This window comes from Lentzea sp. HUAS TT2, from assembly GCF_051853195.1.
Lineage (GTDB): Bacteria > Actinomycetota > Actinomycetes > Mycobacteriales > Pseudonocardiaceae > Lentzea.
This window is the reverse complement of the sequence record NZ_CP196667.1, coordinates 783989-897375: the sequence shown is the minus strand read 5'-3', so window position 1 is coordinate 897375 and position 113387 is coordinate 783989. Positions and strand designations below refer to the sequence as shown.

The 113387-nt window shown below is 68.7% G+C and carries 106 protein-coding genes, 1 tRNA gene and 2 riboswitches (2 of these 109 running past the window's edge); of the genes, 76 read left to right on the top strand and 31 right to left on the bottom strand.

Annotation, left to right across the window (positions count from 1 at the left end):
* Together hisH and priA are read left to right on the top strand one after the other, a co-directional pair.
* On the top strand, positions 1–34 hold the end of the coding sequence (gene hisH, locus ACSHWB_RS04515) for an imidazole glycerol phosphate synthase subunit HisH (protein WP_439660824.1). The gene continues 602 nt to the left of window position 1, outside the view; 34 of the gene's 636 nt are visible here — the last part of the coding sequence; its start codon lies off the left edge, out of view; the stop codon is at positions 32–34.
* Between the two features lie 50 nt (positions 35–84).
* Positions 85–816: a bifunctional 1-(5-phosphoribosyl)-5-((5-phosphoribosylamino)methylideneamino)imidazole-4-carboxamide isomerase/phosphoribosylanthranilate isomerase PriA gene (gene priA / locus ACSHWB_RS04510; RefSeq protein ID WP_439660823.1), complete on the top strand. Its 732-nt coding sequence runs from the start codon at positions 85–87 to the stop codon at positions 814–816.
* Here priA and ACSHWB_RS04505 read toward each other — a convergent pair.
* Together ACSHWB_RS04505 and ACSHWB_RS04500 are read right to left on the bottom strand one after the other, a co-directional pair.
* Entirely contained in the window at positions 782–1483 is a 702-nt protein-coding gene (locus tag ACSHWB_RS04505; protein ID WP_439660822.1) for a Clp protease N-terminal domain-containing protein, read from the bottom strand. The two genes, priA and ACSHWB_RS04505, sit on opposite strands and share 35 nt — an antisense overlap.
* A gap of 51 nt (positions 1484–1534) precedes the next feature.
* Complete coding sequence (locus ACSHWB_RS04500; RefSeq protein WP_439660821.1) at positions 1535–1915, bottom strand: PPOX class F420-dependent oxidoreductase; 381 nt, start codon at positions 1913–1915, stop codon at positions 1535–1537.
* Between the two features lie 45 nt (positions 1916–1960).
* Here ACSHWB_RS04500 and hisF point away from each other — a divergent pair, with 45 nt between their 5' ends.
* From hisF to hisI, 3 genes are read left to right on the top strand one after another with little or no spacing between them, the layout of a single operon-like run.
* Complete coding sequence (gene hisF / locus ACSHWB_RS04495; protein ID WP_439660820.1) at positions 1961–2719, top strand: imidazole glycerol phosphate synthase subunit HisF; 759 nt, start codon at positions 1961–1963, stop codon at positions 2717–2719.
* Positions 2716–3075: a hypothetical protein gene (locus tag ACSHWB_RS04490; protein ID WP_439660819.1), complete on the top strand. Its 360-nt coding sequence runs from the start codon at positions 2716–2718 to the stop codon at positions 3073–3075. Before hisF ends, ACSHWB_RS04490 begins: the two co-directional genes overlap by 4 nt.
* Positions 3072–3422: a phosphoribosyl-AMP cyclohydrolase gene (gene hisI, locus ACSHWB_RS04485; protein WP_266043674.1), complete on the top strand. Its 351-nt coding sequence runs from the start codon at positions 3072–3074 to the stop codon at positions 3420–3422. The genes ACSHWB_RS04490 and hisI overlap by 4 nt, the downstream gene beginning before the upstream one ends.
* Here the strand turns inward: hisI and ACSHWB_RS04480 are convergent.
* Complete coding sequence (locus tag ACSHWB_RS04480; protein WP_439660818.1) at positions 3419–4030, bottom strand: TetR/AcrR family transcriptional regulator; 612 nt, start codon at positions 4028–4030, stop codon at positions 3419–3421. The genes hisI and ACSHWB_RS04480 overlap by 4 nt on opposite strands.
* 38 nt (positions 4031–4068) lie before the next feature.
* Between ACSHWB_RS04480 and ACSHWB_RS04475 the strand changes: the two genes are divergently transcribed.
* From ACSHWB_RS04475 to ACSHWB_RS04450, 6 genes are all read left to right on the top strand, one after another.
* Positions 4069–5607 carry an anthranilate synthase component I gene (locus tag ACSHWB_RS04475; RefSeq protein ID WP_439660817.1) on the top strand — a complete coding sequence of 513 codons (1539 nt, stop codon included), beginning with the start codon at positions 4069–4071 and terminating at the stop codon, positions 5605–5607.
* A complete protein-coding gene (locus ACSHWB_RS04470) occupies positions 5597–5998 on the top strand; it encodes a hypothetical protein (protein WP_439660816.1) in 402 nt (133 codons plus the stop codon). The genes ACSHWB_RS04475 and ACSHWB_RS04470 overlap by 11 nt, the downstream gene beginning before the upstream one ends.
* 132 nt (positions 5999–6130) lie before the next feature.
* Complete coding sequence (gene trpC / locus ACSHWB_RS04465; RefSeq protein WP_439660815.1) at positions 6131–6940, top strand: indole-3-glycerol phosphate synthase TrpC; 810 nt, start codon at positions 6131–6133, stop codon at positions 6938–6940.
* 35 nt (positions 6941–6975) lie between these two features.
* Positions 6976–8196: a tryptophan synthase subunit beta gene (gene trpB, locus ACSHWB_RS04460; RefSeq protein ID WP_439660814.1), complete on the top strand. Its 1221-nt coding sequence runs from the start codon at positions 6976–6978 to the stop codon at positions 8194–8196.
* A complete protein-coding gene (gene trpA, locus ACSHWB_RS04455) occupies positions 8196–8984 on the top strand; it encodes a tryptophan synthase subunit alpha (protein WP_439660813.1) in 789 nt (262 codons plus the stop codon). Before trpB ends, trpA begins: the two co-directional genes overlap by 1 nt.
* 396 nt (positions 8985–9380) lie before the next feature.
* Positions 9381–9941 carry a Uma2 family endonuclease gene (locus ACSHWB_RS04450; RefSeq protein ID WP_439660812.1) on the top strand — a complete coding sequence of 187 codons (561 nt, stop codon included), beginning with the start codon at positions 9381–9383 and terminating at the stop codon, positions 9939–9941.
* Here ACSHWB_RS04450 and ACSHWB_RS04445 read toward each other — a convergent pair.
* The gene (locus ACSHWB_RS04445) at positions 9938–11086 is read right to left on the bottom strand and encodes an FAD-dependent monooxygenase (RefSeq protein WP_439660811.1); all 1149 of its coding nucleotides are present in this window, start codon (positions 11084–11086) and stop codon (positions 9938–9940) included. The genes ACSHWB_RS04450 and ACSHWB_RS04445 overlap by 4 nt on opposite strands.
* Positions 11087–11468: 382 nt before the next feature.
* Here ACSHWB_RS04445 and lgt point away from each other — a divergent pair, with 382 nt between their 5' ends.
* Genes lgt through ACSHWB_RS04430 form a run of 3 tightly spaced genes read left to right on the top strand, consistent with a single transcriptional unit; the run spans position 11469 to position 14567 of the window.
* Positions 11469–12479: a prolipoprotein diacylglyceryl transferase gene (gene lgt / locus ACSHWB_RS04440; RefSeq protein WP_439664514.1), complete on the top strand. Its 1011-nt coding sequence runs from the start codon at positions 11469–11471 to the stop codon at positions 12477–12479.
* Between the two features lie 3 nt (positions 12480–12482).
* On the top strand, positions 12483–13145 hold the full coding sequence (locus tag ACSHWB_RS04435; RefSeq protein ID WP_439660810.1) for a response regulator transcription factor: 663 nt from the start codon (positions 12483–12485) through the stop codon (positions 13143–13145).
* Between the two features lie 48 nt (positions 13146–13193).
* Positions 13194–14567: a HAMP domain-containing sensor histidine kinase gene (locus tag ACSHWB_RS04430; RefSeq protein ID WP_439660809.1), complete on the top strand. Its 1374-nt coding sequence runs from the start codon at positions 13194–13196 to the stop codon at positions 14565–14567.
* Here ACSHWB_RS04430 and ACSHWB_RS04425 read toward each other — a convergent pair.
* Positions 14536–15435, bottom strand: a complete 900-nt coding sequence (locus ACSHWB_RS04425; RefSeq protein WP_439660808.1) for a TAXI family TRAP transporter solute-binding subunit — start codon at positions 15433–15435, stop codon at positions 14536–14538. The two genes, ACSHWB_RS04430 and ACSHWB_RS04425, sit on opposite strands and share 32 nt — an antisense overlap.
* Before the next feature lie 111 nt (positions 15436–15546).
* Here ACSHWB_RS04425 and dctA point away from each other — a divergent pair, with 111 nt between their 5' ends.
* The 3 genes from dctA to ACSHWB_RS04410 all read left to right on the top strand — a co-directional run bounded on the left by dctA (position 15547) and on the right by ACSHWB_RS04410 (position 23459).
* Positions 15547–16908, top strand: coding sequence for a C4-dicarboxylate transporter DctA (gene dctA, locus ACSHWB_RS04420; protein WP_439660807.1), 1362 nt, complete (start codon positions 15547–15549; stop codon positions 16906–16908).
* A gap of 529 nt (positions 16909–17437) precedes the next feature.
* The gene (gltB, locus tag ACSHWB_RS04415) at positions 17438–21961 is read left to right on the top strand and encodes a glutamate synthase large subunit (RefSeq protein WP_439660806.1); all 4524 of its coding nucleotides are present in this window, start codon (positions 17438–17440) and stop codon (positions 21959–21961) included.
* Positions 21954–23459: a glutamate synthase subunit beta gene (locus tag ACSHWB_RS04410; RefSeq protein ID WP_439660805.1), complete on the top strand. Its 1506-nt coding sequence runs from the start codon at positions 21954–21956 to the stop codon at positions 23457–23459. Before gltB ends, ACSHWB_RS04410 begins: the two co-directional genes overlap by 8 nt.
* A 69-nt stretch (positions 23460–23528) precedes the next feature.
* Here ACSHWB_RS04410 and ACSHWB_RS04405 read toward each other — a convergent pair whose 3' ends face one another.
* Positions 23529–25598 (bottom strand): nSTAND1 domain-containing NTPase, encoded by a 2070-nt coding sequence (locus ACSHWB_RS04405; protein ID WP_439660804.1) that lies wholly within the window; start codon positions 25596–25598, stop codon positions 23529–23531.
* 250 nt (positions 25599–25848) lie between these two features.
* On the opposite strand from ACSHWB_RS04405, the gene ACSHWB_RS04400 reads away from it, so the two are divergent.
* The 3 genes from ACSHWB_RS04400 to ACSHWB_RS04390 all read left to right on the top strand — a co-directional run bounded on the left by ACSHWB_RS04400 (position 25849) and on the right by ACSHWB_RS04390 (position 28138).
* Positions 25849–26166 (top strand): hypothetical protein, encoded by a 318-nt coding sequence (locus ACSHWB_RS04400; RefSeq protein ID WP_439660803.1) that lies wholly within the window; start codon positions 25849–25851, stop codon positions 26164–26166.
* 155 nt (positions 26167–26321) lie between these two features.
* On the top strand, positions 26322–26795 hold the full coding sequence (locus tag ACSHWB_RS04395) for a carbonic anhydrase (RefSeq protein WP_439660802.1): 474 nt from the start codon (positions 26322–26324) through the stop codon (positions 26793–26795).
* Positions 26796–26809: 14 nt separating this feature from the next.
* Positions 26810–28138: a SulP family inorganic anion transporter gene (locus ACSHWB_RS04390; protein ID WP_439660801.1), complete on the top strand. Its 1329-nt coding sequence runs from the start codon at positions 26810–26812 to the stop codon at positions 28136–28138.
* A gap of 81 nt (positions 28139–28219) precedes the next feature.
* On the opposite strand, the gene ACSHWB_RS04385 is transcribed toward ACSHWB_RS04390, so the two are convergent.
* A complete protein-coding gene (locus ACSHWB_RS04385) occupies positions 28220–29458 on the bottom strand; it encodes a CHRD domain-containing protein (RefSeq protein WP_439660800.1) in 1239 nt (412 codons plus the stop codon).
* Between the two features lie 165 nt (positions 29459–29623).
* Between ACSHWB_RS04385 and ACSHWB_RS04380 the strand changes: the two genes are divergently transcribed.
* Together ACSHWB_RS04380 and ACSHWB_RS04375 are read left to right on the top strand one after the other, a co-directional pair.
* Complete coding sequence (locus ACSHWB_RS04380) at positions 29624–30073, top strand: COG4315 family predicted lipoprotein (RefSeq protein WP_439660799.1); 450 nt, start codon at positions 29624–29626, stop codon at positions 30071–30073.
* Between the two features lie 84 nt (positions 30074–30157).
* Positions 30158–30970 (top strand): DNA/RNA non-specific endonuclease, encoded by an 813-nt coding sequence (locus ACSHWB_RS04375; protein ID WP_439660798.1) that lies wholly within the window; start codon positions 30158–30160, stop codon positions 30968–30970.
* Positions 30971–30974: 4 nt separating this feature from the next.
* Here ACSHWB_RS04375 and ACSHWB_RS04370 read toward each other — a convergent pair whose 3' ends face one another.
* Positions 30975–33848: an NACHT domain-containing protein gene (locus ACSHWB_RS04370; protein WP_439660797.1), complete on the bottom strand. Its 2874-nt coding sequence runs from the start codon at positions 33846–33848 to the stop codon at positions 30975–30977.
* Positions 33849–33903: 55 nt separating this feature from the next.
* Positions 33904–35820 (bottom strand): helicase-associated domain-containing protein, encoded by a 1917-nt coding sequence (locus tag ACSHWB_RS04365; protein ID WP_439660796.1) that lies wholly within the window; start codon positions 35818–35820, stop codon positions 33904–33906.
* Positions 35821–35895: 75 nt separating this feature from the next.
* On the opposite strand from ACSHWB_RS04365, the gene ACSHWB_RS04360 reads away from it, so the two are divergent.
* Complete coding sequence (locus ACSHWB_RS04360; RefSeq protein ID WP_439660795.1) at positions 35896–36543, top strand: DUF2461 domain-containing protein; 648 nt, start codon at positions 35896–35898, stop codon at positions 36541–36543.
* Here ACSHWB_RS04360 and ACSHWB_RS04355 read toward each other — a convergent pair.
* On the bottom strand, positions 36491–36835 hold the full coding sequence (locus ACSHWB_RS04355) for a VanZ family protein (RefSeq protein WP_439660794.1): 345 nt from the start codon (positions 36833–36835) through the stop codon (positions 36491–36493). The two genes, ACSHWB_RS04360 and ACSHWB_RS04355, sit on opposite strands and share 53 nt — an antisense overlap.
* Positions 36836–36899: 64 nt before the next feature.
* On the opposite strand from ACSHWB_RS04355, the gene pyk reads away from it, so the two are divergent.
* The 3 genes from pyk (at position 36900) to ACSHWB_RS04340 (ending at position 39534) form a co-directional block, all read left to right on the top strand.
* Entirely contained in the window at positions 36900–38324 is a 1425-nt protein-coding gene (gene pyk / locus ACSHWB_RS04350) for a pyruvate kinase (RefSeq protein ID WP_439660793.1), read from the top strand.
* A 9-nt stretch (positions 38325–38333) separates the two neighbouring features.
* Entirely contained in the window at positions 38334–39245 is a 912-nt protein-coding gene (gene tesB / locus ACSHWB_RS04345; RefSeq protein WP_439660792.1) for an acyl-CoA thioesterase II, read from the top strand.
* Positions 39246–39330: 85 nt separating this feature from the next.
* A complete protein-coding gene (locus ACSHWB_RS04340) occupies positions 39331–39534 on the top strand; it encodes a hypothetical protein (protein WP_439660791.1) in 204 nt (67 codons plus the stop codon).
* A 71-nt stretch (positions 39535–39605) separates the two neighbouring features.
* Here the strand turns inward: ACSHWB_RS04340 and ACSHWB_RS04335 are convergent, their stop codons facing one another.
* Positions 39606–40115 (bottom strand): Lrp/AsnC family transcriptional regulator, encoded by a 510-nt coding sequence (locus ACSHWB_RS04335; RefSeq protein WP_439660790.1) that lies wholly within the window; start codon positions 40113–40115, stop codon positions 39606–39608.
* A 60-nt stretch (positions 40116–40175) separates the two neighbouring features.
* Here ACSHWB_RS04335 and ACSHWB_RS04330 point away from each other — a divergent pair, with 60 nt between their 5' ends.
* The gene (locus ACSHWB_RS04330) at positions 40176–40769 is read left to right on the top strand and encodes a LysE family translocator (protein WP_439660789.1); all 594 of its coding nucleotides are present in this window, start codon (positions 40176–40178) and stop codon (positions 40767–40769) included.
* Here the strand turns inward: ACSHWB_RS04330 and ACSHWB_RS04325 are convergent.
* Positions 40752–41054: a DUF2218 domain-containing protein gene (locus ACSHWB_RS04325; RefSeq protein ID WP_439660788.1), complete on the bottom strand. Its 303-nt coding sequence runs from the start codon at positions 41052–41054 to the stop codon at positions 40752–40754. The two genes, ACSHWB_RS04330 and ACSHWB_RS04325, sit on opposite strands and share 18 nt — an antisense overlap.
* A gap of 121 nt (positions 41055–41175) precedes the next feature.
* On the opposite strand from ACSHWB_RS04325, the gene gndA reads away from it, so the two are divergent.
* Both gndA and dacB read left to right on the top strand, forming a co-directional pair.
* Positions 41176–42606 carry an NADP-dependent phosphogluconate dehydrogenase gene (gene gndA / locus ACSHWB_RS04320; protein WP_439660787.1) on the top strand — a complete coding sequence of 477 codons (1431 nt, stop codon included), beginning with the start codon at positions 41176–41178 and terminating at the stop codon, positions 42604–42606.
* Positions 42603–44135: a D-alanyl-D-alanine carboxypeptidase/D-alanyl-D-alanine endopeptidase gene (dacB, locus tag ACSHWB_RS04315; RefSeq protein ID WP_439660786.1), complete on the top strand. Its 1533-nt coding sequence runs from the start codon at positions 42603–42605 to the stop codon at positions 44133–44135. Before gndA ends, dacB begins: the two co-directional genes overlap by 4 nt.
* A 54-nt stretch (positions 44136–44189) precedes the next feature.
* On the opposite strand, the gene ACSHWB_RS04310 is transcribed toward dacB, so the two are convergent.
* Together ACSHWB_RS04310 and ACSHWB_RS04305 are read right to left on the bottom strand one after the other, a co-directional pair.
* On the bottom strand, positions 44190–46394 hold the full coding sequence (locus ACSHWB_RS04310; RefSeq protein ID WP_439664513.1) for a SulP family inorganic anion transporter: 2205 nt from the start codon (positions 46392–46394) through the stop codon (positions 44190–44192).
* 390 nt (positions 46395–46784) lie between these two features.
* Entirely contained in the window at positions 46785–47102 is a 318-nt protein-coding gene (locus tag ACSHWB_RS04305) for a hypothetical protein (protein ID WP_439660785.1), read from the bottom strand.
* Positions 47103–47267: 165 nt separating this feature from the next.
* On the opposite strand from ACSHWB_RS04305, the gene ACSHWB_RS04300 reads away from it, so the two are divergent.
* The 11 genes from ACSHWB_RS04300 (at position 47268) to ACSHWB_RS04250 (ending at position 63131) form a co-directional block, all read left to right on the top strand.
* Positions 47268–48113, top strand: a complete 846-nt coding sequence (locus ACSHWB_RS04300; RefSeq protein WP_439660784.1) for a helix-turn-helix domain-containing protein — start codon at positions 47268–47270, stop codon at positions 48111–48113.
* Between the two features lie 22 nt (positions 48114–48135).
* Entirely contained in the window at positions 48136–48327 is a 192-nt protein-coding gene (locus ACSHWB_RS04295) for a DUF397 domain-containing protein (protein ID WP_439660783.1), read from the top strand.
* A gap of 323 nt (positions 48328–48650) precedes the next feature.
* Complete coding sequence (locus ACSHWB_RS04290; protein ID WP_439660782.1) at positions 48651–51485, top strand: AfsR/SARP family transcriptional regulator; 2835 nt, start codon at positions 48651–48653, stop codon at positions 51483–51485.
* 70 nt (positions 51486–51555) lie between these two features.
* The gene (locus ACSHWB_RS04285) at positions 51556–51699 is read left to right on the top strand and encodes a hypothetical protein (RefSeq protein ID WP_439660781.1); all 144 of its coding nucleotides are present in this window, start codon (positions 51556–51558) and stop codon (positions 51697–51699) included.
* An 83-nt stretch (positions 51700–51782) separates the two neighbouring features.
* Positions 51783–54755, top strand: a complete 2973-nt coding sequence (locus ACSHWB_RS04280) for a helix-turn-helix transcriptional regulator (protein WP_439660780.1) — start codon at positions 51783–51785, stop codon at positions 54753–54755.
* A 119-nt stretch (positions 54756–54874) separates the two neighbouring features.
* On the top strand, positions 54875–55627 hold the full coding sequence (locus tag ACSHWB_RS04275; protein ID WP_439660779.1) for an ABC transporter ATP-binding protein: 753 nt from the start codon (positions 54875–54877) through the stop codon (positions 55625–55627).
* A gap of 7 nt (positions 55628–55634) precedes the next feature.
* On the top strand, positions 55635–58154 hold the full coding sequence (locus tag ACSHWB_RS04270; RefSeq protein WP_439660778.1) for an ABC transporter permease: 2520 nt from the start codon (positions 55635–55637) through the stop codon (positions 58152–58154).
* Between the two features lie 487 nt (positions 58155–58641).
* Entirely contained in the window at positions 58642–59904 is a 1263-nt protein-coding gene (locus ACSHWB_RS04265; RefSeq protein WP_439660777.1) for an ABC transporter substrate-binding protein, read from the top strand.
* A 74-nt stretch (positions 59905–59978) separates the two neighbouring features.
* The gene (locus ACSHWB_RS04260) at positions 59979–60878 is read left to right on the top strand and encodes a carbohydrate ABC transporter permease (protein ID WP_439664512.1); all 900 of its coding nucleotides are present in this window, start codon (positions 59979–59981) and stop codon (positions 60876–60878) included.
* Between the two features lie 4 nt (positions 60879–60882).
* Positions 60883–61707, top strand: coding sequence for a carbohydrate ABC transporter permease (locus ACSHWB_RS04255; RefSeq protein WP_439660776.1), 825 nt, complete (start codon positions 60883–60885; stop codon positions 61705–61707).
* A 2-nt stretch (positions 61708–61709) separates the two neighbouring features.
* Positions 61710–63131 carry a GH1 family beta-glucosidase gene (locus tag ACSHWB_RS04250; protein WP_439660775.1) on the top strand — a complete coding sequence of 474 codons (1422 nt, stop codon included), beginning with the start codon at positions 61710–61712 and terminating at the stop codon, positions 63129–63131.
* Positions 63132–63210: 79 nt separating this feature from the next.
* On the opposite strand, the gene ACSHWB_RS04245 is transcribed toward ACSHWB_RS04250, so the two are convergent.
* The gene (locus ACSHWB_RS04245) at positions 63211–64410 is read right to left on the bottom strand and encodes an esterase-like activity of phytase family protein (protein WP_439660774.1); all 1200 of its coding nucleotides are present in this window, start codon (positions 64408–64410) and stop codon (positions 63211–63213) included.
* 73 nt (positions 64411–64483) lie between these two features.
* Between ACSHWB_RS04245 and ACSHWB_RS04240 the strand changes: the two genes are divergently transcribed.
* From ACSHWB_RS04240 to ACSHWB_RS04230, 3 genes are all read left to right on the top strand, one after another.
* Positions 64484–65506, top strand: a complete 1023-nt coding sequence (locus ACSHWB_RS04240; protein WP_439660773.1) for a GNAT family N-acetyltransferase — start codon at positions 64484–64486, stop codon at positions 65504–65506.
* 78 nt (positions 65507–65584) lie between these two features.
* Positions 65585–66610: a LacI family DNA-binding transcriptional regulator gene (locus tag ACSHWB_RS04235; RefSeq protein WP_439660772.1), complete on the top strand. Its 1026-nt coding sequence runs from the start codon at positions 65585–65587 to the stop codon at positions 66608–66610.
* Positions 66611–66677: 67 nt separating this feature from the next.
* Entirely contained in the window at positions 66678–67061 is a 384-nt protein-coding gene (locus ACSHWB_RS04230) for a hypothetical protein (protein ID WP_439660771.1), read from the top strand.
* Between the two features lie 123 nt (positions 67062–67184).
* Here the strand turns inward: ACSHWB_RS04230 and ACSHWB_RS04225 are convergent, their stop codons facing one another.
* Complete coding sequence (locus ACSHWB_RS04225) at positions 67185–67535, bottom strand: hypothetical protein (RefSeq protein WP_439660770.1); 351 nt, start codon at positions 67533–67535, stop codon at positions 67185–67187.
* Positions 67536–67775: 240 nt separating this feature from the next.
* Here ACSHWB_RS04225 and ACSHWB_RS04220 point away from each other — a divergent pair, with 240 nt between their 5' ends.
* The gene (locus ACSHWB_RS04220) at positions 67776–68153 is read left to right on the top strand and encodes a DM13 domain-containing protein (RefSeq protein WP_439660769.1); all 378 of its coding nucleotides are present in this window, start codon (positions 67776–67778) and stop codon (positions 68151–68153) included.
* Between the two features lie 217 nt (positions 68154–68370).
* On the top strand, positions 68371–69321 hold the full coding sequence (locus ACSHWB_RS04215) for an AraC family transcriptional regulator (RefSeq protein ID WP_439660768.1): 951 nt from the start codon (positions 68371–68373) through the stop codon (positions 69319–69321).
* Here ACSHWB_RS04215 and ACSHWB_RS04210 read toward each other — a convergent pair.
* The 3 genes from ACSHWB_RS04210 to ACSHWB_RS04200 are packed head-to-tail and all read right to left on the bottom strand — an operon-like array spanning position 69318 to position 73041.
* The gene (locus ACSHWB_RS04210) at positions 69318–71345 is read right to left on the bottom strand and encodes a 3-hydroxyacyl-CoA dehydrogenase NAD-binding domain-containing protein (protein ID WP_439660767.1); all 2028 of its coding nucleotides are present in this window, start codon (positions 71343–71345) and stop codon (positions 69318–69320) included. The genes ACSHWB_RS04215 and ACSHWB_RS04210 overlap by 4 nt on opposite strands.
* A gap of 3 nt (positions 71346–71348) precedes the next feature.
* Positions 71349–72551 carry an acetyl-CoA C-acetyltransferase gene (locus ACSHWB_RS04205; protein ID WP_439660766.1) on the bottom strand — a complete coding sequence of 401 codons (1203 nt, stop codon included), beginning with the start codon at positions 72549–72551 and terminating at the stop codon, positions 71349–71351.
* A gap of 55 nt (positions 72552–72606) precedes the next feature.
* Positions 72607–73041, bottom strand: a complete 435-nt coding sequence (locus tag ACSHWB_RS04200) for a GNAT family N-acetyltransferase (RefSeq protein ID WP_439660765.1) — start codon at positions 73039–73041, stop codon at positions 72607–72609.
* A gap of 106 nt (positions 73042–73147) precedes the next feature.
* Here ACSHWB_RS04200 and ACSHWB_RS04195 point away from each other — a divergent pair, with 106 nt between their 5' ends.
* The 8 genes from ACSHWB_RS04195 (at position 73148) to glyA (ending at position 80161) form a co-directional block, all read left to right on the top strand.
* Complete coding sequence (locus ACSHWB_RS04195; RefSeq protein ID WP_439660764.1) at positions 73148–74284, top strand: acyl-CoA dehydrogenase family protein; 1137 nt, start codon at positions 73148–73150, stop codon at positions 74282–74284.
* A complete protein-coding gene (locus ACSHWB_RS04190) occupies positions 74281–75405 on the top strand; it encodes a CaiB/BaiF CoA transferase family protein (protein WP_439660763.1) in 1125 nt (374 codons plus the stop codon). Before ACSHWB_RS04195 ends, ACSHWB_RS04190 begins: the two co-directional genes overlap by 4 nt.
* A gap of 337 nt (positions 75406–75742) precedes the next feature.
* A complete protein-coding gene (locus ACSHWB_RS04185; protein ID WP_030476968.1) occupies positions 75743–75922 on the top strand; it encodes a hypothetical protein in 180 nt (59 codons plus the stop codon).
* A 164-nt stretch (positions 75923–76086) separates the two neighbouring features.
* A complete protein-coding gene (locus ACSHWB_RS04180) occupies positions 76087–76578 on the top strand; it encodes a transcriptional regulator (protein WP_090012227.1) in 492 nt (163 codons plus the stop codon).
* Between the two features lie 169 nt (positions 76579–76747).
* A complete protein-coding gene (locus ACSHWB_RS04175; RefSeq protein WP_439660762.1) occupies positions 76748–77128 on the top strand; it encodes a hypothetical protein in 381 nt (126 codons plus the stop codon).
* A gap of 14 nt (positions 77129–77142) precedes the next feature.
* Positions 77143–77445, top strand: coding sequence for a DUF3817 domain-containing protein (locus ACSHWB_RS04170; RefSeq protein WP_093597120.1), 303 nt, complete (start codon positions 77143–77145; stop codon positions 77443–77445).
* Between the two features lie 45 nt (positions 77446–77490).
* Positions 77491–77596, top strand: a riboswitch (glycine riboswitch).
* A gap of 1 nt (position 77597) precedes the next feature.
* A riboswitch (glycine riboswitch) is annotated at positions 77598–77688 on the top strand.
* A gap of 99 nt (positions 77689–77787) precedes the next feature.
* Positions 77788–78882: a glycine cleavage system aminomethyltransferase GcvT gene (gcvT, locus tag ACSHWB_RS04165; protein WP_439660761.1), complete on the top strand. Its 1095-nt coding sequence runs from the start codon at positions 77788–77790 to the stop codon at positions 78880–78882.
* A gap of 13 nt (positions 78883–78895) precedes the next feature.
* Positions 78896–80161: a serine hydroxymethyltransferase gene (gene glyA, locus ACSHWB_RS04160; RefSeq protein WP_439660760.1), complete on the top strand. Its 1266-nt coding sequence runs from the start codon at positions 78896–78898 to the stop codon at positions 80159–80161.
* A gap of 167 nt (positions 80162–80328) precedes the next feature.
* Here glyA and ACSHWB_RS04155 read toward each other — a convergent pair whose 3' ends face one another.
* Positions 80329–81006: a COG4315 family predicted lipoprotein gene (locus tag ACSHWB_RS04155; RefSeq protein WP_439660759.1), complete on the bottom strand. Its 678-nt coding sequence runs from the start codon at positions 81004–81006 to the stop codon at positions 80329–80331.
* 154 nt (positions 81007–81160) lie between these two features.
* On the opposite strand from ACSHWB_RS04155, the gene ACSHWB_RS04150 reads away from it, so the two are divergent.
* The 3 genes from ACSHWB_RS04150 (at position 81161) to ACSHWB_RS04140 (ending at position 85342) form a co-directional block, all read left to right on the top strand.
* Positions 81161–82387 (top strand): class I SAM-dependent methyltransferase, encoded by a 1227-nt coding sequence (locus tag ACSHWB_RS04150; RefSeq protein WP_439664511.1) that lies wholly within the window; start codon positions 81161–81163, stop codon positions 82385–82387.
* Complete coding sequence (locus ACSHWB_RS04145; protein WP_439660758.1) at positions 82384–83154, top strand: DUF1295 domain-containing protein; 771 nt, start codon at positions 82384–82386, stop codon at positions 83152–83154. Before ACSHWB_RS04150 ends, ACSHWB_RS04145 begins: the two co-directional genes overlap by 4 nt.
* A gap of 139 nt (positions 83155–83293) precedes the next feature.
* Positions 83294–85342 (top strand): prolyl oligopeptidase family serine peptidase, encoded by a 2049-nt coding sequence (locus ACSHWB_RS04140; protein WP_439660757.1) that lies wholly within the window; start codon positions 83294–83296, stop codon positions 85340–85342.
* 52 nt (positions 85343–85394) lie between these two features.
* On the opposite strand, the gene ACSHWB_RS04135 is transcribed toward ACSHWB_RS04140, so the two are convergent.
* From ACSHWB_RS04135 to ACSHWB_RS04120, 4 genes are all read right to left on the bottom strand, one after another.
* Positions 85395–86210, bottom strand: a complete 816-nt coding sequence (locus ACSHWB_RS04135) for a spermidine synthase (RefSeq protein WP_439664510.1) — start codon at positions 86208–86210, stop codon at positions 85395–85397.
* 29 nt (positions 86211–86239) lie between these two features.
* Positions 86240–86635 (bottom strand): adenosylmethionine decarboxylase, encoded by a 396-nt coding sequence (speD, locus tag ACSHWB_RS04130; RefSeq protein WP_319977204.1) that lies wholly within the window; start codon positions 86633–86635, stop codon positions 86240–86242.
* 34 nt (positions 86636–86669) lie between these two features.
* A complete protein-coding gene (locus ACSHWB_RS04125; RefSeq protein ID WP_439660756.1) occupies positions 86670–87836 on the bottom strand; it encodes a type III PLP-dependent enzyme in 1167 nt (388 codons plus the stop codon).
* A gap of 107 nt (positions 87837–87943) precedes the next feature.
* Positions 87944–89128 (bottom strand): metallophosphoesterase, encoded by a 1185-nt coding sequence (locus tag ACSHWB_RS04120; protein ID WP_439660755.1) that lies wholly within the window; start codon positions 89126–89128, stop codon positions 87944–87946.
* A gap of 89 nt (positions 89129–89217) precedes the next feature.
* On the opposite strand from ACSHWB_RS04120, the gene ACSHWB_RS04115 reads away from it, so the two are divergent.
* From ACSHWB_RS04115 to pabB, 3 genes are all read left to right on the top strand, one after another.
* On the top strand, positions 89218–89715 hold the full coding sequence (locus ACSHWB_RS04115; protein ID WP_439660754.1) for a SigE family RNA polymerase sigma factor: 498 nt from the start codon (positions 89218–89220) through the stop codon (positions 89713–89715).
* Positions 89712–90590 (top strand): hypothetical protein, encoded by an 879-nt coding sequence (locus ACSHWB_RS04110; RefSeq protein ID WP_439660753.1) that lies wholly within the window; start codon positions 89712–89714, stop codon positions 90588–90590. Before ACSHWB_RS04115 ends, ACSHWB_RS04110 begins: the two co-directional genes overlap by 4 nt.
* A 91-nt stretch (positions 90591–90681) precedes the next feature.
* A complete protein-coding gene (pabB, locus tag ACSHWB_RS04105; RefSeq protein ID WP_439660752.1) occupies positions 90682–92667 on the top strand; it encodes an aminodeoxychorismate synthase component I in 1986 nt (661 codons plus the stop codon).
* Between the two features lie 109 nt (positions 92668–92776).
* Here the strand turns inward: pabB and ACSHWB_RS04100 are convergent, their stop codons facing one another.
* On the bottom strand, positions 92777–93118 hold the full coding sequence (locus ACSHWB_RS04100) for a histone-like nucleoid-structuring protein Lsr2 (protein ID WP_093597089.1): 342 nt from the start codon (positions 93116–93118) through the stop codon (positions 92777–92779).
* Positions 93119–93441: 323 nt separating this feature from the next.
* Here ACSHWB_RS04100 and ACSHWB_RS04095 point away from each other — a divergent pair, with 323 nt between their 5' ends.
* From ACSHWB_RS04095 to ACSHWB_RS04060, 8 genes are all read left to right on the top strand, one after another.
* Complete coding sequence (locus ACSHWB_RS04095; RefSeq protein ID WP_382419475.1) at positions 93442–93723, top strand: metal-sensitive transcriptional regulator; 282 nt, start codon at positions 93442–93444, stop codon at positions 93721–93723.
* 55 nt (positions 93724–93778) lie between these two features.
* Positions 93779–93852, top strand: a tRNA-Leu gene (locus ACSHWB_RS04090).
* Positions 93853–94417: 565 nt separating this feature from the next.
* Positions 94418–94540, top strand: coding sequence for a hypothetical protein (locus ACSHWB_RS04085; protein ID WP_439660751.1), 123 nt, complete (start codon positions 94418–94420; stop codon positions 94538–94540).
* Between the two features lie 62 nt (positions 94541–94602).
* The gene (locus tag ACSHWB_RS04080) at positions 94603–95523 is read left to right on the top strand and encodes a cellulose binding domain-containing protein (protein WP_439660750.1); all 921 of its coding nucleotides are present in this window, start codon (positions 94603–94605) and stop codon (positions 95521–95523) included.
* Positions 95524–95599: 76 nt separating this feature from the next.
* Entirely contained in the window at positions 95600–96379 is a 780-nt protein-coding gene (locus ACSHWB_RS04075; RefSeq protein WP_439660749.1) for a hypothetical protein, read from the top strand.
* Positions 96376–97281, top strand: a complete 906-nt coding sequence (locus ACSHWB_RS04070; RefSeq protein ID WP_439660748.1) for a sugar kinase — start codon at positions 96376–96378, stop codon at positions 97279–97281. The genes ACSHWB_RS04075 and ACSHWB_RS04070 overlap by 4 nt, the downstream gene beginning before the upstream one ends.
* Positions 97278–98126, top strand: a complete 849-nt coding sequence (locus ACSHWB_RS04065; RefSeq protein WP_439660747.1) for an SMP-30/gluconolactonase/LRE family protein — start codon at positions 97278–97280, stop codon at positions 98124–98126. Before ACSHWB_RS04070 ends, ACSHWB_RS04065 begins: the two co-directional genes overlap by 4 nt.
* Positions 98127–98261: 135 nt before the next feature.
* Complete coding sequence (locus ACSHWB_RS04060; RefSeq protein WP_439660746.1) at positions 98262–100403, top strand: NB-ARC domain-containing protein; 2142 nt, start codon at positions 98262–98264, stop codon at positions 100401–100403.
* Here the strand turns inward: ACSHWB_RS04060 and ACSHWB_RS04055 are convergent.
* Together ACSHWB_RS04055 and ACSHWB_RS04050 are read right to left on the bottom strand one after the other, a co-directional pair.
* Entirely contained in the window at positions 100400–102052 is a 1653-nt protein-coding gene (locus tag ACSHWB_RS04055) for a hypothetical protein (protein ID WP_439660745.1), read from the bottom strand. The genes ACSHWB_RS04060 and ACSHWB_RS04055 overlap by 4 nt on opposite strands.
* Before the next feature lie 245 nt (positions 102053–102297).
* Positions 102298–103491: an ROK family transcriptional regulator gene (locus tag ACSHWB_RS04050; RefSeq protein WP_439660744.1), complete on the bottom strand. Its 1194-nt coding sequence runs from the start codon at positions 103489–103491 to the stop codon at positions 102298–102300.
* A gap of 368 nt (positions 103492–103859) precedes the next feature.
* Between ACSHWB_RS04050 and ACSHWB_RS04045 the strand changes: the two genes are divergently transcribed.
* The 5 genes from ACSHWB_RS04045 to ACSHWB_RS04025 all read left to right on the top strand — a co-directional run bounded on the left by ACSHWB_RS04045 (position 103860) and on the right by ACSHWB_RS04025 (position 107711).
* Positions 103860–104012, top strand: a complete 153-nt coding sequence (locus ACSHWB_RS04045; protein ID WP_439660743.1) for a lasso RiPP family leader peptide-containing protein — start codon at positions 103860–103862, stop codon at positions 104010–104012.
* Between the two features lie 44 nt (positions 104013–104056).
* A complete protein-coding gene (locus tag ACSHWB_RS04040) occupies positions 104057–105736 on the top strand; it encodes an albusnodin/ikarugamycin family macrolactam cyclase (RefSeq protein ID WP_439660742.1) in 1680 nt (559 codons plus the stop codon).
* The gene (locus tag ACSHWB_RS04035; protein WP_439660741.1) at positions 105729–106433 is read left to right on the top strand and encodes a lasso peptide biosynthesis B2 protein; all 705 of its coding nucleotides are present in this window, start codon (positions 105729–105731) and stop codon (positions 106431–106433) included. The genes ACSHWB_RS04040 and ACSHWB_RS04035 overlap by 8 nt, the downstream gene beginning before the upstream one ends.
* Before the next feature lie 76 nt (positions 106434–106509).
* Positions 106510–107124, top strand: coding sequence for a ClpP family protease (locus tag ACSHWB_RS04030; protein ID WP_439660740.1), 615 nt, complete (start codon positions 106510–106512; stop codon positions 107122–107124).
* Positions 107121–107711, top strand: coding sequence for a ClpP family protease (locus tag ACSHWB_RS04025; RefSeq protein WP_439660739.1), 591 nt, complete (start codon positions 107121–107123; stop codon positions 107709–107711). Before ACSHWB_RS04030 ends, ACSHWB_RS04025 begins: the two co-directional genes overlap by 4 nt.
* 32 nt (positions 107712–107743) lie before the next feature.
* On the opposite strand, the gene ACSHWB_RS04020 is transcribed toward ACSHWB_RS04025, so the two are convergent.
* Positions 107744–108100: a helix-turn-helix domain-containing protein gene (locus ACSHWB_RS04020; RefSeq protein ID WP_439660738.1), complete on the bottom strand. Its 357-nt coding sequence runs from the start codon at positions 108098–108100 to the stop codon at positions 107744–107746.
* Between the two features lie 275 nt (positions 108101–108375).
* Between ACSHWB_RS04020 and ACSHWB_RS04015 the strand changes: the two genes are divergently transcribed.
* From ACSHWB_RS04015 to ACSHWB_RS04005, 3 genes are read left to right on the top strand one after another with little or no spacing between them, the layout of a single operon-like run.
* On the top strand, positions 108376–108498 hold the full coding sequence (locus ACSHWB_RS04015) for a hypothetical protein (protein WP_439660737.1): 123 nt from the start codon (positions 108376–108378) through the stop codon (positions 108496–108498).
* A gap of 57 nt (positions 108499–108555) precedes the next feature.
* Positions 108556–109347, top strand: coding sequence for an SDR family NAD(P)-dependent oxidoreductase (locus ACSHWB_RS04010; RefSeq protein WP_439660736.1), 792 nt, complete (start codon positions 108556–108558; stop codon positions 109345–109347).
* Positions 109348–109357: 10 nt separating this feature from the next.
* A complete protein-coding gene (locus tag ACSHWB_RS04005) occupies positions 109358–109948 on the top strand; it encodes a TetR/AcrR family transcriptional regulator (RefSeq protein ID WP_439660735.1) in 591 nt (196 codons plus the stop codon).
* A 157-nt stretch (positions 109949–110105) separates the two neighbouring features.
* On the opposite strand, the gene ACSHWB_RS04000 is transcribed toward ACSHWB_RS04005, so the two are convergent.
* Genes ACSHWB_RS04000 through ACSHWB_RS03990 form a run of 3 tightly spaced genes read right to left on the bottom strand, consistent with a single transcriptional unit; the run spans position 110106 to position 113033 of the window.
* The gene (locus tag ACSHWB_RS04000; protein WP_439660734.1) at positions 110106–111602 is read right to left on the bottom strand and encodes a tripartite tricarboxylate transporter permease; all 1497 of its coding nucleotides are present in this window, start codon (positions 111600–111602) and stop codon (positions 110106–110108) included.
* The gene (locus ACSHWB_RS03995; RefSeq protein WP_439660733.1) at positions 111595–112086 is read right to left on the bottom strand and encodes a tripartite tricarboxylate transporter TctB family protein; all 492 of its coding nucleotides are present in this window, start codon (positions 112084–112086) and stop codon (positions 111595–111597) included. The genes ACSHWB_RS04000 and ACSHWB_RS03995 overlap by 8 nt, the downstream gene beginning before the upstream one ends.
* Entirely contained in the window at positions 112083–113033 is a 951-nt protein-coding gene (locus ACSHWB_RS03990; protein WP_439660732.1) for a Bug family tripartite tricarboxylate transporter substrate binding protein, read from the bottom strand. Before ACSHWB_RS03990 ends, ACSHWB_RS03995 begins: the two co-directional genes overlap by 4 nt.
* 195 nt (positions 113034–113228) lie before the next feature.
* On the opposite strand from ACSHWB_RS03990, the gene ACSHWB_RS03985 reads away from it, so the two are divergent.
* A protein-coding gene (locus ACSHWB_RS03985) for an ATP-binding protein (RefSeq protein WP_439660731.1) crosses the window boundary here: on the top strand, positions 113229–113387 show its 5' end (the start). Its footprint extends 1383 nt past the window's final position; 159 of the gene's 1542 nt are visible here — the first part of the coding sequence; the start codon lies at positions 113229–113231; its stop codon lies beyond the right edge, outside the window.

The following is a 113387-nucleotide window of genomic DNA, read 5'->3' as shown; positions in this document are numbered from 1 at the left end:
CCTGCTGCAGAACTGGCTGGCCAGCTTTTCGTGATCACGCGCCTGCGTGGCCGTGTTCGCAGTAGGGGACGCTAGGCTGCTCGGGTGACTTTCACACTCCTCCCCGCTGTTGACGTGGCCGACGGTCGTGCCGTCCGGCTCGTGCAGGGCGAAGCCGGTACCGAGACGAACTACGGCGAGCCGCTCGACGCGGCCCTGCAGTGGCAGCGCGACGGGGCGGAGTGGATCCATCTCGTCGACCTCGACGCGGCGTTCGGCCGCGGCTCCAACCGCGAGCTGATCGCCCGGGTCGTCGGCGAGCTCGACGTGAAGGTGGAGCTGTCCGGCGGCATCCGCGACGACGCGTCGCTGGAGGCCGCGCTGGGCACCGGCTGCGCCCGCGTGAACCTGGGCACGGCCGCGCTGGAAGACCCGGAGTGGTGCGCGAAGGCGCTGGCGGCGTACGGCGAGAAGATCGCGGTGGGCCTCGACGTCCGCATCACCGAGCAGGGCCACCGGGTCAAGGGCCGCGGCTGGACCTCGGACGGCGGCGACCTCTGGGAGGTCCTCGACCGGCTCGACCGCGACGGCTGCACCCGGTACGTGGTCACCGACGTGTCGAAGGACGGCACGCTGACGGGCCCGAACCTGGAGCTGCTCGCCGAGGTCTGCGCCCGCACCGACGCACCGGTGATCGCGTCCGGCGGTGTGTCCACTGTGGACGACCTGGTCGCGCTCTCGAAGCTGTCGCGCGACGGCGTGGAGGGCTCCATCATCGGCAAGGCCCTGTACGCCGGTGCTTTCACGCTCCCGGAAGCGCTCGCTGCGGTCCGTTGATCACGCTCTCGATGTGAGCGGCCGCGGCCGCGTGCGTCACACCCGTGTTGTGCAGCACGTCGGCCGCGGTCCCGTCGGCTTCGAGCAGAACACCGAGCAGGATGTGCTCGGTTCCGATGAACATGTGGCCCATCCGCAGCGCCTCGCGCACGGCCAGTTCCAGGGCCTTCTTGCAGTGCGTCGTGTACGGCTGCTTCTCCGGCCGTTGCTTGGCCTCGGTGTCGAGCCGGTTGAGGGTCGCGATGCGCGTGCTGCCGTCGCCGGACTCCAGCTTCGCGATGGTCTTGGCCGCGAGCCCGCCCGACTCGTCGAGCAGCCCGAGCAGCAGGTGCTCGGTGCCGATCCGCTCGCTGAACCGCGCGTGGTGCCGCGCCAGCGCGAGGACGCGGCGCGACCGCTGGGTGTAGCGCTCGGTCGACGGCTTGGACAGCTCCGGCGACTCCCTGGGCACGAACCGCTTCTGCGCGGCCTGCTTCGTCACGCCGAGGCTCTCGCCGATCTCGGCCCAGCTCGCCCCGCCGCGGCGCGCCTCGTCCACGAAGTGGCCGATCAGGTGGTCGCCGAGCTCGTTGAGCTGACCGCTCATCTCGACGGCCTTCGCCAGCCGCACGAGGGCGTCGTCGGCCTCTTGGGCGACGGTGACGATGAGGTCGGTCAACTGGATCACGCGTCAACTCTAGGTTGACGCCAAGTGGCGGGTCAACCTCGGGTTGACGACTCAGCTCGCCGCCGTGATCCGGATGCCGATCGAGCCGGTCCGGCCGCGGCGCAGCTTGCTGCCGAACACGGTCACCCACCCGAACAGCCCGTACTTCTTCGAGATCCGCGACCGCACGTCGTCGCTCGCGGCCTCGTCCAAGAGCGTCGCGTGGGCCTTGACCGAGTCGCCCTTCGGGTTGCCGCGGACGTCGCACGGCCCGACCTCGACGTCGCCGCTGCGCCGGATCCGCTTCACCTTGCCGGAGTCCGTGGCGCTCCAGGCGTAGATCACCTCGTCGCTCTCGCCCGGCACCACCCACACCGGCGTGGGCACCGCGGTGCCGTTCTTGCGGAAGGTCGTCAGCAGCAGGTACTTGCCCTCGGCCAGTTCGCTGATCATGGCCGCGAAGCGTAGTCCCCACCCGCCCCTTGTAGGCTTTCCCGCATGTCAGTCGCGGTCCGTGTCATCCCCTGTCTCGACGTCGACCGGGGCCGGGTGGTGAAGGGCGTCAACTTCACCAACCTCGTCGACGCGGGCGATCCCGTCGAGCTGGCCAGGGCGTACGACGCCGAGGGTGCCGACGAGCTGACGTTCCTCGACGTGACGGCCAGCAGCGGCGACCGCGAGACGACGTTCGACGTGGTCCGCCGCACCGCCGAGCAGGTGTTCATCCCCCTCACGGTCGGTGGCGGCGTGCGCAGCCCCGAGGACGTCAACAAGCTGCTGCGCGCGGGCGCGGACAAGGTCAGCCTCAACACCGCCGCGATCGCACGCCCCGAGCTGCTCAAGGAGTGCTCGCAGCGGTACGGCGCGCAGTGCATCGTGCTGTCGGTCGACGCACGGCGCGTGCCCGGCGGCACCGGCTTCGAGGTCACCACGCACGGCGGCCGCACCGGCACCGGCATCGACGCGATCGCGTGGGCGGCCAAGGGCCAGGAGCTGGGCGTCGGCGAGATCCTGCTGAACTCGATGGACGCCGACGGCACCAAGGCCGGGTTCGACCTCGAGCTCATCGACCTGGTGCGCCGCGAGGTCGACGTGCCGCTGATCGCGAGCGGTGGCGCCGGCGCGGTCGACCACTTCCCGCCGGCCGTCGCCGCGGGTGCGGACGCCGTGCTCGCCGCGAGCGTCTTCCACTTCGGGCAGCTCCGCATCAGCGAGGTCAAGGACGGCCTGCGCCACGCGGGCGTCGTGGTGCGATGAAGCCCGTCGAGGTGCGCGTCGCCTCGGCGGTCGCGCTCGGCGGCGCCCTGGTGTTCTTCGTGGTCGGGCTGATCCTCTGGCGCACCACCGGCGACGCGGACGTGCTGAAGCTGCCGTCGTTCATCGCGATCGTGGAGCTGCCGGTCGCGGCCGCGTTGCTCCTGCGGCTCCGGTTCATGCACTACCCGGCGATGATCGTCTTCATCCTCGTCGCGCTGCTGCACCTCGTCATCGTGCTGGCCGACGGACCGGCGTGGGCCCGCGTCGCGTCCGGCGTGCTGTCCGCTGTGCACATCTACGGAGTGGTCCTGCTCAACACCGGACCTGCTCGTGAACACCTCGGAGGTCCCCGTTGAGCAGCCCGCTCGATCCCGCCGTGTCGCAACGTCTCAAGCGCACCCCGGACGGCCTGGTGTGCGCGGTCGCCCAGCAGCGCGGCACCGGTGAGGTGCTCATGGTGGCGTGGATGGACGACGAGGCGTTGCACCGCACGCTCACCACGCGCCGCGCGACGTACTACTCGCGCAGCCGCCAGCAGCTGTGGGTGAAGGGTGAGACGTCCGGGCACACCCAGTACGTGCACGAGGTGCGGCTCGACTGCGACGGCGACACGCTGCTGCTGACCGTCGACCAGGTGGGCGCGGCGTGCCACACGGGCGACCGCACGTGCTTCGACGCGACGGTGCTGCTCGCCGACGCCTAGTCCAGGTCGCCGGTCAGGTACCGCTGGAGGTTCGGGCCGACGGTCCTGACCACGGTGTCCACGTCGGTCGACGCGAGCGGCTCGAACTGCACGACGTACCGGACGATGCCGAGCCCGACCATCTGGGTGGCGCACAGCGTGGCCCTGAGCTCGCGGTGCTCGGCGCCGATCTCCGCGAGCACGTTCTTGAAGATCGCGTTGATGAGGAACTGCTTCAGCGCGCCCGCCACCTCCGGCTGGCTGGTGACGCTGCGGATCAGGGCCGCGAACGTGCCGCCGCCGGTCGCGTCCCACACCGTCACGAAGGTGCGGACGATGCGTTCGCCGGCGTCCTCGACCGGGCCGTCGAGCAGTCGCTTGAGAAGCTCCGCGGGGTCGAAGGGCAGCTGCAGGACGGCCTGCGCGAACAGGCCTTCCTTGCCGCCGAACCAGTGGTTGACCATGGCGGCGTCCACGCCGGCCTTCGCGGCGATCGCGCGCACGGTGGCACCGTCGTAGCCCTTTTCCACGAACACCTCGCGGGCCGCGGCGACGAGCGCGGCCCTGGTGTCCTCGCCCGCGGCGCGGCGGCCTCGGCGTTTCTGGTTCACTTGCTCCACACGGGCCATAGTTCAACAGTTGTTGAATTTATGCAACAATCAACGGCATGGTGAGCGTCATCGGGGCTGTGGCCGCCGCTGGTCTTGGGGCCGTCAGCCCAACGCGTGAGGAGTTCCGCGAGCTCGCGGTCAACCGCCGGGTCATCCCGGTGGTCCGCAAGCTGCTCGCGGACGCGGAGACCCCGGTCGGTCTGTACCGCAAGCTCGGGGCCAATCAACCGGGCACGTTCCTCTTCGAGTCGGCGGAGAACGGCCGCTCGTGGTCGCGGTGGTCGTTCATCGGCGTGCGGTCCACGGCGGCGTTGACGGCGACGGGCGGCGAGGCGTTCTGGACCGGCACCCGGCCTGTCGGCCTGCCCGACGGCGGTGATCCGCTGCAGGCGTTGCGCGAGACCATCGAGGTGCTGCGCACGGACCCGTTGCCCGGCATGCCCCCGCTGACGGGCGGCATGGTCGGCTACATCGGCTACGACGCGGTGCGGCGGCTGGAGCGGCTGCCCGTCATCGCCGAGGACGACCTGAAGATCCCCGAGCTCGTGATGCTGCTGGCGACCGACCTCGCCGCGCTCGACCACCACGAGGGCACCGTCACGCTCATCGCGAACGCGATCAACTGGGACGACTCGGCCGAGCGGGTCGACGCCGCGTACGACGACGCGGTGCGCCGCCTCGACGAGATGACGACGGCGCTGCACACGCCCGCGCCGCCGACGGCCGCCGTGTTCTCGCGGCCCAAGCCGGAGTTCCGGCGCCGGCGTTCGCAGGCGGAGCACTTCGCGGCCGTGGAGAAGGCCAAGGAGGCCATCCGCGCGGGTGAGGCGTTCCAGGTCGTGGTGTCGCAGCGGTTCGAGATCGAGACGGACGCCGACTCGCTCGACATCTACCGGGTGCTGCGCGCGACGAACCCCAGCCCGTACATGTACCTCCTGCGCCTCGACGGGTTCGACATCGTCGGATCCAGCCCGGAGTCGCTGGTGACGGTGCGCGACGGCAAGGCGACCACGCACCCCATCGCGGGCACCCGCTGGCGCAGTGAGGACCCCGAGGAGGACGCCCTGCTCGAGAAGGACCTCCTCGCGGACCACAAGGAACGCGCCGAGCACCTGATGCTCGTCGACCTCGGCCGCAACGACCTGGGCCGCGTCTGCAAGCCGGGTTCGGTGCACGTCGTCGACTTCTTCAAGGTCGAGCGGTACAGCCACGTCATGCACATCGTGTCGACCGTGACCGGTGAGCTGGCCGAGGGCAAGACGGCCTACGACGCGGTCGCGGCCTGCTTCCCGGCCGGCACGCTGTCCGGTGCGCCCAAGCCGCGCGCGATGGAGCTCATCGAGGAGTTGGAGCCCACGCGCCGCGGCCTCTACGGCGGCGTCGTCGGGTATTTCGACTTCGCCGGGGACGCGGACACCGCCATCGCCATCCGGACCGCCCTGGTGCGTCAGGGAGTGGCGTACGTGCAGGCCGGTGGCGGCATCGTGGCCGACTCGGACCCGCTGTCCGAGGACAACGAGTGCCTGAACAAGGCGGGCGCGGTGCTCGCCGCGATCGCCACCGCGCAGACGATGGCTCCGGCAGTTGAAGGCTAACTCTCCACTGTGGACCGCCGCGCTCCTGCTCGTGGGCGCGGCGGGAGCCTTCTGGGGCGCGGGCTCCGTGCCCGTCGCGCTGCTGTGCCTCGCGGCCGTCGCGGCGGTCGTCGCGCTGAGCGGGGTGGCGCGCAGGGTCCTCGGCGCGTTGCTGATCGTCGTCGGCATCGTGGCGGCGGCCTCCGGTCACTGGCTGGCGGCCGCCGGCGGCGTGCTCATGGCGGGTTCCGGCGCGCTTCAGGTAGCGCTGGGGGGCCGGATGCCGAAGATCGGGATGGGCGGGCAGAAGGCCCGCAAGCACGACCCCGAGACGGACATGTGGCGCGCACTGGAGCGTGGGGATGATCCGACCGACGATAAGACCCCCGGCGGGACGATCTCGAACGAGTGAAGATCATTCATCCGCGTTCACGCATGTGACAGGCGCACAGCCTTGGTTAGCTGCGTGGACACTTGAACCCCGGTGGCTGGGGCGTTACTCCGCCGGGGTTAGCATCCCCGTAGCGGGAAGGGGAGCAACACTGTGACGGTTCTCGAGTCGATCCTCGAAGGTGTGCGTGAGGATCTCGCCGCTCGCGAGGCCCAGTTGTCCTTCGAAGAGGTCAAGGGGCGCGCGACCAAGACCGCCCCGCCGCTCGACGTGCTGTCGGTGCTGCGCGGGCCGAACGTGGGTGTCATCGCCGAGGTCAAGCGCCGCAGCCCGTCCAAGGGCGCGCTGGCGGAGATCCCGGAACCGGCTGAGCTGGCGTCCGCGTACGAGGCGGGCGGCGCGTCGGTGATCAGCGTGCTGACCGAGCAGCGCCGCTTCGGCGGGTCGCTGGCGGACTTCGACGCGGTGCGCAGGGCGGTGAAGATCCCGCTGCTGCGCAAGGACTTCATCGTGTCGCCGTACCAGGTGCACGAGGCGCGCCTGCACGGAGCGGACCTGGTGCTGCTGATCGTGGCGGCCCTGGAGCAGAACGCGCTCGTGTCGCTGCTCGACCGGGTGGAGTCGCTGGGCATGACGGCGCTCGTCGAGGTGCACACGGCCGAGGAGGCCGACCGTGCGCTGGAGGCGGGTTCGTCGGTCATCGGGGTGAACGCGCGCAACCTCCACACGTTGGAGGTAGATAAAGACGTTTTCGGCAGGATCGCTCCGGGACTACCCTTCGAGACGATCAAGATCGCCGAGTCGGGCGTGACCGGGCCCGGCGACCTGATGTCGTACGCCGGCGCGGGTGCTGACGCGGTGCTCGTCGGCGAAAGCCTGGTGACCAGCGGAGACCCCAAGGCCGCCGTGAACAAGCTCGTGACCGCGGGCTCACACCCCGCGTGCCCCCGGCCCAGCCGGTAGGGCACGGTTGATCCAAGCGCTAGAGGAGCTACTCGATGGGCCAGTTCACGCCCACGCCGCATGATCCCGACGCACGGGGCCACTTCGGCCCGTGGGGCGGCCGGTTCGTCCCGGAGGCCCTGATCGCCGCGGTGGACGAGCTGGCCGCCGAGTACGACAAGGCGCGGCTCGACCCGGAGTTCGTGAACGAGTTCAAGCGCCTCCTCCGCGACTTCGCGGGCCGTCCGTCCCTGCTGACCGAGGCCCCGAAGTTCGCGGAGCACGCCGGTACGCGGGTGTGGCTCAAGCGCGAGGACCTCAACCACACGGGCTCCCACAAGATCAACAACGTGCTCGGCCAGGCGCTGCTGACCAAGCGCATGGGCAAGCAGCGCGTGATCGCGGAGACCGGCGCCGGCCAGCACGGCGTGGCGACGGCGACCGCGTGCGCGCTCCTCGGCCTCGACTGCGTCGTCTACATGGGCGAGGTCGACACCGAGCGCCAGGCCCTGAACGTCGCGCGGATGCGCCTGCTGGGTGCCGAGGTCATCCCGGTGAAGTCCGGGTCGCGCACCCTGAAGGACGCGATCAACGACGCGTTGCGCGACTGGGTCGCCAACGTCGACGAGACGCACTACCTGCTCGGCACGGCCGCGGGCCCGCACCCGTTCCCGCTGATGGTCCGCGACTTCCACCGGATCATCGGCATCGAGGCGCGCGAGCAGATCCTCGAGAAGGCCGGGCGCCTGCCCGACGCCGTCGTCGCCTGTGTCGGCGGCGGCTCGAACGCCATCGGCATCTTCCACGGCTTCATCGACGACGCGGACGTCCGCCTCGTCGGTGTCGAGCCCGGCGGCTCCGGCCTCGACAGCGGCAGCCACGGCGCGACGCTGACGGCCGGCACGCCCGGCTCCCTGCACGGCGCGATGTCGTACGTCATGCAGGACGAGGACGGTCAGATCACCGAGGCGCACTCGATCTCCGCCGGCCTCGACTACCCCGGGGTGGGACCGGAGCACTCGCACCTGAAGGACATCGGCCGCGCCGAGTACTTCCCGGTCACCGACGCCGAGGCCATGGAGGCGTTCGCCCTGCTCTCGCGCACCGAGGGCATCATCCCGGCGATCGAGTCCTCGCACGCCCTCGCGGGCGCGCTGAAGCTCGGGCCGTCGCTGGGACCGGACGGACTCCTGGTCGTGAACCTCTCCGGCCGCGGCGACAAGGACATGGACACGGCCGTGAAGTACTTCGGCCTCGCTGACGGGGGACAGGCCTGATGTCGTTGTCCGACGTGTTTTCCACCGCGCGCGCCGAGTCGCGTGCCGCGCTGATCGGCTACCTGCCCGCGGGCTTCCCGACGATCGCAGGTTCCAAGGACTACCTCCGTTCGATGGTCGAGTCGGGATGTGACCTGGTCGAGGTCGGCCTGCCGTTCTCCGACCCGGTGATGGACGGCCCGACGATCCAGGCCGCCGCCGAGCAGGCGCTGTCCGCGGGCTTCCGCGTGCGGGACCTGTTCGACGTGGTCTCTGCTGTGTCCGACGCCGGTGGGCGTGCGGTCGTCATGACGTACTGGAACCCGGTGCTGCGCTACGGCGTCGACGCGTTCGCGCGTGACCTGGCCGCCGCCGGTGGCCTCGGCATCATCACGCCCGACCTCGTGCCGGACGAGGCAGAGGACTGGATGGCGGCCTCGGCCGCACACGGCCTCGACCGGACCTTCCTGGTGGCGCCCTCGTCGACCGAGGAGCGCATCGCGCTGACCGCGCGCGCCTCCTCCGGCTTCCTGTACGCCACCGCGGTCATGGGCGTCACGGGCGCCCGTGACGTCGTGTCGTCCGCCGCTCCCGAGCTCGTCGCTCGGGTGCGTGAGCACACCTCGTTGCCGATCGGTGTCGGGCTGGGCGTGCGGTCCGGTGCTCAGGCCGCCGAGATCGCCGGGTTCGCGGACGGCGTCATCGTCGGGTCTGCGTTCGTGTCCGCCGCGAACGAGGGCGATGCGGCAGTGCGCGCGCTGGCCGCTGACCTCGCCAAGGGCGTGCGATCGGCTGTCGCTCCCGTCTGAACCCTTCCTGTCTCGTGAAGCCGCTCGGCCTGCTGGCCGGGCGGTTTTGCTTTGCGGCGCTTGAGGAAACCGTCTCTGCAGCGACGGCTCCGCTTCTTGGTTGTCGGGTGGCGCGGTGTTTGCTTCGAAGGTCGAACACTGTGCTCGCCATCGAGTGGTTGTCGGGATGGCGGCTATGAAGTTGTGGGGGAGCCTTGCCTCCTTTCGGAGCCCCTGACGTTACTCCAAGAGCATGACATGGATTCGAACACCTGATCGAGTGAATCCTCGTCGGTTAGGGCCAAAACCCCGTTTGACTGTCGGTCTGACCTGCGAACGTGGACTCATGCACAACCCGGCTATCGGTCCGGCGTGCCACACTGGTGTTCGCCGGGCGGTTTACGGAGGTGATGCCCAGTGGCAGCTCCAGCAGAGACGGCACCAGCCCAGTACCTGTTGCCGAGGCACGTGGGCCCCTGGACGCTCGATGACGTCATGTCGCTGCCCGAGGACAACAGTCAGCGCATCGAACTCGTTGACGGGATGCTTCTCGTGAGCCCGCTGGGGTCCTACCGCCACCAGCAGCTGGTGTTCGATGCCGCGGCCGCCTTGCGCGCGGCTTGCCCGGATTACCTCCAGACGACGATCGAGCTGAACGTCCTGCTCTCCAGCGGGCGCCTGGTGATTCCTGATTTCACGGTCGTGAGGCCGAGGGAAGCGGGAGTCATGTTCCCGGTCTCCGACGTCGTGCTGGTCGGTGAGGTGTTCTCACCCAGCACCCGGCTGAACGACCAGGGACTGAAGCGCAGCCTCTACGCCAAGGCGGGCATTCAGCACTACCTGATGGTCGACCCGGAGCCAGGCGTCGTCGAGGCCACGCTGCTCGAACTCCAGGGCACCGACTACGTCGAGATCGCCACCAGTGAGGACGGGGTGCTGAAGATCGAGCGGCCGTTCCCGGTCACCATCAAGTTCTAGCCGTAGAGCCACTCCAGCCGTTCGTGCAGGTCGGCGACGGTCCACGCCGCGAACATCGCGTCACGGGCCTCCGCCGCCTCCCCGGCCGGGTGGTAGACCTCCCGCCCCATCCATCGCGACGCGTGGTGGACGCGCGCGGTCCGCTCCGAACGGAGCGCCACGTACCGCGCAAAAGAGCCGGCCACGTCACGAGGGTCGTACACGGCGGAGAGGCACACGGCGTCCTCCAACGCCTGACAGGCACCCTGCGCGGCGTACTGCAACACGGGATGCGCAGCGTCCCCGAGCAGCACAACGCGCGAGTCCTGCCAGTTCGTGATCGGCGCGCGGTCGCACAGCACCCACGCCCGCCACTCGTCGGCGAGCTCCATGATCCGAGCCGCGTCGTCGCACAACGGCGTGAAGTGCCGCATCACGTCGGCGTGCTCGACGGGCTTGCCGGTCATGGGATCCGTGGCGCCGTTGTCCGCGGTGGCCACGAGATTGACGTACCGCCCGCCGGCGATCACATACCAGACAACGTGGTAGCGCGGCCCCGCCCACAGCGTGACCACGTTCTCCTTCAACGACTGCGGCACGTCCTGCGAGGGAATGACCGCCCGGAAGGTCGTGTGCCCGGACACCTGCGGATCCCCGTCACCCACGAGCTGCCGCCGCACCGCCGACCGCAACCCGTCAGCGCCGATCAACGCCTCCCCGTGCACGAGATCGCCCGACCGCAGCACCGCGGTGACCCCACCGTCGTCCTGCGTGTAGGCCTCGACACCGCTGCTCACCCGGAGGTCGATCAGCTCGTTGTTCTGGCAGGCGTCGAGCAACGGCGTCAGCACGTCGTTGCGATGCACCACCGCATAAGTTCCGAACCGCTCCTGAAAACCCTCGTCGACCGGCAACCCGGCGATCTGCCGCCCGGACACCCCGCACCTCAACCGCAGTTCGTCCACGTGCACGGCCCGAGCCCGCACAGCAGCGCCCACACCCACCGAGTCGAGCATCCGGAACCCGTTGGGCCCGACCTGGATCCCGGCGCCGATCTCCTCGAACACCGCCGCAGCCTCGAGCACCGTCACCCGCTGCCCGGCCCGCGCGAGCCCGAGCGCCGTCGCCAGCCCGCCGATACCGCCGCCGACCACCAGGACCGTCATGTCCGACCTTTCGGGAGTCCGCCGAGACCGCGTCCGAGTATCTCGGTTCCGCGATCACGAACCCCCTAAGGTCGCCGACCCGAGCACGGCGGATGGGCGAACGGGTCCGCTGTCCCGGCCGTGGGGCCACGTCCGGTGCAATCGCCCAGCTGAAGTCACGAGTCTCACGGGCCTACGCGCTGCGACCGCACGCGCGCGATCGGCTGGGCGGTGCCCCGAGGTGTCCTGCTGCGCGGGGCCTATGTGCTGCGACCACACACACGAGTCCGGCCGGGTACCCCCAATTTCGATTCTAGTGATCGGCTCCGACAGGGTTCGGGCCGATAACGATCGAGCGTCCCCACGAGGCGCTCACAAGCCGACCGGTACGGTGGGCGCCGTGTTGGACGCCCTCCTGGCCACGATCCCGAGTCCCGACCGCGGTGTTTGGTACCTCGGTCCGCTCCCGCTCAGGGCCTACGCGCTGTGCATCATCGCCGGCATCATCGTCGCCATCTGGTGGGGTGAACGCCGCTGGGTAGACCGCGGCGGTATCAAGGGCGAGGTCACCGACATCGCCGTGTGGGCCGTGCCGTTCGGTCTTGTCGGCGGGCGGCTGTACCACGTCATCACCGACAACCAGAAGTACTTCGGGCCGGGCAAGAACCCGCTCGCGGCGCTGGAGATCTGGAACGGCGGCCTCGGCATCTGGGGTGCTATCGCGCTCGGTGCCGTCGGCGCGTGGATCGGGTGCCGGCGCAAGGGCATTCCGTTGCCCGCGATGGCGGACGCGCTGGCGCCCGGCATCGTGGTGGCGCAGGCCATCGGACGGCTCGGCAACTACTTCAACCAGGAGCTCTACGGCGGCGACACGACGTTGCCGTGGGGGCTCGAGATCTACCGCCGCGTCACGCCCGAGGGTCGTGAGGACGCGCTGGCGGGTGTCGCCATCGACCACACGCCGATCCAGGTCGTGCACCCGACGTTCCTCTACGAGCTGCTGTGGAACCTCGGTGTCGCGCTGCTGATCGTGTGGGCGGACCGGAAGTTCCGGCTCGGCCACGGGCGGGTGTTCGCGCTCTACGTCGCCGGGTACACGGCCGGCCGGTTCTGGATCGAGCTGATGCGCACGGACGAGGCGACGCTGATCCTCGGCACGCGCGTGAACGTGTTCGTGTCGGCGCTCGTGTTCTTCGGGGCGATCGCGTACTTCGTCATCGCCAAGTCCCGCGGTGAACGTGAGGACGTCGCGGCAATGCGAGGCACGACCGGAGCCACGGCCGGGGACACGACAGAAGCGCCCGAAACGACTGAAGCAGAGCCCGAAGACAAGAGCGTCGTCGAGGAAAGCAGCGAGGACGACGTCGCCGAGAAGGACAAGAAGAACTCCCCGGAGTCCGTCAAACCGGAGTGATCTGTGCGCGTGCTCGTCGTCGAGGATGACGACCGGGTGGCCAGAGGCCTGCTGACCGCACTGCGGCACGCGGGCTACGAGGTGCATCGGGTGGCCACGGCCGCTGACGCGCTGCGTGCCGCACCCGCCGATGTGGTGCTGCTCGACCTCGGGCTGCCCGATGGCGACGGCCTGGACGTCCTGCGCGAGCTGCGGCACCGTCCGGGCACCGCCGTCATCACGGTGACGGCGCGCGGTGAGGAACGTGAGCGCGTGCTCGGCCTGCGTGCGGGGGCCGACGACTACGTGGTGAAGCCGTTCGGCACGTCCGAGCTCCTCGCCCGGATCGAGGCGGTCCTGCGGAGGACGCGCACGCACCGCGCGGAACCCGAGGCCGAGGGGCCGCTGCGGATCGGTCCACTCCAGATCATCACCTCGACGCGGGTCGTCACGCTGGACGGTGAGCCGCTCTCGTTGACCCGCAAGGAGTTCGACCTCCTCGCGTTGCTCGCTGCGCGCAAGGGCGAGGTGGTGAGCCGCGACTTCATCGTGGACCAGGTGTGGCAGGCGCACTGGGAGGCGCCGTCGCGGACGCTCGACACGCACATCGCGGCGCTGCGCGGCAAGCTCGGTGGGCACGTCAAGATCGAGACGGTCAGGGGAGTGGGTTACCGGCTCGCCACGTGACGAGCGTCCGGGAGACATCCACAGGTGCGTGCGGAACAATCACAACCGATGCTCCGCCGACTGCTCGCCATCACCGTTCCGCTGCTCGTCGCCCTGGTCGCGGCGCTCGGCATCCCCTTGGCGTCCGCGGTCGTGCAGCGCGAGACGCAGACGACCTATCTGGACCGCCTCGGTGACGCGAGCAGGTTCGCCTCGCTCGGTGAGAGCGCGTTGCAGTCGGACCGGCTGGAAGCCCTCAGCCAGGAGATCCAGCGCTACGACAACCTCTACGACATCCCCGTCGCCCTGGTCAGCGCGGACAAGCGCATCCTCATGTCGTCACGGCAGGGCTTCAACCCCACCAACGACCCCGAGGTCACGAAGGCCCTCAACACGGCGTTGAACGGTGGCGTGCGGCCCGAGCCCGAGTACACGGGCTGGCCGTGGCGCACGGGGCCGATGGTCGTCGTCGAGCCGGTCGGGCGGGACAGCGAGGTGGTGGCCGCGGTCGTCACCATCTCGCAGACGAGTGGTCTCAGGACCGAAGTGCTGCGGCAGTGGGGGCTGATGGCGCTGGCCGGGCTCGCGCCCATGCTGGCCGTGGTCGCCGCCGCGTGGCCGATGTCGCGGTGGGTGCTGCGGCCGGTCGGCAGGCTCGACGAGGCCACCGCGGCCGTCGCGCAGGGCAACCTCGACGTGCGGGCGGACGAGGTCGGCGGGCCGCAGGAGCTCCGAAGGCTCGCCCGCAGTTTCAACACCATGGTCGACGTCGTGGGCAAGGCCCTGAACAGGCAGAAGGCGTTCGTGGCCGACGCGTCGCACCAGCTGCGCAACCCGCTGGCCAGCCTCCGGCTCGCCGTCGACAACCTGGAACCGCACATCAAGGGCGAGCTCGCGGAGGAAGCGCACCAGATCGCGGTCGAGGAGGCCGAGGAGATGGGGCGCGTGCTCGACACGCTGCTCGCCGCGACCAGGCTCGACAGCGCGCGGCAGACCGAACCCGTCGAGATCGACCAGCTGCTCACCACGCACCGGGCCGCCTGGCAGGCGCTCGCCAGCAAGACCGGGGTCACGCTGAAGATCGACGTACCGGCGGGCCTGACCATGCAGGAACCGCCCGGCGGCCTCGGCAGCGTGCTGGACGAGCTCGTCAGCAACGCCATCCGGCTCGCCAACGCCAGCGAGGTCGTGATCAGCGGCAAGCCCGGTGAGCTGCACGTCGTCGACGACGGCGACGGCCTGAGCGCCGAGGAACGCGAGCTCGCGCTGCAACGGTTCTGGCGCGCGACCAAGCACCAGAACGTGGCGGGCACCGGGATGGGGCTCGCGATCTGCGCCGAGCTGATCGAGTCGGCCGGCGGCACGCTCACGCTGCACGACGCGAGTCCCGGCCTGGACGTGAAGGTCGCCCTCAGCGCTTCACGGAACGGAACCAGCGCATAGCGCCGTCGTGCAGGGGCACGAGCCCGGTCGCGATGCCGGTGCGGACGTTTATGCGGGACGCCTCCGGGTGGCCCTCCACGATCCGCGCGGTCTCGGTGAACACCGTGCGCGCCACGACCTCCACGACGTCCGCGCTCAGCGACTCGCGCGCCAGCAGCAGGTTCGGCACCGCGAACGTCTGGTTCGCCAGGACGTTCTCGTAGGTGGTGGCCGGGATCGTCGCGGGGATGTACGGGCCCTTGTACTCGTCGGCGAGCCTGCTGGCCTCGGCCGGGATGTTGATCAGCCGCACGTTGCCCCGCAGGTCGGTGATCGCGGGGGTGGGGATGCCGGTCAGCGCCAGCATCGCGTCCAGTGACCCGTCCGCGACGCGGCGGGAGGCCTCCGCGTGCGCCATGCGTTCGTCCATTGCGGACATCTTGAAGAACTCGAGCATCCGCTTGGCGGTGAACTCGGTGCCGGAACCGGTGGGCCCCAACGAGATCCGCTTGCCGGCGAGATCACCGAACGTGTGGATCGGCGAGTTCAGCGGCACGGCGATCTGCATGAAGCTGTCGTAGAGCCGGCCGACCGCGCGCACGCTCTGCGGGTCGTCGATCGGGTCCAAAGAGGACAGCGCGAGCTGGGCGTCACCCGAGCGCAACAACTGCAGGTTCTCAACCGATGCAGCCGTGGGGATGGCGGTGACCTTCGTGTCGGGCAGCTGCTCGGCCAGCGCGGCCGCCAGTGCCCCTCCGACCTCGCGGAACACCGCGCCCTCCGGCCCGGTCGCGAGCACCAGCTCAGCGGGCGCCTCGACCCTGCGCGGGGTGCACCCTGCGAGAGCCAGTCCGGCCCCTAGCAGAAGCGTGCGACGGCTGAGCGACACCGATGAAGCCTAGCTGTTACGTCAGGGCTGTCTGAAGTTTCCTCACGTCGGCTTGTCGGGCCTGGTGGCGCGGCTCACTCTCTCACCCAACACGTAGTTCAAGGAGGAACAGTGGCCACCACGACCACAGGGCGCAAACCGATCTACAAGCACCTCTACTTCTGGGTGCTGGTCTCCATCGTTCTGGGCGCTGCCGTCGGCTTCCTGTTCCCCAAACAGGCGTCCGAGATGAAGTGGCTCGCCGACCTGTTCGTGAACCTCGTGAAGGTCGTCATCGCGCCGACCATCTTCGCGACGATCATCGTCGGCATCGCGGGCCTCGGGAACCTCGCCAAGGCGGGCGGGCTCGCGCTCAAGACGATCCTCTACTTCACCGCGATGACCACGGTGGCGCTCGCCATCGGCCTCATCGTCGTGAACATCGTCCAGCCGGGTCACCACGGCGGCGACATCACGCTCAACGCGAGCCAGGCCGACGCGACGCTGAAGTCCGCCTCGACCGCGGAGACCGGGGTCACCGGCTTCATCCTGAGCCTGGTGCCCAAGTCCTTCGTCAGCGCGTTCACGGACGGCCAGCTGATCCAGGTGCTCGTGGTCGCCATCCTGGTGGCCGTCGCGGTCGCCGGCATGGGTGAGCGCGGCGCCAAGGTCGTCTCCGCGATGGAGACGCTCTCCAAGGTGATGTTCGGCATCATCAAGATCGTCATGTACGTCGCCCCGATCGGTGCCTTCGGCGGCATCGCCTACACCGTCGGCAAGTTCGGCGGCAGCGTGCTGGGCAAGCTGCTCTGGCTGATGGGCTCGTTCTACGCGACCTGCATCCTGTTCGTCATCGTGGTCCTCGGCCTCGTGGCGCGGTTCGCGGGCTTCAGCCTCTTCAAGTTCCTGCGCTACATCAAGGACGAGATCCTGATCGTGCTCGGCACCTCGTCGTCCGAGTCGGTGCTGCCGCGCATGATGGTCAAGCTGGAGGCGGCGGGCGCCCAGAAGTCGGTCGTCGGCCTCACCATCCCGACCGGCTACTCGTTCAACCTCGACGGCACGTGCATCTACCTGACCATGGGCGCGATCTTCATCGCCCAGGCCACGGGTCACGACGTGTCGATCGGCGTCCAGATCGGCCTGCTGGCGTTCATGCTGATCGCCTCGAAGGGCGCTGCGGGCGTCACCGGTGCCGGCCTCGTCACCCTGGCCGCGTCGCTGCAGGCCTTCGAGGCCCACTCGGCCATCCCCGCGGTCGGCATCGCGCTGATCGTCGGCATCGACCGCTTCATGTCCGAGGCCCGCGCCATCACGAACGTGATCGGCAACGGTGTCGGGTCGCTCGTGGTCGCCGCCTGGCAGAAGGGCCTCGACAAGGAGCGCCTGACGCACGTGCTGAACAACCCGGACAGCGTCGACGTGGACGACCTGCTCGCGCAGCAGACCGGCGCCGAGGGCGACGACAAGAAGGAGCCGGCCGCGGCTCACTGAGACGTCCGTGGCCGGAGGCGGCACCCCCTCCTCCGGCCACGAGACTCGCAGACCTCCATGTATGCCGAGGTCCCGCTCTCCCCACATGCGGCGTGGGGTGAACGGGGCCTCGGTCTCGTTTGAGGGGGAACAATCGAGAACTGCTCGAAAGGACGGTCGCGCGCTAGGGTGGTGAGCGTCCGCTAACTGGGACGGCAGGCCGCTGAGCAGCGAAGACGTCTGGTTACCCAGATCATCGTGTGGTAAACCGGGAATGTAGCGCAACTCTCATCGGACTGGCCGATGTTGAACGTTCGGTTACGCTTACCCGGCTGTAACGAACGCCGACGTTGGCCGCAATGTCGCTCCCCGCCCGGGAATCGTTACACACCCATGACCTAGATCACCCATTGGCGGGTGTCCCTGGGTTTCGCGGCTGTTAAAGTCGCGTCAACACGCGGGCCATCGTCGTCCCGTGCTCCCTTGTTGGTTCGAGGTCTGAGCACGAGGACATTGTTCTTTAGCGAGGACGACGAAGGAGGTCTGCGCAGTGATCTTCTCCGCCATCCCCGGCCCCCAGGGTCTCTACGACCCGGCTGATGAGCGCGACGCGTGCGGCGTCGCCATGGTGGCCGACATCCAGGGCCGGCGTTCCCACGGCATCGTCGTCGATGCCTTGACAGCGCTGGCGAACCTGGAGCACCGCGGCGCGGCAGGCGCCGAACCCACCTCGGGTGACGGTGCTGGCATTCTTCTGCAGCTGCCGGACGAGTTCCTGCGTGCTGTGGTCGACTTCGACCTTCCCGAGCGTGACCAGTACGCCGCGGGAATCGCGTTTCTGCCGTTTGAATCCGAAGAACGCCTTGACGCGATGCGGCAGATCGAGCGCATCGCCGAGGAGGAGAACCTCGTCGTTCTCGGCTGGCGCGACGTCCCGACCGATCCGGAGAAGGCCAACGTCGGCCCGACCGCGATGTCCGTGGCGCCGCACTTCGCACAGCTGTTCGTGAAGGGCACGCGCGACGAGGCCGGGATCTCCCTGGACCGCCTCGCCTTCTGCCTGCGCAAGCGGGTCGAGCACGAGGGCAGCGTCTACTTCCCTTCCCTGTCGGCGCGCACGATCGTCTACAAGGGAATGCTGACGACCGAGCAGCTGCCTGCGTTCTTCCCCGACCTGCACGACGAGCGCCTCTACTCGGCGATCGCGTTGGTGCACAGTCGTTTCTCCACGAACACCTTCCCCTCGTGGCCGCTCGCGCACCCGTTCCGGTTCGTCGCGCACAACGGTGAGATCAACACCGTCCGTGGCAACCGCAACCGCATGCGCGCCCGCGAGGCGTTGCTGGACAGCGATCTCATCCCTGGCGACCTCGCCAGGCTGTTCCCGATCTGCGACCCGGACGGCTCGGACTCGGCGTCGTTCGACGAGGTGCTGGAGCTGCTGCACCTCGGCGGCCGCAGCCTGCCGCACGCGGTGCTGATGATGATCCCGGAGGCGTGGGAGAACCACGCCACGATGGACCCGAAGCGCCGCGCGTTCTACCAGTTCCACGCATCGCTGATGGAGCCGTGGGACGGCCCGGCCTGTGTCACGTTCACCGACGGCACGCTCGTCGGCGCGGTCCTGGACCGCAACGGCCTGCGTCCTGCCCGCTGGTGGCAGACCGCCGACGGCCGCGTCGTCCTGGCGTCCGAGACGGGTGTGCTCGACGTGCCGTCCGACCAGGTCGTCGCGAAGGGCCGCCTGCAGCCCGGCCGCATGTTCCTGGTGGACACCGCGCAGGGCCGCATCGTCGACGACGAGGAGTTCAAGTCGGGGCTCGCCTCCGAGTCGCCCTACGACGAGTGGCTGCACGCCGGCCTGCTCGACCTGGCCGACCTGTCGGACCGCGAGCACGTGACGCAGAGCCACGAGTCCGTCGTGCGCCGCCAGCTCACCTTCGGCTACACCGAGGAGGAGCTGCGGATCCTGCTCACGCCCATGTCGGTCACGGGCATGGAGCCGCTGGCCTCGATGGGCACGGACACCCCGGTCGCGGCGCTCAGCCAGCGTTCCCGGCTGCTCTACGACTACTTCGTGCAGAACTTCGCGCAGGTCACGAACCCGCCGCTGGACGCGATCCGCGAGGAGATCGTCACGTCGGTCAAGCGCGTGATGGGCCCCGAGCAGAACCTGCTCGACCCCGGCCCCGTCTCGTGCCGCCACGTGACGCTCGACTACCCGGTCATCGACAACGACGAGCTCGCGAAGCTCATCCACATCAACGACGACGGGGACCTGCCGGGCTTCGCCTGCACCGTCCTGTCCGGACTGTACGAAGTGGATGGTGGCGGCGACGCCCTCACCGCCGCGATCGAGCGCGTGCGTCGCGAGGCGTCGGAGGCCATCGCGAACGGTGCTCGCACGCTGGTGCTGAGCGACCGGGACTCGGACCACCGCATGGCGCCGATCCCGTCGCTGCTGCTGGTCTCCTCGGTGCACCACCACCTGGTGCGCACCAAGGAACGCCTGCGGGTCGCGCTGGTGGTCGAGTCCGGTGACTGCCGCGAGGTCCACCACGTCGCGGCCCTGCTGAGCTACGGCGCCGCCGCGGTGAACCCGTACCTCGCGTTCGAGACGATCGAGGACCTGATCAGCCAGGGCGCGATCTCCGGCGTCCGCGCGCACAAGGCCGTGCGCAACTACGTCAAGGCGCTCGTCAAGGGCGTCCTGAAGATCATGTCGAAGATGGGCATCTCGACCGTCGGCGCCTACACCGCGGCGCAGATCTTCGAGGCGGTCGGCCTGTCGAACGACCTGCTGGACGAGTACTTCACCGGCACGCAGTCCAAGCTCGGCGGCGTGCACCTGGACGTGCTCGCCGAAGAGGTCGCCGTGCGCCACCGCCGCGCGTACCCGGACAACCCGACCGACCGCGCGCACCGCAGGCTCGAGGTCGGCGGCGAGTACTCGTACCGCCGCGAGGGCGAGCTGCACCTGTTCACGCCGGAGACGGTGTTCCTGCTGCAGCACGCCACGAAGACGCGCAAGGAGGACGTCTTCCGCCAGTACACGGCGGAGGTCGAGCGCATCTCCCGGCAGGGCGGCACGTTGCGAGGGCTGTTCAAGTTCCGGGGCGAGGGCCGCACGCCGATCCCGATCGACGAGGTCGAGCCCGTCAGCTCGATCGTCAAGCGCTTCAACACCGGCGCCATGTCGTACGGCTCGATCTCGGCCGAGGCGCACGAGACCCTCGCCATCGCGATGAACCGCCTCGGCGGCCGGTCGAACAGCGGTGAGGGCGGCGAGGACCGCGAGCGCCTGTACGACCCGGAGCGGCGTTCGGCGGTCAAGCAGGTCGCGAGTGGACGGTTCGGCGTCACCAGCGAGTACCTCGTGAACGCCACGGACATCCAGATCAAGATGGCGCAGGGCGCCAAGCCCGGCGAGGGCGGCCAGCTGCCCGGCTTCAAGGTCTACCCGTGGATCGCGCGCACCCGGCACTCCACGCCGGGTGTCGGTCTGATCTCGCCGCCGCCGCACCACGACATCTACTCGATCGAGGATCTGGCGCAACTCATCCACGATCTTAAAAACGCGAACGAGCAGGCCCGGGTTCATGTGAAGTTGGTCAGCTCCATCGGCGTCGGCACGGTCGCCGCCGGTGTGGCCAAGGCCCACGCGGACGTCGTGCTGATCTCCGGCTACGACGGCGGCACCGGTGCCTCGCCGATGAACTCGCTCAAGCACGCGGGAACGCCGTGGGAGATCGGCCTCGCCGAGACCCAGCAGACGTTGCTGCTCAACGGCCTGCGCGACCGCATCACCGTCCAGGTCGACGGCGCGATGCGCACCGGTCGTGACGTCGTGGTCGCCGCTCTGCTCGGTGCCGAGGAGTTCGGCTTCGCGACGGCACCGCTGATCGTCGCGGGCTGCGTGATGATGCGCGTCTGCCACCTGGACACGTGCCCGGTCGGTGTCGCCACGCAGAACCCCGACCTGCGCGCCCGCTACACCGGTCAGGCCGACCACGTCGTGAACTTCTTCGAGTTCATCGCGCAGGAGGCCCGCGAGATCCTGGCAGAGCTCGGTTTCCGCACGATCGACGAGGCCGTCGGTCACGCGGAGCTGCTCGACAAGGACGACGCGATCGAGCACTGGAAGACCGCCGGTCTGAACCTGGAGCCGGTCTTCGAGGTGCCCGAGACCCCGTACCCGACGGCGAAGCGCAAGATCCGCGACCAGGACCACGGCCTCGACAAGGCACTGGACCGCACGCTGATCCAGCTCGCCGAGGCGGCGCTGGAGGACGCGCACCAGGTCAAGCTGGAGCTGCCCGTCCGCAACGTCAACCGCACGGTCGGCACGCTGCTCGGCGCCGAGGTCACCCGCCGCTTCGGCGGCGAGGGCCTGGAGGACGACACGATCCAGGTCAGGCTGACCGGGTCGGCAGGCCAGTCGCTCGGCGCGTTCCTGCCGCGCGGCATCACGCTCGAGATGGTCGGCGACGCGAACGACTACGTCGGCAAGGGCCTGTCCGGCGGGCGGATCATCGTCCGGCCGTTCGAGGACGCGCCGTTCCGCGCAGAGGACCAGGTGATCGCGGGCAACGTGATCGGCTACGGCGCCACGTCCGGCGAGATCTTCCTGCGCGGCCGGGTCGGCGAACGCTTCTGCGTGCGCAACTCCGGCGCGCTGCTGGTGGCCGAGGGCGTGGGCGACCACGCGTTCGAGTACATGACCGGTGGCCGGGCAGTGGTGCTCGGGCCGACCGGGCGCAACGTCGCGGCCGGCATGTCCGGCGGTATCGCGTACGTGCTCGACCTGGACCCGTTGTCGGTGAACCAGGAGATGGTGCAACTGCAGCGCCTCAACGCCGAGGACCTGCGTTGGCTCAAGGACGCCATCACCAAGCACCACGAAGCGACGGGTTCCGCCGTCGCCGCGTCGCTGCTCGGTGACTGGACCCGGCGGGCCGGTGCGTTCACGAAGGTCATGCCCGGTGACTTCCAGCGAGTGATGGACGCGATGCGTCTGGCACGCGCCGAGGGCCGGGACGTTGACGCGGCTGTCATGGAGGCGTCCCGTGGCTGATCCACAGGGTTTTATGAAGCACACCCGTTCCGACGCGCCCAAGCGCCCGAAGCCGGAACGGTTGCAGGACTGGAACGAGGTCTACCTCCACGAGGACCCCGTCGACCGCAACAACGCGGTGCGCACGCAGGCCACGCGGTGCATGGACTGCGGCATTCCCTTCTGCCACAGCGGAACCGCCGGTTGCCCGCTCGGGAACCTGATCCCCGAGTGGAACGACCTGGTGCGCCGCGGCGACTGGGAGCTCGCCTCGGACCGCCTGCACGCCACCAACAACTTCCCGGAGTTCACGGGCAGGTTGTGCCCGGCGCCGTGTGAGGCGGCCTGCGTGCTGTCGATCTCGCACGACGCGGGTGGTGCCGTCGCGATCAAGCGGGTCGAGGAGACCATCGCGGACGTGTCGTGGGAGAACGGCTACGTGCAGCCGGCCCAGGCGACGGTGTCCTCCGGCAAGCGCGTCGCGATCGTCGGTTCCGGTCCCGCCGGACTCGCCGCCGCGCAGCAGCTGACCCGCGCGGGCCACGAGGTCGTCGTGTACGAACGGGACGACCGGCTCGGTGGGCTGCTGCGGTACGGCATCCCCGAGTTCAAGATGGAGAAGAAGATCCTCGACCGCAGGCTTTCCCAGCTGCGCCGCGAGGGCACGAAGTTCGTGACCGGCTGCGAGGTCGGCGTAGACATCACCGTCGAGCAGCTGCGTGCCGAGTTCGACTCGGTCGTGCTCGCCGTGGGTGCGCTGCGAGGCCGTGACGACAAGACGACCCCCGGGCGTGAGCTCAAGGGCGTGCACCTCGCCATGGACCACCTGGTGCCCGCGAACCGCGCGGTCGAGGGTGACGGCCCGTCGTCGTACTCGGCGCAGGGCAAGCACGTCATCGTCATCGGCGGTGGCGACACGGGTGCCGACTGCTACGGCACCGCGACCCGCGAGGGCGCGCTGTCCGTGACACAGCTCGACCAGTACCCGATGCCGCCGACGGTCCGCGACGACGACCGCTCGCCGTGGCCGGTGTGGCCGCACATCCTGCGCACGTACCCCGCGCACGAGGAAGCCGGCGAACGCCGCTTCACCGTGGCTGTCAAGCGTTTCGTGGGTGACGAGGACGGCCACGTGCGCTTCATCGAGCTGCAGCAGGTGCGCGTCGAGAAGGACTCGTCCGGCCGCCGTTCCGTGGTGCCGCTGACCGACGAGATCGAGGTCCTGCCCGCGGACATGGTGCTGCTGGCGATCGGCTTCGAGGGCGTCGAGCACATGCGGCTCCTGGACGACCTGGGCATCTCCCTGTCGGCGCGCGGCACGATCTCGTGCGGCTCCGACTGGCAGACGACCGCGCCCGGCGTGTTCGTCTGCGGGGACGCGCATCGCGGCGCCTCCCTCGTGGTGTGGGCGATCGCCGAGGGGCGGTCCGTGGCGAACGCCGTGGACAGGTTCCTCACGGGTTCCTCGAACCTGCCCTCGCCGGTCATCCCGAACCAGCTTCCGCTCGCTGTGGTCTGACAACGGCGTCCGACCAGCGGGGAGCAGCATGACGCCCCGGCCGACAACGACGTCGGCCGGGGCGTTCGCCTACACCGACTGGGCGCAGGTGTCGCGGTAGTCCAGTTCCGGTAGATATCGCTGCCATTCGAGCGGGCTGAGGCCCCCTGCCGCGACCTCGCAGGCCTGGGCGAACAGGTTGCCGGGCACGCCGGACGAACCGAGCAACGTCGTGGTCAGCTCGGCTTTCGTGTCCTGGCTGGGTGCCAGCGCGTGTGCGGTCAGGCCGAGGCGCAGCGCCAGCCGTGGCGACGAGGTGCGCGCTACCTGGGCCTGCACCACGAGTGCGCGTGCTGTGGCCCTGTCGCGTTCCGCGCTGGCGTTGTGCCACTGGAACGCCGCCAGTCCCGCCGCGCCGATCGCGGCCACCAGGAACACCGCCAGCCAACTGACCGTGCGCCTGCGGTCGCGCCGGCGTTGTCCTCGCAGCGCGTGGATCCGGTCGCGGCTCACGGCCAGGAACCGGCGGGCGTCGGGGGAGAGGTCGTCGTTCGCGACCAGCGGTGCGATGGCCGCGAGCGCGTCCTCGTTGAGCAGCAGGTGGTCCACGCGGTCGCCCTCGATCCACTGCGAGGCGTCCATCTCGACGGACTGGGCCGCGCGCAGGCCGATCTGCCGTTCCTCGATGGCGCTGCGCAACGGCTGCCACTCGGTGAACAACGCCTCGTGCGCCACGCCGATCCAGCGGCCCTGCTTGTCGCCGCTCGCGGTGAGCAGGCGGTGCCGGACGAACACCTCCAGCGCGGCGCGGGCGCGGGAGTCCAACTGGGACATGGTGACGCGCTTGCGGGTCGGCCTGCCCGTGTGGTCGAGCGTGGCCAGGGCCGCGAGCCGGGCGAGCAGTTCTTCCTTGCTCATCCCGGTTTCCGCGACGGCGCCGTCGAGCACGTCGTCGGCGTGCCGGGCTAATGCGCCGTGCACGCCGCCTAAGTGCTCGTACAACTCGCCGGAGAGCGTGCCGCCTCGTGGCACGCCCATTGCCAGGTGCTGCAACGTGAACGCGAGCAACGGCAGCGCCTCGCCGCTCGCCGTGTCCTCGACCAGCAGCGCGACGAGCTCCGGATGCACCTTGAGCCCGGCCACGCGGGCAGGGCCGGTGATCACGATGTTGAGCACCTCGCGCGCGAGCGGCGCCAGCACGTAGCTGCCGAGGTGGACGCCGCTCAGTTCGGGCAACGTCCGCAGGTCGTCCAGGAACTCCGACCGCAGCGTCGCGACCACCCGCACGTTGTCGGCGAGCGCGTCCTTGAGCAGGCTCGCGACGAGCTGGCGGTCCTTCTCGCCGGCACGGGTGAAGAGCTCCTCCGCCTGGTCGATGGTGATCAGCAGTCTGCGGTCCTCGTCCACGAGTTCCTGGGCGACGCCGCGCAGCCCGTCGAGGGCGAGCCGGTCTCTGGTCTCCCGCAACGTCCAGCCGAGGCCGACGCGGCCGGCCGTCTTGCGCACCGCGCGGGCGAGCGCGTCGAGCGGGTCGTTGCCCGGCAGCCACGGCGGCATGACGAGCCAGCGCGGGTCGTCCGCGAGCTGGGCCAGCAGCCCGGCCCTGACCAACGACGACTTGCCGCAGCCGGACGGGCCGACGACGGCGAGCAGACCGGGCCCGCGGCGCACCTTGCGGGCCAGCGCGCGGGTTTCCGCGTCACGGCCGAAGAAGACCGCGCTCAGCGCCGTGCTGAACGCGTCCAGGCCGGGGAACGGTTCCTGGTCCTTCGCGAGCTTGCGGCCACCGGCGTCGAACCGCCGCAGCGCCTTCTCCAGGTGATGGCGGGCGGTGGTGTGCGGGATGTGGTTGAGGTGCCCGATCAACGGGTGGATGACGCCGTCGAGCTGCACGGGCAGCAGGAGGGTGCCCAGGGCGTCCGCGATGGCGATCTCGGCGTTGCACCAGCTCGACGTGACCGACGCCTGACTGATGACGCACACGACGGCGTCCGCCACGCGCAGCTCGTGGTGCAAACGCTCGCGCCACGCCTCGCCGACCTGGATCCCGTCCTCAGGATGAACTTCCAGGAAAATCTCGTGATCACCTTCGAGCCAGTTGCGGATGTGTGTCGCGATCGCCACATTCTGCGTCGCGTGGCTGATGAACACCCTCGCCACGGCCGTCTCCTTTGCCATTCGGTCACCGATTGTGCAGAGCTGACAGGGATCGGCGGCCGTTCGTCCACTAATTGGCGCATCTACAACGCGGCAGGACCACTCTCTGCATACGTACGTTTCCGTGAAACGAGAAGCCCTTTCGGGTGAAACTTGTGTGTGATGCGGGCAAAGCCAGTCTCGTATATCGCGGAACTTGTCCACTTTGGGCGAAACTGATAGCTGTAGATCAACTCAGTCGGGGGGTGTGAGCATGCGCAGCGTTCTTCTCGCTGTCGTCGTCGCCCTGTGCGCCGTGCTGACCCCGGCCGTCTCGACTGTCTCGATCGGCGCGCCGCCGCCGAAGTCCAAGACCTCTGTCCCCAAGGAAGAAGTTCCGCGCGAGGAGCGCGAGACGAGCCGTCTGCGCCTGCTGGTCACGTCCGTCGACCGCACGTCCAGCGTGGCCGCTCCGTCGTTCTTCACGGTGTTCACGCCGCGCGCCGTTCCCGGTGTTCTCGCGCTCGTGTCCAACGCCGAACCAATAGTGGTCTGGCGCACACCCCCTGCGCTGCAGGTGTTCCGAAACTGATCGGTCCCCACTACCCGATCTAACCGAAACACTTTCCTTGGCAGTGAGGGATCCCCATGGACTTCCATCGCTTTGTTCAGCATGCCCGCGCACACGCCGCATCGCGTTCGCGCTCTCTCGGACGCAAGCTCGCCGCAGGTCAGCAACCCACCACGATGTTCATCACGTGCGCTGATTCGCGCATCGTGACGGCCGCGATCACGGGTGCGGAGCCCGGTTCGTTGTTCGAGCTCCGCACCGCCGGCAACGTCATCCCGCCCTACTCGCTGACCGCGCCGTCCAGCGAGATGGCCACGATCGAGTTCGCCGTGCTGCAGCTCGGGGTCAGCGAGATCGTCGTCTGCGGCCACTCGCACTGCGGTGCGGTCGGCGCGTTGAACGGCGGCGGCATCGACCACCTGCCCGCGATGCGCGGCTGGCTGCGTCCCGGACGGCCGCGCAAGGCGTCCGACCCGGCGATGCGCTCGGAAGGACAGGAGCACGTGCGCGCCCAGCTGGAGACCCTGCTGGCGTACCCGTTCGTGGCCGAGAAGGTCGCTTCGGAGGCGTTGCGCGTCCACGGCTGGTTCTACGACATCGAGACCGGCGAGGTCTCCGCGTGTGCCGAGCACGCCTTCCTTCCGCTGTAGGGGTTTCTGACGTGATGAAGAAGTATTGGACCGATCTCGGCGCATCGGTCGTGGTGTTCCTCGTGGCGCTGCCGCTGTGCGTTGGTGTGGCGGTGGCGTCCGGGGTGCCGGCCGAGCTCGGCATCGTGACCGGCGTGGTCGGCGGCATCGTCGTCGGCCTGCTGCCGGGCAGCACGATGCAGGTGAGCGGACCGGCCGCCGGGCTGACGGTGCTGGTGGCGGACGCCGTGTCCCGGCACGGGATCCAGGCGCTGGGCGTGATCGTGCTCGGCGCGGGGCTGTTGCAGGTGGCGCTGGGCTTAGCCAGGTGCGGCCGGTGGTTCCGCGCGATCTCCCCGGCCGTGGTGCAGGGCATGCTCGCGGGCATCGGCCTCGTGCTGATCTTCGGTCAGCTCAAGCACCTGATCGTGTCCCCGGTCGCGCTGGCGCTGGGGTTGCTCACGGTGCTGATCATGTTGTTGTGGCAGCGCACGCCGTTGCGGGTCGTGCCGGGCATCCTGGTCGGCGTGGTCGTCTGCACCGCGCTGGCCGCGATCTTCGCGTCGGACGTCGAACGCATCACGGTCGGCACGCTGTCGACGGACGTGCATCTGCCGGACTTCTCGTTGCTGGACACCGGAGTCATCGGCACCGCCGTGGTGTTCGCCCTCGTCGCCTCGGCTGAGTCGATGTTCAGCGCGGCCGCGGTGGACCGCATGCACAACGGCCCGCGCACGCAGTACAACAAGGAACTGGTCGCGCAGGGCGTGGGCAACACGATCTGCGGCCTGCTCGGCGCGTTGCCCATGACAGCGGTGATCGAGCGCAGTGCGGCGAACGTCAGCGCCGGGGCGCGCACCAAGGCCTCCAGGGTGCTGCACGGTGTGTGGCTGCTGCTGTTCGTGGTGCTGCTGCCGGGGTTGCTGACGCTGATCCCGGTCGCCGTGCTGGCGGCGGTCCTGGTGCACGCCGGGTGGAAGCTGCTGGGCCTGCGCGAGGTGGTCGCGACGTGGCGCACCGACAAGGCCGAGAGCTTCGTCTTCGTCCTGACGGCCGGTCTCATCGTGGCGACCGACCTGTTGACCGGCACCGTCGCCGGTCTGCTGGCCGCGGTCATCAAGACGGCCTGGGACGTGTCCAGGCTGCAGGTGACCGTGACGCCGGAGGGGGTGGCGTTGCGCGGCAACGCGACGTTCCTGAAGCTGCCCGTGCTGCTGGACGAGCTCGACCGCGTCGACCGGGAGCACGTCCGGATGGACCTGAGCGGGGTCCGGCACCTCGACCAGGCCTGCGGGCAGGCGATCGACCAGTGGGTGGACGAGTCCCGGCGGGCGGGCAAGACCGTCGACCTAGTCGGCCGATAGCGAACAGCGAACCGCACGCGGGGGACCTTTCGTACTCACATGCAGTACGAAAGGTCCCCGCGTGCGGCGAGCCGGCGAGGGTTAGTGGCTGGTGAACTGTCCGCGCACCGCTCCGCCGGGGAACGCGGCGGTGTGGATGTTGGAGTAGAAGTCCTTGGGGGACTCGCGCAGCGCGTCCAGCGTGGCCTTGTCGGCGGTGGCCGTGCCCGAGACCGCGAAGATGCCGTTCGGGACCACGGTGCCGAAGAACGTGATTTTCACGGCGCCGTTCACGCCCTTCGCGCCCTGGTGGACGTGGCCGAGCGTCGGCGCGTCGACGTTCACCCAGGCCAGCGAGAAGTCGACGCCGGTGGCGGTGGGGCGCACGAGCGTCACGGCCTGGCCGTCGGGGTCGCCGACCTTCGGGCCGTCCTGCACGGGAACCTCGTTGCGGCCGTTGGAGAACGCGCGGAGCTTGCCGCCCTGAAGGATGTCGAGCGGGTTGATCTGCTTGTTCAGCGGCTTGAGCTGACCGCGGACCGCGCCACCGGGCTTCTCGGTGCTGTGCAGGTTCACGTAGAAGCCGGCCGGGTTCTTGCGGATGTCCTCGGCGAGCTTCGCGTCGACCACGGTCTGCCCGGCGGCGGCGCCCAGCGTCTCCGGCATCGGGGTGGTGAAGAGGTTCACCTTCACCGCGCCGTTCTGGCCCTTCGCGCCCTGGTGGATGTGGCCGAGGGTGAGCTGGGCCGTCTTCTTCCACTCCAGCGCGAACGTCACGCGGTCGCCGCGCACCTCGACCAGCGCCTTCGCCGAGGCGTCCTCGTCACCCACGGCCGGGCCACCGGCGGTCGGGACCTCCTGACGGCCGTCCAGCTCCGCTGCGAAGAACACGGGCTTGCCGGTGGCGGGCTTGACCGGTGGGGCGGTCTGACCGGGTGCGGGCGGGGCCGGGTTGTGGCCGCCGTGCCCGGCACCGTGGTCCTGGGCGCCACCGGACTTCGTGGCGGTCGGCTTCTGCGCCGAGCCACCGGCGTCGATGTTCAGCGTGGGGCCGTCGGCGGTGAAGAACTCGAAGGCCGAACCGCCGTTCTTCACGACCACGCGGACCTCGATCCGGCCGCGGCCGGGCTTCACGGTGAAGGTGCGCGACTCGCCCTTCTCGGCACCGTCGAGGCAGCGGCCCTCCAGCTGGTCGGCGGCGCAGAAGCTCGCCTCGTAGCCGGCGGTGTTCGTGATCTTGACGGTGACGGCGTCCTGGGCGGCGGACGCCGGCGTCACCACGGCCAGTCCGAGCGTGGCGCCCAGAAGGCATGCGGCAGCGACGTTTTTGTTGACAGACATGGGATGTGCTCCAAGGCTCCGCTGTGGGAGTCGGGGGGTCTGGCGGACCCGACATGACCAACACGGACGTCGATCAGTTTCGGTTCAAGGAATTCTCCGCTGAACCGAAACGCGTCTCATTACGTGTCAACGTCGGAACAGGACACACCCCGCTAGGAGACGAAGATGCGTGCACGTATGGGAATTCTGCTGCTGCCGGTGCTGCTCGCCGGGCTGTCCGCCTGCGGAAACGAGGCACCGCAACAAGGTTCGCAGCAGGAGGTCCCTGCGAAGGCCGAGGTGAAGATCGCGCAGTCCGACCTCGGGCCGATCCTGGTCGACCGAACGGGACGGACGCTCTACGCCTTCACCAAGGACGAGAACAACTCCAGCGCGTGCGACGCCGACTGCGTCGCCGTGTGGCCCGCGCTCACCGCGGAGTCCAAAGTGGATGCCAAGGACGGCGCCGACGTGCAGCTCGTCTCGCAGATCGACGAGAGCTCGCAGGCCGTCTACGGGAAGTGGCCGCTGTACTACTACGTGGGTGACCAGGTCGCCGGTGACGTCAACGGCCAGGGCGTCGACGACGAGTGGTTCGCGATCTCCGCGGACGGGAAACTCGTCAAGAAGAGCTGATGAACACTGGGCCGTTCGGGTGTATGCGGCTAACGGCCCCGTGGGAGATGTCGACCCTCAAGATGAACCAGTAGGGGGCGACACATGACCAGCGCAGGCTTCGACCCGAAGTTTCTCGGCACGACCGCCGGGATCCCGGTCCTGACCGACTCGGGAGCGGCCGACGCGGTCGAGCTCGACGGCTCGACCACGATCGACTACACGCACTTCTCGCTCGCGATGAGCAAGTCGCGCAAGTTCGCGAGCTGGGTCGCGTGGAACATCGACGGCGGCGAGATGAAGGCACTGAGCCGCAGCAACATCCCGTTCGTCAAGGACAAGCGCGTCCCGGCCGAGTTCCAGACCGGCGACGAGCTCTACCGCGACAACCGGCTCGACCGCGGCCACCTCGCCCGCCGCGCCGACCTGTGCTGGGGCCCGAAGGCCGAGGCGCAGAAGGCGAACAAGGACTCGTTCTTCTTCACGAACATCACGCCGCAGATGGACGACTTCAACCAGAGCACCAAGGAAGGGCTCTGGGGGAGGCTCGAGGACGCGGTGCTCGCGGACGTCGACGTCGACAACCTCAAGGTCAGCGTCTACGGCGGCCCGGTCTTCAACGCCGACGACAGGATCTTCCGCGGGGTCGCGATCCCGCGCGAGTTCTACAAGGCGATCGCGTTCGTGGTGGACGGCGAGCTGCGCTGCAGCGCGTTCCTGCTCACCCAGAACATCGTCCTGGCCGAGGCGCTCGACCTCGACGAGTTCCGGGTGTTCCAGGTGTCGCTGGCCGAGCTGGAGAAGCGCGTGAGCCTCACCTTCCCGGCCGAGCTGCACGCCGCGGACACGGCGTCGGTGCAGCTGCTGGAGGAGACCGTGAGGAGGCCGCTGGACAGCCTGGCCGACATCCAGTGGTGACACGTCAGGTCGTGATGCGTACCCCTGGCAGCTGACCGCGCAGCTCCTCCAGCCGCGCGAGCGACTCCGGCTGGTGCACCACCAGGTGTTCCAACGCGGGCAACACGCGCACGTCGTCCGCCGCCGGTACCCCGAACACCTCCAGCGTCGTGATGGTCGGCCACCGCTCCAGCCCCGCCAGCGGGTAGGGCGGGCGGTGGTCGATCGCCAGCTCGCGCAACGCGGGCAGGCCGGGCAGCACGTCCAGCCCCTCGTCGGTGGCCGAGTCGCGGATCTGCAGCCGCCGCAGCGCACCGCCCTCCAGCGACGCCAGCTCGACGCGGCTGAAGTGCAGGTGCAGCTCGTCCAGGTCCCTCACCGGGGACAGGTCGATCCGCCCGAGCGGACGGCACCGGCTCAGGTGCAGCTCCTTCAGCGACCGCGACCCGGCCAGCGGGGAGAGGTCGCGCATGACCTCGTTCTGCCACAGCTCCAGCCGGTGCAGCGACGGCATGGCGCCCAACGGGTCCAGCGGGTTGATGTTGCCGATGCACCGGACGTACCGCAGCTTCTCCAGGTGCATGATGAACTGGATCCGGTGCCAGCCGCGGACGTCCACCCGCCGGTCGCCGAAATCCACTTTGGACAGCACGGACCTGGCGTACTTCTCCGCGTCCGGTGTGTTCCGCCACGCCCGCAGCAGCTCGTCGATGACCATCGCGTGATCGACGGCCACGAACTCCGCGATCCGTTCCCACGCGCCCTCGCCGCCGATGTTGGCCAGCGTCCGCACGATGTACGCGGCCTCCGCCGAGTCTCCCGCGGCCTCCGGTCCCGGCAGCAGGTCCACCACGAACGAGCCGGCCTCGGACAACGCGTCCGCGTGCGCGAAGCTCTTCGGCGGGATCAGCGCGGCGACCGCGGCCGTCACCTGCGCCCGCGCGGTCTCCGGTTCGATCACGTCGGCCTGGTCGAGGCACGCCAGCGCGAGCAGCCGCAGCTTGTCCCGGCCGCGCTCGTCCTTGCGCGTGTCGTCGTTGCCCGCCAGCAGGTCCATCAGCACGCGGGCCCGTTCGCGCGGCCGGGCGTGCGCCACCGCCATCACCACGACGTCGTGCCACTCGTCCAGATGTGCCCTGTCCACCAACAGGTTCAGGTCACCCGCGTCCACGACCTCCTTGGCCGCCAGGTAGTCGCGGAACGTCCGGTGCACGAACTGCACGCGGTCGTTGCCGACCTCGCGCAGCAGCCCGGCCCGTTCGAGCAGCCGTTGCATCGCGTCGTCCGGATCGATGTCGTGCGACCGCAGTCCGCGCATCGCGTTCCCGAGCCGGTGCACGGCCTCCTCGCGAGGCACCATCAGCTCCCGGTTGCGCACCAGCGAGTACGCGAACCGTTGCAGCAGAACGAGCTGCTCCTCCTTGGAGAACGACGGCAGCGCGAGCCCCCGGTCCTCGTCCCACCGCACCAGCAGCAGGTCCAGCGCGGCCTCGTACAGCGACCGCCGATCCCGCGGCAGGTGCATGTTCCGGTCCTGGTGCAACGCGCACAGCAGCCCCGCCAGCAACGGGCTCGACGCCAGCCGCCGCAGGTCCGGCCGCTTCGCCAGCGTCGCCACCAGCCGTGCCTCGCAGTCGGTCAGCCAGACCCGCGCGTCCCTGGACAGCCCCGGTTCGTCGCGCGCGGCGGTGTGCCATGCCTCCACGAAGTCGCGCACGCCCTTGTCGCTCAACGGCAACAGGTCGAACGCGGCGAAGCCGAGGTCCTCCAGCCAGTCCTCCGGCACCGCCGCCGGCCGGGTCGTGATCGCGTACCGGGCCCCGGGATAGGCGTTGACCAGCTTCTCGAGCCACAGCCGGGCCTCGGCCCGCCGCTCCCACACCAGCTCGTCCACGCCGTCGACCAGGACGAGCGCGCGGCCCTCCTTGAGCCGCGCGGTGACCCACCCCGGCGGCTTCTCCTCCTCGATCATCGAGGCGGTCGACGAGATGAACTCCTCCGGCTTCGGCAGCGACGTGTACTGCCGCAGCGGTACGAACAACGGCACCAGCCCCAGCCACTCGTTGCCCGACGCCCGCGTCTCGCCCAGCGCGTTCATCGCGAGCCAGCGCAGGAACGTCGTCTTGCCCGCGCCCGCACCACCCCTGATCAGCACCCGAGGCGTGTCCGCGAGCGCAGCCGCCACCGGCAGCCCGGCCCCGGTCAGCTCGTCGGTGTCCCCGACCCGCGCCACCGCCAGCGAGACGTACGAGGTGTCGAAGGAGTGCCGGCGCGGCGCCCTCCCGCGGGACACCCCGAACAGCTCCAGCCCGCCCAGCGCGTGCGCGACCTGGTCGGCGTAGCGGTCCTCGAAGTCCCGGTGCGACGCCGTCAGCGCCAGCTGCTGCTGGTCCGCGAACCGTGTCACGGCATCGGCTGTCGCCCGGCCCATGCGGAACGTCTCCACCGCGAGCCGCCGCGCGTACTCCGGCTGCGACCAAATCAGCTCGACGATCGCGACGCACACCCGCAGCAGCACCGCGTCGTAGACCGCCGTCGCCTGGTCGGACAGGCCCGCCGCCCGCCGGATCCGCTCCGACCGGGACACCACGTGCGCCCGCAGCGACTCGGGCGTCAGCACGACCCGCAGCGCCTCCTCAGGGCGCAACGGCAGCGCGGCCTCGACGGACTCGCGCACCGCGTCCACAGCGGCCTGCCACTCGTGCTGCTCGACGACGCTGAGCTCACCGCGGGCGAGCTCGGAGCTGATCCGTTCGACCAGCGGTCCCGGCCTGGTCAGCTCGCGCTGGCGCTTCTTGTCCCTGGCGCCCTTGTGCACGACGTCGAAGAGACCGAGGAGCACCCGCTCCAGCACGGTCTCCAGCACCATCAGCAGTCCGGCGGAAAACGGATCGGCCACCCGTCCAGTATCGGCACGTGATCACCGGGTCCCGGGGAACTTCACCCGCTGTTCATCATGGCAGCGCGACCTTGCGGACGTGGCCGATGTCGAACTCCCTGCTGATGCCGTCCTCGCAGTCCGCGCTCAGCACGCCCTCGAGGTGCTTGGTCGGCACGATCAGGTGCGTCTCGGTCCTGCGCGGACCGCTCGCGTACTCGATCTCCACGCGGCTCCCGTCGACCAGCGCCGACGACAGCAGCACGACCTCCTCGTCGCGCAGGAAGACGTTCTGGTCGCGCAGCATCCGCGCCGCGTTGGCCCTTGGCGCGCCGGGTCCGACGCTCGGCCGTTCCTGCTCCACCAGCCGGACCGCGAGCTGGGCCAGCTCCAGGTCGTTCATCTCGGTGCGCCACCACCGCTCCGGCCTGCGCTCACCGCGGGCGGGCGCCCTCAGCCGGCTGACACTCTCCACAATGGACTTCTCGCCGGCGTCCAGTCCCGTCGGTGCGTACCCGCACCGGCGCAGCGCCGCGAGCGTCTCGGCCATCGGCTGGGCCGACGCCAGCACGGTCGGCGCGAGCAACCGCAGCTTCAGCGACGTGAGCCGCTTCGACCTCGCGATCTCCTGCAGCAGCGCGGGATCCGCGGCCCGCACGCAACTCGCGACGTCCGTCACCGTCAGCTGACCGTGCCGGCGCGCCACGTCCTGCACCTGGTACTCGATCACCTGCGGCAGCGCGGCCTCGGACACGGCCCTCAGCTTCGCGAGCACCTCGCCGGCGGACAGCCCCGAGTCCAGCGCGCGCCGCACCGACCCGGCGGACAGCCGCCACACCCGTGCCGCGTCGTTGTCCTCCAGGTCAGCCACCAGGTTCAGCGTCGTGCTCAGCTCCGGCGACGGCAGCCCGTTCACCACCGCCGTCATGTCCGTCTGGAACGCCGCCTTCTCAGTCGCCGCGGGCATCAGCTCCGCGGCGGCCGCCGCGACGTCACCGTCGTGCAGCACCGCGACCCCCAACGGCGTGAGCGCGCCGCCGGCCACCAGCCCCAACGCCTCCATCTCGCCGATCACCGCCGCTGTCGCCCGCGGGTCGTGCACGGCAGGGCGTTCCCAGACGAGGTCGTCGACGAGCTCGCTGATGTTCGTGTACGCCTCCTCGGCAGAAAACCGTTCCAGCGCGCTGCGCCGCAGCTCTAACCCGGCGGCACCGGTGTAGTCGCGCAACGCCGCCCGCGCCTGGTCCGGTTCCGGCCGCCAGTCCATCCGCCGCCACGCCGCGACCAGCGTCGTGAGCCGCGCACCCGGCTGCGAGCCGAGCCACGCGTCGCCCTGGCTGGTCGGCAGCAGGCGAGACCGTTCCACGCCGAGCAGCTGGGCCTCGACCGCGAGCTCCAGCCAGAGCCGCAGCACGCCGTCCGCGACCCGCAGCGCCCGCGCGACCCGGCGGATCTCCACCGTCGCGACGCCGCCGGTGTAGCGGGCGTCGAACGTGTCCTGCTCGCAGTGCGCCAGCAGCCGCGCCACGCCGTCCACAGTGGACATCGTCGGCACGATGGGGGAGATCGCCGATGCCCTGCGCTTGCCAGGGGCCTTCGGCCGCAACGTGAGCTTTCCCTGCGTCGCACCGCTCGTCCGCACCGAGTTCACCGCGATCAGCCGCGGCCCCTCCGGCCAGGCCAGCGCCCGTTGCTTCAGCTCGCCCAGCGCCCGTTCGAAGTCCTCGACCGAGCACCGCAGCTCGGCGCACACCGTGTCGACCGTGCCCGTGTTGTTCTGCGCCACGATCGCACCGAGCAGGTCGAGTGCGCCCTGGTCCAGCGTGTCCTCGACGGCGTGCACGGAGTCGGAGTCGGTCAGTTGCGTCGCGAGGTCTTTCAGCGTCCGGACGTAGCGGTCGGCGACGTCACGGCGGAACATGAGTATCGCCGCCACCTCGTCCGGCCCGAGTTGGAGTAGCCAGGTCGCGAGCGCGTTGATACGGCGGGGCATTCACCGGATTATGGCCTGATTGTGTGATCTCAAACGAATTTTCACGCACATGGGCGATCCGCCTAGGCTGACTCGGTGACGTTCGACGGTTTCGGCGAGTACGCCATTGACTTCTACGACGGCCTGGTGCTGGACAACTCGAAGGCGTACTGGGACGACAACAAGGAGACCTACCTGCGCGACGTGCGGGCGCCCATGGAGGCGCTGCTGCTCGCGCTGGAGAAGGAGTTCGGCGAGGGCAAGGTGTTCCGCCCGTACCGCGACGTGCGGTTCGCCAAGGACAAGACGCCGTACAAGGACCACTGCGGCGGCGTGATCGAGAAGGGTCGTGGCGGCGGCGCGTACTACGTGCAGCTCAGTCCAGAGGGACTGATGACCGGCGGTGGCTCGTTCCACATGCAGTCCGACCAGCTGGCCCGCTACCGCGCCTCGGTCGACGCACACGGCGTGCTGCTGCGCAAGATCGTGGACAAGCTGGTCAAGCAGGGCTGGCAGCTGGCGGGCGACGTGATGAAGTCGAAGCCGCGCGGGTTCGCCGACGACCACCCGCACCTCGACCTGCTGCGGTACCGGTCGATCTACGTGCGCAAGGTCTGGGAGCCCGACGACGTGCTGCACGAGCCGGGGTGTCTTGACCGGGTGCGCAAGTCGTGGAGGCAGCTCAAGGACTTCAACGCGTGGTGCGAGGACCATGTCGGCGTGAGCGAACAGCCGCGGCGATAGCCCAGCCCAGGCCGATCCCGAGCACGTCCACCAGCGCGTCGAGCACGTCGCCGCTGCGGTGCAGTGGCGTGATCACCTGCTGGAGCACCTCGGAGACACCCGCGTAGACCACGAGCAGCAGCAGAATGCGAGGAAGTTTCGCGTACAGCCCGGTGAACGCGAGCAGCGCGAACAGCACCGTGTGAACCACCTTGTCCGTGCCGGGCGGCGAGGTGGGCACACCTGACTCGGGGGTGAACAACACGACGACGCTGAGCAACGCCGCGATCACGAACGGGAGTACTCGACCCATGGCCAGAACATTACTGAGTGGTAGTTCGGGATCGGTCCAGGAACGGGGTCTACTCTCTCTACACGTGAGTCGACGCGCAAAGATCGTCTGTACCCTCGGTCCCGCCACTGGCACGCCGGAAAAGGTCCGTGACCTGGTAGCGGCCGGTATGGACGTGGCGAGGATGAACTTCAGCCACGGCAGCCATGCCGACCACAAGCAGGTCTACGACATGGTCCGTGCCGCAGCCGACGAGTCCGGCCGCGCCGTGGGAATCCTCGCTGACCTCCAGGGCCCCAAGATCCGCCTCGGCCGTTTCGCCGCGGGTCCGGTCGACTGGAACACCGGCGACATCGTCCGCATCACCGTCGAGGACGTCGAGGGCACGCACGACCGCGTGTCGACGACGTACAAGGAGCTCGCGAAGGACGCCAAGGTCGGCGACCGCATGCTCGTGGACGACGGCAAGGTCGCGCTCGTGGTCGTGGACGTCGAAGGTTCCGACGTCGTGGCCGAGGTCACCGAGGGCGGGCCCGTCAGCAACAACAAGGGCCTCTCGCTGCCCGGCATGGACGTCTCCGTGCCGGCGCTGTCGGAGAAGGACATCGAGGACCTCGAGTTCGCGCTCTCGCTCGGCGTGGACTTCATCGCCCTGTCGTTCGTCCGTTCCCCTGCCGACATCGACCTGGTCCATCAGATCATGGACCGCAGCGGCGGCAAGCGCCTCCCGGTGATCGCGAAGATCGAGAAGCCGGAGGCCGTGGACAACCTCGAGGCCATCGTGCTGGCCTTCGACGGCGTCATGGTCGCCCGCGGTGACCTGGGCGTCGAGCTCCCGCTGGAGCACGTCCCGCTCGTGCAGAAGCGCGCGATCCAGATCGCCCGCGAGAACGCCAAGCCGGTCATCGTGGCGACCCAGATGCTCGACTCGATGATCACGAACTCCCGCCCGACCCGCGCCGAGACGTCCGACGTCGCGAACGCGGTGCTCGACGGCGCGGACGCCCTGATGCTGTCCGGTGAGACCTCGGTCGGCCGCTACGCCATCGAGTCCGTGCAGACCATGGGCCGCATCATCGAGGCCGTCGAGACCGAGTCGGTCGTCGTGCCGCCGCTGACCCACGTCCCGCGCACCAAGCGCGGCGTGATCTCGTACGCGGCCCGCGACATCGGCGAGCGCCTGAACGCCAAGGCCCTGGTCGCGTTCACGCAGTCCGGCGACACGGTCCGCCGTCTCGCTCGTCTGCACACGCACCTGCCGCTGCTGGCGTTCACGCCGGAGCCCGCGGTCCGCTCGCAGCTCTCGCTCACGTGGGGCACCGAGACGTTCCTGGTCCCGCGCGTGGAGTCGACCGACGAGATGGTCCGCCAGGTCGACGTGGCCATGATCGAGATCGGCCGTTACTCCGCTGGTGACCTCATGGTGGTCGTCGCCGGATCGCCTCCTGGCACCATTGGGTCGACGAACCTCATCCGGGTGCACCGGCTGGGGGAGGACGACCACGCGTAGGAGTTAGTCGTGACTGAGGCCGCCCGTGCCGCTGCTACGAGCCCATCAGGCTTGAGTGGACAATCCGCAGTGGACGACCTGGTCGCGTTGCTCGACCTGGAACGCATCGAGGAGAACATCTTCCGAGGCGTGTCGCCCGCCGAGTCGCCAGTGCGCGTCTTCGGCGGGCAGGTGGCGGGCCAGGCGCTCGTCGCCGCCGGCCGCACCGTCCCGGTCGAACGGCGGGTGCACTCGCTGCACTCGTACTTCATCCGGCCCGGCGACCCGCGCGTGCCGATCGTGTACGAGGTGGACCGGATCCGGGATGGACGGTCCTTCACGACCCGCCGTGTCGTGGCCGTGCAGCACGGCAAGGCGATCTTCGCGTTGTCCGCCTCGTTCCAGATCGAGGAGCAGGGCAACGAACACTCGTCGCCCATGCCGGAGGTGCCGGACCCGGAGTCGCTGCCGACCTGGGCCGAGGCTGTGGAGGGGTACGGGCTGCACACGTCCAAGTTCCCGCGGCCCATCGACGTCCGGTACGTGACCGAGCCGCCTTGGGAGTCGCGTGAGGACGGTCCGGGTGAGGCCTCGTCTCAGGTGTGGATGAAGGCCGATGGCAAGTTGCCGGACGATCCGATGCTGCAGCTCTGCATCATGACCTATGCCTCGGACATGACGTTGCTGGACGGGGTTCTGGCTCGGCACGGGGTTTACTGGGGGCTGGACAAGGTTCTCGGGGCTTCTCTGGACCACGCCATGTGGTTCCACCGGCCGTTCCGGGCTGACGAGTGGTTGCTGTACGACACCTCATCCCCGTCTGCCTCTGGGAATCGGGGGTTGGCCACTGGGCGGTTCTTCACTCGGGACGGGCAGTTGGTGGCGACCGTGGTGCAGGAGGGGCTGATCCGGGTGATCAAGCCGTCACCCGGCTCGGAGTGAGCAAGCTGCTGGCTGTCGTGACAGCGTTTCCTACATCTAGGATGTAAGAAACGCTGCACCGGACAACTCCGCTCTTGAACAGCAGGTGCGTGCGTACTCGACCGCGTTCCTCGCGGGCAACGGTGACGTGGCGTACGACCTGCTGTCGCAACGCTGCAAGGAGCGGAACACGCGTCCGAACTTCGTGATGCTCGTGCAGCAAGCTGGTGCGTTGTACGGCCCTCAGGAGATGCGTTCCTTGAAGGTCGACCAGGCGGCCGGAGATCTCGCCCGTGTGACCTACACCTAAGACAAGGCCGAACTGGACCAGCGCGGCGAACCCTGGGTGCGCGAGTCAGGCGTGTGGCGGATCGACGACTGCTAGTCCGAGCGACGCCGACGGTGGGTCGGCCGCAGGTTGGCGGGCGGCGTCAGCGCACGGGTCTCCACCCGCTCCAGCACCACCGAACTGGTCAAGTTCCGCACCTCCGTCCGCGAAGCGATCTTGTCCATCAGGAACGCCTGCAGATGCGTGGAATCGGCCACCGCGATGTGCAGCAGGAAATCAGCCTGCCCGGAAACGTGGAAGATCGACCGGGTCTCCGGCTGAGCCATCACAAAAGCACGAAACCCTGCCACCACGGCACGGGTGTGCGGCCGCACGTTGACCGAGATCACGGCCTCCAACGGCAGCCCCGTGGTGGCCGGGTCGACGACGGCGTGGCACCCCGTGATCACACCCAGGTCCCGCAGCCGCCGCACCCGTTGCAGGCACGACGACGGCGCCAGCCCGACGATCTCCGCCAGCGCGCGGTTCGGCAGGGTGGCGTCGTTCTGCAACTCCTCCAGGATGTGCCAGTCGACCGAATCCAGTTCGGCTTGTTCGCGCATAACCGAACATCGTACTGAGCTGCTGGAACAGACACGAACGAACCACAGACGATCTGCGTCATGCACATCGCGTGGACGTCGTTCCTGCTGGCACTCGTGGTGATCACGGTCGTGCCCGGTCCCGACTTCGTACTGGTCATGGGGAACGCGGTCCGCAGCCTCCGCAAAGGCGTCGAGGCGGCGCTCGGGGTGCTCACCGGGCTGTTGATCCACGCGACGCTCGCGACGGTCGGGTTGTCCGCGCTCGTGGCGGCGGCTCCGGCGGCGTTGTTCGTGGTCAAGGCGATCGGCGCGGTCTACCTGGCCTACATCGGGTTCATGACGCTGAGGTCGGCCAGCAAGCCGTTGGAGGAGCAGCCGCGGCAGAAGAACGTGTTCCTGCGTGGCATGTTGTGCGATCTGTTGAATCCCAAGGTGATGCTCACGTTCCTGAGCCTCATCCCGCAGGCGATGGACCCGAACGCCGCGCCCCTTCCGCAGGCGGCGGTGCTGAGTGCCGTGACGGTAGGGGTGTTCGCGGTGTTCTGGGTCCTCGTGGTGCCGTCGGCGCGTCAGCTGGGCAGGCTGCTCAACAGGCCCAAGACCCGCGCGGTGTTCGAGCGGGTCTGTGGGACCGCTCTCATCGGGCTGGCGGCGTCAGTTCTCGCTACCTGAGTCCCACGTGACGGACAGTTCGTCGCGCGTGCCGAAGCGGACGAGGTGCCGTTCCACGACGTCCTTCAGGCGTGCCACGTCCTCCTCCGACGTGCACACCACGCGCATGATCAGCGCGTCGTCCGCTGCCTCGAACTCCGCGAGGCCCGCGGAGAAGCGGACGAAGCCGCGGGTGTCCTCCCAGGACCCTTCGAGGTCCTTGGCCGTGAAGTGCTTCACCAGCTGCGAGCCGTACCTCGGGGCACGGTCGGTCGCCGAGCGTCCCACGCTCGTGAATTCCGTCATGAAGCCAACTTACGCCTAGCAATACGTACCGGCACGTGACGCGGTTCACCTGGCAAAACGGAGTCTGAGAACACCCTGTGACGTCTCGCGTAAAGGCGAAGAACACGGCAGGCTGTCGCGTATGACGGAAGGCAAAGCACGTATCGCGGTCACCGGTCTTGCCACCATGGGCAGCAACCTCGCGCGCAACCTCGCGCGGCACGGTTTCAAAGTTGCCGTGCACAACCGGACGCCCGCGAAGATGAAGGCCCTGCTCGACGAGCACGGCCACGAGGGCGACTTCGTCGGCGCCGAGACGCTGCAGGATCTGGTCGACAGCCTGCAGACGCCGCGCCAGATCATCATCATGGTCAAGGCGGGTGGCCCGACCGACGCCGTCATCGACGAGCTGAGCGGGCTCCTGGAGCCCGGCGACATGGTCATCGACGGCGGCAACGCCCACTTCAACGACACGCGCCGCCGTGAGGCCGCGCTGAAGGAGAAGGGGCTGCTGTTCGTCGGCGCCGGCATCTCCGGCGGCGAGGAAGGCGCGCTCAACGGGCCGAGCATCATGCCGGGTGGTCCCGCTGAGTCCTACAAGCACGTCGGGCCGGTCTTCGAGGAGATCGCGGCCAAGGTGGACGGTCAGCCGTGCTGCGTGCACGTCGGGCCGGACGGCGCCGGGCACTTCGTGAAGATGGTCCACAACGGCATCGAGTACGCCGACATGCAGCTCATCGCCGAGGCGTACGACCTGCTGTCCCGCATCGGCGGCCAGACGCCGGCGGAGATCTCCGAGGTCTTCACGCAGTGGAACTCGGGCGACCTGGAGTCGTACCTGGTCGAGATCACCGCCGAGGTCCTCAAGCACGTCGACGCGGACGGCACGCCGCTCGTCCAGGTCATCGAGGACGCCGCGGAGCAGAAGGGCACCGGTCGCTGGACCGTGCAGGAGGCGCTGGAGCTGGGCGTGCCGGTCACCGGTATCGCCGAGGCCGTGTTCGCGCGCAGCCTGAGCGGCCACACCGACCAGCGCAAGGCCGTGCGCGAGGCGTTCGGTGCCAGCGAGGTCGTCGCGAAGCCGGACGCCGAGCTGGTCGACGACGTGCGCCAGGCGCTCTACGCGTCGAAGGTCGTCGCGTACGCGCAGGGCTTCGACATGATGCGCGAGGCGTCGAAGAACTTCGACTGGAACATCGACCTCGGTGCGATGGCGACGATCTGGCGTGGTGGCTGCATCATCCGCGCGCAGTTCCTCAACCGCATCCGCGAGGCCTACGACGCGAACGCCGACATCGCGTCCCTGTTGGTGGACAACTACTTCCGCGACGCGGTGCAGAACGCCGAGGCCGCGTGGCGCAGGGTTGTCGTGCGGGCGGTGGAATCCGGTGTGCCGACGCCGGGCTTCGTGTCCGCTTTGGCCTACTACGACGGACTTCGCTCGGAACGCCTGCCGGCGGCGCTTGTCCAGGGACAGCGGGACTTCTTCGGGGCACACACCTACAGGCGGATCGACAGGCCCGGTAGCTTCCACACGTTGTGGTCGGGTGATCGATCAGAGGTGGAAGCGTGAAATTAGGCATTCTGGGGGCGGTCGTCGCTGTGACGGCAGGGTTGACCCTGACGTCCAGCGGCGGCGCCGTGGCGGTCGGCAACGAGGCCCTCACGGCTGACCTCGACACGATCCTGGCCGACAACGCGCTGAAGGGCGCGGACGTCGGCCTGGTCGTGCGGGACGCCAACTCAGGTGAAGTGATCTACACGCGGCAGAGCAGCAGGCGCTCCCAGGTGGCGTCGAACATGAAGCTGCTCACCACGACGACGGCGCTGGACCTGCTGGGTCCGGACCACCGCTGGAAGACCGAGCTCGTCTCGGCCGGTACCAAGACCGGGACGGAGCTCAACGGCGACCTGGCGCTGCGCGGTGGCGGCGACCCGACGATGTCCAGGCTGCGCTACCAGCAGCTCGCGGACGCGTTGAAGGCCAGCGGCGTCACCACGGTGAACGGCGCGCTCGTCATCGACGACACCAAGTTCGACGCGCAGCCGTACGGCTCGGGCTGGGCGTGGGACGACGAACCGTTCGCGTACAGCGCGGAGACGTCGGCGCTCACGCTCTCGCCGGACGCGAAGTTCAGCGCGGGCACCGTGGTCGTGCGCGTCAAGCCGGGCGCCGCGGCGGGCGCCCCGGCTGTCGTGACGACCGAACCGGCGAACGACCACGTGCAGATCGTGTCCACGGCTACCACCGGTAACGCCGGTGTCTCCGTGGAGCGCGAGCACGGCACGAACCGGATCTTCGTCAGCGGGTCCACGACGGTCGAGACGACCAAGCTCTCGACGGTCAAGGACCCGACCGGGCTCGTGACGTCGGTGTTCCAGAAGGCGTTGCAGGCCAACGGGATCACCGTCACCGGTGGCGTGAAGAGGCAGAAGGCGCCGGCGAACGCCGCCGTCCTCGCCACCGACACGTCGATGAAGCTCAGCGAGCTGATCGTCCCGTTGCTCAAGGACAGCAACAACATGCTGGCCGAGGTGCTGGTCAAGACCGCGGGTGGCTCGTTCACCAACGGTGTCAACCAGCTCAGCACCAAGTGGTCCGGTCTGGGCGTCGACCCGAACGCGGTCGAGGTCTTCGACGGGTCCGGCATGTCCCGGCTCGACCAGTTCTCGCCGGACGACCTCACCTCGGTGCTGGTCAAGGCGAAGACGAAGCCGTGGTTCGCCGCGTGGCAGGCGTCGCTGCCGGTCGCCGGTGTCGACGGCACGCTGGTCAACCGCATGAAGAACACCCCGGCGGCGGGCAACGTGAAGGCCAAGACCGGGTCGCTGTCCGGCGTGTCCGGCCTGTCCGGTTACGTGACGACGGCCGCGGGCCGGGAGCTGGTGTTCTCGGTGGTGCAGAACAACGTCCTGTTGTTCAACAGCCCGAAGCTGATCGAGGACAGGATCGCCGTGCGCCTGGCCTCGGACGGTGGCACCTCGGTGGCGCCGCAGGTCCAGTCGGTGCCGCAGCAGCGCAAGGCTCCGGCGCAGGACCGCACCAAGGTTCCCGCGAAGGAGCGCTTCGACGTGGAGTGCTCCTGGATCGGCACCTGCTAGAAGTAAGTCGCAAGTGGAGCCGCCCCGAGAGTTTTCGGGGCGGCTCCTCGCTTTCTAGGCCGGGGACGGTACGGGCTCGAGCCCGTTGCGGTCCGGGTCGACCAGGTACACGCGGGCGTTCGAGATGTCGAAGTACATGCCCTTCAACGTGAGCGTGCCCGCGGTGATCGCCTCCCGCACGCTCGGGTGACCGAGCAGGTTGTCGAGCTGCTGGGCGACGTTCGCGACGGCGAGCCGGTCCGCCACCGGCAGCTCCGCGCAGCCGGGCGCGGTCGGCGCGTGGAACCGGATCAGCGACGGCTCGGCGTTGCGCAGCCACGAGTGCAGGTGCGATCCGCGCGACGCGGACCCGTTGACCAGTGCCTTCATCGCGCCGCAGTCGGAGTGTCCACACACGACGATGGTGCTGACGTTCAGGATCTCCACGGCGTACTCGATCGCCGCACCGACCGACCTGTCGTCGGCGGACGGCATCGGCACCAGGTTCCCGATGTTGCGCACGCAGAACAGGTCACCCGGCCCGGACGTGGTGATCAGGTTCGGCACCACGCGGGAGTCCGCGCACGTGATGAACAGCTGCTGGGGCCGTTGCCCGCGCACCGCCAGCTCGTGCAGGAACGGCCGCACCAACGGCGCGGAACGGCGTTCGAACTCGTGCATTCCCAGCAACATCGGGTCGCTCTCCACGGACGACCGCTGTGCCGGCAACGTCACCGCGCCCGGAGCACCCTGCCAGTGCGACCACGGCGCGAACCACCGCGGCAGCGGACCGGGCAACGTCTTGCGCCGCCCCGGTTTGCCCTGGTCCGCCTGGTCGTACCAGGTGTCGTGCACCTCGTCGACGCGCACCCGGCCACCGAGCCGTTCGTAGCCCTCGCGCCAGTCGTTGATCGCCTCGTAGGACGCGTGGTCCAGGTAGTCGACGTGCAGCTCCAGTACGACGGTCTGCCCCGGCGGCATCCTGCGCAGCTCGCGCACGAGCCGCCCCACTCCCAGGAACACCAGCGATCCCCGCACGCACACCCGGTTGCCCTCGACGCGCACCGAGCAGTGCGTCAACCGGTACAACGCGCGCAGCAACGCGATCGCGAGCCCCACGACCACGCCCTCCAGCAGTCCGAAGAGGACCACACCCAGCCCGGTCGCCGCGTAGACGAGGAACTCCCTGTGCTGCACCAGGGTCCGCATCCGGCTGATCGACACGAGCCGGAGCCCGACGACGAACAGCACACCCGCCAGCGCGGCCAGCGGGATCAGCTCCAGTGCGGGGGCGAACGCCAGCACCGCCACCGCGATCCACACGCCCTGGAAGATCGCCGCGTACCGGGTCTTCGCGCCCGCCGCGACGTTCGTCGAGCTGCGGGCCAGGCCACCGCTGATCGGGAACCCGCCGAGCGCGCCCGCGAGCACGTTGCCGGTGCCCTGCGCGATGAGCTCCTTGTCCAGCCGGGCCCGCGGCCCGTCGTGCAGCCGGTCCGTGGCGACGGCCGACAGCAACGACTCCATGCTCGCCACCAGCGCGACCGTGACGACGGCCGTGACCACCGTGCCGGCACTGCCCTGCGGCATCTCCGGGAACACCAGCGCGTGGCTGTCCGGCAGGTCGACCCTGGCCACGTCGAGGCGCAGCACGAACGCGAGCCCGGTGGCCGCGGCGACGGCGACCAGTGGCGCGGGGATCACGGAGACACGCGGAACACGGGGCCACAGCAGCAGAACCGCGATCGCCACGGCACCGGCCAGCACGGACCCGAGCGAGGCTCCGGCCAGTTGTCCCGGCAGCGACGCGAGGTTCGCGGGCACGGTCGACGCCGCCGTGCCGCCCAGCACCACCACGAGCTGCCCGACGGCGATGGAGATGCCGATGCCCGCCAGCATGCCGTGCACCACGGCGGGGGACAGCGACATCACCAGGCGGCTGATCCCGGTGAGCCCCAGCGCCAGCTGCAGCACGCCCGCGGCCAGCGTGATCGCCGCGGTGGCCGCCCACCCGAACTGCGCCACCAGCCCGGCCACGATCACCACGAGCCCTGTCCCCGGCCCGCTGATCTGCAACGGCGCCCCGCTGATCGCGCCGACGACCACGCCGCCGATGACCGCGGAGATGATCCCCGCCATCAGCGGCGCGCCCGTGGCGTGCGCGATGCCGAGCGACAGCGGGATCGAGATGAGGAACAGCACGAAGCTCGCGGGCAGGTCGTGCCTGAGGATCAGCGGTGGACCGTGCGGGGTGTGGTCGCCGGCGTTGGACCTGGGCATGTGGTTCACGGGTTTTCCTTTGCTGTACAGCGGCATAGCCCTGTGCGACGGAAGGCACAGGGCGGGGAGCGAGCTGAGGAGGGAGCGCGCTAGAGGCGCTCTAAGGGCAGCATGCGGCGCGGCCGGACGGCTGCGAGCGCGTCGGCGCGGTCATGCGGGGTCGGCACGGGAACACCTCCGTGTCGGCACAGGCATCGTCGGGCGGGATCAGGCCGCGTCACCATCAATGATGAGGCCGGAATCGGTGCTGTGACAGATCTTTCAGCCAACCGTGTTGATCTTCGCGGCATCGTCACGCGAGGTGATGACGTAGAAGGGCCGGCTCCGGTCGGGGGGTGCGGAGCCGGCCCAGGTCACGTGGGAACCGAAGAACTATCGAGTTCGGAGAATTCAGCCTACCGAGCGCAGGTGCTTGCCGTGTGAAGTCTCCTGGCCGACGACGGTCAGGATCAGCTGCGCCGAGAGATAAGCACGGCACGGTGCGGGCATCCGCCGTGAGAACCAGCCGCGCTTGCAGGTCGCGCACCGGCCGTGCTCGTCGGGCTGGTGCTCGTCGAGCAACGCCTTCACCACCGCGACCACCCTCGGCAACTCAACCCTGGCGAGTACGAGAGCGGTCTGGTCGTCGCCACGTGCGGCGAGTTCGGTGAGTGTGGCCAGGTGGGAGTGCAGCGACTTGTCCAGTTGGCTGAACACCGTGACGGCCATCAGGCTCAGAGCTCCAGTCCTTACGTAAGCAGCCCCAGCAGACTGTCGCGTCGAACCTGCGATCTGCAAGTTGCAGTACACGAATGGATGACGTCTCTTTGCGGCGAGCTGGTTTGCTCTCAAACTGGGATCGACCAGGAGACGTGACGGCACCCAGGAGGAGTCATGCGGGGTAGCAGTCCGACCCTGCGCAAGCGCCGGCTCGTGAGCGAGCTCCGTCGGTTGCGCGAGGTGGCCGGGCTGACGATCGAGGAGGTGGGCGAGCGACTGGAGTGCTCGGCCTCCAAGATCAGCCGCATCGAGACGGGCCGTGTGGGGGTGAGTCCGCGCGACGTGCGCGACATGCTCACCGCCTACAGCGCGGACGCCGCCACGCTCGAAGAGCTGGTCCAGCTGGCGAGGGAAGCCCGTCGCAAGGCGTGGTGGGACGAGTTCGGCGACATCGTGCCCGGTCGTTACGTGGGGTACGAGGCCGACGCGGACTCGATCAGGACCTACCAGGGGCTGATGATCCCGGGCCTGCTGCAGTGCGAGGCGTACACGAGGGCGTTGATCTCCCAGGTGCTGCCGGACGCGCGCGCCGGTGAGATCGACCGGCGCGTCCGGTTGCGCAAGGCCAGGCAGGCCCTGCTGAGTGAGGACGACCCGTTGCGCCTGCACGTCGTGATCGACGAAGCCGCCCTGCGCAGGCTCGTCGGCGGCGCCGAGGTGATGCGCGTGCAGATGGCGCGTCTTCTCGAAGTCGGTGCGTTGCCGAACGTCACGATGCAGGTCGTGCCGTTCAGCGCCGGTGGTCATGCTGCGATGGACGGCCCGTTCGTCATCCTGAGCTTTCCCGAGCAGCTCGACTCCGACGTGGTTTACATCGAGAGCACCAGAAGCGGCGTCTACCTGGAACAACAGTCGGACGTCCATTCCTACGCCGAGATGTTCGAGCGTCTCGTGAGTTCCGCCCAGACCCCCAGGGAATCGGCAACCCTGATCACGGAGATCGCTCGCACTCTCGCGTGACTGCGACCGGAGAGTGAACAGAGTGGAAAGCTTGCGTTGGCGCAAGAGCAGCAGGTCGTCGGCCGGTGGGCCCGAGTGCGTCGAGATCGCGCTCGTGTCGTCCGGCGCGGCCGTCCGGGACAGCAAGAACTCGGACGGTGCGCGGCTGAGGTTCGGTGACGCGGGATGGGACACGTTCCTCGCGGCCGCGAAGACCGGCTCTTTTGTCAGCTGATCGGAAGACGACGCGGAAGGCCCCGGCTGGAAGATCCAGCCGGGGCCTTCTGTCGTCGTAAGGGGACGTGGGCCGGCCGGCGTTCCGCCGCCGCGGGCTGGATGCCCCTTGCACGCCGGCCGACCCACGTCGATCATGGGGAGCAGCGGGTGTTCCGCTGTCCGGTCCAACCTGTTCCGACTGCGTGATCTCCGGTTTCCGTTGATCTCGCGGTGTGTGGTTGGTTGGACACGCTAAGCGTAAGAATGCCTTCTACAGCACGACTGGAGCCCGACTGAAGTGATCTTCAAGCTCCAGGTGGACCACAGGCGAAGGACAGATCGGTGACGCACGGCGAGGAACCCCTTCGGTTCGAGGTTCTCGGCCTTCTCCGAGTCGTTCGCGCAGGTCAAGAGGTTGATCTCGGTGCGGCGAAGCAGCGCGCCGTCCTCGCGGTCCTGCTGCTGGAGCGCAACACGCCGGTCAGCCGCGGGCAGATCATCGAGGCCGTCTGGGGCGACAACGTGCCCTCGAGCGCGGTCAACCTGGTCCAGACCTACGTCGCCGGACTGCGCAGGGCGCTCGAACCGACCCGTGCGCGCAGGGCTCCCGCCGAGCTGCTGACGTCGGTCGGCGACGGTTACCTGATGCGCGTGGAGCCCGGCGCTCTGGACCTGGACGTGTTCGAACGTCAGGTCCTGCTCGCGAACCGCATGCGCGCCGCCGGGGATCTCGCCGGAGCCGCGGTGGAGCTGGACGACGCGCTGGCGTTGTTCCGCGCCGAACCGCTGGGCGGTGTCTCGGGGCTGCACGCCGACGTCGAACGCGGCCGTCTCGTCGAGCGCAGGCTGGCGGTGCTGGAGGAACGCGCCGAGCTCGGCCTCGCGATCGGGCAGGGGGCGGAACTGGTCTCGCAGCTGAGCTCGGTGGTCGTCGAGCACCCGTTGCGCGAACGCGGCCACGGCCTGCTCATGCGGGCACTGGTCCAGGCTGGCCGGCAGGCGGAGGCGCTGGCCGCGTACCGGGAGGCCCGCGCCGTGCTGATCGAGGAACTCGGCGTCGAGCCGGGTCCCGAACTGCGCCGCGTGCACCAGGCCGTGCTGGCGGGGGACAGCCCCGAGCCGGAACGCGCGCCCGTTCGCGTGCCGCAGCAGCAGGCCGCGCCCGAACCCGCACCGGTGACGATCCCGGCACAGTTACCGCGCGCGCCCGTCGCGTTGATCGGCAGGGACGCCGAGCTCGGCTACCTGGACGCGTTGCTGCGCGGCCACGACGGCCCGGTGATGCTGGTGACCGGCCCGGCGGGGGTCGGCAAGACCGCGCTGGCCCTGCACTGGGCGCACCGGGTGCGCGACGAGTTCCCGGACGGCCAGCTCTACGTCGACGTGCACGGGTACGACCCGAACCGGGAGCCGCTGGAGATCGGCGAGGTGCTCAACCGGTTCCTGCGCGCCCTGGGCGTGCCCGCCGGCGACACCCCCGTCTCCGTCGACGAACGCTCGGCGCTGCTGCGCACGCTGCTGGCCGACCGCCGGATGCTCGTGATGCTCGACAACGTCCGCAGCTCGGCGGACCTGCTGCCGTTGCTGCCGGGCTCGCCCTCGTGCGTCGTCGTGACCTCGCGCCGCCGGCTGGTCGGACTCGTCGCGCAGGTCGAGGCGAAGCTGGTCGAGCTGGACATGCTCGACCCGGACGCCGCCGTCGACGTGCTGGGCCGCATCGCCGGCCGTTCGGACATCGAGGCCGGTGCCCTGCGCGAGCTGGCCGAGCTGTGCGACGGCTTACCCCTCGCGTTGCGCATCGCCGCGGCGCGTCTCGCCGTGTCCCCACGGCTGCGCGTCGCCGAACTCGTCGAGGAGCTGCAGGACGAGCAGGGCCGCCTGGCCGCGCTCGGCCTGGAAGACGGCGAAGGCACCGTGCGGGCCGCTCTGGACGCCTCACGCCGTGCGTTGCCCGCGGAGCCGTCGCGGTTGCTGGCGATCGTCGGCCTGCACCCCGGCTCGGACCTGACCCCGCACGTCGTCGCGGCCATGGGGGACGTGTCGCTGCTGGAGGCCCAGCGCGCGCTGGACGCGTTGACGGCCGCGAACCTGCTGTCCGTCAGCGAACCGGGCAGGCACTTCGCGCACGACATCGTCCGCGTCTACACGAAGACGCTGGCCGGCGAGCTGTCCGAGCCGGAACGCCGGGCCGCCACGAGCCGGATGCTCGACTACTACCTGCACTGCGCGGACCTCGCCGACGGGTTGTTGCCGATCAACCGAGGCAGCGTCCTGGTCGCGCCGGAGCACCGTCCCGCGCACGTGCCGGCGATCTCCGGTGCCGCGGACGCGACGGCCTGGTTCGACGCCGAGCGCGCGAACCTGATCGCCGCCGCCGAGCTCGCCTCGGGTTCCGGCTGGCACGTCCACGCTTGGCAGCTGCCGTACACCCTGTCGCGGTACCTGTGGCTGCGGACCGAGCGCGAGACCTCGCTGCGCCTCACCGAGGCCGCGTTGCAGGCCGCCATCGCGCTGAACGACGACGACGCGCGGTTTGTCATGCAGTTCAACCTCGGCGTCGCGTTGCTGCAGTTCGAACGCTTCGAGGAGGCCCTGCAGGCCCAGCAGGGTGCGCTGGAGGTGGCGCGCCGCAAGGAGGACGTGCACCAGCAGGCACGCGCCCTGACGACGGTCGCGGGCACGTTGCAGGACCTGGGCCGCGCCGCAGAGGCCGAGGCGCACTACCGCGAGGCCATGGAGATCTCGCGGATCGCGGGCTCGAAGTGGGCCGAGGCCAACGCGCACCACCACCTCGGGCTGCTGTACCTGAGCACCCAGCGCTTCGACGACGCGATGCCGTGGCTGCGGGTGGCGTTGCGGATGTACCACGAGGTCGGTGAGCAGTGCGGGGAAGCGGCCTGCCACGTCGACATCTCCACGGCCCTGCTGGAGACCGGTGACGCGGACGGAGCGCTGTCTGCTGCCCGTACGGCGCTGGCGGTGGCGTGCGATGCCGTCTCGCCGTACCACCAGGCGTTGGCGCACGACCGGCTCGCGGCGGTGTTCGAGCGGTTGAACGCGGCGGGGGCGGCGGCGCACTGGCAGCGGGCGCTGGCGTTGTTCAGCGAGCTGGGGGCGCCGGAAGCCGACGGTGTGAGGGCCCGGCTGGCTCGCGCACGTGCGGTGACGGTCGGGTAAGGGGTTCTGCGGGCAGGACTGCGTGATCGCCCGATGCCTGAGGTGAGGCCTCAGGACGACCCTCAGGTCCATGACCGAATGGACCCCTGAGGCGATCAAGGCGGAAATCGACTACCGACGTGGCAACGCCGTGTGCAACTGGCAGCGGTCGAACCGCGACATGCCGTCGTGGCTCAAACGAGTGATGCACCGCACTACGACCCGGACGCGATGAGGGCCCTTGCAGGCGCCCCGGCGCAATCCGGGCAACACCCCACTGAACAAGTTACTCGTGAACAAACGCTGTGCTGTGACAGCATGCCTCTTGTGGCGCGCCTGGGGTCCGGAATTCCGTTGGTCGCACGCGATCGGGAACTGGACCGGTTGCGTGCCGCACTGGCACAGGCCGGCGAGGGCACCGCGGGGGCGGTGCTGGTCGCCGGGGACGCCGGCGTCGGCAAGACGCGGCTGATCGACGAGCTGGCCGCCAGCGCCGACGACACGATCGTCCTCATGGGACGGTGCCTGGACGTCGGCGAGACAGGCCTGCCGTACCTGCCGTTCGCCGAGGCGTTGAGCAAGCTCAAGACCGACGTGGCGCACCGGCCGGCGCTCGCGATGTTGCTGCCGCAGCTGGCGTTGCCCGCCGAACGCGAGCCCGGCACCGAGGGCATGATCGCGCCGAGCCTGATCCCCGGTCGCAGGCCGGAGCAGGACGTCGGGCAGCTCCAGCTGTTCGACGCCGTGCTCGGGCTGCTGAGCGATCTCGCCGAACGGCAGCGCGTCCTGTTCGTGGTCGAGGACCTGCACTGGGCCGACGCGTCCACCCGGTACCTGTTGTCGTTCCTGTTGTCCCGCCTGCGTTCCCAGCGCCTGCTGGTCGTCTGCACCTACCGCGCGGACGACCTGCATCGCAGCCATCCGTTGCGCCCCTTGCTGTCCGAGCTGGTCCGGCTGCCCGCCGTCGACCGCCTGGACCTCTCGCCGTTCAACGCCGCGGATGCCCGCCGGTTCGTCGAGGCGCTGTCCGACGACCTGCCGGAGGACGTCGTCCAGCAGGTCGCGGAACGCTCCGAGGGCAACGCCTTCTTCGCCGAGGAACTCATCGCGGTGGCCACCTGTGACGACGCCAGGTCGTTGCCGTCCGCGCTCGCCGACGTGCTGCTCAGTCGCGTCGAGAGCCTCAGTGCCGAGGCGCAGCACGTCGTCCGCGTCGTGTCGGTCTGGGGCCGCCGGGTCCGCCACCACCGGCTGCACGACGTCACCGGCATGACGGACATCGCGCTCGACGCGGCGATGCGCGAACTGGTCCAGCACCACCTGCTCGTCGTGAACGACGACGAGGTCTACGCCTTCCGCCACGCCCTGCTGAGGGAAGCGGTCTACGGCGACCTGCTGCCCGGCGAACGGGTGCGGCTGCACGCCGCCTACGCCCAGCACCTGGCCCGGCAGCTGGACGAACGCGGTGCCGCGGCGGCGCTGGCCCACCACGCCTTCGAGAGTCACGACCTGCCGCAGGCCCTGAAAGCAGCGATCCAGGCGTCCAAGGAGTCCGAACGCGCCGGCGCGCCCGCGGAGTCGTTGCGGTACCTGGAGAAGGCGCTCAACCTCTGGAACGCGGTCGCCGCGGCGGACCGTCCGTCCGATGTGGACGAGTCGGTGCTGCTGCGCCGTGCCTCCTGGGTCGCGGGCACGGCCGGGCAGCCGGAACGCGCCGTCGCGTTCGCCCGCAGCGCCACCAAGGCCATCAGCGCCGAGCAGACGCCGGAGGAGGCCGCCGAGATCTGGCTGCGGCTCTCGCAGGCGCTCTCGATCCTCGACGGCAACGAGGAAGAGCACTTCCTGGTCCTCGGCAAGGCGCTCGCCCTCGTGCAGGACCGCGAGCCCAGCCCCACTCGCGCCCGCGTGTTCGCGGGCAAGGCATCTTCCCTGCGCCAGCAACGCAAGGACGCCCAGGCGCGCGAGGCCGCCGAGCTCGCGATCGCGGACGGCCAGACGGCGAACGCGCCGGGTGCGGTCGCGGACGGGCTCGGAACCCTGGCGATCCTCGACGACCACGCCGGTCAGCCGGAGGAGGCGCAGGCCAGCTTCGAGCGTGCGATCCAGTGTGCGCGCGAGGTCGGGGCGTTCAACAACGAGCTGAGGGCCTGGTACTACTACGGCCTCATGCATTACGACCGCGGCGAGCTGGCCGAGGCCGCCCGCGTCTACAACCTCGCGGGGGAGCGGGCCAAGGAGACCGGCCTGACGTGGAGCATGTACGGCCTGGAGATCCGCATCCTCCAGGTGCTGGTGCACTACTACATCGGCGACTGGGACTACGCGGCGTGGGCCAGCGAACCGCCCGGCATGTCCGTCTCCTCGACGGTGCTGGCCAGGTTGGCGTCGGCGAGCACGCACCTCACGGTCTCGCGCGGCGACCTGGACGAGTCCGAGCGGATGATCACCAAGCTGCGCAGCGACTGGCACCGCGACATCCAGATCGCGCTGATCAACGGCGGTACCGGCGCGGAGCTCGCGCTGTGGCGCGGCCGTCCGGAGCTGGCTGTCGAACGGGTCACGGACGCGCTGGAGTGGGCGCGCAAGCTCGGCGGGCCGTGGATGCTCGCGGGCATCAGGATCGGCGCGATCGGCATCGCGGGGCACGCGGAGATCGCCACGAAGGCACGCCGCAAGCGCGACACCGAGGCCGAGAAGAACGCTGTGGCGGCAGGACACGAGCTCGCCGAGCACGTGCGGCTGACCGCGAAGAACGGCAAGCCGCGTGCCGGGGTGCTCGGTCCGGAGGGACGTGCCTGGCTGGCCCGCGCGCTCGCGGAGGAGTCCAGGCTGACCGGCGCGGGCGACCCTGGGCTGTGGCAGGCCGCCGTGGACGAGTTCGACTTCGGGGTCGCGTTCGAGCAGGCGCTGTGCCGGTGGCGGCTCGCGGAGGCGTTGCTCGGGGCCGAACGCCGCGACGAGGCCGCCGAGCAGCTGCGCCTGGCCGACGAGGTGGCGACGAGGCTCAAGGCCGTTCCGCTCGCCACGGCCATCGCCTTGTGTGCCAAGCGGGCCCGCATCACCCTCAGGGCCGACGAACCGGTGCGCGAGCAGATCGACCTCTTCACCCCGCGCGAACGCGACGTGCTCGGCCTGGTGGCCTCGGGCCGGACGAACCGCGAGGTCGGCGAGGAGCTCTACATCAGCGAGAAGACCGTCTCCGTGCACCTTTCCCGGATCATGGCCAAGCTGGGGGCGTCGCGGCGCGCGGAGGCCGTGGCCATCGCGTACGACCGGGGTCTGCTGGAGTAGCGCGGGTTGTCATACCTCAGGCTGATGCGCAACGCGTCGCGGAGTTGATGTCCGCGCACTCAGCTTCCTCATAGCTTCTTCCTCATCGAGGAACATCCCCTGTGAGGAAGGCAAGTCACATGTCTGCACTGGTGTCCGAGGTCGGCACCCGGACCGCCGCGGCGGCCCACAACCTGGTGAAGGTCTACGGCAAGGGTGACACCGCGGTGCGGGCGCTCGACGGCATCGACGTCGCCTTCCAGGCCGGTCGTTTCACCGCGATCATGGGGCCGTCCGGCTCCGGCAAGTCCACGCTGATGCACTGCCTCGCGGGACTGGACACGGTGGACAGCGGCGAGATCCACATCGGACAGACCGAGATCACCAAGCTGAACGACAAGGACCTGACCAAGCTGCGCCGCGACCGCGTCGGCTTCGTGTTCCAGGCCTTCAACCTGCTGCCGACGCTGACCGCAGAGCAGAACATCCTGCTGGGCCTCGAGCTCGCCGGCCGCAAGCCCGACAAGCAGTGGTTCGACACGATCGTCGACGTGCTGGGCCTGCGCGACCGCCTCACGCACCGCCCGACCGAGCTGTCCGGTGGCCAGCAGCAGCGCGTGGCCTGTGCCCGTGCGCTCGTCGCCCGTCCCGAGGTCATCTTCGCCGACGAGCCGACCGGCAACCTGGACTCGCGCAGCGGTGCCGAGGTCCTCGACTTCCTGCGCATGTCGGTCCGCAAGATGAGCCAGACCGTGATCATGGTGACGCACGACCCGGTGGCCGCGAGCTACGCGGACCGCGTGGTGCTGCTCGCCGACGGACGGCTCGCGGGCGAGATCCACCAGCCCACCACCGAGTCCGTCGTCAACGCCCTCACGCACCTGGGGGCGTGAGCTAAAGATGCTGAAGACGATCCTTGCGGGCCTGCGGGCCCGCACGGCGAGGCTGGTGCTGTCCAGCATCGCCATCGCGCTCGGCGTCGCGTTCGTGACGGGCACGCTCGTGCTCGGCGACGCGGTCGGGGAACAGACCAGGGACAACTTCGCCCGCAGCGCCCGCAACGTCGACGCGGCCGTGCACATGGGCGAGAACAGCCCGAACCGGGAGAACGGCATTCCCGCCGACTTCCTGCAGAAGATCCGCAACACCCCCGGTGTCGAGGGCGCGGACTCGCGCGAGTTCGGCAGCGCCGCGTTGCTCAGCGGCGAGGGCAAGGCACGCGGCGCGATGGTGCAGCCGCTGCCCACGACGGAGAAGCTGCGCGACTTCAACCTCAAGGACGGCAAGTTCCCGGTCAAGGCCGACGAGGCCGCGATCGACGTCAAGACCGCCCAGGTCGCGAAGCTCAAGGTCGGTGACAAGCTCAAGCTGCTCGACGAGGAGAACGCGGAGCACGCGTTCACCATCGTCGGCACCTACCAGCAGGGCGCCAGCAGCATCTCGATGTCCGGCAGCGACCACGTCCTGGTCTCGCAGGAGGGTCTGCGCACGGTCATCCCGACGCAGCGGATCTACGAGATCGTCGCGGTCGCCAAGCCCGGTGTGTCGCAGCAGCAGCTCGTCGGTGACATCACCAAGGCCATCGGCAGCGGCTACGAGGTGCAGACCGGCGAGCAGCTGACCCAGGCGACGCTGGAGCAGGTCGGTGACGCCGCGGGCGAGATCAAGACCTTTCTGCTCGCGTTCGCCGCGATCTCGCTCATCGTCGCGGGCATGGTCATCTACAACACCTTCACGATCCTCGTCGCCCAGCGCACGAAGGAGCTCGCGCTGCTGCGGTGCGTCGGCGCGAACCGCTCGCAGGTGTTCCGCAGCGTGCTCGCCGAAGCGCTCTTCATGGGCCTCACGGCGTCCGTGCTCGGCCTCCTCGGCGGACTCGGCGTCTCGGCGGGCCTGCAGGCGTTCATCAGCACCGTGGGCGGCCCCGGAGGTGGCGACGACACCCCGATCCGCCTGCCGATCTCGTGGGTGACCATCGCCGCCGGCTTCGGTGTCGGCGTGGTCGTGACGGTGCTGTCGGCCGTGCTGCCCGCCCGCCGCGCCACGAAGGTCGCCCCGGTGGCCGCGCTGCGCTCGCAGCCGGACAGCTCCGACGACGTCGCCCGCACCGGCAAGCTGCGGATCGTCGTCGCGACGCTGATCGCACTGGTCGGTGGCGTGGCCGTCTACTTCGGACTCCAGCAGGAGAAGGAAGAGCCGGCGATGTTCATCACCGGCGGCGCCACCATGGTGCTGCTGCTGGCGGTCCTGCTGCTCGGCCCGCTCTACGTGCCGCTGGTGAACCGCCTGTTCGGCAAGGCGCTGCGCGGCGTCCCTGCCAAGCTGGCCTCGGCCAACGCGGGCCGCAACCCCAAGCGCACGGCCGCGACCACGGCGGCGTTGATGATCGGCGTGACCATCGTCGCGATGGTGACCGTCGTGGCCGGCAGCGGCCGCGCGACCATGAACGAGCAGGTCGACAAGCGCTTCCCGTCCGACTACGCGGTCAAGTCGAACGTGTACAGCCAGCCGTTGTCGCAGAAGTTCACCGACGACCTCGCGAAGGTGCGCAACGTCGCGAAGGTCGCGCCCGAGCTCAGGGCCTACGGCGAGTCGCCCAAGCTCCAGTACGCCGACGTCACCGGCTACCCGTCGGACGCCATCGGTTCCCTGGTGCGCCCGGACACGGCCGCCGGCACGCTGACCGGTCTCAAGGACAACGAGATCGCGATGCGCGAGAAGGAGGCCAAGGAAGCAGGCCTCACCGTCGGCTCCACCGTCCCGATCAGCGGCAAGGACTTCAAGGTCGTCGCGCTGATCAAGGACAACAGCTACGGCACCGGCATCGTGACGCTCGCGTCGGCCCAGTCGATTCTCAAGGAGCCCGCCAAGGGCTACCAGAACGTGCTGGTCAAGCTCGCGCCCGGCACGGACATCACGGTGGCCCGCGCCGACCTGGAGCGGTTCATCGCGACCTCACCGGTGGCGGTGCTCGACTCGGCGGCCGAGACCAAGGCCGAACTGAACGGGCAGATCGACCAGATCCTGATGTTCATCTGGGCCCTCGTGGGCCTGGCGCTGATCATCGCCCTGTTCGGCATCGCGAACACCCTGACGCTCTCGGTGCTGGAACGGACCCGCGAGTCCGCCCTGCTGCGGGCGCTGGGCCTGACCAGGGGCCAGTTGCGGCAGATGCTGGTGGTCGAGTCGATCCTGATGGCCCTGATCGGCGCGGTCGTGGGCGTGCTGCTCGGCGCGGGGTTCGGGTGGCTGTTGGTCGAGGCGATCTCCAACTCGGAGTTCACGATCAGCTTCTCCATCCCGTTCGGTCAGATCGGGATCATGCTCGGGCTGGCCGTGGTCGCGGCGATCATCGCCGCCGCCCTGCCCGCTCGCCGCGCGGCCAAGAACTCCGTGGTCGCGGGGATGGCGGAGGCGTAGGACACCCCGCCTGGCCCCGGCTGTCGGGGGCCGCGGCCAGGCGGGTTCGGGAGTGCGGAACAGGGGCCGCACGACCGGGGGATCGGTGGAGGTCCGGTGCTGTCGGGGCACCGGACCTCCACTGTTTCCGCATCCCGGAATGCACGCGGGGCGCTTTCGTACTGCATGACGGTACGAAAGGGCCCCGCGTGCGGTCAGCTGGCGCGAAAAAAACTTTGGGGGCGCGCGTCACTTTTGGGCCGCTAGGCCCTCTACCTGGGGTGAGGGACGACCGGAGCGAGGGCCCGGTCGTCCCTCTTCGTCGTTCCCGGGGGTAGGGAGAGCAACCGCGGCCAAGACGCTCGGCGTTTCGGTCCAAGTTTTTGTTGCCTGCCTCCACAAAGTTACGGAACGATGTCGACCGCTTGACACCCGCGCGTCTCCGGTTGAGTGTGAGAGCGCTCTCATCACAGTTAAGCGCCGCTCACGGCGTCGTCGAGGAGGACGGATGAGCACAAGACTGGTCGGCAGCGTCGCTGCGACCCTCGCGATGGTTCTGGTCGCTGGATGCGGCGGGAGTTCCGGGGCCGACGGCAAGATCGAGCTGTCGCTGGGTCTGTTCTCCGACTTCGGGTACGACAAGCTCATCGAGGAGTACATGGCCTCGCACTCGAACATCAAGATCGAGCAGCGCAAGGTCAAGATGGAACAGCACAACACGCAGCTCGCGACGCAGCTCGCGGGTGGCCGTGGTGCCGCGGACATCGTCGCCCTCGAGGAAGGCGTGGTCTCGCAGTTCCGCGCCTCCAAGGACAAGTTCGTGAACCTGGCGGAGTACGGGGCCAAGGATCTGAAGGATCAGTGGGCCGGGTGGAAGTGGAACCAGGGCACGGCCGACGGCGGTGAGTTCGTGCTGGGGCTGGGCACGGACATGGGCAGCCTGGGGCTCTGCTACCGCAGCGACCTGTTCGCCGCGGCTGGTCTGCCCACCGACAGGGCCGAGGTCGCCAAGCTGTGGCCGACCTGGGCCGACTACGCGAAGGTCGCCGACCAGTTCGCCGCCAAGACGCCGAACGTGAAGTTCGTCGACACCGGCCGCAACGTCTACAAGGCGATCCTCGACCAGACCGAGGAGGGCTACTTCGCGAAGGACGACTCGTACATCGCGGAGAAGAACGACAAGGTCAAGACGGCGTTCGACACGGCGGCGGCGCTCGGCACCAAGCAGCAGACCGGTGCCCTCGAGCCGTTCAGCCAGGACTGGAACGTCGCGCTGAAGCAGGGTTCGTTCGCCACCACCACCTGCCCGGCCTGGGCGCTCGCGCTGATCAAGGCGGGTGCCGGCGACGCGGCAGCCGGGAAGTGGGACGTGACGACGGCGCCCGGCGGTGGCGGCAACTGGGGCGGCTCGTTCCTGGCCATCCCGAAGCAGGGCAAGCACCCCAAGGAGGCCTACGAGCTGGCCAAGTGGCTGACGGCCCCCGAGCAGCAGAAGCGGATCTTCAAGGAGACCGGCAACCTGCCGAGCCAGCCGAAGGTGTACCAGGACGCCGAGGTGCAGGCCACGGTCAACGAGTACTTCAGCAAGGCGCCGGTGGGCCAGATCTTCGCGACCTCGGCGGAGTCGCTGAAGCCGACCTACCGCGGCACGAAGGACTCGAAGGTCGGACCGGTGTTCGGCACCGCGCTGACCCGCGTGGAGCAGGGCAAGCAGTCCGCGGCTGAGGCGTGGACGCAGGCCCTGAAGGAAGCGACGGACGCCGCCAAGTGACGGTGACTCGTCCAGAGACCGAGGCGGCTCCGGCCGTCTCGGTTTCGCCTTCCAAGGAGCCGAAGCGCTTCCGGCTGAGCAACTGGGACGCCAAGTACACGCCGTACCTGATCATCGCGCCGTTCTTCCTGGTGTTCGGGATCTTCGGGCTCTACCCGCTGGTGTACACGGCGTGGGTGTCGCTGCACGACTGGCAGCTGATCGATGGCAACCAGGGGTTCATCGGTCTCGCCAACTACGTCGAGCTCTTCGGCGACAGCAAGTTCTGGAACGCGCTGTTCAACACGCTGAGCCTGTTCGTGCTCTCGACGGTGCCGCAGCTGCTGGCCGCGCTGGGGCTCGCCGCACTGCTGGACAGGGGCCTGCGCGGCAGTGCGTTCTGGCGGGCAGGCGTGCTGCTGCCCAACGTCATCTCGGTCGCCGCGGTGGCGCTGGTGTTCGCGCAGTTCTTCGGCCGCGACTTCGGCATCGTGAACTTCCTGCTCGGCTTCGTCGGCATCGACCCGATCGACTGGCGCGCCGAGACGTGGGCCTCGCACCTCGCGGTGTCCACCATGGTCATGTGGCGGTGGACCGGCTACAACGCGCTGCTGTACCTGGCGGCGATGCAGTCGGTGCCCAAGGACATGTACGAGTCGGCCACTTTGGACGGTGCCGGTCGCTGGCGCATGTTCTGGTCGATCACCGTGCCGTCGATCCGGCCCACGATCCTGTTCACCGTCGTCACCTCGACGATCGGCGGTCTGCAGCTGTTCGCGGAACCGGCGCTGTTCGACCCGGGGTTCGCCGCCAACAACTCCACCGGTGGCTCCGACCGGCAGTTCCAGACGCTGGTGCTCTACATGTACGAGAAGGGCTTCCGGTTGTTCGACGCAGGCTACGCGGCCACCGTCGCGTGGATGCTGTTCGTGGTCGTCCTGCTGGTCGCGATGGTCAACTTCACGCTGACCAGGCGCATCGCGGGCAAGGAGTGATCGCATGAAGAACGCCAAGGCAGGGCCGCTGCTCTACGGGTTCCTGGTCGCCGTGCTCGCCGCGTCGATCTTCCCGCTGTACTACTCGTTCATCGTCGCGTCGAAGGACAACTCGGTCCTCGGCGAGAAGGTCCCGCCGCTGATCCCCGGCGGCAACCTGGTCGAGAACATCACCCGCGTCTTCGACACCGTCGACTTCTGGCTCGCCATGCAGAACTCGTTCATCGTGGCGGCGACCGTGGCGATCTCGAACGTCGTGCTGGGCACGCTGGCAGGGTTCGCGTTCTCGCGGCTGCGGTTCAAGGGCCGCGACTCGCTGTTCCTGCTCGTGCTCGGCACCGCGATGGTGCCGACGCAGCTCGGCGTGATCCCGCTGTACATGCTGATGTCCGACCTCGACTGGTACGGGACGCTTCAGGCGGTCATCGTGCCGGTGCTGATCGGGTCGTTCGCGGTGTTCTGGATGCGGCAGGCGTGCGAGGAGACGGTGCCGTACGAGCTGATCGAGGCCGCACGCGTCGACGGCTGTTCGGTGCTGCGGACGTTCTGGCACGTGGGTTTCCCCGCGGTGCGGCCACAGGCCGCGGTGCTGGGCATGTTCACGTTCATGACGGCGTGGAACGACTTCTTCTGGCCGTTGATCGTGCTGGACCCCAACGACAGTCCGACGGTGCAGGTCGCCCTGTCGACGCTGGCCAGTGGCTACTACACGGACTACTCGTTGATGCTCGCCGGCGCCTCCATCGCGGTGCTGCCGGTGATCGCGATCTTCATCCTGCTGTCGCGTCAGATCGTCGGCGGGATCATGCAGGGTGCGCTGAAGGGATGAGAATGACGACCGACTCGGACGTCGAGGTCGGGCGGGAGGTGCTGACCTTCCCGCCGGACTTCCTCTGGGGAGCGGCGACCGCGGCGTTCCAGATCGAAGGCGCGACCACCGCGGACGGCCGTGGCGCCTCGATCTGGGACACGTTCGCCGCGACGCCCGGCAAGGTGCTGGCCGGCGACACGGGAGACCCGGCCTGCGACCACTACCACCGCTACCAGTCCGATGTGGACCTGATGGAGTCGCTCGGGCTGGCCTCCTACCGGTTCTCCGTCGCGTGGCCGCGGATCCAGCCCAGCGGCAGCGGCAAGGTCGAGGAGCGCGGGCTCGCGTTCTACGACCGGCTGGTCGACTCGTTGCTGGAGAAGAACATCCAGCCGCTCGCGACGCTGTACCACTGGGACCTGCCGCAGGTCCTGGAGGACTTCGGCGGCTGGCGCAATCGCGACACCGCCTACCGCTTCGCCGAGTACGCGGCCATCGTGCACGAACGGCTGGGCGACCGGGTGCAGGCCTGGACCACGCTGAACGAGCCGTGGGTCTCGGCGTTCCTGGGCTACGGCAACGGGATCCACGCGCCGGGCATCACCGACGCGGTGGCGTCCCTGGAGGCGGCGCACCACCTGCTGCTGGCCCACGGGCTCGCCACGCAGGCGTTGCGCGCGCAGGCACCTGACTCGCACCGGCTCTCGATCGTGCTGAACTTCAGCACCATCTGGGGCGACAGCGACTCGGAGGCCTCGCGGGAGGCGGTGCGCAAGGTCGACGGCCTGCAGAACCGCATCCTGCTCGACCCGGTCCTCGGCCGCGGTTACCCGCTCGACGTCCTGCAGGACACGACGTGGCTGGGCGACTGGACGAACGTGGTGCGCGACGGGGACATGGAGACCATCGCGACCCCGATCGACTGGATCGGCGTGAACTACTACAACCCGACCCGCGTCGCGCCGGCTGACCCCGACTTCGTGCCGGCCGGTCCGCACGCGGGCCTGCGCGGTGTGGCGTTGCAGCCGCCGCAGGGCGAGCTCACCGGGTTCGGGTGGGAGCAGAACGCCGACGCGTTCACCGAGCTCCTGGTCCGGTTGTCGCGGGACACCGACGGCGTGCCGCTGGTGGTCACGGAGAACGGGTCCGCGTTCCCGGACGTCGTCGAGCCCGCCGGCCGGGTGCACGACGTGCAGCGGACGAAGTACCTGGTGGACCACGTCCGCGCGGTGCACAGGGCGATCTCCGAAGGCGCCGACATCCGCGGCTACCTGGCGTGGTCGCTGCTCGACAACTTCGAGTGGGCTGCCGGGTACTCGCAGCGGTTCGGGATCGTGCACGTCGACTTCGAGACGCAAGCGCGGACGGTCAAGGAGAGCGCGGCCACGCTGGCTCGGATCATCGGGCAGAACGGGCTTCCCGCGCACGGCTACACCGTTTAGCGCACCAGACGGGCCGAGGGGGCCTGAGCGCTCTCACCTGCGGATACCTCCGTCCACAGGTGAGAGCGCTCTCTTGTGTCTAGCGCCTGCGCAGGACCCTCGGGTCGGCGTGCAGGTTGTCCGCGAGCCTGATGGTGATGAACTCGTTGTTGTCCGGTTTGCCCGGCGTGCGGCCCGACGACGACGGGAAGTTGTTGTCGTTGAGCACCGCGATCGTGCGGTCGTCGAGGATCGTCACGTCCTCGATCGTGACGAACGGGAACTTGAACGGGTCCGCCTGCCCACCGACGTGCTTCGGGTTGGCGAGGTTCATCAGGTCGGCGACCATCGTCTTGTCGAGCTTGCCGTCGGAGTCCTTGTCCCGCTTGTCCGCGAGGTAGACGCGCTTGACGATCGCGTCCGCGCCCTGCGCGCTGTCCCGCTCGATGATCAGCAGCCGGTTGCCGTCGACCGCGATGGCGTCGCCGATGGCGAAGTTCGGGTTCTCCAGCTGGTACTTCCACGTCTTGCCGGTGAAGGAGCTGGACGCGATGTCGAACTCGTTGAGGCGCAGCGTGCCCGGCGTGTCACCGGCGACGGTGCCCTCCAGCAGCGCGTTGATCCTCTTGCCGTCCGGGGAGAGCGTGATGCCCTCGAAACCCTTGCTGCCGCCCAGGTTCGGGTTGCCGGCGGGGTTCTCAGGGGCCCGCACGCCCGGCAGCGGCGCCGGCGGGGCGAGCAGGCGGCCCGCGCGGTCGAAGTGCAGCAGGTACGGGCCGAACTCGTCGCCCATCCAGTAGGTGCCGTCGGCGCCGCGGGTGACCGACTCGACGTCGATGTCGGCGCCGGTGATCACCCGGTCCTGCCTGGTCAGCGGGAACGGGATGTGGCCGTTCGGGTCGGTCAGCGTGATGCCGCCGAGCACGTCGACGCGGCCGGTCCTGAAGTCCGGCGCGATGCGGTGGATGCGCAGCAGGAAGTCCGCACTGTTGGCCTTGGTGCCGTAGCCGTTGTCGGAGATGGCGTCGAACGTGCCGTCGCTGTTGCGGACGAGACCGCTGAAGCCCTGGATCGGCTGGTCCGCGAACGGCGGCGTGACCCCGTTGATCGGGGCCGTTCCCAGCGCGGCACCGCTCGGTTCGCTGCCGGGCAGGTAGGTCTCCGCCGGGAGAAAGGCGAAGTTCGTCAGCGTGGCCTGCTTCGGAGCCTTCTGACCGGCTGCCTGCGGAGCGGCGGTGGTGGGCGTGGCCAGTGCCGTGACGGTGAGCAAAGTGAGGCCTACGGCCAGTGTTCTCCTCATGCCCGCGACCCTATGAGAATCGTTTTACCCGTGGTTCGCGTCGCGGCAACAAGTTCCATGAACTCTTGACGTCATGACGACGACATGGCGCCTGCGCTTCGAACTCAGCGACAGCCCCGGTGCGCTCGCGCGCGTCACCGTCCGGCTGGCCTCCGCCGACTGCAACGTCCTCGCGCTGCACGTGATCCCCGTTCCCGGCGGAGTGCTGGACGAGATCGTCGTGCGCGCGGCCGAGGGCGTGCTCCCCGCAGACCTGATCGAGGCCGTGCGCAGCGAGGGTGCCAAGTGCGTCGGGATCACCAGGGCCGACGTCCGGGACCTCGTGGACCAGCCGACGGCCGTGCTGCGCGCGGCCAGGATGGCGTTGTCCGACCCGGACCAGACCGGGGAGGCGCTCCGTCAGGTGCTGGCCGCCGACTCGGTGACGGTCGGCGAGGCCGCGGACGGCCAGGTCCAGCTGGGGGAGTGGGTGGTCCGCCGCGGCTGGTCCCGGTTCACCCAGGTCGAGCTCACGCGCGCCCAGGCGTTGCTGGACCTCGTGGACGCGCCGGCGCCCTCGATGCGAGCGGTGCTCACCGACGACGGCGCCGCGCTGGTGCTGCGCCCCGGTTCCGCCTCCGACGAGGAGGCCGTCGCCGGTCTGCACGCCCGCAGTTCGATGCGGACCATGTTCAACCGCTACCACTCCGGCATGCGCACCGTGCCCCGCCGCTGGCTGCACCGCCTGCTCAGCCCGCCGCGCGGGACCACGGTGGTCGGGCAGTGCGGTGATCAGGTCGTGGCGCTCGGTCAGCTGATCCACACCGGCACCCCGGACTGCGCCGAGATCTCGCTGCTGGTCGAGGACGCCTGGCAACGCCGTGGCGTCGGCGCGGCCCTGCTCGACGCGCTGGCCTCGGACGCCCGTGCTGCCGGGTTCTCGGAGCTCGTGGCGTGGTGCCTGCCCTCGGAGACCGCTCTGGTCCGTACGGCCGCCCGCGCCGGTCTCGCGACCACGACACGCCGGGAGGACGGTCTGCTCAGGGTGTCGATCACGCCACGCGCGCGTGCTCTGAAGACGCCGATCACGACGGACGTAGCCGAAAAAACACGATGAACTGCGCGGAAACCCTCCTCGGAGATCGCTGGGGGCTAAGCTGCTTAGCGACTCAAAGGTTTTCATCGAGGAGTGGTGGTGCTCGTGTCCAACCACGCGCGTCCGACGTTGGAAGACGTTGCCGCGAGGGCAGGGGTTTCCCGCGCCACAGCGTCACGAGTGCTGAACGCGTCGCCGCGGGTCAGCCCGGAAGCGCTGGAGGCGGTCAACGCCGCGGTGTCGGCCCTGGGCTACCAGCCGAACCGCGCCGCGCGGGCGCTGGTCACCCGCCGCACCGGCGCGGTGGCCGTGCTGTTCTCCGAGCCAGAGCCCAAGATCTTCGATGACCCGCACTTCGCCCGCCTGATCCGTGCCGGCGCGAAGGCGCTGGCCGACGTCGACGTGCAGATGGTGCTGATGCTGGTGCACTCGCCTGATGATCAGGCTCGTGCGCACCGGTTCCTGGCTGGCGGTCACGTCGACGGTGCGCTGGTGTTCGCGCCGCACCGCAACGACGAGGTCGTCTCCGTCGTGAAGAAGCTGCCGTTGCCGGTCGTGTACGCCGGAAAGCCCTGGGGATCGTTGCGGGGCATGCACCTCGTGGACAACGACAACGAGGGCGGTGCCGTTCTCGCCACCGAGCACCTGAAGTCGCTCGGGCGCAAGAAGATCGTGCACGTGTCCGGGCCGTTGGACGAGCTGTCCGCCATAGACCGCCTGAACGGCTTCAAGTCGGCCCTGTCCCTGGACGACAAGGGTGCCGCCCGGCTCACCGAGGACGGCGGGTTCACCCGCGAGGGCGGCCGCAAGGCCATGTCCGCCCTGCTGGCCAGGATGCCCGCGCTCGACGCCGTGTTCGTGGCCTCCGACCTCATGGCGGCCGGCGCGCTGGAGGCGTTGCACGACGCCGGTCGCCGGGTGCCCGAGGACGTCGCCGTCGTCGGGTTCGACGACCACGTGGCGATCGCCGAGCACACCACGCCGCCGCTGACCTCGGTGCGGCAGGACTCGGACGAGCAGGTCAAGCACATGGTCGAGCACCTGATGAAGCTGCTCAGGGACGAGACCGTGAAGCGCAAGCAGCAGATGCTGCCCACCGTGCTGGTGCGGCGCGAGTCCGCCTGATCCACCTGCCCCGTCGCGCACTCCGTGGGTGCGCGACGGAGGGCTGGCCTAGCCCAGGTTCTTGCAGGTGGGCGGCGGCAGCGGGTTCAACGGGCTGCACGGCCACCCCGACGAGGACGGTGGTGCCGTCGTCGTCTGCACCGGCTGCGGCGGGGGCTCGGCCGGGTTCGGCGCCGCCGGGGGTGGCGTGGTCTTCTTCGGCGTCTGCTGCGTGCTCGGGGCTGAGCTGCTCGGGCTCGACGGGGCGCTGCTGTCCGCGGTCGTGCTCTCCGTCGTGCTCGGTGCGGAGCTGGGGACCGACCTGATCCAGGTGGACGCAGGCGTGTTGCCCAGTGGCTCCTCGCCGCCTGCTCCGTGGATCGCCATGCCCACCAGCACGCCGAGCAACGCTGACCCGAGCACAGCGGAACCACCTGCGGCCCACAGTGCGCGCACAGCAGTCCTCCTCTAAATGCTCACGGTGTGAAGTCGGGCGATCACGCTCTTCGGCAGATTACCGGCTGGGCCGGTCGCAGGAGAACGCTCGCCTGGATGCCTTATCGGCTCCTTGACGGCCCCGGTTGAGTGATCGCTGTCACTGAACTGTGATCCGGGCCAGCACCAAACTGGCCCCGGAAAGGCCTGCCACCAGCACGGTTCCGGTCAAATGCCACGTAGGAGCGTCACCCGAGCAGGTGAACACCTCGGTGAAGCGTTCCGTGGAGCAGGTGACGAACGGGACCGAGGACAGGGCGATCGAGGCGGCCGCCACGCCGCCCAGCAGCGCGGAGCCGAACACGCGCATGAGGGGGAACGCGGCGTTGGCCGTGCCCACCGCGGCGATGGCGAAGAGGAGCGGAACCGGTCTGGGGAACAGGCCGGTGAGCGCGCAGCCGATCATCAGGACGCCGAGCACGGCCTGGCCGATCCTCGCCTGTGTCGCCACGGCGGCACCCTAACAACTCCGTAAGCTCTTTTCGGTCCGGTTTGCGCCAGTATTTTCGGTATGCGCCATCGCCGTTTCCTGATTCCCGTCTCAGTTATCGTGGTCGTCGCTCTCGGGGTCGGGTTGTACCTGTTCCAGCCGTGGCGGCTGCTCACGGTTCGCGAAACGCACGACGCGTTGCTGGTGCCCGCCGCACCTACTTCCACGTCCGTCTCCGCGCCTGTGTCCACGCCCGTTCCGGTGCCCGCCGAAACGACGAAGGAGATCGCGGAAACGCCGAAGGAGGTCGCCGCCGGGCAGTGGCGTTCGCTCGAACACGCGACCACCGGTAAGGCCAGCCTGATCAGGCTGCCGGGTGGCGCACATTCGGTCCAGTTCGCTTCCCTGGACACCAGCGATGGCCCTGACCTGTACGTTTACCTGTCGCCGCACCCGTCGAGCTCGACGGAGAAGACATTCGGTCAGGGATTCACGAGCCTGGGCAAGCTGAAGGGAAATCGTGGCGACCAGGTGTACGAGATTCCTTCGGGCGTGGATGTTTCCGGCATTCGGAGCGTGGTGATCTGGTGCCAGCGGTTCAGTGCGGGGTTCGCTGTCGCACCACTGGAACAAGCCTGAAACATCAGGCCCTCGCCTGCTCTCTTCGCACTATTGACTTTCCTGGTCTAGACCACATAGCGTTAACGTCAACGGACGCGACTTCGTCCCTTGCCGACGGGCGTGCGGAAGCCCCGTTGGCGAGGAGTACGGCTCACTGGGTGGGCCCACTGCGGCGGTGACGCGGCTCCAACTCTCCCCGGAGCCGCGGCACCGCCGGTGGCGTTTACTGTGGGTCGTGCACACCAGGACAGTGGCGATCCACTACGTGCGCGCGGCGCTCCGCGCGTGCCAGGAGCCGTCCGTCGTCCTGCTCGGTGCCGGCATCCCCCCGAGCCTGCTCGCGGACGACCGTGCGCGCGTCACGCCCGCCCAGTACACGAAGTTCATCCAGACGCTCTGGGAAGTCCTCGACGACGAGTTCATGGGCTTCGGGCCCAGGCCGTCCAAACGCGGCACGTTCGCGATGATGTGCCTGCTCGCCGTGCACTGCCCGGACCTCGAGTCGGCGCTGCGCCGCGGCCTCGCCTTCTACGCGCTCTTCGACGACCCGCTGGAGCTGTCCCTCGACGACGGCCGCTTCATGCTCCACATCCCCGGCGACCCCGACCACTTCCTCACCGAGTCGCTGCTCGTGCTGTGGCACCGCTTCTCGTCGTGGCTCATCGGCCGCCGCATCCCGTTGCAGGGCGCCGAGTTCGGCTACCCGGAACCCGCGCACGCCGCCGAGTACCACCTGATCTTCGGCTGCCCGCTGCGGTTCGACGCGCCCGCCACCACGATCACGTTCGACCCGAAGTTCCTGCGCATGCCGGTCGTGCAGGACGAGGCGGCGCTCAAGCGGTTCCTGCGGCACTCGCCGGCGGAGCTGTTGTCACGCCGCGACCACGGCGCGGACACGGCGGGCCACGTGCGGCGGCTGCTCGGCCGCGGGGTGACCGGGCTGGAGGCCGTGGCGGCCCAGCTGGGCGTGTCGGCGCCGACGTTGCGCAGGAGGCTGGCGGGCGAGGGCACGTCGTTCCGCGAGGTGCGGGAGCAGTTGCTGCGCGACCAGGCGGTGGCCTCGCTGGTGCGGGGAGGGGAGTCGGTGGAGGAGTTGGCGCTGCGCCTCGGGTTCTCCGAGGCGAGCGCCTTCCACCGTGCCTTCAAGCGCTGGACCGGCTCATCGCCGGGTTCCTACCGCGCCTAGTACTTGTCGCGCTCCCGCAGCGAGGCGGGCGGGCGGAACCGCTCCCCGTACGTGTCGGCGAGGTAGTCCGCACGCTCCACGAACGCCTGCACGCCGTAGGAGTTGATGAACTGCAGCGTGCCACCGCTCCACGGCGCGAAACCGAACCCGAAGATCGAGCCGATGTTCGCGTCCGCCACCGACGTCAGCACACCCTCGTCCAGGCACCGCACGGTCTCCAGCGACTGCACGAACAGCAGCCGGTCGCGCACGTCCTGTTCGGACACCCCGGCGTCGGCCTTCGCGTACCGGGTGGTGAGCTCGGGCCAGAGGAACTTCTTGCCGCCCTCCGGGTACTCGTAGAACCCCGCGCCGGTCGGCTTCCCGCTGCGGCCCAGCGACACCAGCTCGCGGATCAGGTCGTACGCCGGGCTCTCCGACACGAGCGACGGGTCGTCGGCGAGCGTCTGGTCGTGGATCTTCAGCTGCAACGACAGCGTCACCTCGTCCGACACCGCCAGCGGGCCGACCGCCATGCCGGACTTCTTCGCCACGTTCTCGATCAACGCCGGCGCGACGCCCTCGGCCAGCATCGAGATCGCCTCGATCACGTACGTGCCGAACGTCCGCGAGGTGTAGAAGCCGCGCGAGTCGTTGACCACGATCGGCGTCTTCCCGATCTGCCGCACGTAGTCGAGCGCGCGCTGCAGGGTCTCCTCGGACGTCTTCTCGCCGCGGATGATCTCCACGAGCCGCATCTTCGGCACCGGCGAGAAGAAGTGCAGGCCGATGAACCGCTCCGGGGCCGTCACCGCCGACGCGAGACCGGTGATCGGCAGCGTCGAGGTGTTGGACGCGATCACCGCGTCCGGCAACGCCTTCGCCTCAGCGGCGGGCAGCACCTTGTTCTTCAGCTCGCGGTTCTCGAACACGGCCTCGATGATCAGGTCGCAGCCCGCGAGGTCGTCGTCCGAGTCGGTCGGCGTGATGCCTTCCAGGCCCTGAGCGCCCTTCTGGGCGCCTTCGAGGCTGACGTCCTTCAGCACCACCTCGATGCCGGCCTTCGCGGACACCTCGGCGATTCCGGCGCCCATCATGCCCGCGCCCAGCACGCCGAGCTTGGCCACGCGCTGGCCCGTGGCGGACGCGCGGCCGTTGACCTCGTTGAGGTTGAACCAGAACGCCGTGATCATGTTCTTGGAGACCTGGCCCGAGGCCAGTTCCACGAAGTAGCGTCCCTCGATCTGCAACGCCGTGTCGAAGTCGACGTAGGCGCCCTCGACGGCAGTCGCCATGATCTTCTCCGGCGCCGGGTACACGCCGTGCGACTTCTTGCTCAGCACGGCGGGCGCCGCGGCCAGGAGGCCGTAGCTGTTGGGATCGCCGAACTTCAGGTCCGGCACGCCCGCGCCCTGCACGTCCCACGGCTGCGTCGGCGCCGGGTTCGCCTTGATCCACGCGACGGCCTCGGAGATCAGCTCCTCGCGCGTCTCGACGACCTGGTGCACGATCCCGGCCTGCAGCGCGCGTTCCGGCCGCAGCTGCTTGCCCTCCATGAGCAACGGCAACGCCTTCTGCACGCCGAGCAGTCGCACCATGCGCGTCACGCCACCGCCGCCGGGCAGCAGGCCCAGCGTCGCCTCCGGCAGGCCGACGCGGATCTTGTTGTCGTTCAGCACGATCCGGCGGTGCGAGGCCAGTGCGATCTCGAACCCGCCGCCGAGCGCCGTCCCGTTGATCGCGGCCACGACCGGCTTGCCGAGCTTCTCCAGCCGCCGCAGCTGGGACTTGAGCTCCTCGACGCCCTCCAGCGCCTGCGAGGCGTTCTCCGGCGTGATCGCGATCAGCACGTTGAGGTCGCCGCCCGCGAAGAACGTCTTCTTGGCGGACGTGATGATCACGCCGGTGATGTCGTCGCCCTCGAGCTTCGAGACCGCGTCGCCCATCAGCTCGCGGTACTCGTCGTTCATCACGTTGGCGGAGCCGGACATGTCCATCGTCAGGGTGACGATGCCGTCCGCGTCCTTGTCGTAGTGGAACGGCATGCCTCAGACCCTCTCGATGATCGTCGCGATACCCATGCCGCCGCCCACGCACAACGTGGCGAGGCCGCGGCGCAGGTCCCGGCGCTCCAGCTCGTCCAGCAGCGTGCCCAGGATCATGCAGCCGGTGGCGCCGAGCGGGTGGCCCAGCGCGATCGCGCCGCCGTTGACGTTGACCTTGTCCTCGGGGATGTCCATGTCCCGCAGGAACTTCAGCACGACCGACGAGAACGCCTCGTTGACCTCGAACAGGTCGATGTCCTCGACCGAGAGCCCTGCCTTGTCCAGCGCCTTGCGCGCGGACGGTGCCGGCCCGGTGAGCATGATCGTCGGCTCGGTGCCCACGACGGCGACGGAGACGATCCGGGCGCGCGGGGTCAGGCCGAGGGCCTTGCCCGTGGCCGCGGAACCGATCAGCATCGCCGCGGCGCCGTCGACGATCTGCGACGAGTTGCCCGGCGTGTGCACGTGGCTGATGCGCTCGACGGTGGGGTAGCGGTCGATCGCGACGGTGTCGTAGCCGAGGTCGCCGTGGAACTGGAAGCTCGGCTTGAGCCTTCCGAGAGACTCCACAGTGGACTCGGGACGGATCGTCTCGTCCTCCTTGAGCACCACCGTGCCGTTCTGGTCGACGACCGGCACGACGGACCGCTCGAACCAGCCGTTCTTCTGCGCCTCGAACGCGTGGGCGTGCGACCGGGCGGCCCACGCGTCGACGTCCGTGCGGGAGAAGCCCTCCAGCGTCGCGATCAGGTCGGCCGAGACGCCCTGCGGCACGAACGACAGGTCGAAGTTCGTCTGCGGGTCGATCGCCCACGCGCCACCGTCGGAGCCCATCGGCACGCGCGACATCGACTCGACGCCACCGGCCACCACCAGGTCCTCGAACCCGGACGCGACCTTGGCCGCGGCGAGGTTCACCGACTCGAGGCCGGACGCGCAGAACCGGTTGAGCTGCACACCGGCTGGGCGCTGGTCCCAGCCGGCGGCCAGCACGGCGGTGCGGGCGATGTCGCCGCCCTGCTCCCCGAGCGGGGACACGACGCCGAACACGACGTCGTCCACCGCGGAGGTGTCGAGAGAGTTGCGTTCGGACAGCGCGCGCAGCACACCGGCGGCCAGATCCACGGGCTTGACGCTGTGCAGCGACCCGCGCTTCCCCTTGCCGCGCGGCGTGCGCACCGCGTCGAAGATCAAGGCTTCGCTCATGACACCACGCTAGGCCCGCGTATGGGAGCTGGCCATGACCGTGAAGGGTGACCGATTAGCTCACGGTCCACTCCATGTACTCGGGTTCGTCGGCATCCACGAAGCCCAGCCGCTTGTAGAGCCGCCGTGCGGGCTCGTTGTCGTCATACACGCGCAGCCGCACGACCTTCCAGCCCTCTTCGACCGCCCACGCCAGCACGGCTTTGACCAGCGCTTCTCCGATGCCGCGGCCGCGATGCGACGACCGCACCCACATCGAGTACAGCTCCAGGCCGCTCGGCTTGGAGGCCGCCCCGACCAGCCCGGCGGGTTCCGGGGCGAGCGCGACGAGCTTCAGGCCTCGCTCGACGGACTCCCGCCAGTCGTCCTCGGTGTACGCCTGCTCGCGGGCCAGTGTGGACCCGAACCCGTCCGGGTCGGCGGTCAGTGCTTCCAGGCGGACGTCACGCCAGAGTTCCCAGTCGTCCGGCATGACCTGGTGGATCTGCATACGAGGCAGTCTGGACGACCGGGGTGGGAATTTCGCTCAGTTTTTCGGCCACGCGCAGGCGCGGCGGTCATGGCGTGGATCACCGCCCGGTGGTTACGTGGACCGCATGGCAGAGCGTCGATCGCGGTGGATGGACAGCGACCTGGACCAGTTGCGCCAGCTCGCCCGCACGTTCATGGAGAAGGAGGTCGTGCCGCACCAGGAACGCTTCGCCGAGCAGAAGCAGGTCGACCGCGACCTGTGGCGCAAGGCCGGCGATCTCGGGCTGCTGTGCCTGAGCATCCCCGAGGAGTACAGGGGCGGTGGCGGCACGTTCGCCCACGAGGCCGTGTTGCTGGAGGAGCAGGCACGGGCCGGCGACAGCTCATGGGGCAACAGCGTGCACAGCGGCATCGTCGCCCACTACCTCAACTCCTACGGCTCCGAGGAGCAGAAGCAGCGCTGGCTGCCCAAGCTCGCGTCCGGTGAGTACGTCGGCGCGATCGCGATGACCGAACCCGGTGCGGGCTCCGACCTGCAGGGCATCCGGACGAAGGCCATCAGGGACGGCGACGAGTACGTCATCAACGGCTCGAAGACGTTCATCACGAACGGCGTGCAGGCCGACCTGGTGATCGTGGTGGCCAAGACCGACCCCGCCCAGGGCGCGCAGGGCATCTCGCTGCTCGTCGTGGAGAACGACATCCGGCGCGGCCGCGTGCTCGACAAGGTCGGCATGAAGGGCCAGGACACCGCCGAGCTGTTCTTCGACGACGTGCGGGTGCCCGCCTCGAACCTCCTCGGCGAGCAGGAGGGCCTCGGGTTCATCCAGCTCATGCAGCAGCTGCCGCAGGAACGCCTGATCATCGGCGTCTGCTGCATCGCGGGCATCGAGGCCGCCGTGGACGTCACGCTGAAGTACGTGAAGGACCGCAAGGCGTTCGGCAAGGAGCTGATCAAGTTCCAGAACACCCGGTTCAAGCTCGCCGAGTGCGCCACCGAGGCGGCCGTGACCAGGGCGTTCATCGACGAGTGCGTCGAGAAGCACCTGAAGGGCGAACTGGACGTGCCGACCGCGGCGATGGCGAAGTGGTGGGCCAGCGACCGGCTGAGCAAGGTCGTCGACGAGTGCGTGCAGCTGTTCGGCGGCTACGGCTACATGAACGAGTACCCGATCGCACGTGCCTGGTCCGACGCCCGCGTGCAGCGGATCTACGGCGGCACGAACGAGATCATGAAGGAAATCATCGCGAGGTCCCTGTGACGGGGCCTCTCGCAGGACTGAAGGTCGTCGAGCTCGCCGGCCTCGCGCCCGCGCCGTTCGGTGCCATGGTGCTGGCCGACCTCGGCGCCGACGTCGTCCAGGTGCACAAGCCGGGGAGCGTGCAGACCGTCCCCGGTGACTTCCTCGGCCGCAACCGGCGCTCGATCGCCATCGACACGCGCACACCCGAGGGCGCCGAGCTCGTCCTCGGTCTGGTCGAGCGCTCGGACGTGCTGATCGAGGGCTTCCGGCCGGGCGTGACCGAACGGCTGGGCATCGGCCCCGCGCAGTGCCTGGCCCGCAACCCGCGCCTCGTCTACGGCCGCATGACCGGCTGGGGCCAGGACGGGCCGCTCGCCGACCGCGCCGGCCACGACATCAACTACATCGCCGTAGCGGGCGCGCTGGAGCCGCTGGGACGGGCCGGCGGGCCGCCGTCGTTCCCGATCAACCTCCTGGGCGACTTCGGCGGGGGAGGGCTGCTGCTGGCCCTCGGCGTGCTCGCCGCACTGTATGAACGGGAGCGCTCCGGGCGTGGCCAGGTCGTGGACACCGCGATGGTCGACGGGGCGGCGTTGCTGACGACGTTCCTGCACGGGATGCGGTCCGCGGGCATGTGGTCGGGCGGGCGCGGCGAGAACATGCTCGACGGTGGAGTGCCGTTCTACGACGTCTACGAGGCAGCGGACGGGCGGTACGTGGCCATCGGCGCGCTGGAGGAGAGGTTCTACGCCGACCTGGTGCGCGTGCTGGGCCTGGAGGACGCGCCCTCGCGCAACGATCCGGCGAACTGGCCTGAGCTGCGGGAACGCATCGCGGCGGCGGTGAAGACCCGGCCGCGGGACGAGTGGGCGGACCTCGCGCGGGACACGGACGCCTGCCTGGCCCCGGTGCTGACCCCCGCCGAGGCGGCACATCACCCGTACAACGCCGCACGCGACACTTTCGTGGACGTGTCGGGCTCGCCGCACCCGGCGCCGGCGCCTCGCTTCGACCGCACTCCCGCCACGGTTCCCACGGCTCCTGTTCCGACCGGAACGAACACCGATGAAGTGCTTGCCGACATGGGTGTGGCGGCCGACAGGATTATGGAACTGCGGCGGTCTGGAGTAATTGGATGAATGTTCGGGTGCGCATTAATAACGCCACGAGAGCGTGACAGTGCGTGATGGGGGGACTTCGGCATCCGGGTGAGGCCCGGTGCAACTGTCTCTCTTCCAAGCTGTGGGATGCGAGGGTGTCCGTGTTCACCTCGTGCCCAGGACATCGGCGCTGTTGACGCCCCTCTTTAGCCGCCATTCGGGTGACGTTGGCCGTCACGCAGGCGTGCGTGGCTGGTGGATCCTGGCACGACTTGGGCGTGGTCGTTGTTCATCGCAAGGGTGAATGAGGGACCATGACGGGTGACACGGGCGGTCCGCCGCCTGACCGGTGAACCACACGGACGGAGAGGTACCTGTGAACCTCAAGAAGGTGCTAGTGCTGGCGGGCGTCGCGCTGGTGCTGTTCCTCCTGATCACCCAGCCCGAGCAGTCCGCTTCGGCGGTGCAGCAGGTCCTCGGCTGGCTGCGTCAGGGCGCGGAGTCGATCATCACCTTCATCAGGAGCCTCTTCGGCACGGCCACCCCGCTCAGCTAGTGACGGTGGGTGATCTTCGGCCGTCTGCGTTGAGCCGGATGGGTGGAATGAGGCCAATCACGCACTGGTAACGGGTGTTCTGGGGATTCAGGGTCTGGCGATTGTCAGACCTACCGAATACCTTCCGCTGCAATGGCCGATCCCCGACCGACGAGGAGGCACATATGGTCGAGGACTCCGGGGTCCACGAGCTGTTGCAGCAGTGGGCGGCTGAACGGTCTGATGACGCAGAGATGCAGGAGGTGAACCGGATCAAGAACGCGTGGCTCGCGGAGGCTCCCCCCTCGGCGCCAGGCATCCCCGTGCAGCGGGGAGGCAGGAGCGGGTCGCGTGGCTTGGTCAAGGTCGACTCGGCGGATCCGGCCTACGTGGCCGCGATGCGCAAGCGGGCGCCGGAGGCACCCGAGGCACTGCTCGCCGCCGCGGCGAGCTACTGGCAGCTGGTGGGCGACGTCGCCGAGGCCGAGCAGTGGTGGGACGCGGGCATCAGCCCGTTGGACCAGCGCGCGCTCGACTACCGCGCGGCGGGTCTGTCTCCTGCCGATCTCGGGAGGCGCCTGGGACCGATGACGGTTCTCCAGCACCTTCGTCGTGGCTCCGCCGCGGCTTGGTGCGTTGCTCGTCTGCAGAGGCAGCGCCGGGACGGCGTGGCGTAGTGGACCGGGGCTCCACGATTGGGGCCCCCATGTTCGCGGAATGCGCTCACCTCGATCGCTTCGCGTGTCTTGTGGGGGCCAAGCCCCCACGCCCCAGCCGGGGGCGAGCCCCCGGATCCCCCACGGGGTGGCCTCCGTCAGGAGGCCTCACCCAAGTAGTGTTGAGGTCGTGCGCGGCCTCTTTACTCCCCAACGTGTGCTGATCGCGTTCGCCTGTGTGGCGGCGCTGGTCGCCTGTTGCGGACTCGCCTGGTGGCAGTGGCAGCGCTTCGAGTCCGCCAGCGGCACGTTCCAGAACCTCGGGTACGTGCTCCAGTGGCCGCTCTTCGGCCTCTTCCCCCTCTTCATGGTGTGGCGGTTCCGTCGTTTGGCACGCCAGCGCCGTGACGAGGAACTCGCACCGGAGCCGGTTGCGGCTGCTCCACGCCCAGTGGCTACCGTTGACGCCGTCAAACCCGCGCCTGTCGAGTACCTCGACGACGAAGAAGACGCGGAGCTCGCGGCCTACAACCGCATGCTCGCGAACCTCAACGCGCGGGACGGTCGTTGAGCGAAGGCGGGCAGATGAAGGGTGCGTTGACCCGGTTCAGGGTCATGGCTTACGTGGTCGGAGTCTTCCTGCTGCTCCTGGTCGTGGCGATGGTGCTCAAGTACGCCGCGGACATGGGCGGCGCGATGAAGGTCGTCGGCCCGATCCACGGCTTCCTCTACGCCATCTACCTGGTGATTTCCGTCGACCTGGCGCTCAAGCTCCGCTGGTCGATCAAGGGCACCCTGCTGGTGCTGCTCGCCGGCACCGTCCCGTTCCTGTCCTTCTGGGCGGAGCGCAAGGTGGTCGAGAAGACTGCGCAGGGCGTCCCGCTGTGACGTTTGGCCTGCTAGCGTCTGGGGCTGACAACTGAACACGGCCGTCGATGTCGCGCGGAAGAGACCCCTCGGGAGTTCGTTCATCCCGGGTGGGCGCCGAAGGAGCAATCCCTCCCCGGAATCTCTCAGGCACAGGTACCGCGCGACGAAGGCAACTCTGGAAAGCAGGCCCATCAGCGGCCTCGCCCACGGTGCAAGTCGCGCTCCGCGCGGCGAAGCTCTCAGGCTCATGACAGAGGGGGAGGCTCGCTCTAGTGAGGAGTCTCCGATGGACCGTGTCATTCTTCTGATGCCTCAGCCGGCCGCGTCCGGCTCTTCGGCGCACCCTGGAGGAGCGTTCTGATGTCCCGCCTCACGCCTCTGAACGCCGAGCACGAGCAGCTCGGCGCGATGTTCACCGACTTCGCGGGCTGGCGGATGCCGCTGCGCTACTCGTCAGAGCTCGCGGAGCACCACGCCGTGCGCACGACCGCGGGCCTGTTCGACCTCACGCACATGGGTGAGATCGTGCTGACCGGTCCGCAGGCCGGCGAGGCCCTCGACTACGCGCTGGTCGGCCACATCTCCGCGCTGGCCGTCGGCAAGGCCCGCTACACGATGATCACCCAGGCCGACGGCGGCGTGATCGACGACCTGATCGTGTACCGCCTGGGCGAGGAGGAGTTCATGGTCGTCGCGAACGCCTCGAACGCCGCCGTCGTGGCTGACGCGCTGGTCGAGCGCGCCGCCGGATTCGACACCGTCGTCACCGACTCCTCGACCGACTACGCGTTGATCGCGATCCAGGGCCCGAAGTCCGTCGAGATCCTGTCCGGCCTGACCGAGACGGACCTGGCGACGGTCAAGTACTACGCCTCGTACCCGTCCACGGTCGCCGGCGTCGACGCGCTGCTCGCCCGTACCGGCTACACCGGCGAGGAGGGCTTCGAGCTGTTCGTCGCGCCCGCCGACGCGCCGGCCGTCTGGGCGGCGCTGCTGTCCGCCGGTGAGGCGCACGAGCTCAAGCCGTGCGGTCTCGGCTGCCGCGACACGCTGCGTCTCGAAGCCGGGATGCCCTTGTACGGCAACGAGCTCACGACGTCGTTGACGCCGTACAACGCGAACCTGGGCCGCGTCGTGAAGCTCGACAAGCCCGGCGACTTCGTGGGCCGCGAAGCGCTGACCAAGGTGTCGGAGTCCGGTGTGGACTCGGTCCTGGTCGGACTGAAGACCCCCGAGCGCCGCGCACCGCGTCACGGTTACGCGGTGCTCAACGGCGACGAGGTCGTGGGCGAGGTGACGTCGGGCGCGCTGTCCCCGACCCTCGGCTACTCCGTCGCCATGGCCTACGTGACCCGTGCCAGCTCTGAGCCCGGCACCCCACTGCTGGTGGACGTCCGCGGCAAGAAGCAGGCCGTCGAGGTCGTCGCACTTCCGTTCTACAAGCGCGCCAAGTAGGGAGATTCTCCAGATGTCCGACCAGTTCAACGCTTCCCTCGCGGAGTACGACCCCGAGGTCGCCGAAGCCGTTGCGGCCGAGTTGGCGCGCCAGCAGGGCACTCTCGAGATGATCGCCTCGGAGAACTTCACGCCCGTGTCGGTGCTGCAGGCCCAGGGTTCCGTCCTCACGAACAAGTACGCCGAGGGCTACCCCGGCCGTCGCTACTACGGCGGCTGCGAGCACGTGGACGTCGTCGAGCGCCTCGCCATCGAGCGCATCAAGTCGCTCTTCGGCGCCGGCTTCGCGAACGTCCAGCCGCACTCGGGCGCGCAGGCCAACGCGGCCGCGATGTTCGCGCTGCTCCAGCCCGGCGACACGATCCTGGGCCTGGACCTCGCGCACGGCGGCCACCTGACGCACGGCATGCGCATCAACTTCTCCGGCAAGCTCTACAACGTCGTGCCGTACCACGTCGCGGACTCCGATGGCCGCGTCGACATGGCCGAGGTCGAGCGCCTCGCGACCGAGCACCGCCCGAAGCTGATCGTGGCCGGTTGGTCCGCCTACCCGCGCCAGCTGGACTTCGCCGAGTTCCGCCGCATCGCGGACTCGGTCGACGCCTACCTGATGGTCGACATGGCGCACTTCGCCGGCCTCGTCGCCGCCGACCTGCACCCGTCGCCCGTGCCGCACGCGCACGTCACGACGACCACGACCCACAAGACCCTCGGTGGTCCCCGTGGCGGCGTGATCCTGTCGAACGACGCCGACATCGCCAAGAAGATCAACTCGGCGGTGTTCCCCGGCCAGCAGGGCGGCCCGCTGGAGCACGTGATCGCGGCCAAGGCCGTGGCGTTCAAGCACGCCGCCTCGCCGGAGTTCGCCGACCGCCAGCGCCGCACGCTCGAGGGGTCGCGGATCCTGGCGGAGCGTCTGTCGCAGGCGGACGTCGCCGCGGCCGGCGTGAAGGTGCTCACCGGCGGCACGGACGTGCACCTGGTCCTCGTCGACCTGGTGAACTCCGAGCTCGACGGCAAGCAGGCCGAGGACGTGCTGCACCAGATCGGCATCACGGTCAACCGCAACGCCGTCCCGAACGACCCGCGTCCGCCGATGGTGACGTCCGGTCTGCGGATCGGCACGCCGGCGCTGGCCACCCGCGGGTTCGGCGAGGTGGACTTCATCGAGGTCGCCGACGTGATCGCGGAGGCCCTGAAGCCGGGCGCGGCGATCGACGAGCTGCGTGCGCGCGTCGAGGTGCTGGCGGCCAAGCACCCGCTGTACTCCACGCTCTGATCCGACAGACCGAAGGGGCGCCACCGGAGATCTGGTGGCGCCCCTTCGGCTTTGGTGACCCTGGGAGCGAAACGACGGGAACCCCGGCCCCTTCCCCAGGGCCGGGGTCTCACCGTGTCAGGGTGTCGTGTGTCTCAGAAGGACCGTCCTATCGGGATGCTTTGGGGTTACGCAGCCGGAACCGTCACACCAGGCGGGAGGCACTCGACGTTGCGCTTGCCGTTGGGCTGGATCACGAACCACGTGTTGCCGATGCCCTGGCCGGCCCACTTGCCCGGCGCCGGGTCCTTCGAGTACGTGTACAGGGCCCAACCGTCGATGGCGACCTGCTTCTTGCCGTCAGCGCGGGTGATCAGCGAGACCAGCTTCGAGTCGACGCCCTCCAGCTGAGGGATCGTCTCCGCGAGCATCGGGGGCCACGTCACGGCGCACTGGTCGTTGCAGTTGGACTTGCCTTCCGGCTTCGGGACGTCCTTGTCGAAGCGGTAAAGGGTGCGGCCATCGCCGTCCTGGACGACCTGGCCCATCTTGTCCACGCTCTTGCCGACCAGCCTCAACGTGCTGACCGGGGCTGCTGCTGGGGGCTGCGCCGCAGGGGGCTGCGCGGCCGGGACTACCGGGGCCTGCTGCTGGGCAGGGGTTTCGGGGGCTTGCGCAGGCTCCTGGAGCACCGGGGGCTGACCCACGTCGCCGTAGTCACCGAGGACGCCCAGATCGGTTTCGGTTTGTGCCACCGGCTTGGAGTTCGTGCCACTGCCAGTGGCGCTCCAGACACCCAGACCCAGCACAACTGCCAGTCCCGCGGCGAGCCCGATGGCAATGCGGTTACGTCGGATCACACTCATGTCCTCCTCGTCCATCCGTTCGCTCTATCGAGGCCATACGGCCCGGGTTGCGTCTCGGTTCAGAAACGAACCGAACCTCCTTCCGTCTCGAACGTCTGGCGGAGTCAGGTCACGCAGGAGGTGCAGGGTGGTCGTCGCTGGTCAGCTGGCGGGAATGGCCGAACGGGTGCTGGGTGCGCCGTTGCCGATCGGATTTCGAGCCTGGGACGGAAGCGTCGCCGGGCCGCAGGACGGCACGGTGCTCGTGATCCGCTCCCGCGACGCGTTGCGGAGGCTCGTCTGGAGCCCGAACGAACTGGGGCTCGCGCGCGCGTACGTGAGCGGGGAGCTCGACGTGGAGGGTGATCTCGCCGAGGGGCTCTCCCAGATCTGGGGGCTCGTGCGGCGGGGAGTAACCCGCCGGCCTCGGATCTCGGAGGTCGCGAAGCTCGCGTTGCAACTGAAGGTGCTCGGCCGCAACCCGGACGCGCCGAAGGAGGAGGCACGGCTGCGGGGTGCGTTGCACACCAAGAGCCGCGACCGTGATGCCATTTCGCACCACTACGATCTGAGCAACGCGTTCTACCAGCTCGTGCTCGACCCGAGCATGGCCTACTCGTGCGCGTACTTCACGGCCGAGGACGAGCCGCTCGCGCAGGCGCAGCACAACAAGCTGGACCTCGTGTGCCGCAAGCTCGACCTGCGACCGGGCATGCGCCTGCTCGACGTCGGCTGCGGCTGGGGTTCGATGATCATCCACGCCGCGAAGCACTACGGCGTGCACGCGACCGGCGTGACGATCTCCGCGCAGCAGCGCGCGCACATCCTCGGCCGCATCGAGGCCGAGGGCCTGACCGATCGCGTCGAGGTGCGGCTGCAGGACTACCGCGAGGTGCGCGACGCGCCGTTCGACGCGATCTCCACCATCGAGATGGGCGAACACGTCGGTGAGAGCAACTACCCGGAGTACGCCGCGACGCTGCACCGGTTGCTCAAGCCGGAGGGACGCCTGCTGCTGCAACAGATGTCGCGCGGCCACAACGCACCGGGCGGCGGGGCGTTCATCGAGTCGTACGTCGCGCCGGACATGCACATGCGACCGGTCAGTGCCACCACCGGCTTCCTCGAAGCCGCCGGCCTGGAGATCCGTGACGTGCACGCGTTGCGCGAGCACTACGTTTGGACCGTGCGGGCATGGGCAGAGACTCTCGAAGAGCGGTGGGACGAGGTCGTCGCGCTGGTCGGCGAGGGCCAGGCGCGCGTCTGGCGGCTGTACCTCGCCGGAGGCGCGCTGACGTTCGAGGAGGGCAGGATGGGCGTGGACCAGATCCTCGCGGTGCGCAGGAGCGAGGCGGGGCGCAGCGGCATGCCTCGCGTCCGTCGTGAGCTGGTGGCCCGATGAGCTTCCTGATCAGCCTCCTGGCTGTTCTGCTGCTGCTCAGCGGACTGTTCCTGTACGCGGACTCCCGCAAGCGCTACGACCTGATCGACTCGGTCTGGGGCCCGGGTTTCGCCGTGATCGCCGTGATCACGCTGCTGTTGGCGGACGGCGAACCGACCCGGCAGTGGGTGGTCACCGCGCTCACCGTGGTGTGGGGCGTACGCCTGGGCGTGCACATCCACTCGCGCAACAGGGGCAAGGACGAGGACCCGCGCTACCAGGACATCCTCAAGCGCGCCAAGGGAAACCCGCGCCTGCGGATGTACCGCGTCTACCTCCTGCAGGCCGTGCTGATGTGGATCGTCTCGCTCCCCGTCCAGGCCGCGCAGCACCTTTCGGCCCCGTTCGGAGTGCTGGATTGGATCGGCACTGGCGTGTGGATGGTCGGCTTCGCCTTCGAGGCCATTGGTGACTGGCAGCTCTCCCGGTTCCGCGCGGACCCGGCGAACAAGGGCGCTGTGATGGACCGCGGCTTGTGGCGCTACACAAGGCATCCGAACTACTTCGGCGACTCCGTCGTGTGGTGGGGCCTGTACCTGTTCGCGCTGCACTCGTGGCTTGCCGCGCTCACGATCGTCGGGCCGGTGGTCATGACCTGGCTGCTCGCCAAGGGCAGCGGCAAACCGTTGCTGGAGAAGGACATCGTGTCGCGCCGGCCCGGGTACGCCGAGTACGTGCGGCGGACCAGCGGGTTCATTCCGTTGCCGCCGAAGAGCAAGGTGGGCTAGGCGGCGTTCGCACGGGTCCGCGAACACGCCGAGAAGCCTGCGATCCGGCGGGGCTGTTCGCGTCGCGGTGCCTGTGACGTGCGAAGCAGTGCACCTCGCAGGCACCCGCGCGCTCCTCGCGCGCGGGTTAGTGTGGGGCGTGGGCAACGACATCTCCTTCCCGCGCCAACAGGCGCGCACCCAGCGGTTCACCGTCGGCGCACCGAGGACCTTCGCGGTGTCAGCCGACGGCGCACGTGTCTTCTTCCTGCGCCCGGCCACGGCCACAAGCCGTGCGAACGGGCTCTGGGAACTGACCACCGCGACCGGCGAAGAGCGGCTGGTCGCCGACCCGGCGGCGCTGTTGTCCGATCCGGAGGACCTGCCCGCCGAGGAGAAGGCGCGCCGCGAGCGCACGCGTGAGTCCGGCGCGGGACTGGTCGGGTACGCGCTCTCCCGGGACGCCTCGGTGGCCTCGTTCGCCCTGTCCGGCCGGCTGTTCGTGGCTGACCTGACGAGTGGCGTCGTGAGGGAGCTGCCGACGCAAGGCGGGGTCATCGACCCTCGGGTCGACCCGACCGGGCAGCGCGTGGCGTACGTCACGCGCGGCACGTTGCGGGTGGTCGAGCTGGACTCGGGTGAGGACTACGCGGTCGCCGTTCCTGACGGCGAGGACGTGACGTTCGGCCTCGCCGAGTTCATCGCGGCCGAGGAGATGTCGCGCTACCGCGGTTACTGGTGGGAGCCGAACGGCAAGCGTCTCATCGCCGCGCGGGTCAACAACGCCGAGGTGCAGCGCTGGTACATCGCCGACCCGGCCAACCCCGGCACGGCGGCCACCGAGATCGCCTACCCGTCGGCGGGCACGACCAACGCCTCGGTGTCGCTGCACGTGGTGTCGCTCGACGGCACCTTCGTCCCGGTGCTGATCGAGTTCGACTACCTCAACGACGTGCACTGGTCGTCCGGCGGCGCCCCGCTGGTCACGACGCAGGACCGCGACCAGCGCACCCGCCGGATCTACACGCTCGCCCCCGACACCGGATCCGTCACCGAGCTCGCGGTCGAGACCGACCCGACGTGGCTCGAGGTCACGGACGGTGCCCCGGCGTGGACGCCGGACGGCCGCCTCGTGCGGATCGTGGGGCAGGGCGACGAGTACGCGCTCCAGGTGGGCGACGACGTCCTGACGTCCGGCCTGCAGGTGCGCCGGGTTCTCGACATCGCCGATGGCTCGATCCTCGTCTCGGCCTCCGCGGAGGACCCGACGCAGGTGCACGTCTACGACGTCGGCGCCGACACCAGGAAACTGTCCACTGAGGACGGTGTGCACTCCGCGGTTCGGGGCGGCGAAACGGTTGTCGAGATATCGGCCACTTTGGACTCGTTCGGCTCACGAGCGCGAGTCGGTGAGCACGTCATCGAGTCGTGGGCGGACACGCCTGTCCTCAAGGCGTCGCCGCGCATGCTGACCCTCGGCGAACGGTCCATCCGCGCCGCCCTGCTGTTGCCCAACGGGCACGTCCCCGGCACCAAGCTGCCGGTGCTGATGGACCCGTACGGCGGCCCGCACGCCCAGCGCGTCCTCTCGGTCCAGAACGCCTTCCTGGCCTCGCAGTGGCTGGCGGACCAGGGCTTCGCGGTCCTCGTCGCCGACGGCCGCGGCACGCCGGGGCGAGGCCTGGCCTGGGAACGCGAGATCGCGTACGACTTCGCCGGCGCCACGCTGGAGGACCAGGTCGACGCCCTGCACGCCGCCGCGGCGGTCGAGCAGGACCTCGACCTCACGCGGGTCGCGATCCGAGGCTGGTCCTACGGCGGCTACCTCGCGGCACTGGCCGTCCTGCGCCGCCCTGACGTCTTCCACGCGGGCATCGCGGGCGCCCCGGTGACCGACTGGCGCCTCTACGACACCCACTACACCGAGCGCTACCTGGGCCACCCGGACGACAAGCCCGAGGTCTACGACGCGAACTCCCTCATCGCCGACGCGGACAAGCTCTCCCGCCCGCTGATGATCATCCACGGCCTCGCCGACGACAACGTGGTGGCGGCCCACACCCTGCGCCTGTCCAACGCGCTGCTGGCCGCCGGCCGCCCGCACACCGTGCTGCCGCTCTCGGGCGTCACGCACATGACCCCGCAGGAACAGGTGGCGGAGAACCTGCTCCTGCTGCAGGTCGAGTTCCTCAAGCAGTCACTGGGCTGACGAGAAAGGGGCGCTTCCCGCGAACGGGAAGCGCCCCTCTCGGCAACGCAGATCAGGCCAGCGACTGCCGCACCCGGTACGGCGGGATGCTGTTGCCCAGCAACGCCAGGTCGTCGATCGACTCCGGCTGGTACCCGGCCGTCTTCAACCGCTCGACCATCAACGCGGTCGGGTCCTCGACGACGTCCGCGCGGCCGAACAGGTACGCCCACTCGTGCTCGTCCGAGCCGTAGTACGCGACGGTGTCGAACACCTCGTTGAACCGCTGCCACGAGCGGATCAGCGTGGTGTTGCGCCACATCGTCTGGCAGCCGGACTGGTTGACGACGACGCCGCCGGGACGCAGCAGCGCCTTGCACATGCGCAGGAAGTCCGCGCCGTACAGGCGGTTGTGCTGCGCCTCCTCCTCGCGCTCGTCGGGCAGGTCCACCAGCACGATGTCGTACTTCTCCGACGTCGTGCGGATGTACTCGAACCCGTCGATGTACTGCACGCGGATGGGGCCGGAGCCCTTCTCCGCCTCAGCGAGCTCGGCGGAGGTGTACCCGTAGGGCAGGTGCTCCGCGCACAGCTTCACGGCCTGCTCGTCGATGTCGATGTGGTCGACGACGGTTGCGCCGTGCTGCACGGCCATCTGGCACACGACACCCTCGGAGGAGCCGATGACCAGCACGCGCTCGACGGTGTCGGCCAGCAGCAGCGCCGGCACCATCAGGGCCTCGTGGTAGGTCAGCTGGCTGAACTCCGTCGACTGGCGGTCGTTGTCGCAGAACAGCGACAGGCCCTGGGCCGTGCGGGCGATCACCAGGTGCTGGAAGTCGGTCTTGGTGTCGACCAGCACCTCGTCCACCTGCCAGTGGCGGGTCATGCCCTCGGCGAGCGGCTCGTTGATCGTGTTCACGCGACATGCTCCTTGACGCCACGAGTGACGAGGTCCGTGCTCACATGAGCAGCGCCCAGCGCGTCAGCGAGTAGTTGGACGGCCAGCGCGGGCTTCGCACGAGTACCGCAGGTGAACACGTCGACGAACACCGAACCCACTTCGGGATAGGTATGGATCGACGCATGGGATTCCGACAGCAGGGCCAGCACGGTGACTCCTTGGGGATCGAACTTCTTGGAGATCACCTCCAGCACGGTTGCGTCGGCCTGCGTGAGAACCTCACCAAGGGCGTGCCGCAGGAACTGCTCGTCGTCGAGCAGATCCGCGCTCACACCCGAGAGCTCTGCAAGTACGTGCTGTCCCGCGAACAAACCGACGGTCTCCTCGGTCTGACAGGGCGCTTCGGACATCAATCACTCCAAACTATGTGAATTGCGAACAGGCTTATACGCAGTACGTGGCCAACGGCGGGAAGCCGTTGAAGCACACGGACGAGTAGGAGGAGGTGTAGGCGCCCGCGTGGAGGATGTCCACGTGGTCGCCGGCCTGCAGGTCGAGCGGCAGGTCGTAGCGGGTGTGCTGGTAGATCACGTCGTCCGCGTCGCAGGTGGGGCCTGCCAGCACGATCGGCCCCACCGGGCCGCCGTCCCGCGAGGTGCGCAGCCGGTACGCGATCGCCTCGCCCTCGGTCTCGGCGAGGCCCTGGTAGCGGCCGATGTCGATGTACACCCAGCGGCGTTCGTCCGAATAGGACTTCCGCGACACCAGCACGACCGACGAACGGATCATCCCGGCCTCGGCGGAGATCGCCCGGCCGGGCTCGATCATCACCCTGGGGCGGAACGAGCCGAAGTGCCGCGCGACCGAAGCCTCGATGGCGGCGGCGAAGTCATCCAGCGACGGCGTGGACTCCTGGTACACGGCGGGAAGGCCGCCGCCCAGGTTCACCGTCGACGTCTCGATGCCCTCCGCGCGCAGCTTCGCGGCGATCAGGGCCGCGTCGGCGATGCCGGAGTCCCAGCCCTCGACGGAGAGTTGTTGCGAGCCCGCGTGGAACGCGACACCAAGAGGAACGAGCCCCAGTTCGTGCGCCAGCCGCAAGAGATCCGTCGCCATCTCCGGATCGCAACCGAACTTGTTGCCGAACGGGTACGTGGAACCCTTGCTGTGGACAAGGATCCGCACCAGCACGGACGAACCGGGCGCGTGCGAGGCGACGAACCGGACGTCCTGTTCGCTGTCGGACACGAACATCCGCACGCCACGCGAGTACGCGTACGCGATGTCAGCGGCCTTCTTGATGGGGTTGCTGTAGGAGATCGACGACGGCGCGGCGCCGCGCGCCAGGCACAGGTCGATCTCCGCGGGCGATGCCACGTCGAAGTGCGAACCTTCCGCGACCAGCGTGCCGACCACGTCGGACTCCGGGTTCGACTTCACCGCGTAGAAGATGTCGATGGACGGCAGTGCCGCGCGAATCGCCTGGTAGCGCGCGCGAATCGTCTCGAGGTCGATCACCAGACATGGTGTCGACGGGTTCTCCTGGTCCAGGAAACGCCGAATACGAGCCTCTGCCTCGTAACGCCGGTCAACGGCGAAGCTCTCGGTCATTTCCCCAGGGTTCCCCCTTCATCCGCCTCGCGTCCGTACGCGGGCACGGCCGTCCACTCTACGGCCTGGACACCGAAAGTGCGCAAGCCAGTCCAGCCGAGTGTGATTTAGCCAGCAGAACGAAGCTCGACCATCGTGATGTCCGGAGGGGCGCCGACCCGCACCGGCGGACCCCAGAAACCCGCGCCACGACTGGTGTAGAGCCACGTGTCGTCCACCTTCGACAGCCCCGCGACACTGGGCTGCTGCAGCGGCACGAACAAGTTGAACGGCGCCATCTGTCCACCGTGTGTATGACCGGACAACTGGAGGTCGACGCCGTGTGAAGACGCGTCGGTAACCTGCACGGGCTGATGTGACAACAGGACTACGGGGTTGTTCCGGTTGCGTCCCGCGAGTGCACGGCCGAAGTCCGGCCCGTCGTCGTAGGACTTGCCGGTCACGTCGTTCACGCCCACGACCTCGATGCCGCCGGCGATCGTCAAACCCTCGTTGCGCAACGGGTTCACGCCGAGCCTGTCGAGCTCCGCGATCCACTGCTCGTGGCCGGAGAAGTACTCGTGGTTACCCGTCACGAAGAAGCTGCCCTGCTTGGACACCAGGTCCCGCAACGGTGCCGCGGCCTCGCCCAGCTCGGCGACGGTGCCGTCCACCAGGTCGCCGACGATCGCGACCATGTCCGCTTCCTGCTCGTTGATCATCCGCACGATCCGTTCGGTGTGCGAACGCCCGAGCAGCGGCCCGAGGTGGATGTCGCTCACGACCGCGATCCGGAAACCGGACAACGACGGCTGCAGCTTCTTCAGCGTCACGGGCACGTTCAGCAGCTGCGGGTCACCCAGCGCCTGGGTCATGCCGTAGCCGACGACGCCGCCCGCCGCGATGCCGGAACCGATCGCCACCGACCGCGCGATGAACAGCCGTCGCGACGGGTCCGGCACGATCTCGACGGGTTCGGCGGCCTCGGGACCGGCGCCGACGGCCACCGGCGTGAGGGTGGCCCGCTTCAGCAGGATCCGGCGCGGGATCTCGGCGATGCCGAGCGCGAGCGCCAGGTAGAACAGCATCGCGAGCCAGAGGTATCCGGGCCACGCGAAGAACTTCCCGAGCTCCGGCGGCACCCTGCGCGTCACGACCAGGGCGCTCATCATCATCCCGAACGCGCCGATGATCGCCAGCGTGCCGATGCGACGGCCCAGCGTGCGGGGACGCGTGGTGTCCACGACCAGCCGCCGCCACAGGTACAAATGGCCCAGCGCGGTGGGGACACCGAGGAGCAAAAGGAAAATCACGACATCAGTATGCGTTTTGAGAACTTCGTGCAACCTGCCAGGCCCCAGGTGGCGTGACTATCCCGGCACCGCAGACAGGGGGAGACCTGATGAGTGACCGGGACGCCGCGTTCCAGGAGTACTTCGCGGCCCGTTCCGACGTCATGCGCGGCACGGCATACCTGCTGTGCGGCGACTGGCATCGCGCGGAAGACCTCGTGCAACAGGCCTTCACCAAGCTGTACCTGGCTTGGCGACGGGTCGAGCGGCACGAGGCGCTGGACGCCTACACCAGGCAGATCGTGGTGCGGACGTTCCTGTCCGAGCGACGGCGCGGGTGGTTCCGGTTCGAGTCGGCGAGTGACGACCTGACCGACTCGGCCGCTCCTCCAGGCGTCTACCCAGAGGAACGGATGGTGCTGCTGGAGGCGCTGGCGAAGGTGCCTCCGAAGCAACGTGCGTGCCTCGTCCTGCGGTACTGGGAGGACATGTCCGTCGAACAGACGGCCGTTGTCCTCAAGTGTTCGGAAGGAACCGTGAAGAGCCAGGCCGCGCGGGGGCTGCAGACGCTGCGCGGCCTGCTTTCAGAGCAGGAGAGGGTTCGATGAACGAACAGGACCTCAAACGAGCGTTTCAGGAAGTGGTGGTGGCGAGCAGCCCGCCGCCCTCGATGGATCCGGGCATCGCGCTCGACAGGGCGCACAAGGCCCGTTCCAAGCGGCGGGCGTCCATCACGGGCGCGGCGGTGGCCGTGCTGGTGGTCGGTGTCGGCCTCGGGTCGGCGTTCGCGCTGAACCCGCAGGGCACGAAGGACTACCTGGTCGGTGCGGGGCCGAGCAGCAGTTCCAGCTCCAGCTCCAGTGCCGGCGTCGGCGCCGGCATGCCTGACACGCAGTGGGGCGAGCAGTGGCCGGTCGGGCAGTCCGACCGCACGGCCACCAACGGGCCGCAGGCCGACCGCGGCGTGCTGCTGCTGAACGCGCTCACGGCATCCGCCCAGGCCGGCGGGTTCGAGACGCCCAAGCTGAAGTACCAGGCGCCGGAGTACCAGAACGGCGAGATGCAGCGCACCCAGGCGCAGATCTCGACGGACAAGGGCGAGACGCCGGAGGTCTGGGTCTACACGGCACACGTGCCGGTCCAGAAGAACGGCAAGGTCGGCATGATGCTCGCCGAGGTCTCGATGCCGAAGCCGACGGATCCGGCCGATCCGTGTGCGCTCGCCAAGCAGTTCTGGGGCATGAGCAAGGCGACGTGCAAGGTGCGCGACGTCAACGGTGTGCAGGTCGGTGACGCCTTCAGTCAGGAGGAGGGCCGCGTGATGCAGTGGATGTCCTACAAGGCCCCCAACGGCTGGACGGTGAACATCGCGCAGAACGCGAGCTACGAGGGCAGCGGCTACCCCGGGCTCGACAGCAACCCGTTCCCGGCGAGCGAGCTCGCGTCCATGGCCACGGACGCGAAGTTCCTCCTCGGGAGCTGACCACGGTGGAACACGAGGGCGGTCACGTTCTGTGGCCGCCCTCTCTCGTTGCTCCTTTCGAGTGTTTCGGCAGGTAAAGTGCCGCCCTGGAATGCGGACCCTGCTCATCGACAACTACGACTCGTTCACGTTCAACCTCTTCCAGCACCTCGCTGAGGTGAACGGTGCCGAGCCCGTGGTCGTCCACAACGACGACCCGCGCTTTCGGCTTGCCTCACTGCGGTCGTTCGACAACGTGGTGATCTCGCCAGGCCCCGGCCGGCCCGGTAATCCCGCCGACTTCGGCCTCTGCCGCGCGGTGATCGACCACGCCGAGATCCCGTTGCTGGGCGTGTGTCTGGGGCATCAGGGGCTGTGTTTGTCGTACGGCGCTGTTGTGGGGCCCGCGCCCGTGCCGCGTCATGGGATCGTTTCGCCGGTCACGCACACCGGTGTCGACGTGTTCGCGGGGATGCCCTCGCCGTTCGACGTCGTGCGCTATCACTCGCTGGCCGTCACGAATCTGCCTTCTTCATTGGAAGCCATCGCGTGGAGCGACGACTCCGTGCTGATGGGTGTGCGCGCTCTGGACAGACCCGCGTGGGGCGTGCAGTTCCACCCCGAGTCGATCTGCACCGAGTTCGGCCGCGAGATGCTCGCGAACTTCGCCGTGCTGACCCCGACGAGGACCGCCGCGGTGCCCGAACCGGTGCTGGTTCGCTCAACGCCTCAGAAGCGCCCTGTGCACGTTCGCAAGCTCGCCACGACCGTGGACGCGGAAGAGGCGTTCGCGGCGCTGTACGGGGCTTCTGAGGCCGCGTTCTGGCTGGACAGCGGATCCGGCGGGCGGTTCTCGTTCATGGGCGACGCGTCGGGGCCGCTCGCCCGCGTCGCGCAGTACTCCGTGCCGGACCAGGTGCTCACGCTCGACGGCACCGCGCGCCCCTGTCCTTCTTTCTTCTCCTGGCTGGACGACGACCTCGCGTCGTGGAGCGTGGAGCAGCCGGACGTGCCGTTCGATTTCACCCTGGGATGGGTCGGATACCTCGGCTACGAGCTGAAGGCGGAGTGCGGTGGCGACTTCGCACACCGCGCGGAACAGCCAGACGCGTCGTTCGTGTTCACGGACCGTGCGCTGGTCATCGATCACGTTGATGATTGCGTCTATTTGCTGTCGTTGTCCGATGACAGCTGGTTCAGCGAGGTATCGGCGGTTCTCACTCGACTGAGCCCATTGGCCGAACCATCACAGCCGCGCGTGTCCGACGTGACGTTGCGGCATCCGCGCGCGCACTACCTGAAGCTGATCAACGCCTGCCAGGAAGCGATCACCGCGGGGGAGACGTACGAGGCGTGCCTGACGAACATGATGTCGTGGCGTGCGTCGCTCGACCCGTGGGACACATATCGGCTGCTTCGCGCCGCAAATCCCGTTCCGTTCGGGGCGCTCCTGCGTTTCGGTGACCTCTCCGTGCTCAGCACGTCACCCGAACGATTTATCCGGGTGGACCGAGATGGCGTCGTGGAGTCATCGCCGATCAAGGGGACACGCCCCCGAGGTGTTGATGCGTCAGACGACGAGATGTTGCGCACAACGTTGGCGCGATCAGTCAAGGACCGCGCGGAGAACCTGATGATCGTGGACCTCGTCCGCAACGATCTCGGCACGTGCGCGGAAGTCGGTTCTGTCGAGGTGACGCGGTTGTTCGACGTCGAGACCTACGCGACCGTACACCAATTGGTGAGCACCGTGCGGGCCCGACTTCGCCAGGACAGTTCTGCCGTCCGATGTGTTCGAGCAGCGTTTCCCGGCGGATCCATGACCGGTGCGCCGAAGATCCGGACCATGCAGATCCTTGATGGGTTGGAAGCCGGTCCACGTGGGGTGTACTCGGGAGCGCTCGGTTACTTCTCGCTCAACGGAGCCGCCGACTTCAGCATCGTCATCCGAACGCTGGTCACGAACGGCGACCAGGTGAGTTTCGGTGTGGGCGGAGCGGTGATCTCGCTGTCCGACCCTGACGAGGAATTCGAGGAGACAGCGGTCAAGGCCACTGCCGTGTCACGCCTGTTCGGAGCGCACTTTCCCGGCCGTTGATCCCGCGTTCCGGGGATAGTGTGAACGAACCGGGATGTGTTAAGTCTTCGGGTTAACACGTCGGCCGGCGAACCGGCCGACGTGTGGAAACCTCGCGTGTCCGCGCAGGTCAGGAGGCGTGCGCTTCCTGGAACTGCACGACCAGGTTCTGCGGAATGCGGCCGCGGTCCGAGATCTGGTGCCCCTGCGCGCGAGCCCAGTCACGAATGCGCTGCGCCTCAGCCTTGTCGGTGGCCTTGACCGTGGACTTGCCGGTGCCCTTGCGCTGCTTGCGGCCACCCGCACGACGAGCCTTGCCGACGAAGTCCGACAGCGACTCGCGAAGCCGCTCCGCATTTCCCTTCGACAGGTCGATGGCGTACTCGACACCGTCAAGTGCGAAGGTCACGGTCTCGTCGGCTTCTCCGCCGTCGAGGTCGTCGATGAGTTGGACGACGGTCTGCTGTGCCACTGTTCCTCCGTTGGGTACTCACATAGCACGCGGATCCTCGACGTAACCACGTGCTTCGACAACACCATAGTCCACACGAGGAAAAACGGCGAACCTTTCGCCGCTAAAATGTGACCCAACCGCCCGGTCGGGGCATTTACCCGGTAAACCACACGGGTGTTATGGGTCCAAAATGTGCTGCTAGTCGTCTCACTTCGACCCGTTGCTGGGCTTGCCGGACGCTTCCCCATTCCAGCTGACGGAGCAGCGTCGCACATAACGCACCCCCATCCGGTGCAGGTATCCTCGACATACCCGCCAGGGGTAGGGAAGGTCAGGAGCCGATGCACGGGTACACCGCGGACAAGGACGCATACCTCAAGCGACTGCGCCGCATCGAGGGACAGATCCGCGGTCTCCAGCGCATGGTCGAGAACGACGAATACTGCATCGACGTCCTCACCCAGATCTCCGCGGCCACGAAGGCGCTGCAGGCCGTGTCGCTGGGGTTGCTCGACGAGCACCTGAAGCATTGTGTGGCCCAGGCAGCGGCGGAAGGCGGCTCGGTGGCCGAGGAGAAGCTGGCAGAGGCCTCGGCGGCCATCGGCAGGCTCGTTAAGTCCTAGGGGTCCCCTGGGAAGAAACTCGCTGGGGTGATCCGCTACAGTTCACCCCAGCTACGCCCCCGTAGCCCAATCGGCAGAGGCAGCGGACTCAAAATCCGTCCAGTGTGCGTTCGAGTCGCACCGGGGGCACGGTCATCGGGCGAGGTATGTCTGCGGAAAGCGCAGACCTGTACCTCGCCCGTGGTGTTTTCTGGGGGCCGAGCCCCCAGACCCCAGCCGGGGGGCTGCGCCCCCCGGACCCCCGGTGGCATCGCTTCGCTCGGCCCCATTCCAAAGTGGAATCGGTGAATCACTGTTGCTCGGGTGGGATGTGCGTCTATGGCTCCCGGCGCATTGATGTTCGTGTGTTGTCGAGGGCGCGCGGATCGCTTGGGGGGCTCGTTGTGAGGTGTCTGTTCGGCATTGGGCTGGGTTTGGCATTGGCGGTGCAGGGGGTATTGGCCTCGGTGGCGCTCGCGCAGGCTTCGGACCCCGCGGTTGCCAGTTGGTTCGCTGGGGACGACCCGTCTACGTCGACGGTGTGGCGCAGGTTCGGCCCCTGCTAAGGCTTGGCAGGGCGACCTGACGGAGATACGCGCCTGGAACCGGGCCATCACCGCGCAGGAGTGCGGGAGATCGCCGTCGGTGCCGAGGTCGGTCACTGGCTGTTCAACGACGGTTCAGGTTCGGCGGCGCCGGTATGCCGGGAACCGTTGTGACGCAACGTGGCCCGTCGGGGGTGGACCCGTTCACGCCGCGCTTCCAGGAGCGCGCCGGACGCACCTTTGTGGACTTCCGCTCACATCCGCCGTTGATCAAGGCCGAACGGCGGATGTGAGCGGTACTCGGGGACCGCTACGGTTCGTGCTGGATTGCATGAACGTGTGCGGGAGTTCTTAGGTGTCTCGGAAGTCCTTGTCTTTTCTCGTGGTTCTGCTGGCGTGCGCGTGCACGACCGAGAGCCCGTCACGTCCGATGTCGGCGTCGGTGCAGTTGCAGGTGCCGACGCTGATCAACGACTCGCGCGGCGAGATGTCCGCCTCTGTGCGCGCTGTGGTCGACGGCCGCACTATCGAACTGGACGGCGGCGAACGCGTCCAGATCTCCCAGCTCGCCGAGCCCGCCGACTGCTGGGCCGCCGGCGCCCGCACGTTCGCCGAGAAGTGGTTGCTCGCCAAGCAGGTTCGCGTCAGCGCCATGACCCCGGGTGAGGTCAACCTCCGCCTCGAGGACGGCACCGACTACGCCCTGCTGGCGGTGAAAGAAGGCGTCCTGCGCGCCCAGGACGCCGCAGGTTCGTTGGCCGAAGCCGAACTGGCCGCCGCCCGCGGCGACCGAGGACTCTGGGGCACCCCGTGCAACGGCATGGACGCCACCCCGTCCTCGACCGCCACCACCACGACAACCCCCACCAGCGCGTTACAACAGCAACCCGACCGCTCCCAGCGCGTCATTCCCACGACCACCCAGCCACCCCCGGTCGTGACGACCCAGCCGCCTCCGCCCCCGTGCGCCGTGAGCTACCGCGCCGACCAGTGGCAGGGCGGCTTCCAGGCCCAGATCACCATCAGGAACACCGGCCGCACCCCGATCACCGACTGGTCCCTGCGCTGGACCTTCGCCGACGGCCAGACCGTCCGCGACACGTGGAACGCCTCCGCGTCCCAGCGGGGATCGACGGTGACCGCCACCGCCGCCGGCCACAACCGGACCATCCAGCCAGGCGCCGAAGTCTCGATCGGTTTCCTGGGCTCCGCCCGAGGTCGCAACACCCCGCCGGACGCCTTCACCCTCAACGGAACGACCTGCACGACGAGCTGACAGTTGGTCCTGGCGGCACCCCATGGCAAGATAAATTAGTAATTAACTACTGATTTGATCACGCCAGGGATGAACCGTGCAGGTCACAAGGGTTGTGCCGCTGTACGCCGAGGTGGACAACCACCTCGGCGGCCGTTGGACTTCGCTCCGCACAGCCCACCGCGAGTGGCTCTGGCACCGCCACGCGCCCACTCGGGCCGACGCGACCCCGAACGCCGCCTTTGTCGACGCGGGCGGCCTGGAGGAGTGCGTCCCCACCATCCGGGGCCTGCCTGATCACGGCGACGCCTGGAGCCGTCCCTGGCAGGAAACCCCCACCCAGGCCCGAGTGGACTGTCCCGACTTCACTCTCAGTCGCACCCTCGGTGCCGAAGCCGGTGCGATCGTCGCCGACTACGAACTGCGCGCCACCCCCGGCTACCGCTTTGTCTGGGCCGCCCACGCCCTCCTCGACGTGAGCCGATTTGCCCGATTGGTTGCCCCGGTCGGCACTTCCGTGCTGATCACCGATCCGATTCCCGCGGAGCACCTCTGGCCGGCGGGCCTCGACTCGCTCGGTCCCGACGACGGCACCGCCACCGGCGCGATTCTCGAACGTGGGCAGATCCGCGTGGTCGACGGAGATCAGCACCTCGACCTCCACGTCGAGTGCGCTGATCAGCCGGTCTCGATCGCGTTGTGGCGCAACCTGAGGGGCTGGCCCGAAGACGACCCGTACCGCAGCATCGGCGTGGAACCCATGCTCGGGCGCACCTTCGACCGCGCGGACACCAGCTGCCCGGTCGCGGTGGTGCCCGCCTCGGGATCGGTGCGCTGGCGGCTGACGATCACTGCTCTCGTGGAAGGAGTTGCATGACCGACGTGCTCACCCTGGGCGAGACCATGGGGGCGTTCCGCGCCGCCGGTCCGTTCCGCCTGGGAGGGACCGCGGAGCTGACCGTCGCCGGTGCCGAGTCGAACGTGGCCATCGGTCTCGCGCGCCTCGGCCACGCCGTGCGCTGGACAGGGGTGACGGGCGCCGACGAGATCGGATCGCTCATCCGCCGCACGCTGCTCGCCGAACAGGTGGACGTCCAGGCCGCCCGGATCACCCGGGACGCGTCGACGGGCCTGATCTTCTTCGAGCCGCGCACCGCCGACATCACCCGGGTTCTCTACTACCGCAAGGGATGCGCGAGGTCGAGACTGTCCGTTGAGGACGTGCGGCGCTCGTTCGACCTCGGTGTCCCCCGGATCGTGCACGTCACGGGCATCACGCCCGCGCTGAGCGAGTCCGCGCTCGCCGCCGTGACAGAGGCGATCGACCTGGGCAGGCAGGCCGGCAGCACCGTCAGCCTCGACGTCAACTTCCGCTCGAAGCTCTGGACCACAACGCGGGCCGCCGAAACAATCGGACCGTTGCTGAAGAACGTCGACGTGCTGATCGCGTCCGACGACGAAATCCCGATCGCCGGCGACCACGAGGTCCCGGAGGTCGTGGTGAAGCACGGCGCAGACGGCGCGACCGTGCACACGCCGGACGGGTCGTGGTCGGCCGAGGCCCACCGCGTCACCGTCGCCGACACCACCGGCGCGGGCGACGCGTTCGTGGCCGGCTACCTCTCCGCGCGCCTCGACGGTCTCGACCCCGGCGACCGGGTCCGGCGCGGCAACGCCGTGGCCGCGTTCGCCGTCGCGACCCCAGGCGACTGGCAGGGCCTGCCCACCCGCACTGACCTGGAACTGCTGGACCTGCAAGCGGGGAGCACCGTCCGATGACGCTGACGCAGTGGAACTTCGAACAACTCGAACTGGGTGAAGGCGCCCGCTGGATCAACGGCAGGCTCGTCGTGGTAGACCTGCTGGCAGGCCGAGTCCTCGAAACCCGCGGCACCATCCCGGCCCCGTTCACCGAGCTGGCCACACTCCTGGCACCCGTAGGCGCTGTAGCGCCAGTACGAGGTAGCGACGAACTGGTGGCCGCGATCGGAACCGGCGCAGGACTCCTGAACGGCCCACAGCAACAGGACTTCGCGGGCGAGGGCATGCGCGTCAACGACGCCGTGGCCGATCCCCAGGGCCGCTTCTGGGTCACGACCATGTCCTACGACGCCGAACAGGGCACCGGCGCCCTGCGCCGCCTCGGTGCCCCCGCGCCAGTCCTCAAAGGACTGACGATCCCGAACGGCCCGGCGTTCTCCCCGGACGGCAAGTACCTCTACCTGGCCGACAGCGCCCGCGGCACCGTCCACCGCTTCGACGTGAGCCGCGACGGCGAACTGGGCGCCCGCCGCGTCTTCCTGCACACCTCCAACCACACCCCGGACGGCATGACCACCGACGTGATCGGCAACGTCTGGATCGCCTTCTGGGGAGCGTCCGTGGTGCGCCGCTACCGCCCCGACGGCCAGCTGGACCGCGAGGTGACGCTCCCCGCCCGCCAGCCCACGAGCGTCTGCCTGGGCGGCCCCGACCTGAGCCGTCTCTTCATCACCACCGCGAAGTACGGCCTGCGTCGCCCGAGCCTGCACGACGGCGCCCTGTTCGCCGTGGACGTGGACGTGCCGGGCCGCCCGGCGGACGAGTACGTCCCATCGTCGGACACCAGGACCACCGCCGAGTAGCAACGTTGTCCTCCGTTCCGGTGATGAGCTGGGTGGAAGGGCTACTGCAGAGCGGATGTTTGGGGCCGTCCTTGGTATGGTGGTCCGACAGGCGGCCACCGAAGTCCGACAGGAGACTTGAGTCCTGGAGCTGCGATGGACGAACCGAACCCTGACGGACGGATCATGCGGTCCACCATGCGCAACACGGTGCGTCAAGTGACCGGCAACGCGGTGCAGATCGGCTCGTTGACGGGCGATGTGGTGGTGCACCAGTCAGGCGGCCCCGCCGAACGGCCGCGCCAGGTCCCTCCGATGCCACGGGGGTTCGTCGATCGCGAAACTACTTTGTCCACTTTGGACAAGCTGCTGCTCAGGGGGGCGTCGGCGCCCAGGCAGATCGTCGTGATCAGCGGTCTGGCGGGTGTGGGCAAAACGGCGGTCGTCCGTCGATGGGTGCACGAGTGGGGCGAGCGCTTCTCCGGCGGTCAGCTCTACGTCGACTACGCGGCGGTCCGCACCGATTCCGGCGCTCCGGTGAACGACGCGCTGGCCGATTGCCTGCTGGCGCTCGGCGTGCAGCACGAACACATCCCGGCGACGCTTTCCGCTCGTGCCAACCTGTTCCGGACGGTGACTTCGTCGGCGCCCGTGCTCGTCGTGCTCGACGACGTCACGGAACCCGCCCAAGTACCACCGTTCCTGCCGAACTCGAACGGCAGCGTCGTCCTCGTCACGAGCAGCGACAGGCTTTCCGAGCTCGCGTTAGACGGCGCACATCTGCTCTCGTTGGAACCGCTCGACGATCGGAGCGGTCTGTCGTTGTTGAGGGAGCTCTGCGGCCCGGCACGAGTGCTGGCCGAGGCGCAGGTGGCGACGAAGCTCGTGGGCTTCTGCGCCGGACTTCCCGTGGCGCTGCGCATCGTCGCCGCGCGGTTGATGTCGCGGCCGCAGCTATCGATCGCCTGCCTTGCAGGCGAGCTCGCGGACGAGGCCACAAGGCTGGCGGCTTTCTCGTTGCGAGGTGAACCGCTCGTGTCTGCTGTCTTCGACAACGCCTACCGCACACTTCCGGCTGAAGCATCGGCGCTCTACCGAGGGCTGGGGATCGCTCCGGTGAGAAAGGTCAGCGTCGAAGTGGCCTCGGTCGTCCTCGCCCTTTCTCCCGCACAGGCGAGGCGGTCGTTGGACGTGCTCGTCGACGCCTCGTTCCTGGACGAGTTGCCCGGCCACGGATTCGCGATGCACGACCTCGTCCGGTTGCACGCACGAGAACGCTCGATGGACGAAGATTCGGCTGAGCGACGGGAATCGGTGCTCGACCGCATTCGCACCCATTACCTCCGCAAGTCCGCGTTCGCTGACCGTGCGGCGATGGGAAAGCGGATGCGCATCGGGGATCTGGGGCACCTGTTGGAGGGCGAGCCCGATCCGTTCCCCGGCGAGACGGGCAAGGCCGCGGCACTCGACTGGCTGTGCGACGAGCGGGGCAACCTGCTCGCCGTCCTGCACGCACTGGCGGAGCAGGGCTGGGACGACTCGGTCTGGCAGCTTTGTGAATCGTTGCACGCGTTGTACCTCAACCGCCGTTTCCTCGACGACTGGATCGAGGCGAGCGAGATCGGTGCGGCGGCCGCGGATCGCGCGGGCAACGCGGCAGCGGAGGCGCGGCTGCTCAGCGTCGTGTCGAGGGCGTACACCGAGCTGGGAGAGCTGGATCGCGCCCGGACGCTCCTCGAACGGGCGCTGGTACTGGCCGAACGATCCGAGCACACCGTCCTGATCGCCTCGGTGTGGGAGTTCACCGGCAGATATCGGGATCAGGTCGATCCGAGCAGTTCCGCCGAGGCATATCAACGCGCGATCGACCGCAACACCGAAGCCGGTGAGCGAAGAGGAGTCGCGCTGGCGACTTACTTCCTCGGCCGTGCCGTCAGTTCAGGCGGCGACCAGACGGCCGCTTTGGAAATCCTCCAACGCGCTCACCGCTTGTTGCTCGAAGTCGACGATGTCCGAATGGCAGGTCGTGGCTCCATCAGCCTGGGGGTCGCCCATTTCCGCAGTGGTGACACGGCGGCGGCCAGGCGTGAACTCGAAACCGCGGTCGGTGTGTTCACCCGATCCAAGGCCGCGCACTACGAAGCGGAGGCCAGAGAGGCTCTCGCGGAAGTGGCTGAGTACGAGGGAGATCTGTACTCGGCGCGGGAGAACCTGACGAGGGTGCTGCACATCCGCCGGGCCAGTGGCGCGCCGAACCTCGAAGGTCTCGTCGCCCACCTGCAGAGGTTGACCGTCTAGACAGGGGTCACGGTCATCGTGGCCACACCCAGGCTGGTGCGCAGCGTGAACTCACCGTACAGCTCCTGCTGCGCGACGACGAGTGAGTAGCAGGCAACCGCGAGCATCCGCGCGGGCAACCCCCTGTCGCAGGTCACCCGGAACTGGCGTCCGTCCCACGTGAGGATCTCGCAGCTGCTGTCGTCCCGGAGGACCGCCACGACCCGGCAGCCCGGGTACCGCTGGGACAGCTCGGTCAGGTGAGCCTTGGTGGAGCCGGCGGAGGCGGGCGTCGGGTCGAATATGACGGAAGCGTTGGCGTAGCGCTTCAGGACGTTTCCGCCGACTTCGGCCAGGAGCCGTTCTCCGGTGAGGCCGAGCTTCTCGCGAAAGGGGGCGAGGTAGAGATCGCCAGTGACTTCCGTGCCGTCGACCCGGAAGTCGAACTTGAAGTAGTGCGCCGCGTGGCGGTACGGCTCGGGCGCCGGCGCCGAACACACCTCGAACTCGCGTGGCTGGACCTTCTTCCTGGCAGTGCGGAAGCAGAGGTCACGCAGGAGTTCAGCCGACCGTCCGGGGTGGGTGATCAGCCGCTCGACCAGGTGGGCTGCCCTGGAGTGGTCGTGCCGTTCGATCTCGGCCTCGATCTGCTCCCGCAGGTCGAGGCCGAGGACGATGGGACTTGCCATGCCGTTGCCCAGATCGGCCATCACGGTGCCGGGCACGACGTTCTTGCTGAAGGTGGCTAGCAACAGCGGGATGTCCATCATCGCGCTGTAGAGGCTCGTCGAGCCGAAGTCGCCGATCACCAGGTCGCTGGCGAGAACCGTCGCGTGCCAGCCCGCCGCTGTGGGGATGACCATCAGCCTGCCGGACTCGATGTGGGGCTTCAGCCGCCGCAGGATCTCGCTGGTGCCCTCGAAAGACCACACCGCAGGGTGCAGGAAGATCGCCAGCCGATAACGCTCACACGGAAGTTGGGCGAGGAGCAGATCGATCAGCTTGGATCGTCGGCCGAACAGGGAACTGCGGCCCCAGGTCGAACTCAAAGTGATGAGGCGCTGGTCATCGGTGACGCCCAGAGCCTTCCGGTAGGTCGCGCGTTCACCCCGGCTGGCGCACAAGAGGTCGAAGTTGCTGTCTCCCACGAAGGCGGTTCGGCCGACGGTGTGCTCGCAGGCCTCGGCCAACTGGCGGACCTGGTCGGGGTGGGTGACCGTCTGGGTGGTCTGGCCGGTTATCAGGCCCTCGGGCCGGGCGAGGCCGGAGAGTCGGTACTCGCCGGTGTCGCGGTCCTTCACGAACTTGTGGAACCCCACGCCGTGGAGCAGGACCAGGATGGGCGTCGGCGCGAAGGGGAGGGGGTCGATCCATTCACTCGTCGTAAGGATCAGATCGCGACGGCCGGCAGCTGCCGTGTTGTAGGGGATCGGCTTGATCTCCTTGGTGCGAAGCCAGTCGTCGATCTCCCGTTTGAACCGGGATCCGGGGCAGATGACCCACACGAGTTTGACCTCGGGATCGCCCTCGAACACCCGCAGCTCTTGATAGAGCTGGATCGCGGAGACGAGCGTCCGCGTGAAGCAGTAGATGATCAGCTCGCTGGGGCATGTCTCCCAGTCGAGCGCGTCGTGAGCGGCCGGGCCCAGATCGGGCGGGTCATGGTCCACAGCGTTCACCGGTCACGCGAGATGTTCGGCCGCGCAGCGCGTCCGGCAGCCGGTGGGCGAGATCTCGCGGAGCCGGTGAGGACACTCGCGAGTCTCGGTCCGCGAGTGTCCGCAACGGTGGTCTTGACGTGTTGGTCCACAGCATCGTGCAGCCCGCCCTCGGTTCGCGTGTCCAGTTCCCGAGGCTTAGCATATCTTCAAATCAAAGATTCATGAAGTTCGAGTTGCAGGTTTAGGTCCAAACCTCAGCTGGGTTGATGGTCGACCTGCAGCGCGAAGGCGAGTGCGCCCAGCGGGCCTGCGAGCATGCCCTGCTCGGACAGCTTGACCTCGGTCGGGCTGACGTGCTTGAACATGCCTTCCAGCGCGTTCTGTTGGAAGGTCTCACTGGCCGGAACGGCCACCAGGTCGCCCGCTTGGCCGAGTTCGCCCCCGATCACGACGAGTTCGGGGTTGATGATGTTGCAGACCCTGGCCAGCGCCAGGCCGATGTTGTCGGCGGCGATTTTCAGCACTGTTCTACAGACCTTGTTGCCGTCCTTCGCGCGCCTGATGAGGTTCTCGAGGTTGTTGGGAAGGTTGACGCGATGTCCCGTGTAGGCGATGCGGACCTGCTCGACCAGTCTTGCTCCACCGACGAGAGTCTCCAGACAACCGCGGCTGCCGCAGCGGCACACGTCGCCACGAGGGTCCATCGTGAGGTGACCGATTTCGCCGGCTAGGCCGTGTCGTCCGCGGGTGATCGCTCCGGCGATGATGAGCCCCGCGCCGATGCCGGCGGACGACTTCACGAAGAGCAGGGTCTCGCGGTCCCGGCCGTGTCCGTAGAGGTGCTCGCCGAAGGCTGCGAAGTTGCACTCGTTGTCTGGGATGACCGGGACTTTCGGGAAGCTCTCCTCGAACCACTGCATGGGATTGCCCTGCAGGTCCCAGTCGAGGGAGGAGGCGACCTGGGAGATCTCGCCGCTGCGGGGGTCGATGGCCGCGGGGATGCCGAGTCCGATGGACACGATGTGCTCTGTGCCGAGGCCGGTTCGTGCCACCAGGTCCTTGATCATCAAGACGCATTCGCGGCGCCACGCGTCCATGCCCTGGGTCGCCCCGAAGTTCACCGTGCTGTCCAGCGTTTCCTCGGAGTCGACGCGCCGGACTGCGACCGTCAGCCTGTCGTGCCCGACCTCGACGCCCACCGCCACGCCACGCACCGATCCGATGCTGATGCGTTTGCCTCGTTCGCCGTCGCTCCCGTCGACGCGGAACACGTTATCGTCCACGAGTTCCTGCACGACGCCTGAGACGGTGCCCTGGGACAGGTGCGTGCGCTTGGCGATCTGCACCTGGGTCGAGGGCTGTGCCATTACTGCGCGGATGACCCTTCGCTTGTTGCCTTCGCGGACCGACTCTGGCTTTGTGCTCAGCAACTCGCGCGCGTCGTGCACCCTGCCGTCTTGTGAAGTCATCAGCACCCAATCAAGTCTATCTTAGTGTATCTTCAAGTCGAAGCAGGGCGGGTTGCAAGATCGTAAACAAGTGTCGTGACTGGAGTGACGCTGGGTAGCTTTTTGAAGCATCGACCATAGCCGCTACCCTGGCGGGCCGCATACGAAGCTGGTTGGGCTCTACCAGAATGGAACCTGGGCTCCAGGGGTACTCGAACCGGTCGCGGAGTTGGATTGTCCACTCCTGCGACACGTTGGTGCGCGCACTTCCCCCACTCGGCCCTTCAGGGACCGTCGCAAGGCCCGTAGGCTGTTGCTGAAAGTCACTTGGCGCGAACTCTCCGGATTTACCTAGGGGGCGAATGGCCATGACCAGCGATGATGATGGCTTCCCCGAAGTCGAAGACCCGCAGATTTCGCTCTACGAACCACCGGCCGTCTTCGATGCCGGAAAAGTCGTGCAGGTGACTCGTGGCAGTTCCAGCGGCTCCGGCGACGCCAGCGGGCAGTCGTTCAGCTGATCGGCCGAGCCGTGCGGGACCCGGGACGGGCCGGCGGCGGCCGGGTGTCGATCGATCGCGGTGAGTGCCGCGTCGTAGAGGGCCGGGATCGCACCACCGTCCTCATCGGACACTGCTTCGCCGATGACGACCTCGTGCGAGTGCGAAGTGGTGATCTCCGTGCCCTGATGTCGTTGCCTGGCGCGTACTCCGCTGTGGTGGTCCGTGATCAGCAGGTCGGTCTTGCGTCTGATGCCTCGGCTCAGTTTCCACTTTACGTGTCCACTTCCGGAGGCGACGTCGTGTTCGGCTCACGTGCGCACGCGGTGGCTGAGCAGATCGGGGTCCGGTTGGACCTGGGCCATCTGGCCGCGCAGATCGTGTATCCGCTGGTTCCCGAGTTGCTGGTGAGCAGGACCGCTTTTCACGGTGTTCGGCAACTTGAACCGGGTGCGGCCTTGAGGTGGAGCGCGGATGGGATGAGTCGGATGACCGCCACACCATTGACCGCCGTGGCGGACACGACTTTCGATGACTGCGCCGAAGAGTTGAGAGAGTGTCTACGCATTGCCGTGTCGGCAAGGACTTCCATTGACTCCAAGATGTCCTCGGACTTCAGCGGGGGCCTGGATTCCACGTCACTCGCATTTCTGGCGGCACCTCACAACGAAGCGGTTCCTGTTGTCACATATGCACAAGACGGAGCGCCGGTCGATGACGACCTGAGGCACGCGGAGCTGTGCGGGCGGCTAGACCCGAGGCTGAAGCACCACGTCGTTGTGGGCACAGGGGAGCATCTTCCGTACCAGAGTTGGCCGTCTGCGGCCGAACTGCCGCATCCGAGCTACCTGGCGATGGGCCCGACGAGACTGCGCGTGGCTGCGGCTGCTTCGCTGGGTGCCATGGTCCACCTGGTCGGTGAGGGCGGCGACCTCGTGCTCGGTGCGCCGCTGGGTTACTTTGTGGATCTTGCCCGACACAGGGACTTCGCGACGCTGTGGCAGCGCTGTTCGGCGTGGGGGAGGCTGCGGCAACGGTCGCCCCTCGCGCTGTTCAGGAAGTCCGTGGCGCTGGCGTCGACGAATCGGCGGCAAGGGCTGACGGGATTCGTCCGGCAGTTGGAGCGGGCGCACCCCGAGTCGTTCGTGCCGTCCTGGGAAGAGCACAACATCACCTCGTGGGGGGTGCCGCTGTGCGATTGGCTTGCACCACGGGCACGGGAAGCACTCTCCCGGCAGTTGATCGCGGCCGCGGAGGACGACGACCGCATGGACGCGTGCGATCGGACGACGCTGGTGCAGTTGGACTTCGCGGGGGCTACCCAGCGAGCTGTGAGAGAAACCGGTGCGGCGCAAGGCGTGGAGGTGCACGCGCCGTTTCTGGACTCCGAGGTGGTGCGGGTGTGCCTGAGTCTTCCCGCATGGCGGCGGTGTGACCCTACCAGCCCGAAACCGTTGCTGCGCAAAGCGTTGGCGGGCGTGGTGCCTCAGGCTGTGTTCGGGAGGCGGACCAAAGGCGACTACACGGTCACCTCCTATCAGGGGCTGCGACGGAACCTGACCGCGTTGCGGAAGATGTTGGACGAGCCGGTCAGCGCGGAGATCGGGCTGATCGAGCCGGTGCGGGTGCGGCGGGCACTGGAACGCGCGGCGCGAGGGCTGGAGACGGCGTGGGCTCCGCTTAACCAAGTGCTCGCCGTCGAGTTGTGGCTGCGCGAGTTGACCAGAGGTGACGCCGATGTCTGACTTCGTGGTTCCGTCCAGCGTGCACGTGACGCGTGGCGAGCGCGGAGACATGGTCCTGCTCAACGCTCACACCGGGCGGTGGCACCTGCTGAACGAGACCGGGCGCGTCGTGTTCGACGAGCTTCGGCGCACCGGCGACCTCGGTTGTGCGGTGGCGGCGTTGGAGACGCGCTTCCCCGCTGTCGATGCCGAGGCGTTGCGCGTCGACGTGGATCGGATGGTGACCGATCTCGTGGAACGGGACCTCCTCCGGCTGGCGCGGCGCGCGGGCGGTGTGCCGATCGCGTTGCCGGAGCGGCAGGACGTCTCCGCCAGGACGGGAGACCGGGCGTTGGCGGTGGGCTGCCTGCTCGCCGCTGTGGTGTTGCTGAGGTTGCCGTTGCGGGCGTCGATCGCCGTGGTGCTCTGGCTCAAGCGGAACCTGGTGCGTCGGCCCGCGACCGTCACCGAAGGCTTGGCGGTGCTCGAACTCGCGCACGCGATGAGCCGCTGGTTCCCCGGACGGATGGCGTGCATGGAGTTGTCACTCACGACTGTGCTGTTGGGGGCGGCGAGACGGCAAGGGCTCGACTGGTGCTTCGGGCACTCGCGCGATCCGCTGACATTTCACTCCTGGGTCGAGTCCGGGGGAGAGGTCGTACAGCGCGGCGACGACGAACCGGTGGCCGCCACCTACCAACGGGTGCTGGCGGTCTGAGAGCGCTGCTGTGGGCTGATCTGCCGTCAGCAGAGAAAGCGGCGAACCCACCGCACCGTTCGGCATCGTCGATCCCATGACGACCACCGAGAAGCTCTTCACCCCAGGGCTGCGCGACAGGTTCTTCGGCCAGCGCGTCCTGATCCTCGACGGTGCGCTGGACGACGACAACGGCACCGTGCTCATGACCCAGATGCTGTCGTTGGCCAGTGAGGACCCGCGCCAGGACATCGCTCTCTGGATCAACTCGCCGGGTGGGTCGGTGCCCTCGATGCTGGCCATTCGTGACGTCATGCGGTTGGTGCCGTGTGACGTGGCGACGCTGGCGTTGGGGTTGGCCTGTAGTGCCGGGCAGTTCCTGCTGTCGGCGGGGACGCCGGGCAAGCGGTTCGCGTTGCCGCACGCGCGGATCCTGATGCACCAGGGGAGTGCGGGCATCGGTGGCTCGGCCGTCGAGGTGGAGGTGCAGGCGGACGACCTGCGGCACACCCGGGACACCGTGCTCGGGCTGATCGCGGAGGACACCGGCCAGCCGTTCGACCGCATCTTCACCGACTCGCTGCACGACCGGTGGTTCACCACCGCGCAGGCGCAGGAGTACGGGTTCATCGACCACGTCGTGAGCGACCTCGGGCAGGTCGTGCCCGTCCGCATGCACAAGCTGGGACTGCACTCGGGAGCCGTCGCATGAGCAGCTACACCATTCCCAACGTCATCACGCGGGACGCGCGTGGCGAGCGGATCATGGACGTCTACTCGCACCTGCTGTCCGAGCGGATCGTCTACCTGGGCACCGGGATCGACTCCGGGGTCGCCAACGCGTTGATCGCCCAACTGTTCCACCTGGAGGCGGACAACCCGGACCTGGAGATCAACCTCTACATCAACTGCGAGGGCGGCGACCCGTCCGCGATGCTCGCGCTGTACGACACCATGCGCTACATCAAGGCGCCGGTCGCCACGACGTGCGTGGGGCAAGCGGTTGCGGCCGGTGCCGTGCTGCTGGCCGCGGGGGCGGAGGGGCGGCGGTCCGTGCTGCCGCACTCCAGGGTCGTGTTGCACCAGCCGGCGGCGCAGGGGCGGGGCACGATCCCGGACCTCATCCTCGCGGCGGACGAGGTGGTGCGGGTGCGCACACAGCTGGAGGCGATCCTGGCCAGGCACACCGGCCGGACCGTGGCCGAACTGCGCCACGACACCGACCGGGACCGCGTGTTCGACGCGGCGGGCGCGGTCGAGTACGGGCTGGTGGACCGCGTGCTCGACCAGCGGGTCTGATCGTGCGTGGCTGGAAGGGCGCGGCGGCGTTGCTACGCGGCCCAGGCCATCGCCACCGGACCCGAGGGGCGGCCCGTCGGGCGTGAGGTGTGGAACTGGCTGCCGGTCCGCAGGTAGCCGGCGCGGAGGTTGCGGACCTGGCCGGCGATGCCGATGAGCAGATCGGCCAGGTCGATGCCCAGGGCACCGGCGACCGCCGCGATCATCTCGCTCGACGGCTCCTTGCGGCCGCGCTCGATCTCGGACAGGTACTGCACCGAGATGCCGGCCCGGTCGGCCACGTCGACCAGGCGGTCGCCGCGTTCCTCCCTGGTCTCGCGAAGCTTGCGGCCCAGGGCTTCGCGCCACAGGGGCTCCGGTGTGCGTGTGAAGTCCAGGATCTCCGCCATGTCGTCATGGTGACAGCACGACGGCCGCCGCAAAGGGCCGTTCTGCTAGGAGCAGAAAGACGGCCCTGAAACGACCCGAAGGTGACCGAAAGACCGCTGAGCAGGCTGTTCCCCGCAAGGTCACGACCACCAGGGGAGAACATGAGACTGCTCATCGGACTCGGCGCGGCGGCACTCGCCGCGATCGCGATGCCCGCCGTCGCGCACGCCGCACCGCACACGACCGTCTACGTGCAGAACACAACGCGGGACTCACTCAGGCCGCGTCCGGTGACGTGGTCGGGGCGAGCCAGAACGACGTCCGGATCTACGCGAACGGCGGCACGCTGCCGGTGCGCACCGTGCAGATCGGCCGTTCCGAGACGGTCGCCAAGCGCGGGCTGGCCTGGGGGGACTGACCGTAGGCATCTGACGCCAGCTTGGCAGTGACTGCCAGGCTGGCGTACGGTGTCGTTATGGGAGTCGACTTCAAGAAGCAGACGGTGCTGGTCACCGGGGCGAGCGCGGGCATCGGCGCGGAGTTCGCGCGGCAGCTGGCGGCACGCGGATCGGGCCTCGTGCTCGTCGCGCGCCGCAAGGACAGGCTGGAGGAGCTGGCCGGAGAGCTGCGGGCGGCACACGGCACGACCGTGCACGTCGTGGCCGCGGACCTCGCCCAGCCGGGCATCGGCGAGCGGCTGGCGCAGGAGGTCGCCGGGTTCGGCGTCACCAGCGTCATCAACAACGCCGGGTTCGGGAACTTCGGGGCGTTCCACGAGGAGGAGCCCGAACGGCTGCGGCAGGAGGTCGCGGTCGACGTCAACGCCGTGGTCGAGATCAGCAGGGCGTTCATCGAGTCGTTGCGCGCCAACGGTCACGGCTTCCTCGTGAACGTGGCGAGCATGGCGGCCTACCAGGCGACGCCCTGGTCGTCGGTCTACGGCGCGACGAAGGCGTTCGTGGTGAGCTTCACCGAGGGCCTGTGGATCGAGTCGCGCGGCACGGGCCTGCGCGTCATGGTGCTCTCACCGGGAGCGACGCGCACCGAGTTCTTCGAGGTGGCCGGCAGCGAGGACATGACAGGGGGACTGCGGATGCAGACCGCGGGCGAGGTGGTCACGACCGCGTTGCGCGCCCTGGACCGCCGGGTCACGCCGGTCGGGGTCATCTCGGGCCGGATGAACCGGGTGCTGGCGTTCGCCGGACGCCACCTGGCCTCCCGTGCGATGGGCGCCAGGATGATCGGGCGGATGGTGCAGCGCGGTTAGAGTGGGGCTCATGGAGAAGTCGTCGACGCTGTGGGACCGGTCGCGTCAGGCCGTCGTCGCCGAGATCGTCGACACGGCCCTGACCCTGTTCGCAGAGCAGGGGTACGAGGCGACCACCATGGCCCAGGTCGCCACGAGGGCAGGTGTCTCGCAGCGCTCGCTGTTCCGGTACTTCGGCACCAAGGAGGACCTGGTATGCGGCGAGCAGGACGCGCTGGGCGACCTGCTGGTGGCCACGGTCGAGGCCCAGCCGCCCGAAGTGTCCACCTGGGACGCTCTGCGGGCCGGGTTCACCACGCTCCTCACCGCGGGCAACCACACCCCGCGGCGGGTCTTGGAGATCTCCGGGCTGATCTTCACCAACCCGTCGCTGCACTCCAGGTACCTGGAGAAGCGGTTGAGGTGGCAGCGTTCCCTGGTCCCCGCGATCGAGAAGCGGATGGGCATCGAGTCCGGTGAGATCCCGGACGCCCGCGCGGTGGGGGTCATCGCGACGGTCTTCGCGTGCGTCGACGCCGCGTCGGAGCTGTGGGTCCGCCACGGCGGCAAGGTTGATGCGTTCGAGCTGTACGAACAGGCGCTTGCCGCCGTGCGCGGCTAGCGGCGCGACTCGGAACGTTGGCGGCGTATTCGCGCTCAGCAGGGCGCCTCGCGGCGCCGCCCCCACGCCCCCGTACAACCAGTACGAGGACGTGGGGGCGACACCACGACGCACCCGTCTGACCACGAATACACCGGCAACGTTCCGAGCCACACCACTAGACCATTACTTCAGACTTCTTGCGGCGCAACCGAAGCACCACCGCGACCACCAGCAGCACCACGAGAATGCTGTAGGCCACCGCCGCGAACGGGCTGGTGATCAACGCGCTGAGGTCGCCCTCGCTGATCTGCAGCGTCCGCCGGACCTGCTCCTCCGCCATCGGCCCGAGGATCAGGCCGACGACCAGCGGCGCGACCGGATAACCGTGGCGCCGCATGAAGAAGCCGATCACACCGATCACCAGCAGCACGATCAGGTCGTCCACGACGAAGTTCACCGCGTAGGTGCCCAGCGCCGCGAACAGCAGGATGCCCGCGTAGAGGTACGGCCGCGGGATCTGCAGCACCTTCACCCAGATCTTCACCAGCGGCAGGTTCAGCACGAGCAGCATCACGTTGCCGATGTAGAGCGACGCGATCAGCGCCCAGACCATCGGGCCGTTGTTGGTGAACAGCAACGGACCCGGCTGGATGCCGTAGCTCTGGAACGCCGCCACGATCACCGCCGCCGTCGCGGTCGTGGGCAGGCCGAGGGTCAGCAACGGCACCAGGACGCCTGCCGCGGCGGCGTTGTTGGCCGCCTCCGGACCCGCGACGCCCTCGATCGCGCCCTTGCCGAACTCCTCCGGCCGTTTCGCGAGCTTCTTCTCCGCCGCGTACGACAGGAAGGTCGACACGTCCGCGCCGCCGGCCGGTACGGTGCCGATCGGGAAGCCGATGAACGTGCCGCGCAGCCAAGGCTTCCACGAACGCGACCAGAACTCGGGCGTCATCCACTTGCCGCCGATCGGGATGACCTCGATCGGTCCGTGCCGCAGCCGCGACGCCACGTACAGCGCCTCGCCGACCGCGAACACACCGACCGCGACCACGACCACGTCGATCCCGTCGGCCATCGTCGCCACCCCGAGGGTGAAGCGCTGCTGACCGGTGAGCGTGTCGGTGCCGACGAGCCCGATGAACAGGCCGAGTCCCAGCGACGCCAAGCCGCGCACGGGGGAGGATCCGAGCAGTGCCGCGACCGTCGTGAACGCCACCACCATCAGCGCCACGTAGTCGGCGGGACCGAGCTGGACGGCGAAGTCCGCGATGGTCGGCGCCAGCAGCGTGAGCAGCACGGTGGCGATCGTGCCCGCCACGAACGACCCGATGGCCGCCGTCGCCAAAGCTGCCGCTCCCCGGCCGGCTTTGGCCATCTTGTTGCCCTCTAAGGCAGTCACGATGGACGCGGACTCGCCAGGGGTGTTGAGCAGGATCGACGTCGTGGACCCGCCGTACATGCCGCCGTAGTAGATGCCCGCGAAGATGATCAGGGCGGCGGTCGGCTCCAGCGTGTACGTCAGCGGCAGCAGCAACGCCACCGTCATCGCCGGTCCGATGCCCGGCAGCACGCCGACGGCCGTGCCGAGCGTGACGCCCAGCAGCGCGTACAGCAGGTACTCGGGCTGCGCGGCGGTCGCGAAACCCTCCAGCAGCATGGTGATGCTATCCATCGAGGAACGGCACCCCTTCGAAGATCCCGGCCGGCAGCGAGAGGCCCAGGCCGTACGCGAACACCACCTGCACGACCAGCGCGAGCACGATCGCGATCGGCAGTGCCTTCCACCACGTCGCGCCCAGCGTCCAGGCAGCGCCGAAGAACAACAACGCCGCCGCGACCGGCCAGCCGATCACGTCGATCAGCACCAGGTGCGCGACCAGCACGGCCACCAGCTTGGCCACGGTGAGCCAGTCGGTGCGGACGTTCTCGTCGACGTCCTCAGCCTCCTCGGCCTGGCCGAGCTTCCCGCGGGCGGTCGCGATGATCGCCGCGATGCCCGTCACGACGAGCAGAATGCCCACGGCGTAAGGGAACGCACGTGGTCCTACGGCGTTGTCGTCGCGCGCGGCGATCGTGCCCGCGTCGACCAGGGTGAAGACCCCGATCGTCGCGACCAGACCGCCGAACGCGTACTCCTCGATTTTTGCGGCAATCACTTCACGAGCCCGATGTCCTGCAGTGCGGGCTTCACACGCCCGATCTCCTTGGCCATGAACGTGGAGAACTCGGAGCCGGTCAGGAACGTGTCCGTCCAGCCCTTCTTGGTGAGCTCGTCCTTCCACTGCTGGCTCGCGTGCATGTCGGTGACGAGCTTGGTGAGGCGGGACTTGGCCTCGGCCGAGATCGACGCCGGCGCCACGACGCCACGCCAGTTGATCAGCTCGACGCCCAGCTCCTTGAACGTCGGCACGTTCAGGTCGGGGGCCGGGTTCGGGCCGGACGTGCCCAGCGCGCGCAGCTTGCCCGCCTTGATCTGCTCCTTGTACTCGCCGATGCCGGAGATGCCCGCGTCGACCTTCTTGCCCAGCAACGCTGCCAGGGACTCGCCACCGCCGGAGTACGGCACGTAGTTCAGCTTGGACGGGTCGATGTTCTTCGCCTTGAGCAGCATCCCGGCGAGGATGTGGTCGGTGCCGCCGGCCGAACCGCCGGTGATCGAGACGCCCTTGCCCTTCTCGTTGACCGCGGCGAGCAGGTCGTCGATCGTCTTGTGCGGCGAGTCCGCGGGCACCACGACGACCTCGTCCTCGGCCGTCAGCCGGGCGATCGGGGTGGTCTCCTCCAGCCGGGCCTGCGACGCGTTGGTCTCCACCGCGCCGACCATGACCAGGCCGGTGATCATCAAGAACGAGTCGGAGCGCTCGTTCAGGAGCTTCTGCAGGCCGACCGTGCCGCCGGCGCCGCCGACGTTGCTGACCTGCACGGAGTTCGCGAGCTTGGCGCCGCTCATCGCCGTCTGCATCGCCCGTGCCGTCTGGTCCCAGCCACCACCGGGGTCGGCGGGCGCCATGATCTCCAGCTTCGCGATGGAGTCACCGCCGCTCGCGCTCTTCGCCCCCTGACCGCACCCCGCGAGCACCAGTCCGGCGGCAGCGACCGCCACCGCTCGTCTCCATGCCGTACCCATCGAGTACTCCTCGCTTCGTTGCGAACGTTGGGCGCGGACGCTAGGTAACTGGCGGGCTCCTCGTAAGGGTTAGGTCGTAAGTTCCGTATTGGTCGTTTAGTTCGTGACCTGTTTCACAGCGGATGCGTCAGAATTCCAACCATGTTCCGTCGGTCGGTTTCGTTTGGAGCCTTGCTGCTGGCATTGCAGGTGGTCATCGTGCTGATGACGACCTGTGCCGCCGGTCTGCTCGCTGCCAAGCTGCAGAGCGACCGGATCCGGGACTCCTACAAGGACCGGATGTTGTCCGTCGCCGAGAGCGTGGCGCGGCTACCCACGGTCATCGAGGCC

Excerpts from the sequence above, each read along its gene's own strand:
- ACSHWB_RS04305 (WP_439660785.1), bottom strand. The coding sequence starts at position 47,102 with ATGGCCGTCACGGTGTTCAGCCAACTGGACAAGTCGCTGCACTCCCAC.
- ACSHWB_RS04025 (WP_439660739.1), top strand. The coding sequence starts at position 107,121 with ATGAGCAGCTACACCATTCCCAACGTCATCACGCGGGACGCGCGTGGC.
- ACSHWB_RS04270 (WP_439660778.1), top strand. The coding sequence starts at position 55,635 with ATGCTGAAGACGATCCTTGCGGGCCTGCGGGCCCGCACGGCGAGGCTG.
- ACSHWB_RS04035 (WP_439660741.1), top strand. The coding sequence starts at position 105,729 with ATGTCTGACTTCGTGGTTCCGTCCAGCGTGCACGTGACGCGTGGCGAG.
- ACSHWB_RS04390 (WP_439660801.1), top strand. The coding sequence starts at position 26,810 with ATGAAGAAGTATTGGACCGATCTCGGCGCATCGGTCGTGGTGTTCCTC.
- ACSHWB_RS04010 (WP_439660736.1), top strand. The coding sequence starts at position 108,556 with ATGGGAGTCGACTTCAAGAAGCAGACGGTGCTGGTCACCGGGGCGAGC.
- ACSHWB_RS04110 (WP_439660753.1), top strand. The coding sequence starts at position 89,712 with ATGAACGAACAGGACCTCAAACGAGCGTTTCAGGAAGTGGTGGTGGCG.
- ACSHWB_RS04000 (WP_439660734.1), bottom strand. The coding sequence starts at position 111,602 with ATGGATAGCATCACCATGCTGCTGGAGGGTTTCGCGACCGCCGCGCAG.
- ACSHWB_RS04195 (WP_439660764.1), top strand. The coding sequence starts at position 73,148 with ATGGCAGAGCGTCGATCGCGGTGGATGGACAGCGACCTGGACCAGTTG.
- ACSHWB_RS04310 (WP_439664513.1), bottom strand. The coding sequence starts at position 46,394 with ATGCCCAGGTCCAACGCCGGCGACCACACCCCGCACGGTCCACCGCTG.
- ACSHWB_RS04065 (WP_439660747.1), top strand. The coding sequence starts at position 97,278 with ATGACGCTGACGCAGTGGAACTTCGAACAACTCGAACTGGGTGAAGGC.
- ACSHWB_RS04125 (WP_439660756.1), bottom strand. The coding sequence starts at position 87,836 with ATGACCGAGAGCTTCGCCGTTGACCGGCGTTACGAGGCAGAGGCTCGT.
- ACSHWB_RS04375 (WP_439660798.1), top strand. The coding sequence starts at position 30,158 with ATGACCAGCGCAGGCTTCGACCCGAAGTTTCTCGGCACGACCGCCGGG.
- ACSHWB_RS04205 (WP_439660766.1), bottom strand. The coding sequence starts at position 72,551 with ATGAGCGAAGCCTTGATCTTCGACGCGGTGCGCACGCCGCGCGGCAAG.
- gndA (WP_439660787.1), top strand. The coding sequence starts at position 41,176 with ATGACGGAAGGCAAAGCACGTATCGCGGTCACCGGTCTTGCCACCATG.
- ACSHWB_RS04180 (WP_090012227.1), top strand. The coding sequence starts at position 76,087 with ATGGTCGAGGACTCCGGGGTCCACGAGCTGTTGCAGCAGTGGGCGGCT.
- ACSHWB_RS04030 (WP_439660740.1), top strand. The coding sequence starts at position 106,510 with ATGACGACCACCGAGAAGCTCTTCACCCCAGGGCTGCGCGACAGGTTC.
- ACSHWB_RS04060 (WP_439660746.1), top strand. The coding sequence starts at position 98,262 with ATGGACGAACCGAACCCTGACGGACGGATCATGCGGTCCACCATGCGC.
- ACSHWB_RS04045 (WP_439660743.1), top strand. The coding sequence starts at position 103,860 with ATGACCAGCGATGATGATGGCTTCCCCGAAGTCGAAGACCCGCAGATT.
- ACSHWB_RS04115 (WP_439660754.1), top strand. The coding sequence starts at position 89,218 with ATGAGTGACCGGGACGCCGCGTTCCAGGAGTACTTCGCGGCCCGTTCC.
- ACSHWB_RS04265 (WP_439660777.1), top strand. The coding sequence starts at position 58,642 with ATGAGCACAAGACTGGTCGGCAGCGTCGCTGCGACCCTCGCGATGGTT.
- ACSHWB_RS04380 (WP_439660799.1), top strand. The coding sequence starts at position 29,624 with ATGCGTGCACGTATGGGAATTCTGCTGCTGCCGGTGCTGCTCGCCGGG.
- trpB (WP_439660814.1), top strand. The coding sequence starts at position 6,976 with ATGGGCCAGTTCACGCCCACGCCGCATGATCCCGACGCACGGGGCCAC.
- ACSHWB_RS04300 (WP_439660784.1), top strand. The coding sequence starts at position 47,268 with ATGCGGGGTAGCAGTCCGACCCTGCGCAAGCGCCGGCTCGTGAGCGAG.
- ACSHWB_RS04335 (WP_439660790.1), bottom strand. The coding sequence starts at position 40,115 with ATGCGCGAACAAGCCGAACTGGATTCGGTCGACTGGCACATCCTGGAG.
- ACSHWB_RS04280 (WP_439660780.1), top strand. The coding sequence starts at position 51,783 with ATGCCTCTTGTGGCGCGCCTGGGGTCCGGAATTCCGTTGGTCGCACGC.
- ACSHWB_RS04430 (WP_439660809.1), top strand. The coding sequence starts at position 13,194 with ATGCTCCGCCGACTGCTCGCCATCACCGTTCCGCTGCTCGTCGCCCTG.
- ACSHWB_RS04150 (WP_439664511.1), top strand. The coding sequence starts at position 81,161 with ATGGCCGAACGGGTGCTGGGTGCGCCGTTGCCGATCGGATTTCGAGCC.
- ACSHWB_RS04330 (WP_439660789.1), top strand. The coding sequence starts at position 40,176 with ATGCACATCGCGTGGACGTCGTTCCTGCTGGCACTCGTGGTGATCACG.
- ACSHWB_RS04500 (WP_439660821.1), bottom strand. The coding sequence starts at position 1,915 with ATGATCAGCGAACTGGCCGAGGGCAAGTACCTGCTGCTGACGACCTTC.
- ACSHWB_RS04005 (WP_439660735.1), top strand. The coding sequence starts at position 109,358 with ATGGAGAAGTCGTCGACGCTGTGGGACCGGTCGCGTCAGGCCGTCGTC.
- glyA (WP_439660760.1), top strand. The coding sequence starts at position 78,896 with ATGTCCGACCAGTTCAACGCTTCCCTCGCGGAGTACGACCCCGAGGTC.
- ACSHWB_RS04155 (WP_439660759.1), bottom strand. The coding sequence starts at position 81,006 with ATGAGTGTGATCCGACGTAACCGCATTGCCATCGGGCTCGCCGCGGGA.
- ACSHWB_RS04240 (WP_439660773.1), top strand. The coding sequence starts at position 64,484 with ATGACGACGACATGGCGCCTGCGCTTCGAACTCAGCGACAGCCCCGGT.
- speD (WP_319977204.1), bottom strand. The coding sequence starts at position 86,635 with ATGTCCGAAGCGCCCTGTCAGACCGAGGAGACCGTCGGTTTGTTCGCG.
- ACSHWB_RS04385 (WP_439660800.1), bottom strand. The coding sequence starts at position 29,458 with ATGTCTGTCAACAAAAACGTCGCTGCCGCATGCCTTCTGGGCGCCACG.
- ACSHWB_RS04365 (WP_439660796.1), bottom strand. The coding sequence starts at position 35,820 with ATGCCCCGCCGTATCAACGCGCTCGCGACCTGGCTACTCCAACTCGGG.
- ACSHWB_RS04395 (WP_439660802.1), top strand. The coding sequence starts at position 26,322 with ATGTTCATCACGTGCGCTGATTCGCGCATCGTGACGGCCGCGATCACG.
- ACSHWB_RS04245 (WP_439660774.1), bottom strand. The coding sequence starts at position 64,410 with ATGAGGAGAACACTGGCCGTAGGCCTCACTTTGCTCACCGTCACGGCA.
- gcvT (WP_439660761.1), top strand. The coding sequence starts at position 77,788 with ATGTCCCGCCTCACGCCTCTGAACGCCGAGCACGAGCAGCTCGGCGCG.
- ACSHWB_RS04275 (WP_439660779.1), top strand. The coding sequence starts at position 54,875 with ATGTCTGCACTGGTGTCCGAGGTCGGCACCCGGACCGCCGCGGCGGCC.
- pabB (WP_439660752.1), top strand. The coding sequence starts at position 90,682 with ATGCGGACCCTGCTCATCGACAACTACGACTCGTTCACGTTCAACCTC.
- ACSHWB_RS04210 (WP_439660767.1), bottom strand. The coding sequence starts at position 71,345 with ATGCCGTTCCACTACGACAAGGACGCGGACGGCATCGTCACCCTGACG.
- ACSHWB_RS04355 (WP_439660794.1), bottom strand. The coding sequence starts at position 36,835 with ATGGGTCGAGTACTCCCGTTCGTGATCGCGGCGTTGCTCAGCGTCGTC.
- ACSHWB_RS04490 (WP_439660819.1), top strand. The coding sequence starts at position 2,716 with ATGAAGCCCGTCGAGGTGCGCGTCGCCTCGGCGGTCGCGCTCGGCGGC.
- ACSHWB_RS04135 (WP_439664510.1), bottom strand. The coding sequence starts at position 86,210 with ATGACCCGCCACTGGCAGGTGGACGAGGTGCTGGTCGACACCAAGACC.
- ACSHWB_RS04020 (WP_439660738.1), bottom strand. The coding sequence starts at position 108,100 with ATGGCGGAGATCCTGGACTTCACACGCACACCGGAGCCCCTGTGGCGC.
- ACSHWB_RS04445 (WP_439660811.1), bottom strand. The coding sequence starts at position 11,086 with ATGACGGTCCTGGTGGTCGGCGGCGGTATCGGCGGGCTGGCGACGGCG.
- ACSHWB_RS04250 (WP_439660775.1), top strand. The coding sequence starts at position 61,710 with ATGACGACCGACTCGGACGTCGAGGTCGGGCGGGAGGTGCTGACCTTC.
- hisF (WP_439660820.1), top strand. The coding sequence starts at position 1,961 with ATGTCAGTCGCGGTCCGTGTCATCCCCTGTCTCGACGTCGACCGGGGC.
- ACSHWB_RS04255 (WP_439660776.1), top strand. The coding sequence starts at position 60,883 with ATGAAGAACGCCAAGGCAGGGCCGCTGCTCTACGGGTTCCTGGTCGCC.
- ACSHWB_RS04070 (WP_439660748.1), top strand. The coding sequence starts at position 96,376 with ATGACCGACGTGCTCACCCTGGGCGAGACCATGGGGGCGTTCCGCGCC.
- ACSHWB_RS04480 (WP_439660818.1), bottom strand. The coding sequence starts at position 4,030 with ATGGCCCGTGTGGAGCAAGTGAACCAGAAACGCCGAGGCCGCCGCGCC.
- ACSHWB_RS04475 (WP_439660817.1), top strand. The coding sequence starts at position 4,069 with ATGGTGAGCGTCATCGGGGCTGTGGCCGCCGCTGGTCTTGGGGCCGTC.
- ACSHWB_RS04285 (WP_439660781.1), top strand. The coding sequence starts at position 51,556 with ATGACCGAATGGACCCCTGAGGCGATCAAGGCGGAAATCGACTACCGA.
- ACSHWB_RS04400 (WP_439660803.1), top strand. The coding sequence starts at position 25,849 with ATGCGCAGCGTTCTTCTCGCTGTCGTCGTCGCCCTGTGCGCCGTGCTG.
- trpA (WP_439660813.1), top strand. The coding sequence starts at position 8,196 with ATGTCGTTGTCCGACGTGTTTTCCACCGCGCGCGCCGAGTCGCGTGCC.
- ACSHWB_RS04145 (WP_439660758.1), top strand. The coding sequence starts at position 82,384 with ATGAGCTTCCTGATCAGCCTCCTGGCTGTTCTGCTGCTGCTCAGCGGA.
- ACSHWB_RS04095 (WP_382419475.1), top strand. The coding sequence starts at position 93,442 with ATGCACGGGTACACCGCGGACAAGGACGCATACCTCAAGCGACTGCGC.
- ACSHWB_RS04325 (WP_439660788.1), bottom strand. The coding sequence starts at position 41,054 with ATGACGGAATTCACGAGCGTGGGACGCTCGGCGACCGACCGTGCCCCG.
- ACSHWB_RS04170 (WP_093597120.1), top strand. The coding sequence starts at position 77,143 with ATGAAGGGTGCGTTGACCCGGTTCAGGGTCATGGCTTACGTGGTCGGA.
- ACSHWB_RS04200 (WP_439660765.1), bottom strand. The coding sequence starts at position 73,041 with ATGCAGATCCACCAGGTCATGCCGGACGACTGGGAACTCTGGCGTGAC.